We start from the raw sequence: 115,343 nt of genomic DNA, 5'->3' as shown, positions 1-115,343 counted from the left end.
CGTGGTGTACCACTCGAATTATCTCAAGTTCTTCGAGCGTGCTCGAACTGAGATGCTGCGCTCAATTGGCGTTTCTCAACAAGTATTATTAGAACAAAACATCGGTTTTGTAGTCCGACATATGGATATTGATTTCATTCAAGGCGCACGTCTTGATGATTCTTTACAAGTCATTACAAATATTTACGAGTTAAAGCGAGCTACCTTGGTCTTCTGTCAAGAGATCGTAAATCCTGATGGCAAAGCATTGTGTAAAGCAATGGTTAAGGTAGCATGTATCGACAATCAAAAAATGAAACCCAAGGCAATGCCAACATTTATTCTTACGGAGCTAACGAATAGTGACTGCTGAAATCTCAATCTTAGGCCTAATTCTAGAAGCTAGTTTACTAGTGAAAATGGTCATGCTGACCCTTATGGGCATGTCTGTCGTTTCTTGGGCGATGATCATCAAGAGAAGTAAGGTACTATCTCAAGCTTCTAAACAAGCAGAAGTCTTCGAAGATAAATTCTGGTCTGGTGTTGATCTGGCTAAGTTGTACCAAGAGAGCAACAAGCGCAAAGACGAGCTTTCTGGAACAGAAGAAATTTTTTATGCAGGCTTTACTGAATTTGCTCGCCTTCGTAAATCAAACGCAACGTCTCCTGACTTCATCATGGAAGGCACTGGTCGTGCAATGCGCGTAGCAGTGGCTCGTGAAGTGGATGAGTTAGAAACCAACTTACCTTTCTTAGCAACCGTTGGCTCAATTAGCCCATACATCGGCCTGTTCGGTACCGTTTGGGGTATTATGCACTCATTCATCGCGTTAGGTGAAGTAAAGCAAGCAACACTCGCTATGGTAGCACCAGGTATTGCAGAAGCGCTTATCGCAACAGCGATGGGTCTATTTGCGGCGATTCCAGCTGTAATGGCATACAACCGCTTTAGTAGCAGTGTTGGTAAGCTAGAACATAACTACGCGACTTTCTCTGAAGAGTTCCACAGCATTCTTCACCGTCAAGCGATGGCTGGCAGGGAATAATAGATGGCTGGATACCAACCTAAAAAACGTAAAATGACAGCTGAGATTAACGTTGTACCTTATATCGACGTTATGCTCGTACTGCTGATCATTTTTATGGTGACGTCACCGTTTGTTACTCAAGGTGTAGATGTTGAACTGCCTCAGGCTTCAACCGCTAAGTCAGCGCAAGATTTATTAGGCGACGACAATGCGAGTTTCATTATCGTTGAAGTGAACAAAGATGGTGAGCTTGGCCTAAGCGTCAACGACGAAGAGGTGCAGCGTGGCTTGTCATTGGAAGACATTATCGTTCGAGTAAAAGCTGAACTGTCTTTGAAACCGAATTCTCCAGTGGCGGTGGGCGGCGATGCTGCTACTCCTTACGCTGAAGTGGTTTTGTTACTTGATGAATTAAGCCGTGCAGGTGTGCCAAAGGTTGGCCTTTTAACGGATATAAGGGAATAGCTCCGTAGCATTCATGAAAGCGAATAATAAAAAATCCAATAGTTTCAAAAAGCCGCTTCTAATTTCACTTGGGCTGCACGTTGTCTTATTCGTTGCTCTCATTTGGGGAGCGGACTTTACTATGTCTGAACCAAAACCTACGGGGCAGATGGTTCAGGCTGTCGTTATCGACCCTCAATTGGTTCGTCAACAAGCTCAACAAATCCGTCAACAACGTGAAGCGGCGAGTAAGAAAGAGCAAGAGCGCCTAGACAAGCTTCGACGCGAAAGTGAAAGGCTAGAAAAGAATCGTAAGGCTGAAGAAGAAAACATCCGTAAGCTAAAAGAGCAACAAGCGAAGGATGCGAAAGCCGCACGAGAAGCAGAAAAGCGACGTGTCGAAAACGAGAAAAAACGCAAAGCTGAACAAGCGCGTTTAGAGCAAGAGAAGAAGAAAGCTGCTAAAGCAGAAGCTGACCGCAAGTTAAAAGAGGCGGCTCTAGTGAAAGCCGAGAATGAGCGTAAAGCGAAAGAAGCAGCGATTGCAAAAGCGGAACAAGAACGCGTGGCAAAAGAAAAAGCCGCACAAGAGGCCGCTGAAAAAGCTCGTAAAGAAAAAGAAGCCGCTGAACGTGCTGAGAAGCAGCGTATAGCGAAAGAGAAAGAAGCCGCCGCTGCAGCTGAGAAAGCGCGTAAAGCAAAAGAGGCGGCAGCTAGAGCTGAGAAGGAGCGCAAACAGCAAGAAGCTGCACTGAACGACATCTTTGCAGGGCTTGAAACTGAAGCGACTCAAAACTCTTCAGCAAGACAACAATTTATTAGTGATGAAGCGCAGCGTTACGGTGCAATTTACACCCAATTGATTCAACAAAACCTATTGTTAGAAGACAGCTACCGAGGTCGCTCATGCCGAGTCAACCTCAAGCTTATTCCAACAGGATCAAACGCTATCTTGGGTAGCCTAAGCATATTGGATGGCGATAGCCGCTTATGTGCAGCAACCAAGCGTGCGGTGGCACAGGTACAATCTTACCCACTGCCTAAAGACCCAGACATTGTGAAGTCACTAAAAGACATTAATTTAACGGTATCACCAGAGTAAAAGGACGAACTTGTGTTAAAGAAACTATTACTGAGTTTTGTTTTTGTAATAGCGACAAGCAGCCAGTTTGCACATGCAGCACTGGAGCTAGTTATTACAGACGGTATTAACTCTGCACGACCTATTGCTATCGTACCTTTCCGCTGGGAAGGTGCTGAACCACTACCACACGATGTGTCAGCGGTTATCGCTTCTGACTTACAGCGTAGTGGTAAATTCAGCCCAGTTGCGACAAGCAAAATGCCTCAAACGCCTTACAGTGAAACAGAGGTAAACTTTGACGCTTGGACAAACCTAGGTGTTGATTCACTATTAACAGGTAGCATCACGAAGAACGCCGAAGGGCAGTACGTGGTGAATTACCAACTGATCGATATTGTTCGTGGTCAGCTGACGAAAGGACAAAGCCGAGCGTTAAGCGATGAAGGTCAATTGGTGCTTTCTAAAGATCACGTGTTGTTCAACAAGAAAGCGACCGTACCAGGTAAGCGCTTAAGAGAGTACGCACACCGTATCTCTGACTTGGTTTATGAAGAGCTAACAGGTGAAAAAGGCGCGTTTCTAACACGTATCTCTTACGTTGTTGTGAATGACAAAGACAAATACCCGTACCAGCTTCGCGTAGCAGACTACGATGGTTTCAATGAGCGCCTAGTACTTCGCTCTAAGCAGCCTCTAATGTCGCCGGCATGGTCACCAGACGGTAAAAAGCTTGCGTACGTAAGCTTCCAGAACGGCCAAGCTGAAATCTTCATCATGAATATTTACACGGGTGAGCGTGAGAAGGTGACGTCATACCCACGTCATAATGGTGCGCCAAGATTCTCTCCTGACGGTAAAAAGCTAGCGCTAGTATTGTCGAAAACGGGCAGTCTTCAGGTGTACACACTTGACCTCGCAACCCGTAAACTGACTCAAATTACCCGCGGCCGTTCGAATAATACCGAACCATTCTGGCATCCAGATGGCAAGTCTCTTATTTTTACGTCTGATCGTGGTGGTAAACCTCAGATATATAATGTAAATTTGTCCAATAATTCGACTTCTCGTATTACTTGGCAAGGTAGCCAAAACTTAGGTGGCCAGATTACCCCTGACGGACGATTCCTGATAATGGTAAATCGCAGCAACTCAGGTTTTAACTTGGCTAAACAAGATTTGGAAACCGGTGCGGTTCAAGTACTAACAAAAACATTGTTAGATGAATCTCCAAGTATTGCGCCAAATGGAGGTATGGTTATCTATAGCTCTATTTACAACAAGACGAACGTACTATCGATGGTGTCTATCGATGGTCGCTTTAAAGCTAGATTACCGGCTACCAACGGACGCGTAAGAGCGCCGGCATGGTCACCGTTCCTCTAGGAAAAGTCACAGATTCTTTTAGCTATTGATAGTGTTAACTATTGTGGCATTAACTATCTATAGCACTTAGTCGGCTGTAGAAACTAAGTTTGATAACGTAAGGAAAAAACGATGCAACTTAATAAAGTTCTTAAAGGCTTGATGATTGCACTACCAGTGATGGCAGTAACGGCATGTAGCTCAACTGATGAAGCAACATCTGCAACTTCTGGTACTGAAAGCAACCAAACAACTTCTGGTTCAGAAGGCAACGTAGATACAACTGTTGTAACGCCAATTGACGCTAACGGTCAACTGTCTGAGCAAGAGCTTAAAGAGCAAGCACTACGTGAAACTCAAACAATCTACTTCGCATTCGATAACTCTACTATCGCTGGCGACTACGAAGAAATGCTAGCAGCTCACGCAGCTTACCTAGTTAAGAACGTAGACATGAAAGTAACTATCGAAGGTCACGCTGATGAGCGCGGTACTCCTGAGTACAACATCGCACTTGGCGAGCGTCGTGCACAAGCTGTAGCAAAATACCTACAAGCTCTAGGTGTTCAAGCTGACCAAATCTCTATCGTAAGCTACGGTGAAGAGAAGCCACTTCTTCTAGGTCAATCTGAAGATGTGTACGCTAAAAACCGTCGCGCAGTACTAGTTTACTAATCTTAGTAAGCTATTTAATTGAGGAATTGCCTCATGTTCAGTAACACAAAGCGAGTTATTTTGCTTTCGTTACTGGCAAGTGCAGCGAACACTGCGTTCGCTGCACCAGCTCCAGTATCCGATCTCAATAGCACCGCAACCAATTCAACTTCTTCTTCCTCTCGATCAGCATCTAACGAATCAGATATTGAGCGTTTAGAGCGCCTGCTTCAAAATCGCAATCTTGTTCAGCTTCAAATGCAACAGCAAATCGACGACATGGCACTGGAAATCAGTGAACTTCGTGGTGAGCTAGAACGCAACAGTTACGATATGAAACAAATGCTAGAGCGCCAACGTGAACTCTTTATCGAGCTTGATCGCGTAAGAGGTGAGGTGAAAGCAGCAGGTACCGCAACAGTAGCAGTAGCCGCGAGCGAAGGCTCTAAAGAAGCTTCTGGTACGTTCAGTACTGATGTCGATGAGCAGACTGCTTATCAAAATGCTGTAGACATGATTCTCAAGCAACGAGACTACACGGGTGCAATTGCTGCATTCCAGAAGTTTCAAAAAGACTTCCCAGATTCTACCTTCACACCTAATTCTCATTACTGGTTAGGTCAGCTTTATTTTGCTAAGAAGCAAGATAAAGAAGCCGTGAAGAGCTTTGCCGCTGTTGTGTCGTACAAAGACTCAAACAAGCGAGCGGACGCACTGGTTAAGCTTGGTGACATAGCAGCGCGCAACAATAATGCGCCGCAAGCTAAGAAATATTACCAACAAGTCGTTACCGAGTACCCAAATAGTGCTTCGGCTAAAGTGGCGCAAACCCACTTATAAAACCAAATGGAGGTGCTAAGGCGCCTCTTTTTTATGCCTGTTTCAATATCTAACTGTACTTGCTTACAACCAATCCTTTTTGATCCTCATCGCTGTCCTGTGTAGAATACTCGGATTCTCGGAAGAAGTTGCGTAGAGCAAGAGCAATGAGTCATATACTAGATAAAATCGATACAGTTTACCCGTTTCCGCCTAAGCCAGTTCCATTGAGCGATGCTCAGAAACAGGCCCACATCGCAAACATCAAAAAACTACTTCAAGAAAAAGATGCAGTTCTAATTGCACACTACTACACAGATCCTGAAATTCAGGCTCTGGCAGAAGAAACTGGTGGTTTCGTTGGCGATTCATTAGAAATGGCTAAATTCGGTAACCGTCACTCAGCAAGCACTTTGATCATCGCAGGTGTTCGTTTCATGGGTGAGTCTGCAAAGATCCTTACTCCTGAAAAACGCATTCTCATGCCAACGCTTGAAGCAGAATGTTCACTTGACCTTGGCTGTCCTGCTGATAAATTCACAGAATTTTGTGATGCTCATCCTGACCACACTGTCGTTGTATACGCGAACACCTCTGCGGCTGTTAAAGCTCGTGCAGATTGGGTGGTGACGTCGAGCATTGCTCTAGAAATCGTTGAAAGCCTAGACGCTGAAGACAAACCAATTATTTGGGGCCCTGACCGCCACTTAGGTTCTTATATCGCGAATCAAACCGGCGCTGACATGTTGCTTTGGCAAGGTGAGTGTATCGTTCATGATGAGTTCTCTGCTGATGCATTGAAGAAAATGAAGTCGGTATACCCTGAAGCTGCAATTCTTGTGCACCCAGAGTCTCCAGCAAGCGTTGTTGAGCTGGCTGATGCCGTTGGTTCTACTAGCCAATTAATCAAGAAAGCGAAAGAGCTGCCTCATCCACAGATGATTGTCGCGACAGACAAAGGCATTTTCTTCAAGATGCAACAACTGGTTCCTGAAAAAGAGCTGATTGAAGCACCAACGGCTGGTGCTGGTGCAACTTGTCGTAGCTGTGCACACTGCCCTTGGATGGCGATGAATGGCCTTGAAGCGATTGAAAATGCGCTTGAGAATGGCGGTGAGCAACACGAAATCTTCGTTTCTGACGAGCTACGTGTTAAATCGCTTATCCCATTGAACCGTATGCTAGATTTCGCAGAGCAGCTAAACATGCAGGTAAAAGGCAACGCTTAAGCGGCTTATTTATCTGACTAAATTAAAAACCAGCCTATAGTGCTGGTTTTTTTGTGCCCAAAGATAAGCTGATAAATATCAATCTTGTGAGCATGTATCTTTTTCTGATGATTCATCTTGTTGATATCGTGTATTTTTTCTAGCATATAAGTAAGATCGAAGGATTCGAGGCTCGAATGATAATCTGGTTACAACTCAAACGTTGGGTCAAAGCAAATATCTTTGTTTTGAATGGAAAAAACTTACTATTCACCTTCTTAGGCTACGTATTTCTGTCATGGTCGAGTTTGTATCTAGCGGGTGAAACAGCTCTAACTGGCTCGTTTACCACGTTCGCCTATTACTTAGTGGTGACCGCTTCAACAGTAGGGTACGGCGACTTATCACCTACGACAGAAGCAGGGCAATGGATCGTTATACTGTTTGTTATTCCGGGTGGACTGAGTCTTTTCGCGGCCTTACTCGGCAAGGTAGCGACAGAAGGTGTTGAATATTGGCGAGCGGGCTTGCTAGGAAAAAGGAGAGTTAGAGTGGACAACCACATTTTGATGCTTGGATGGAATGAGCAAAGAACTATTCACCTCATTCGTATGTTGCAGCACGAAGAAACGGGCAGGCGACCAATTGTGTTATGTACTCGTTCAGATATTGAGAACCCGTTACCCGGCGAAATTAATTTCGTTAAAGTAAACAGCTACACAGATGGCAAAGAGATGGAAAAGACGGGTATTGAGTCAGCCAGTTGTATTCTGATTGATAACCCAGAAGATGATATTACCTTATCTGCCGCTCTTTACTGTGCCAACCGAAATCCAGAAGCACATCTGTTGGTTTACTTTAAAGATGAAGCATTGAGTGACTTGCTACATAAACATTGCCCGAACTCCGAATGTATTCCGGCAGTAGGCGCAGAGATGCTTGCAAAAGCTGCTGTTGATCCCGGTTCCAGTGCACTGCACCAAGAACTACTCAGCTCGACACGTGGCATGACACAGTATTCGACTTATTACCCTCAAGACGCTGAGCCTGTGACCGTTGCGCCGATTTTCTCTGTGTTTAAAGAGAAGTATCAAGCGACCTTGATTGCGATAGACTCCGGAAATGGTATTGAGCTCAACCCAGAATTGGATCAAGTTGTCAGCAGTGGTACTAAGCTGTTTTATATTGCCGACGAGCGTATTGATGACTTTGATTGGAAAGGCTTTTAAGTAACAAATCTTTTTGATGTGAGCGCTCTTCTATATATTTGGACTTTTTCGTGTTACTTAGCATGCTCGAATTAAAAAAGGCCTCATCGTGAGGCCTTTTGTTGTTTAGTTAAGTGCTTTTGTTGAATACTTTTTTATTGAGCTTCAGCCAGAGCAATACCACGCTGAGTCAGGCCGCAAAGCATTACAGGAACCGCATTGAAGATCTCTTCAAACTGCTCTAAACCTTCAATGCCTTGTTCTGCAAGCGTAGCGATTGAAGTTTCTGGATCGTAAAGCATGCTAAGAGAAAGTAGAACGCCGCCTACAAGCGCGTTGTCTTCGCTATCTTCAGGCATTAGCGTTTCCCAATCATCACGGGCAATCTGCCAGCCTTGAAGTAAGCCTTCACAGAAATCACGAGCAGCAGTGTTAACCACTTCCTCTTCGTCTAATTGACAAGCTTCAGGCCAAGCCCAAGTGCCTTCGATTAATTCTGGACGAGTTTTGTTCCAAAGCGCAATGATCACTTCAATGTAGCTTTCAAGTTGCTCGCCATCAGTGAAAGGAGCAACTTCTTCGCCACCCCAAAGGAACGGTAGCCACTCATGCGGGGTTAACACATTAGGCGCTGCAGCCATTGCAGTGACAAAGCCTATGGTTTTGTGTTCTGTGATTAGCTTTCCTTCCAACTCTGGAAGCGCAAGAATATCTTGTAAAGTCAAAGTGAGGTACCGTAAAAGGGAACATATTTGCGCTTATAGTACCAATGAACTTGTGCCAATCAAGCTTCAATCTAAAAAGGCTTGATGTCGTTGATGATAAACACTAGGTTTAACAGAAAAGAAAACAATAAAAGAATTATGCAGATACGGTCGTCCTTAAAGAAAAAAAGCATGGTAGCGCTTGGGTTATACCTTGCAATGTTTATTGCTATTGTCGGTAGTGTGACGTATTACGTCGTAGAATCCCCCGTGCGCGCCAAACTGCAGCAAAACCTCGACCTACGTACGCAATTGCTGTCTTCGTTGATTACAGAGCCACTCAGCAGCTCTCAAGGCTTTGTTGATAGTTTAGTTGGCTTTGCTCAGGCGCATCGTAAAGGCGAAGATGTTATCCCGCTGTTCAAGTCGATGTTAGCCGCGAGTGACGACACAATCGTCAGTGCTGGTATTTGGCCTGAACCTTACACGCTCGATCCTGATAAGTTGCTGAACAGTTACTTCTTCAACAAAGCTGACGATGGCACCATCGACCAACTGTTTTCTTACAACAATCCTAAAAATGCCCCTTATCACGAAGAATACTGGTATACCTCAGTGGTCGATGAACCGCAGGGAACCATCTCATGGAGTGATGTCTACATCGATCCATACACGCACGTTCGAATGATCACGGCGTCTTCGCCTTATTACTACGATGGCACCTTTGCGGGTATCGCGACGGTGGACCTCTCTTTGGAAGAGTTACTGGGTTTTATTAAGAACCATGCAGAAGAGTACAATCTTGGTATTACCTTGAGAGACAAGCTAAACCAAGTCTTGGTTTCTCATAACTTTAATCTCGTTGAAGGGATCTACATTAGTAGCAATCAATTCGGTGAATTTGGCTGGCAAGTCGATGTCGTTAACTCTAAATCGCGGGTAGCAGACGAAGTGTTTCGTCAGGTGATGAGTATCGAGGGAGGTATTGTGCCCTTGTTGCTACTCTGTGTTATGGCGGGTTACTACTTACTTAACCGTTATTTAATCACTCCAATCACTAACATAGCCACTCAGGTTAACAGTTCAAAAGCCGGTGAGGTGATTGACGTTGATTATTCAAGTCATGATGAGATCGGCCACTTAATCAAAACTTTCAATGAGAAGACGGTATATCTCGAAGCAGAAAAAGTGAAAGCGCAAGCATCAACCAATGCAAAGACCGCTTTCCTTGCGACCCTGTCACACGAAATTCGTACCCCAATGAATGGTGTCTTGGGTACTGCACAAATTCTGCTGAAAACCCCGCTCAATGCTGAGCAAGAGAAGCACTTAAAGAGTCTGTATGAATCAGGCGATCACATGATGACCTTGCTGAACGAAATCTTGGACTTTTCAAAGATTGAGCAGGGTCGGTTAGACCTTGATGAGACGCGTTTCCCGCTGGATTCGATCATCGGCAGTATCAACAGTGTTTACTACACATTGTCTTCAGAGAAAGGGCTTCAATTTAAGGTCTATTCGGAAGTGCCTTCCGGTCGTTGGTACTTTTCTGACAAAGCTCGCTTGCGTCAAATCCTATTTAATCTCTTAAATAATGCGGTGAAGTTCACCTCACGCGGTTTTGTTGAGGTTTACCTTAAAGAGATGGTCGAGGGCAGCGATACTTACCTCAGCATCCGAGTTCGTGATACCGGCATCGGTATATCGAAAGAGGCGCAAAAGCGTATTTTTAAACCGTTTGAACAAGCGGAGTCTTCGACGACAAGACGTTTTGGTGGTACAGGGCTTGGCCTAGCCATTGTGAAGAAAATCACTCAACTTATGGATGGCAACATTACCGTCACCAGTGAGGAGGGGATAGGCACTAGCTTTGATGTACGTTTGAAAATTCAACCTTGTCAGCCTGGTGAAATAGAGAGCCTGCCACACAAGAAGTTAGATTATTCTGGTTTGAAGGTGCTGATCGTTGAAGACAATCGAACCAACACGGTAATCATTGAGACCTTTATGAATAGCAAGGGCTTTACTTGCAAGAGCGTTGAAAATGGTGAACTGGCGATACAGGCGCTTGTTGCTGAACGATTTGACCTCGTGTTGATGGATAACCACATGCCAGTCATGGACGGCGTAGAATCAACAACAGCCATTCGAGCGCTAATTGGTGAAGTGTCTTCAGTATTGATATTTGGTTGTACGGCTGATGTCTTTAAAGAGACTCGTGAGCGTATGCTTGGGGCTGGAGTAGATTATATTATCGCTAAGCCGATTGATGAGCGTGAACTTGATGATGCCCTGTTCCGTTACTCTAATAAGTTGTATCAATATCATGAAACCAAAAGCCAGAATGAGAAAGGGCCTTTAGTTAAGCCTTTGAGCTTAAACAGTCTCGATGCGAACCTTCATAAGAATAAGAGCCCAAGCCGCTCACTACCGAAACCTGATCTGCGTAACAAGGACAATACCGAAGAGCTACTCGTGACACTCTATGTCGCGTTAGAAGACAATAATCTAGACCTGATTCAGTCTGCGTTAGAAAGCCTACGTAAGCAGGTCGAACCTATGGACAATGCTGAGCTTTCTTTTCAAGTCGATAAAGCGTTAGAACAGGTTTCTTTGGGCGCTCCGCCGACTCAAGATGTTATCAACATAATTACCGTGAACCTTCCCATGGCATAATTGTTGTTTAATTACGGAAAGTTAATAACGAATCGCCTATATTTTGACCTTTATGTAATTTCCTGGTTGAAGTGACTGGTTTTTAAATGGTTTTTGGTTGTTAATTTACAACTTGATTTTTAATTTGAAATATATGACTGCTAATCTTGTGTTTTAATAGCGACATTATCTGGTGGGGTGCGAAAGTGCCTTGTTTATATGTTGCTAAATCACTAAATAGGTAGTGATATATTTTAGGTTTAACGCTCAATGAAGTCTCGTGGTCCATTTTGTATTCGTAACGCAGCGGCGGATACATTTGCTATGGTAGTTTTCTGTTTTATCTCCGGCATGATCGTAGAAGTGTTCATCTCTGGTATGACGTTCGAGCAATCTCTTGCTTCTCGAACGCTGTCGATTCCGGTAAATATTGCCATTGCATGGCCTTATGGCGTGTTCCGTGATTGGTTCTTGCGTAATGGTGCAAAGCTTTCACAAAGCTCGTTGATGAAAAACTTGTCTGATTTGATGGCATACGTTTTATTCCAGTCTCCTGTGTATGCGGGTATTTTGTTGGCAGTGGGGGCTTCAGGCGACCAGATCGTTACGGCTGTCACCAGTAATGCCGTTATCTCGTGCGGCATGGGCGTACTTTACGGCTACTTCCTCGATATGTGTCGTAAGTGGTTTAGAGTTCCAGGCTACTGTCAGCAAGCTTAAGAAAAGCAACAAGCTCAAGAATAGCGATAGCATCAAATTTGGTTTGTTTTTGATCTAATGAGTTAATTTGTAATCGAACAAACTTAAAAAGGCACTTTTTTTGATAATGCCCCTTGACCAAAGCAAGCAGAATCAATAAAGTAGCGCCTCGTTGAGTGACGCGCTCAACACACAATTTGTGGAAGGATGGCTGAGTGGCTTAAGGCGCTCGCCTGGAAAGCGAGTATACGTTTATAGCGTATCTGGGGTTCAAATCCCCATCCTTCCACCACTATTCAAAACCCTAGCAGAAATGCTGGGGTTTTCTCGTTTTTGGGTGCCCAAATTTTTATCCCCTTCTTCTTTTCGAAACATTCCTTTCTCAAATCCTTTTTGTGTTCGTCACTCCCACTGTTTATGTTGAAGCATTTTGATCCAGATTAGCGATTGATGTCACCGATAAACGCTTGATTTATCGCTGTGGATCTACAAGATTAAGAGTAAGCAACATTATGAATAACCTTAACTCTTAGGAATCTACCGCATCATGACAGAAACCCTCGTTTCTCCAATGCTCTCCTTTACTATAGCGATCTCATTACTGTTTATTGGTAAAGGCTTAATCGAGCGCTCTGAAGTATTAAGGAAGTATTCACTACCAGAGCCAGTTATTGGTGGCTTTGTTTGTGCCGCTACCGTCGCTGCGCTTTACTATCTCTTTGAAATCCAGATCACTTTTAGCCTCGATGTCAGAGACTTTCTGCTTCTCTACTTTTTTGCTGGTATTGGGCTACAAGCGGACATCAAGACGCTGGTAAAAGGTGGGCGGCCGCTGTTTATCTTGCTCTGTTTGGCGTCGACTTTTATCGTTCTTCAAAACGCGGTGGGTATGGCTGTCGCATCGGGTTTTGGTATGGATGCGAAAGCGGGCTTGTTGTCAGGCTCAATTAGCTTGATTGGCGGTGTTGGTACAACTCTAGCTTGGGCGCCAATGTTTGTAGAAGAGTTTGGTATTTCTAACGCGCTGGAACTTGGTGTAGCGTCCAACACGGTGGGTTTGATCGCGGCGTGTGTCATTGGTGGCCCGATTGCCAACTACCTTCTCAATAAACATAAAGTGAGCCCTTCAAATGAAGAAGAGGTGACCGTTGGTGCATACCAAGAGAGTGAAACAAAAATTGAGCTTAGTCACTACGGCGTTCTGTGGGCATGGTTGATTTTAAACCTGACGCTCATGCTGGGTTACAGCTTGAGTGAAGTTATCGACTCAATGGGTCTAAAGCTGCCGTTATTCGTGAGCTGTTTAATTGCGGGGATCTTAATCGGAAACGTTGGTCGGGCTTTGTTCAAGAAGCGTCGCACACAAGAAAAAATTGCCCAAGGTCGTAAAGGGTTGGCAATGATCTCTGATATCTGTCTGGGCATGTTTTTAACCATGGCATTGATGGGGCTGCGTATCTGGGACCTTGATGGGTTGTTTGGTTACATCTCAGTGATCATGAGTATCCAGATTCTACTTTCACTGCTGTTTACTATCTTTGTGGTTTATTACTTGATGGGAAGAAACTACGACTCAGTGGTGATATGTTCTGGCTTCGGAGGCATCACTTTAGGCTCGACTGCAACAGCGATTGTAAACATGACAGCCGTGACTCACCGCTATGGTGCAAGTCCACAAGCCTTTATCGTGGTGCCATTGGTATGTGGCTTCTTCGTCGATTTGATCAACGCGCTAGTGATCAGTTTCTTTGTTGGGATGTAGTATTTCTCCCGTCTGTCTTGCTGAATAAAATAAGCCTAGCGTTGAAGCTAGGCTTTTTTCTATCTATGTTTTTCATCTTTATTGGTGTGCTTCGTCTTCGACCAAATGTATGTTCAATTCCGATGGCAGCTGAGTGTTGTTGGTGTAGATGCGGTCAAAATCATTCAGTGACGCTACCTTTAGAGCAGCAAAGCGGCCCCATTTACTGGCATCCGCGACAAGCCAGCTTTCGCGGCTGTTTTTTATGATTGACTTGGATAGGTCAGCCTCAACTTGCTCATGCTCCATAGCGAAATGACTGTCTGTTACTGAGCCACACCCACAGATGCCGATGTCTGCTTCAAAGTCGGAAAAGAAGTGGACCACGCTACTTCCCACCATGTCTTGATGCTCTCGTCGGAACAAGCCACCCGCCAAATACACTTCAATCTGCTCATTTGCCTCAAGGATGCGAGCCACCTGAAGGTTATTAGTGATCACTCTTAGCGCTGGCTTTGCCAATAAGTACTGTGCGATTCGAGTGACGGTGGTACCAATGCCCATCATAACCGTTGAGCCTTCAGGTATCGCATCGGCAACTGCGATAGCAATACTGTCTTTTGTTTCTGACTCAACGCCAGCGCGGAATCGATAACTCGTGTTCGTGAGCGTAGTAGGTAGGCTCACGCCTCCGTGCACTCTACGCGCTAGACCTTGCTCACACAGGTGGTTTACGTCACGGCGAATGGTTTGAGTAGTGACAGAAAACAACTCGGCTAAGTGGTCAATCTGAATATCTTGGTTTGCTTTAAGCGTTGCGAGTATTTCTTTCTGGCGATGGTTCAGTTCCATAGAAGCCCACTAAAATTGGTTTGGTACGTCAGTGATGATGTTATCGACACCTAGGTTGAAATATTTAGCCGCCAATTTTGGATCGTTCAGAGTCCATATTTTAAGAACTGCGCCTGAAGCTTTGATCGCTTTGGCCGTTTTCTCGTCAAGAATTCGGTGGTCGATATGAATGCTGTAAAGGTCGAGTGATTTAAGTGACTCGAGGCTGAAATCGTTCCACACTTCGCAGATAAAACCACGTTTAACCTCTGGCTTCATCTCTTGGCAAAGACTTAGCGCCTCTTTTTTGAAGCTTGAGATGAGCAGTTTTTCAATAGGGAACTGCTTTTGCTCAATCAGTGCGATCACTGTTTCAACTAGAGGCTGAATAGCCTTATCGTCATAAATTTTGATCTCAAGGTTCAGAGTTACGTCAAGTTCTAGACACTTGTCGAACGCTTCACTCAAAGTAGGAATCGTTGTCCCCGCGAATTCGCTACCAAACCAACTACCAGCATCTAAGGTCTTGAGTGTAGTTAAGTCTAAATCGGCGATATTGCCCGTTCCGTTAGTACAACGATTGATTGTCTTGTCATGAAAAACCATAGGGATGCCATCAGCGCTCAACTGGGTATCAATTTCAATCCATTTAGCACCAGCTTTCGCTGCGTGTTCAATACTCACTAACGTATTTTCAGGTGCTAAAGAAGCGGCACCGCGGTGGCCTGTGATCATAATTCAATCTCGATGTTCATTTGAAAACTCAGGAAACAGTAGCTCTACTTTATTACAGATTTATTAACTCTCCACCATATTGCGCTGTTTTAAATGAGAACTAGTTAAAAAGAGTTGGATAGAGTTTGTACAATAGTGAGACCTTATACTCACTATGTTCAAATCACTAAGATAAATGTTCATATGAATGTAATAATTCACTCACATACTCTACGAAAACTTAATAACACCCTCTATATTTAGAAAACGATAGCCACATAAAGGTGATTAAAAATGAAAAAGCTATTAGGTACAGTAATTATGGCGGCAACGCTGCTTGTTGGTTGTGGTGAAGCTGACAAGGCTGGTTCTGAAGCTAAAGACGAGCCGATCAATATCAACATGAGCCTTGTGTTCACTCAAAATGAGCTGCTTACACAAGAGCTAATTAAAGCGACCGACAAAATTCGAGAAAGAACCGATGGCTCGGTAAACATTAAGGTCTTCCCTGGGGGCCAATTACCTATTTACAAAGATAACTTGGAACAAGTGGTTAACGGTGCAAACTGGATTGCGGTAGAGGATTTGACTTATCTAGGTGATTACGTGCCTGACTTCGCGGCACTGGCAGGTCCAATGCTATACAACACCTACGATGAATACTTAGCGATGATGGACACTGATTTCGTCACTGGCCTTAAAGCTAAAGCGGAAGAGAAGGGCATCAAAGTATTGAACGCAGACTACATGTTTGGCTTCCGCCACATGATCACCAATAAAGACATCGTTAACTCGGATGACATGAAAGGCATGCGTATTCGTGTTCCACAAAGTCAGCTTTTCATTAGCACACTTTCAGCAATGGGCGCAGCTCCAGCTTCTCTTCCATTCCCTGAGACCTATGCAGGTGTTCAACAAGGCGTTGTTGACGGTCTTGAAGGTTCTATCCTGACAATGTACTCAACCAAGATCTACGAAGTGGCTAAGAACATGTCTTTGACTAAGCACTTCCTTGGCACTGTGGGTATCTACATTTCACCAACGCTTTGGGACAAATTTACGCCAGAGCAACAACAGATCATCAACGAAGAGCTAGAGGCTGGTGCTGAATCTAACACTGCTGAGCTAGTTAAACTGGATGTTGAATATACTCAGAAACTTGAAGAGTTAGGTGTTACTTTCAATGAAGTGAATTCTGAAGAGTTCAACCAGTTGACGGCAGATGTGTACAACCAGTTCCCAAGCTGGAGTGAAGGCATACACGCGACGATCATGAAAGAGCTAGAAACGATCCGAGCTGCACAGTAGTTCTGCATAAATTAATTAGTTAATGATTACGGCCTAAATATTCTTAGGCCGTTTTATTCCTGAAATACCCACGTTGTATTAGGTATTTCGCTGGAGAAGTCTTTTGTTTTTATTGAAAAATATTGAAGAAATCCTCGCTTCTATCGCTATTTCGATCACCGTTTTGGTTGTTATCGTTAACGTCGTCTTGCGTTATGGGTTTGGCTTTGTTGTCCCGTGGAGTGAAGAGCTGTCGGTTATTTGCTTCATTTGGGCTGTCTACTTAGGGATTAGCTCCTGTTACAAACACAAGCTTCACATGGGTGTGGATGTGGTGGTTGCCATGTTGCCAGAAAAAGCAAAAATCCCATTTAGATTGTGTGTTTCCGTTTTCCTACTGGCTCTGAACATTTTAATGGCAGTTCTGAGTTATCAATATCTCATGCTATCTAACAAGGTAACGCCGGTCATGGGCGTATCATATTTTGTTATCAATGGCGTGTTGTTGCTTTGTTTCTCATTGATGGCGATCCACACCGTTCGATTTATCGCGAACGATGTCGCTTCTCTAAAGTGCTCTTCTAAGTAGGTACGATTCATGGAAAGCTATCTTCCAATCCTTATTCTGTTTGTTCTGTTTCTTTTGAACATCCCCATCGCGTTTTCTTTGATTGCATCGGCGATGGTTTACTTTCTTTTTATCAATGACTCTATTCCGGTGAGCTTGGTGATGCAGCGCTTTATTAGTTCTGCTGAGTCTTTTCCGTTGTTGGCCATTCCGTTCTTTATCATGGTGGGTTCGGTGATGAACTATGCGGGGATCAGTAAGAGCTTACTCGCCTTTGCCGATTCAATGATTGGTCATAAAACCGGTGGTCTTGCTCAAGTGAATGTGGCATTGAGTACTCTTATGGGGGGTATTTCTGGATCTGCAAACGCGGATGCGGCGATGCAGTCGAAGATTCTCGCTCCCGAGATGACTAAGCGTGGTTATGACTTGCCATTCACCGCCGCTGTAACCGCTGCGTCATCAAGTATCAGCCCTGTGATTCCACCGGGTATTAACCTAATCATTTTTGCTTTATTAGCGAACGTTTCGGTCCATCAAATGTTTATAGCGGGTTACGTTCCCGCATTTTTGATGGCGCTGTCGCTGATGGTGACGATCGCGTTCATCGCGCGTAAACGCCGTTACAAACCGTCACGCTCTGAGCCAGCTTCTGCCAAAGAGCGTTTTCACTACTTCTTGAAAGCGATTCCGGCACTGTTGATCCCATTTGGCATTATTTTAGGCATGCGTTTTGGCTTGTTCACGCCTACTGAAGCGGGCGCGATCGCAGTATTACTTTGCGCGATTATTGGCATCTTCGTTTATCGTCAACTGGGTTTGCGCCATATCCCACTGATCATGCGTGAAACAGTGCAGGGCACCAGTAGTGTTATGTTCATCATTATCGGTGCCATGGTGTTTGGGTATTACATGACGCTAGAGCAGATCCCACACAATGTTGCTTCGGCTTTGATTGAGCTTACCGACAATAAGTTAGTCTTGCTGTTGTTGATTAACGTGCTGCTGTTAGTAGTCGGCATGTTCATCGAAGGTGGCGCTGCAATGATCATACTCACGCCATTGTTGCTGCCTGCTGTGCTTAACCTAGGCGTTAACCCGGTTCACTTCGGTATTATCGTGATTGTGAATATCATGATTGGTGGTGTGACTCCGCCATTTGGCTCGATGATGTTTACGGTTTGCTCGATTTTAAAAGTTCGTATGGTCGACTTCGTAAGAGAAGTGGCTCCGTTGTTGCTAGCACTACTCACGGTTCTGATGTTGCTGACTTTCTCTGAAAGCTTAGTGATGTTTTTGCCGAATTTGCTTTAACACTGTTTAGTGATTGATTATTTAGAGGTGTAGAAATGAATTCGGTATCGAATGAATTGAACCAAAATTGGAAAAAGATAGATTGGGTGTTAACCGATGTGGATGACACCTTAACGTGGCAAGGTCAATTGCCGCCTGAAACCTTGATCGCTTTAAGTAAGCTCCGAGATTCGGGCAAGAAAGTGGTTGCGGTAACGGGGGCTTGTGCAGGTTGGTGTGATCATATTGCTCAGCTGTGGCCTGTTGATGCGGTTCTCGGCGAGAATGGCGCTTTCATTATGGAAAAGAAAAACGGTTATCTGACATTGCGCTCAGATATTCCTTTGCCAGAAGTCAGTGCTAATCAGAGCAAACTGAAACAACAAGTCTTAGCTATTTTGAGTGATTATCCAGAGCTCAGTTTAACGCTCGATCAGTCGTACCGCTTATGTGAAGTTGCGATAGACATAGGTCAGAACCGTCCCAAAGTCGACGATGCGATTATTGAAGAGATAGTCTCTAAGATTCATGCGCTAGGTGCACATGCTACAGCAAGCTCTATTCACATTAATGCTTGGTATGGTGAGCACTCTAAGAAAGCAACATCGACCGCTTTTCTCAAAGAGAAGGGGCTGTCTGACCAAGAAATAGTTGAGCGTAGTTGCTATGTCGGTGACTCGATGAACGATCAATACATGTTTGAAATTTTGCCGAACAGTGTCGGTGTCGCCAATATTCAGTATTACTGGGAACGACTAGAGCATCACCCATCAGTGGTGATGAGCAAACCCGGCGGATACGGTTTCTCAGAGTTTGTCGATAAGCTACTTGCTTTAAAATAGCGACTGGTTATCGGCTTAAAACAGCCGATAGTGAACATCAAACACAGCTCTTTTCTTCGTTGGATTCAGCTGTGTTTTTGTTTTATTAGAGGCGAATAAATACTTCTCCTATATGGCATCTAACGCTCTTCAAGCGCTTGTGTTGGTGACTCAGCCCACAACTTGCAAACTTGTTCTGTCGGTATCTCAATTCCTAGATGGGCAAATGAGAGATTTATGAGAGGCTTGCTTTGTGCCAGTCGAATCACAAGGAAGTTGCATGCATCACTTTAATCTCCGTGCGCTTGAGTATCTGAATGCGTTATCAAAATATGGGTCGCTACGTAAGGCATCTAAGATGATGAACGTTGACCCTGCAGCAATGAGTAGGATGCTGACACAGCTCGAAGCACAAGCAGAAATGAAGGTGTGGGAACGCAATAATCGTCAATCACTGCTGACTGAGGCGGGCAACGAATTATTGAACTATTACCGCTCCATCGTTCGCAGTGAAACGGCGGTGCTGGCTCGCCTAACTAAGCTGAAAAACCTTAAAGGAGGCAATGTCAGCATCGCGATTGGGGAAGGGTTTATCACAAATTTGGTTTCTAAACCTATGCAGACTTTCATGGCTCGTTACCCTGATATCAATTTATCGATTGAAATTGCGGGCGCGTTGGATGCCGTAAAAATGTTGGAAGATCAACAGATTGACTTCGCGATTACCTATGCGTCTGCACCTCACCCTAAACTGCATTCACATGTCGAGCGTAGCCACCCTCTAGAGCTTATCGCTCCAAAAGGGCATGTACTAACGACCCAACCAGCACCAGTGACATTGCAAGATATTAGAGAGGCTTCTATTGCTTTGATCGACAACTCGACAGGTATGGGGAGGTTAGTAAAGCAGGCTGAACAAAACTCTCATCTCACCTTGCAACCTAAGCTTCAAACTAACTCGGTTACCGCACTCACTAACTTTGTTTCGGCAGGCCTAGGTGTAACCTTTATGCCTAAGCTCACCGTGCTTGATGAGATCAAATCGGGACAAATTGAAGTGGTTGCGACTGAGTTAGGCACCTTCTCTAAAGCGACGGTGAAAGTTCAATCTCTTAAAGGCCGAGCACTGTCATTGCAAGCCGAAACCTTTTTAGACTTTCTCATCGAGAACGCCGCATTCTTAAGTCATGATGCTCATAATATCTAGGTCGAGGTACGCTGGTGCACATTTAGGTTAAGCAATTCGATAACTGGTAGGTATTAAAAAGCCAGTGATTGATTCACTGGCTTGTATCTTAATCGTCCTATTTTTTGTAATGATAGAGCCCGGTTAACCACTACTTATTTGGATATTCAATCCAACTAGATCCATCTAATGTTACGTAATATTTGCCATCGACTTCAATTACTGTTGAGCCAGAATTTTGGGCGACGAGGCGTGTTTCTGGCAAGTTTTGAGTTAGTTTCTTTGGACTGAACTGTGTATCACTGTAGATATCTTCCTCTAGAATATTGGATACTAATTGCGAGAGTGCTAGGTAGCTTGAAGGAGCTGTGACATGTATTGTCTCTCCGTCACGTTTGATATTTTCCCCGAAAAGCTTAATGCCTACTGGAGTATGCACGATACCAGGGGCTGGTATTTCTCTCATACCTTGTATTTGCATTCTATCGCCACGCATACCTGCTCCGTGTTCAGGTACTAGAGCAACAACAATATTACGTTTTGATGCTTCAAGCTGTTTGAAAAAATCATAAAGATCGTCAAGCAGGTTTTTCAAACGCTTTTTATAACTGATCATTGACGTACTGGACTTAGAATTTATGATTCGATTGCCATCATGTAGTGAGATCGAGTTATACAACGCTACGACTTTTTCATCACTGCTGTTTAGCCTTTGTTGTAGCCAGTTATCTAGGACTTGTTTGTCTCGGAATATTGAAGAGCCGTCAAATGACTTTTGGTAAGGCTTAAAGCCATCCTGAGGCATGAGTTCTGCTGCTATGTCACCATCCTTTTTAATTAGTTCAAGGAAGCTGTCAAAGACACCGTTATGGTTCATTAATAGGTTTTCTTCGAAGCCTAGGTTTTTGAGATTATCAAACAAGTAACATTGGTTTGAAGGTGCTGATGCGAACAGCTGGCTGTGTTCTTGTTGACCACAACTCGCTCTTAATAGACGAATAACAGCAGGGCCACTGTATGATGTGCCGGCACTAAAGTTGTCGAACATGATGTCGAATTCTTTAAACAGCGGGTGATCTGCTAACCCTGCAATCTCGATGTCGTCCCACGCGACTGAGCAAATACTTAAAAATAGTAGGTCAAAGGGGGCTGATGCTTGGCTGCTTTGACTAAAATCGACAGAACGAGACGCTTCATTCTCGAAAAAATTTGTAGTCATTTTATTCAGGGATTGGTCATTTATTTCAGTTATTTGTGGTTGCGACGGCGTTGGCAGGGTTGACTCATTTTTTTGTGTTAAGTCATTGCTAACAACCTGAACTGAAGGTTCAGGACTGTCTGGTAGGCTGACATAAAGCATCGCGATAACGACAAAGACCGAGATACGTAGAAATCTACTTAGGATGTAGTAACCTGCACATAGCGTAAATAAGCCTAGCAGTGCTTCAACTGAAACAAACCGCCCTATCAGCTCAATAAGATATCCAATCTCAAACTGTGCGAGTTGTCCTACTTGCGCCCAAAGCCTATCCAGCGGCGGAAGGTAAGAGTCATAATGCAGTAACCAAGCAGCTATCACAACCGCGATAAGATGGCGAGCTACATTGATTGGTTTTAGTGTCACGGGAAGTAATATAAATAGTAATAAAGCGAAGTTTTCAATTGGGTGGAAGTCAATCGTCCCTTGAACGAAAAGAGCCACTTTTGCGATAAAATAGATGTTCCACCAACCCAAACTTAGGTTTGAAAGAATGGAATCCTTAAGATGTGGTTTCATTATTTTAGCTTCTTATTTTTAGTGATAGTGGCATCTTGTTCGAAATACCGTGAACGTGTGAAGTGACGTTGATAAACACGTATACTAAATTCCACAGCATCACGAAGAAAGTAACCGAGTAGCCCCCCAATTAAGGCGCTGATAGTTGCCGTGAGTAGAAAGTCATTAATGTTCATATGGTTCCCTTTGAGGCGATAACTTTTTTTATTGCAAATAGGGGGGTGACGTCTGTTACGGGGTGAGTAGCCTCTGAAAAAATCTTTTCTTCTGTCGTTAATTGTGACACTTCAGATGAGATTGTGGCCTGATCTTTTATGATGTATTGCAATTCTGCTTCGATATCATGTTGAGTGTCATAAGTTTGAACCGTATAAAACAGATCGCGAATAGGAAACTCGAAAACGTTACTCAGTGCAACGTTGATGTCGTTGTGGCGGATCGCACTAAAAAGGATATAAAGAGCATTATTACATGCAGTGACAACATCGCCATCCCTACGGATATGGCAGAGACGTAGGCACTCTTCAGCCGTCATTCCAGGTAACAAACTAAGCTTGATTAGCGCAAACCTAACATTGGAGCGTGATGACATAGCAATCAACTCACCACAATAGTCTTTAAACTCAGTGTTTAGCATATAACCTTTATTTCCGAACTTTAGGTCATACTTGAGGAGAGACTCGATATTCTTCGGTAATGGGCGAGTGGATAACTGGCCTTGTATTGCCTCGACTTGTGTCATAAAGCGCATGTGAGGAAGTTGAACAGGACAGATCAAATTAACTCCTGCGCGAAGTAGAAACTTTTCGTCTGTGTATCTTAGGCACTGCTCAGTCTCGCGAATAACTATTTTTAATTGGTTCCCCGCTTTAGCACGTAACCTAAAGCAGTCAATAGCTAACTGCCTAACTTCTTTCTGATTGTTGCAACTAAAGATAACGGTTGAAGCTCTTGGACTATCGAGCATCTTTAGTAGCGTTTGGTTGTCATTCGCTACATGTACGCTTTTGGGAACCTTAACGCCCTCACCCAAAACTTCTTTGCTCACATAGATTCGATCGTTGTCCGCTTTATCTTCGATTATGTCTAGCGAGCTTAGGTTCTGGTTTAAGGTAGCCTCTAATTGACCGTTACTTGAACTCGTAAGAATAAATTCACTATCAGACTTAACACCATGTTTATTGCACCAAAAATCAACAAGGTAGTTATAACTAGACTCATCGATTGGAGTCATAGTTGCAAGCCCTGCGATGTAGCGGTTATTAGTGAGCAATTTTGGTTTTAATATTGACGTTGCAAGGTTGCCGTAAATACATAAATTGATGGATAAGTGCTTTTTATGAGCAATACTTTGTATATTGTATAGAAATTTATCAATTTCTTTGTCATCACAGTGAGCGAGCAAGCTGTCATGAATAAATAAAATATAAGTAGAATGGCTTTTTATATTGATATTGTGAATATCAAGTGACAGTGAAATTGGATTGATTGTTTTTTTCGACTGATGGCTATTAACAAAATACATTTTTTCTAATGATTTTTTTGCTAAGTGATTGATTTTTGATATTGCTTCTTCAGTGAGCCCTGTCAAAAAAGTTTCTTTGTCAGTAAATATTGTAAGTGAAGTGTTATCTTTGTTTTTTAATAAGTTGAATAAGGAATCGATTGCTAGTCTTTTGTGTGTGAATAAATTGACGTATACAGATTCATATTCTCTTTCACTGGTCGTTGCCGGTAGTCCATGAATCGAGTGCATAAAATTCCTTAGTTTCATGTGGTTAAGTTTTTTGATAGCTAGCATATAACACAGAGCATTATGCGTTGAAGCTTTAGAACTGAGTTGTGACAATAAAATGACGCGGATATCTTAATCAAGTTTGATCGAAAATTAAAATAGATATATTATAATTTTTCAGATGACTATGTGTTATACGATAAATCATAGTCAGTTTAAATAAATGTTTCCATGTCATTGATTTTAAATATAGATGTTTCGTAAGTAGTTACAACTTGTCTTTATGTTGCTAATTCCTTATTACCTAAGAAGACACCATTTATTGAACGAAAGTAGTGTGAGTCAAGATTTCATTGCTCATATGTACATCCTATTCATGTTCTGCGCATAGGTTCGTGCGTTAAATAGTTATCAGCGTAATGTATACAGGTTAAAGGAATTGACAGGAACGTCTTTGCCTCTGTGTTTTTGTGCTTTTATTTTGGAAAGATCTAGTGGCTGAACCAGCAAAAGACATTAATTCGATCTACGCTTCATATAATCTAACTCAACATCAGTACATTGAAATGACAGAGAATGAGTCTTATACACAAGCTAAAAGTAAGTGGTTAATATTTCAATCAAAGCAAGTACGCACTACTGATAAATTGGTCGGTAAGAGACAGGCAGGTATAGAAACGGAAGCGATATGAAGCGCCTTCTTTTTGCTAGCTTACGTGGTGGTTGTGGATCTACGACCATCACAGCAAACCTTTCGCAGGCTTTAGTGAAAATCAATAAGCAGGTATTAGCGATAGACGCTTCACCTGAGAACCTTTTAGGGCTCCATTTAGGTCTTCCATATGAAGAGAATGACGGGTGGGCAGTAAGAACGCTGAATCGACTAAACTTGTTTGACGCGGGCTATCAGAGCCCACAAGGTGCTATGTTTCTTCCCTTCGGGAAGTTATCTTTCGACCAGCACTTTGAATTTGAAAAAAACAAAGAGCAACACCTTAACTCGTTAGTAGAAACGACTTTAAATACCCGCGAAGATAAGGGCGAACAGTGGCAATTATTTCATGCAGCGCTATCAGACCTAAACAATCTAGCGGTCCACGGCACTATTGATGCAATAGACATGGTATTTATTGCCGTTACGGCCGATGCCGTTAGCTACAGCGCGCTTCAGTCATGGATTCAAAGCTGTCCTTTCTTCGATGAGTTATTAGAGAGGAATAAACTACGACTTGTCATCAACCATTATCAACCAGAAACCGAAGTTGGTCGTGACTTCATGCTTGTATTGAAGAAAGAATTTGGTTCGATACTAGTGCCAGTATTACTCCACCGTGATACCGCTCTGTTAGATTGTGTTGCTAACCTTACTACGGTTCAGCACTTTTCTCCGTTTAGTCAAGCTGCTAAGGACTTTCAATCCTTGGCTTTTTGGTGTGTTTCAACGTTTTCATCTCATTATTCTCAAGGCTAACTAATGCGTAGCCTGAATTTGATTTTCCAACCTTGGATAGCTGAGCAATTTAAGTCTCAAACGAGAACTTACGAGAAGTACAAGAACTGCAATAGTACAAGAGTTGGCAGGATGCTTTTGTCGATATGGTTTTCTTTCTGTTTTGTTCTTTTGAAACCTAAAATAGCAGGGGTTGCCACATGGAAGCTGCCTCTGTATTTGTACCCACATATAAACTTTGCTGCTCCAAGGCTGTTTGATTCTGTTCGATTTATGGTTCAAACGCTGTGGCTAGCTTTTTTTAAGCAAACCCCTTGTAAATTCTTGTCTAAGAAAGTGGTTAAAATCGTCAATGACACATTTAACTTACTGAAAAATTTATTTTATATACCGTTCTCTCAAATATCTAAATTGGTCGCCTGGCTCGAGAAGGCTGCGGATCAAACCAACGGATCCGAAATACGTGAACGGATGAAAGAAAGCAAATTGGTTATGTTGTTGAACTACATACTACTTTTCTTGGTCGTTTTTATTGCGTTGCTTTGTTTTACTGTCCCTTTTGGCTATCAGGCTCAAACTGTATTTATATTGTTGCTTTGGGGGTTGGCAATGATGGTGCGTCGTATGCCGGGGCGCTTCCCCACTATGTTGCTGATTATTCTTTCAGTGACGGCTTCGTGTCGTTATCTGTGGTGGCGTTACTCATCGACTTTAAATTGGGATGATCCGATTGCTCTTTTTTTGGGGAGTATTTTACTTTTGGCAGAAACTTACTCTTGGATTGTGCTTTTACTCGGCTATTTTCAGAATATATGGCCTTTGAGTCGCAAACCAATCTCTATGCCCAAAGATGAATCGAGTTGGCCAACAATCGATCTGATGATTCCCACTTACAATGAAGATTTGGATGTTGTTAAAGCGACAGTATATGCGTCGCTTGGTGTTGACTGGCCAAAAGATAAATTGAACATTCATATTCTTGACGATGGTAAGCGTGATAGTTTCCGAGACTTTGCGAAAAGTGTCGGAGTTAATTATATCCGTCGCCCGACTAATGAGCATGCCAAAGCGGGCAACATCAATTACGCGTTGAAGCAAACCCATGGTGAATATGTCGCTATTTTCGATTGTGACCATATTCCGACGAGAGCTTTTTTTCAGCTGACCATGGGAATGTTTCTTAAAGATCCCAAGCTTGCGTTGATACAAACGCCGCACCATTTCTTTTCTCCGGACCCGTTTGAGCGCAACTTATCGAATTTTCGAAATGTGCCTAATGAAGGGAGTTTGTTTTATGGCTTGATTCAAGACGGTAATGATCTTTGGGACGCGACTTTTTTCTGTGGTTCTTGTGCTGTACTAAGGCGTGAGCCGTTAGAAGAAGTTGGTGGTATTGCTGTCGAAACGGTGACAGAAGATGCGCATACCTCTCTCAGGATGCACCGCCTTGGTTATCGTTCGGCGTATTTAAAGCAGCCAATTTCAGCAGGCTTAGCGACCGAAACGTTATCGGCACACGTTGGACAACGTATTCGATGGGCTAGAGGTATGGCTCAGATATTCCGGGTAGATAATCCTCTGATAGGGAAAGGGCTTAAGTTGTCACAGCGGCTTTGTTATCTAAACGCGATGATGCACTTTTTATCCGGTATCCCAAGGATTGTGTTTTTAGTAGCTCCACTCGCGTTTTTAATTTTACATTCGTATGTTATTTACGCTCCGGCACTTGCCATTATTCTCTATGTGTTACCGCATATGATACATGCAAGTATGACTAACTCCCGAATGCAGGGTGACCATCGTTACTCATTTTGGGGGGAGGTCTACGAAACAGTGTTAGCTTGGTACATCGCAAGGCCAACGACTGTAGCACTTTTTGCTCCACACAAAGGCACTTTTAATGTTACAGCCAAAGGTGGATTAGTTGAGAATTCTCATTACGACTGGGTGATCTCAAGGCCGTATTTAGTTCTCGTTGCTCTAAATATTTTAGGGGCTGGTGTTGGTTTCTATCGCTTGGGCTGGGGACCAAATGATGAGATTGGTACTGTTATCGTTAACTTGATCTGGACCCTGTACAATTTGTTGATACTGGGTGCAGCGGTTGCTGTAGCGGTTGAGGCGAAGCAAGTACGTAAGGATCACCGAGTCGAAGTATCTATGCCAATTTGGGTTAAGCTTCGTACAGGGCATTTAATTCAGGCAGAAATGAAGGATTTTTCTTTAGGTGGGATTCGAGTCGTGATCAACGATGCTGATGAAAAAACTTGTGAGCGGTTACTTGGTCAATGTTTAGACGTTGTACTCAAACGTGGGGGACAAGAATTCGTTTTCCCTATGACTGTTGCTTATGCATCTAAAGGCATTTTTGGGCTTCGACTGGAGGAGTTGTCTCACCAACAGCAAGTTCAATATGTCCAATGTACATTTGCTCGAGCTGATACATGGGCCAAATGGCAGCAAGGATATCAGTCAGATAAACCTTTATCGAGTATGCGAGCAGTACTCCAGGTTGGTTTTAACGGCTATAAACGCTTATTGAAACACAGTCCTAACTTTATAAGAGTTACCGCGGACTTATTTTTACAGAGCTTCATATTTATTTGGTCGTTAAGACCACGCTATGTCCCAATCAGGACCCAAAGTCATGCTAATCAATAAAACAATAACGGCGTTGACAGCACTTTCTATCGCGTGCTTGTCGAGTAATGTCGCCGCAAACAATACAAGTAAATATCAACCAGAAGAGTCTGCAGAAGCGTTGTTGAGCCGGAGCGAAAGCGCTGAAGTAGTGCAACGTGTCATTCCATTTAGTCAACTGGGCTATAACGGTTCGATTGCGATCCAAGGAAGTGAGGCAAGCGCTTATGTTGGGTTTGGCTCACGTCTTGATGAGGTCGTTTCAAAGGCGACTTTATATTTTGATATCACCCCATCTCCAGCACTTCTATCTTTGGTTTCTCACGTAAAAGTGTATTTGAATAATGAATTGATGGGGGTGACGTCCATTGTTGATGGGCAGCAAGGGCAAAAGCTGAATTTATCGATGCCATTAGATACGCGTTATTTTAGCAATTATAATCAAATACGCTTTGAGCTGATTGGCAACACGAAAACAGATTGCGCAAATCCCAATGATTCGAGTATTTGGGCTGAGATTAGTCAAAGTAGTCGAATTGAAATGTCTGTTCAGAAAACATTGATCAAGAGTGATTTGAGCTTATTGCCAGCCCCATTTTTTGATGTTCGCGATTTTAATAAGTTGGATCTGCCCGTTGTTTTAGGTGACCAATATAGCCTTGACGATATTAAAGCGGCGGGCGTGCTCAGTTCATATTTTGGCGCGTTGGCTGGTTGGCGTGGGGCAAATTTTCCTTTGAGTTTTGATACTTTGCCAGATCGTAATGCAGTAGTTTTTGTTACGAATGACAATAAACCCAACTTTTTACGAGATTTCCCTGATACAGATGGTCCTTATCTACAAGTGATCACTCACCCTACGGATCCTTATGTAAAACTTCTTTTAGTCGTTGGCCGTGATAGCGACGACTTAAACACGGCAGTCCAAGGGTTAGCATTAGGTCATCAAGTCTTGACGGGGCCGATCGCGAAGGTTAACGATGTTAAACAGATCAAACCACGAGTTCCTTATGATTCGCCAAACTGGGTTAGTACAGATCGCCCTGTAGCTTTGTCTGAGCTTGTTGAGCAGAAAAGTGTGCTTCAAGTTGAAGGTCGTACGCCTCCGCCAATTAGTGTCAGCCTACGCTTACCACCGGATCTGTTTACTTGGCAGAGCCGTGGTATACCGATGGATTTAAACTATCGTTACTCTCCGCCAACCGATGATCACTCTGGGTCTCGTTTGACGTTAAGCATTAATGACCAGTTCATTCAAGCCTTTAACTTAACAACAGAAGGGCAGGGTGGCGATTCCAATCGTGTAAGGGTCCCATTGCTTGATGACAGTTTTTTAAGTTCGGGTGATCGAGTAAGAATCCCCGCATTTAAGGTTGGTAGTAAGAACCAAATCGACTTTGAGTTTGGCTTTGCTTCTGTAACTGATGGACAGTGTCAAGTGACACAACCTAGTAAGCAATACGCGGTGGTTGATGGCGATTCAACTATCGATTTTAGCGGTTTCCCTCATTACATTGAAATGCCTAATATGCGTGCATTTGCGACTTCGGGTTTTCCATACACAAGGATGGCAGATCTGTCGGAAACAGCGATTATTTTGCCAAAGGACGCACCAAGAGAAGCATTACAAACTTTTCTCAATATTATGGGGTCTTTAGGCAGCGACTCTGGTTACCCGGGTCTTCAGGTTATGCTAACCGATAATTGGGATAGTGAGTCTTTGGCAGATAAAGACATACTAAGTATTGGTGTTGCTAGTGAGCTTCAACAAGCAGGCTATGCTCCAGAGCAGTTGAATATTGTTATGGAAGCTGGAGAGCGTCAAATCCGATTGCCAAGTAAAAATGAGGAACAACTTGGCATGAACTGGATGAGTCCTTCGAATACAGAGCAAGATGCAACCGACTATGTTTCAGTAGAAGCTCATGGTTCATTCGCCGCAATTTATGGGATGGAATCGCCATTTACAAGCAATCGTAGCTTAGTGTCAATTATGGCAGCACAACCGTCTGATTTTGCTGCTATAGACAGTGCGTTAAGCGATTCAGGTAAAGTCCAACACATGTTTGGTTCGCTTATTACGGTCAGAAATGACGAGGTTGCAAGTTACAATGTAGGTGCCCATTACTACGTTGGCGAGCTACCAGTCTGGCAGTTGATTTGGTATCACTTTTCGAGTCATCCGATTCTTATTGCCTGCTTTGCTGCGTTGATGATGGTTATTGTAACCATCGTGTTATGGCGAGTATTACGTCAAATCGCGGCTCAGCGCTTAGAAAAAACAGAGGGGGATGAACAATGAAGAAGTTAATGTTTTTGTTGTCGCTCTTATTGTCTCCTCAGCTTATGGCTGCGACATGTGAGTGGCCTCAATGGAGCAATTTCAAATCAATATACATTGAGAATGGGAGAGTAATTGATGGCAGTGATGAACGTTTGATCACGACGTCTGAAGGTCAGTCTTATGCTTTGTTTTTTGCGTTGGTAGCTAACGACCAGCAGACATTTGATCAAGTATTGAAATGGACACAAGCGAACCTAGCTGGTGGTGATTTAACGGCTAGGTTACCTGCGTGGTTGTGGGGAAAAAGACTTGATGGGCAGTTTGGCATACTCGATACAAACCCAGCTTCAGATTCTGATTTGTGGATTGCTTATGCGCTGAGTGAAGCAGGACGTTTATGGAATAACTATTACTATCAGTCATTAGGGCATCTTTTAGCCGCTCGTATATTGAGAGAAGAGTCGGTTGATGTAGCAGGTGTTGGGACGACTTTGCTTCCAGCTCCAAAAGGCTTTGATCTTGGTAAAGGTAGCTATCGTTTGAACCCTAGCTACGTTCCTTTACAGTTGATCGCTCGGATGAAAGAGCTCTATCCACAATACTCGTGGGATTCAATGTACCAATCGAGTACTTTGATACTTGGTCAAACATTGACTGCGGGTTTTAGTCCTGATTGGGTAACTTTGAATGGCAAAGGATTTAGTGAAGACAAAGTCACAGGGCCAATTGGGAGCTATAACGCAATTCGAACATACTTGTGGGTCGGTATGCTCAATGAAAAAAATAAAGAGAAAGAACATTTAGTTAAGAAAATGGGGCCGTTTGCTACCGCTATTGAGCGGTTAGGCGCGCCCCCACGTGAGGTCCATACAAAAACAGGTAAGTATTCTCAACCCGGTAGCGCCGGCTTTTCAGCTGCCGCGTTACCTTTACTTGCTTCAATGGATTATTCCAATCTTCTTGAGGCACAGGTTACTCGCGCTCAAAATCAACTGGTGACGAGCAGGAACGATCATTATTACGACAATGTGTTGAGTTTATTTGGTCTTGGTTGGTACAACGAACGCTTCAGATTTGGCGAGTATGGTGAGTTGCAACCGGCATGGGGCAAGCAATGTCAGTAAGGGTAGGTTCTTATTGGTTAGCTCCCGTTATTGTAGCGAGTAGTATTTGTTCTGCTGGCACAGCACTGGCGGTTGGCGTTGATTCGACACCTCTATCTGAGGCGGAACGTGAGTTGGTATATCAACCAGTTCAGTTGGTTCAGCTATCTTCTTCTCTTGAACGAGTTGATTCTGTGGATTGGCTAATCAAACAGCTAAAACTTGCAGACGCAATTGGTCGTGACGATATTGTAGAAAGTACTCTACAAAGGCTGTTTGCTATTGAAAGAGCTAACTTGTCCGGGCTTTATTATCAGGGAACTATGTTCTTGAAACGTAAGCAGCCTGAATTGGCAGAGCAAAGCTACGAACGCTTAAAAGACATTGCTCCTAACGCTCCACAAACCCAGTCTTTGTCTTCGATAATGGCAATTCAAGGTGAAAAGCGAGCTGATTATCAACGAGCAAGGTTATTGGCTAAATCAGGTCGCTATGTAGAAGCCATCGAAGCTTATCGAACTGTTTTTCCTAACGGGATGCCTTCTGCTGCGCTTGAACTTGAGTACTTGCAACTTCAAGCCAACCTAGATGATAACTGGGATAAAGTGAAGGTTGGGCTTGAACGTCTTAATGCTGATTACCCGGGTGTTCCTCAATTTCAGCTTGCATTGGCAAACCATATACGAAAAGTAGACCCGGGTGACCCTTGGATTTTGGATACGTATCGAGAACTGGCGTTGGCTCCTATTGTAGGAACGAGTGCTGCGACTTCTTGGTTAAGAGCTTTAGATCAATTACCTATTTCAAAGCAAGTGACGGAGCAATATGCAGTCCTCGCGAGTTATTACCCTTCAGACTTAGAGATTCAAAAAGCAAATCAATCGGCTAGGAAGCGTTGGATCCAAGAGCAAGAGCTACGTAAAGACCCTACTTACCTTGCAAAGCTAAAAGGGTTAGGGCTGCTTGAACTGGGGAAAACTGAACAAGCAGAGGCGCAGTTGCGTTATGCCATTACCACGCGTCCCAATGACCCGGAGATTTTAGGTGGGATGGGGAAGGTGTACCTGCGAAAGGGGCAACAACAAAAAGCACTTGAATATTTCAAGCAAGCCCAATTATTGGATAAGAATCCAGATACTTCTTCTAAATGGACCACGTTGGTTGAAACGTCTCAGTATTGGGCATATTTAGATCGGGGAGATCACCAGTTAGCTAAAGGAGAACTTGAAGAAGCTGAACGTTTATACCGTAAGGCGATAGCGCTAGATAATACACAGCCATATGCTTTTGTCGCTTTAGGTGCTCTCTTCCTTGAGGAAAAAAAGTACTCGTTGGCAGACAAGGCTTACTCGCAGGCTTTGTCGCTTGATTCGCTGAATGGTTCGGCATTGCGTGGAAGACTTGACGTTGAGGTTTATCAAGGGAATTGGCATGAAGCTAGAGAAGTGGCTAACCAATACTCACCAGCTCAGAAGCTAGTGGTTGAAGAAAAAATTAGTAGTATTGATTCTGAGATTATTCTGAGTCGCTTAAGAGACGCCATTGCTAATAATGATGACAAGGCGATGGCTGAATCTGTCGAAGCGCTAATCAAATTAAATCCGGACTCTCCTTGGCTTAGGTTAGATATTGCAGGCGTTGTGCGTTCTATGGGGAATAAATCTCGTGCAGATCAATTTATGGAAGGTTGGGCGAAAGATACCTCAGATCCTGAGATGAAGTTCGCTTATGCGCTGTACCTTGCACAGAGCTTTAGAGTTGACCAAGCTATTGCTGAACTAGAAAGTGTTCCACTACAAGATATAACCGCCTCCATGCAGCGAAACCTTACCCGCTTAAGGTTAGACTCTGAACTTCAGGGTATAGAAATACGTTACCAGGAATCGCCTAAATCGGTCTCAAAAGAATTACTGAGTCTAGAAGCTCAATATCAAAGTCAGATTCAACCACTATCTCGTATTGCTAGCGCTTGGGTTGATGTTGGTGAAACCGAGGAGGCGGATAGGATTTACAGGAGCATTGATTCGTCTTCATTTCTCTCTACTGATGAGCAGCTTGCTTACGGTGAGTTGATGGTTAGTTTGAATAAATTTGAAGATTTTGATGCTTGGTTTAATGAATTGGCTCCGAGTTTTGATGAGCAAGAGTTTACTGCATCAGAATTTATACAGTTCGACGAACTCAGAACTCGACGTATTTTGTCTGAGGCTGACTTAATGCTAGAAAGTGAAAACTTAGATCGTTCTTTAGCGCTTTACAGTAGAGTACTGTCAGAGCCCGAACCTTACAAAACTCGGGCTGAAATTGGCATGCTGCGTGCTAGTGCTATGAGTGGAGATTTATCTGTCTATGACCAATATCGCCCGATTTTAATCAAAAAGGCTGGCGTGTTATCGGCATCGCAGTTGATGACAACGGCGACTGTATTTAATCAACAAGGTAATGTGCAGGATGCAAATCAGCTCAATGCGTTACTAGATACTAAGGCAGATGCGGGCGCGCTTGAATACCGAGACGGAATGGCAATTGCGATGGAAAATCGCCAGTGGGTACTAGCGGAAGAGAGAGCCTATCAAGCATTGAACAGCGACCGAATAGAAAAAACGAGTCAACAAGGCACTTTAGAAACGCTAACTCCGTCGCTACGAGATTTGTACAATGAAAGTGATGATTATTGGTTAACACGAAATGTAAAATCGGATTTAGATGCGTTACATGATCGTAGTGATGGTCACATTATTGTTGGTTGGGATTACAGTGCTCGGGATGGACAAAATCAATCAAATCAAATACCGATTGAAGCTAGATTGCCTATTGAAGAGTGGGAAGGCCACCTGTTGCTTAGAGCTGATTATGTGTCAATAGATTCAGGTGCCCTTGAGTATTATGACAAATCAACGAATCAAGACGTTACCTCGTTTCAAAATAGCGCATCGGGCATGGCTTTGGGTATTGGTTGGCAAGCTAAGAATTGGGGCGCTGATATAGGCACTACACCTGTCGGCTTTGATCATACGACGTGGGTTGGTGGTGTTAGTGTGAGTGGTGACTTAGGGCAGTTCGGCTGGAGTGCGGTTGCTTCTCGCCGTCCAGAAACAAGTAGCACACTCTCTTATGCGGGCATGTCAGTTCCCAAGTACTCGTTGCCGTCTCCTGAAATGCCTGACCCGGAGGGAATTAAATGGGGAGGTGTTGTAAGAACGGGAGTTAAATTCAATACGAGTTGGGATATTGGAGGGCCTTATGGTTTTTGGAGTAGCCTTCAGTACCATACGCTTACGGGAGAAAGTGTTGAGGATAACAATCGACTTGGTGTTCTTGGTGGGGCTTATTACAAGTTGATTTCTAACGATCACGAGCGTTTGAGTATTGGAACAAACCTGATTTATCTTGGGTATGATAAAAACCTGGGTGAGTACTCGCTTGGCCATGGCGGCTATTATAGTCCCCAAAGTTATCTGTCGGTTTCGTTACCGGTTAATTATTACGGTCGATACGGTAACACTTGGTCATATTTATTAAGCGGGTCTATTTCCAATTCATGGACACAAGAAGATGCCCCTTATTTAAGTGAAAATGGCGTAAGTGATTCCGGTGGAGGCTTTGGGTCATCTTTCCAAGCTGCAGTAGAAAAACGGGTGAGTAAGCGTTGGTATTTAGGGGCTTTGTTAGATTTACAGCGCTCTGAATTTTATACACCAAACCATTTTATGTTGTATGCAAAATATACATTCAATGACCGTTGGCAACCTATTGAGTTTCCTCCTGCAACGCCAATCCTCTACAGTGATTTTTACTAGAAACCAAGACTAAACAATCCCAAAGCGGCTCAAGAGAGTCGCTTTTGTATTTTCTGCAAATAAACCTTCACTGATTATTAAGCTGCTTTATAACCTCTCCAACATCACACTTCTAAACTCATTCTACGGATTTACGATCAAATTGACTTTTTATCAACACAATATGGATTGTTGAGTCAACACTTGCTGAATAAGTTACAAATTATTAACGAAGGTAGTTTGAAACAGGCAGTAATGCTCGGCAGATTTGGTCGGGCGTAGGGGAAGAGAATGGAAGTAATTGTAATTGGCAGCGGTGTGATTGGCTTGACCAGTGCTTGGTATCTGGCGAAAGAGGGCCACTCGGTGACGGTTATCGACCGCCAAGATAGCAGTGGTAAAGAGACCAGTTTTGCGAATGCCGGGCAAATTTCTTACGGTTATTCATCGCCATGGGCGGCGCCGGGTATTCCTTTGAAAGCGATGAAATGGCTCACCCAAGAGCATGCTCCCTTGAAAGTGAAGCCGTCACTTTCCCCTGATTTAGTTTCTTGGGCGACTAAGATGCTCGCCAATTGTAACGAAGCTAAATACGCCGTGAATAAGTCACGGATGTTGAGAGTGGCAAACTACAGCCGAGACTGTCTAACCCACCTTCGAACCAGTGAAAATTTGGCATACGAGGGCAGGCAGAAAGGTACCCTGCAGGTATTCAGAAGCGAGAAACAACTGGATGCGATTCAGCAGGATATGAAGCTACTAACAGAAAGCGGCATCGAGCACTCGTTGTTTGGTGTGGAGCAGTGTCTGTCGGTGGAACCGGGATTAGCTGACGTGAAAGACAAGCTGGTGGGCGGTTTATATTTACCGGATGATGAAACCGGTGATTGTCATCAATTCTGTTTAGCTCTGACTGAGAAAGCCAAGGCGCTAGGCGTTCAGTTCGTGTTTGATACTGAAGTGGTGAGTTTGAATCATCATAACCAAACTATAGAGAGCATTACGACAACTCAAGGTGAATTTAGAGCGGACGCTTATGTGGTGGCTTCGGGAAGCTACTCTCGTGAACTGCTCAAGCAAGTGGATTTATCGATTCCTGTATATCCCGTGAAGGGCTACTCCCTGACATTGCCGATCGTGAGTGCGGACAAGTCACCAACATCAACCGTTATGGATGAAACCTATAAGGTAGCGATGACGCGTTTCGATGACCGAATTCGTATAGCAGGGACGGCAGAGCTTGCTGGTTTCAATTATCTAATTCCTGAAAAGCGCAAAGCGACGATTGATATGGTGATTAAAGACCTGTTCCCGCAGGCTGGGGACTTCTCTAAAGCAGAATACTGGACTGGGTTAAGGCCAATGACGCCAGATGGTACGCCTATCATCGGCAAGACGCCAATCAAGAATCTGTTTACCAATACTGGTCATGGGACGTTGGGCTGGACGATGGCGTGTGGTTCAGGAAAGTTGTTAGCGAGTGTGGTTAGTGGCTCAAATAGCGATATTCAATCAGACGACTTGAGTATTCATCGTTATATGTAAAGGCAAGTTGTTAGTTATATTACCTATGACTTGAAGAAATCGGCATTAGGAGCATAAGCGGATGCTCCTAATGTCGTGATTCTAGGTGCTGGTTTTATGATAATCACGAGATGAATTGAGACTTAAATGACCTTAGCTCTGGCGGTAGTTCCTGATTTACGAGGTTAATAGCTTGACGGTGTTCTAATCCAATGGAGCTCACGACGTCCCCAAAATGTTGGTTAAACAACAAATCAAACTTACCACTGAGCATGTGTTCTTGCAGTTTGTCATCCAGTAATTGAGCTAGTTGTGTTTTGTCTGGGTGGACATAGAAGACCAGTGGGAGAGGGTAATAAAGCACAATACTTTTTTCTATGACTAACCCATCCAGGGAATTGGTATGTTCTTGGTATATGCTTTCTACTTCATTGGCACCGAGTGACACATAATCACATTTATTATCTGAAAGCAGTTTAAGAATCTCTGGTAAGCTTCCTTGCTCTAGTACTCGATATCCATTTGCTCTAAACAGCTCAGCATCAGCCCATGTGGCAGGAATTCCAGCGATAAGTGATTTCAGTTTATTGCTGTTGATATTATGGAATGTGGGTTGATCTTGTTCCCTAATTATTAGGATACGGTGCCCTAGTAAGCCTTTACAAATTGGAGAGTTGAGTTTGATTGTAGGCTTATCCGAAAATTTACGGTTTCCCGCCACCGTGACGAGTACATCATAACTCTTGCGGAATATATTTCCTTCATCCTCAGCCCTTGGAAAGTCAGTATTATCGCTGTGAACGACAATAGGTTCGTTCGGATCCCAATTCAACAAGCTATGAATTAGCTCCAACTCATAGTGCTGTCTTTTACCTGATTTATTGCCATTCCAAAAGTTTAACATAGTTGTCCTAAGGGGGAACTTACATTTCATGACTGGTATGCTGACATAGGTTTGGTAATAGAGAAAGCGCTTTCTTTTGTTTTTGAGAGAATCTTATATAGATACAGTTTATGAATATTGAGAATCGCGACGGAAAGGCCATTTTAAAGAAAGCATATAAGTTCATTGATGGGTGAGAGACTCGACGATTAGCGTAGACGATGGAGGTACCACTGTTGTATTTTAACTTATTGTTTTTAATTTGTTTTTTGTATTGATTAACAATTAATGTGACGAATGGCACTGTTGCGTGTTTCTATTCTCAATCTATTTTAAATTTGTGATCTATGGTTCGTTTCCCCGAAATGTAAGTTGAAGAATCATTCTATCGGATTATTATCCACCTAAAGAAAGCGGTTTCTTGATGCAAGTAGCCGATAGTGAATACGAAAACACCCCCTTTTTTTAAAGTTAAAAGAAAGCGCTTTCTTTCTGGTTATTATCATTAAAAGGACAACGTGATGCACAAAAAGACATTGATTGCTTCGCTCGCCATTGGAGCGTTATTCGGAGCCTCTGTACAAGCAGATGAAGTTAAGCAGGGTGGTACACTAACGGTGCCAATTATCAATACTGGCTTTGTTGAAAACTTTAACCCTTATACAACTAAAGACTTACTGCATGGGGTAATGTTTGAGCCATTGGTCGTATTCAACAACATGACAGGTGATGTTGATTATCGCCTGGCTGAGTCGGTTGAGTATTCAACTGACCTGAAAACATTGACGCTTAAGTTACGAGAGAATTTGAAGTGGTCTGATGGTTCAAAGTTAACTGCAGACGACGTTGTTTTTAGCTTTATGTTGACTAAAGAGGCACCAGCTTTTGACCAAAAAGGTATTTGGTCTTCAGGTAACTTAAAAGAAATCAAATCTATTGACGCGCGAACCGTCGTGTTTGAGCTGACGGAAGCGGATTCTACATTTGCTTGGAACTTAGAGCGTTACCATATTGTACCAAAGCATATTTGGTCGAAAGTTGAAGATCTGACAACGTTTACCAACCTTAACCCGGTAGGTAGTGGCCCAATGACGACGGTTAAATACATTAAACCGCAACAGATGGAGCTGTGCCGAAACCCAAATTACTATTTAGAAAATAGACCTTATTTAGATTGCATCAACTTCCGTTCTTACAATGACAACTCTCAGATTCAACCTGCCTTAATCAAAGGTGAGATTGATTGGGGTTCAAATTTTATTGCTGACGTTGAGTCAACATTTGTCGATATGGATAAAGAAAATAACCATTTTTGGTATCCAGCGAATGATGCGATCCACCTTTACGTAAATACCAAAGAAGCGCCATTTGATGACCTAAGAGTACGACAAGCACTTTCTATGGCACTTGATCGTGAAACCATCGTTGATATTGCTGCCTACGGTTATCCGACTGCAAACTTCAATGCTGGTGGCATCGGTGAGCTATACGAAACGCACATTGATAAAAATGTATCTAAGAAATATGGCTATCTAACTAAGTACGATGTTGAAAGAGCAAACGCTTTACTTGATGAAGCGGGCTTAGTTGACAAAAACGGTGATGGATTCCGCGACAAAGCAAACGGGGAAACGGTTGAGTTTGATATTGAGGTTGTAAACGGTTGGACCGACTGGATCCAAGTGGTTCAGATGGTATCTGAATACTTTGAAGAAGTGGGTGTGAAAGCAAACGTTAAGACCGTGGATTGGGCGGTATATGACAGCAATTTGAAAGAAAGCAAATATACCATGTCAATTAACTGGTCAATGGTAGCGACAAACCCAATCTTGGCGTACCAAGAGTACTTCTCAACGTCTCGAATCGGAAAAACTTGGCATGCTGGTCACGGTGTTAATTCACCAGAAATCGACGCATTGATCGACAGCTTTGGCAAAATAGGTGATGCAGTGCAGCAAGAGAAAGTGTTGAGTGAACTTCAGGAGTTTACCGCTGAAAACCTTCCCTTTATCCCTCTATTTTCTAACCCAACTTGGTTCCAATACAGTACTAAACATATTGTTGGTTGGCCAAGTGAAAAAGACCCATACGTACAGCCAGTATGGTACGACGGTGGTAAGAGAGTAATTATTCTCAACAATCTACACCTTAAGTAAGTTATTTTTGAGAGGGCTACAGCTTAGGTTGTAGCCCCTAGGTTAAAAGATTTTTATGTCGTTTTTAATTCGCCGATTTGGCTTCTATTTTACCGCTTTCTTAATCGCTATCTCGTTTAATTTTATGTTGCCTCGTCTAATGCCAGGTGATCCTGTTGATGCTCTTTTCGCTGCTGCTCAAGGTCGAATGGATCCTGCTCAGATGGATGCTGTTCGTGAAATGTACGGTTTTGTTGATGGTAATGTTTTCGAACAGTACTTCGCTTATATGAAAAGCGTATTCACTCTTGATTTGGGACCTTCAGTACTTATGTTTCCTGTAAGTGTCTCAGATGTCCTTGCTATGGCACTGCCGTGGACTATGTTTCTAGCGCTTGGATCGTTGATTGTCGCTCTCATCATTGGTGTCAGTATTGGTACGTATGCATCGTATCGACGTGAAGGGCTATTTGGACAAATTGTTCCGCCAGTTTTGGCATTTATTAGTAATTTCCCGTACATCGTGACCGCATTACTGTTGTTCTATTTCTTTGGTTTAAAACTTGAACTATTGCCTTTGGCATATACCTATGACCCATCGCTAGAGCCAGGTTTTACATGGGAGTTTATTTCCAGTGTGGCCAAACACGCTATGTTGCCTATGGGCTCAATGGTCTTGGTTGGTATCGCAACATGGGTCTTCAATATGCGTAATGCGATGATCAACGTGTTGGGCGAGGATTACGTAACGATGGCTGAGGCCAAAGGCTTGAGTAGTTATCGTGTTATGTTTCGTTATGCTGGTCGAAATGCCATCCTTCCTGTTGCGACCGCTATTGCAATGGCAATCGGGTTCTCATTCGCAGGTTCAATTATGACTGAAGTGGTTTTTAACTACCAAGGTTTGGGGAACATCCTTCTTAAAGGCATCGTTGCTCGTGATTACCCACTTATCCAAGCCATTCTTCTTATCTTGGTGACAGCGGTACTAACCGCTAACTTTATTGCCGACCTCCTATATGTCTGGCTTGACCCTAGAATCTCGAATTGAGGCGCATGATGGATAATTTAATCGATACTCAAAATAAAGCTAACCAGAAGAAAACACAGGTACGTGAACCAAAATGGTCGTGGAAAAATGTAAAGAAAACTCTCGGTAAAGTTTACGCATTTTTCTACGGTAACCCTCCTGCAATTATAGGTACTTTTTTACTTACGATTGTCTTAGCCGGGGCGTTATTTGCGCCTGTATTGTCGACTCACAACCCAGAAAAGCGCGTGGCTCGTCCACATGTTGCACCAAGTTCTGAGCATATTCTGGGTACGACTCGTAGCGGACGTGATGTATATAGCCAGGTTCTATTTGGAGCAAGAAAGTCGCTTACTGTTGCGATCTCCGCGGGTGTAATTGCAATGACTATCGCAGTTTTAGTGGGTGTTTCTTCTGGCTACTTTGGTGGAAAAGTCGATGAACGCTTGAACTTCATTACTAACGTATTTCTTGTTTTTCCACAATTACCTTTGCTGATTGTTCTCGCCGCATTCTTAGGGCAGGTCGGTTCGCTGGTTATTACCGTATTGTTAGGGATAACCTCCTGGCCTTGGGGTGCTAGGGTGATTCGTGCACAGACCATGGCAATTAGAAGCAAAGAGTTCATCATTTCTGCAGAGGTGATGGGGGAATCAAAAATCCGCATTATTTTAGTCGAGATCTTACCAAACTTAGTTTCGATTGTTTTTGGTGGCTTCCTAGGCACGGTTATCTACGCAATGGGCTCCGAAGCTGGTCTAGGTATTTTAGGTTTAGGTGATGCAACAGAGGTGAGTTGGGGCTCTATGTTGTATTGGGCACAGACCTCTTCATCGTTATATACCGGTGCATGGTGGGAAATGCTGGTACCTGCACTAGCGTTAGCGATTACTGGTGGTGGACTCGCATTGATTAACATGTCTATTGACCAAGTGAGCAACCCTAAATTACGTACGGGCCCACACATCAAACTGTGGCACAAACTTAAAAAAGAAGCAGATAAACGCCGAGGCCTATAATGAGCAATCTCTTAGAAATTAATAACCTGTGTGTTGATTACGTTTCTCCTAATGGCGTAGCAAGAGCCGTTAATGACGTTAGTATTTCCATTGCGCCCGGTGAAACGCTCGGTATTGCCGGTGAATCTGGTTGTGGTAAAAGTACATTGGCTTTTGCTATATCACGCTTACATAAAGCACCAGCGCTTATCTCTGAGGGTGAAATACTCTACAAAGGGCAGGATGTTTTAAAGATGAATCACAAGCAGTTACGTGACTTCCGTTGGAATGACGTTTCTATTGTTTTTCAAAGCGCAATGAATTCACTTAATCCCGTTATTACCATCGGTGAGCAGCTAACGGACGTTATTCTAGCGCACAAAAAAATACCTTATAAACAGGCTCACGATCGTGCGGTCGTGCTGTTAGGAACGGTTGGGATTCATGGCGATAGAATGTCGAGCTTTCCCCATCAACTGAGTGGAGGGATGCGTCAGCGAGTTGTTATTGCGATTGCTTTGGCGCTGGAACCTAAATTGATCATCATGGATGAGCCAACAACGGCACTTGATGTGGTGGTCGAACGTGAAATCTTGAATGAACTGTATGAGCTGAAGAGTAAGTTTGGATTCTCTATTCTGTTTATTAGTCACGACTTAAGCCTAATGGGCGAAATTGCTGATCGAATTGGCGTGATGTATGCGGGTAACCTTATCGAATTAGGTGATGCGAAAACGGTATTTAGTGAACCTAAGCATCCTTATACAAAAGGGCTTATCTCTTCATTTCCGACTATTCATGGGCCAAAAGAACGTCTCTACGGGATCCCCGGGAATCCTGTCAACCTTTTGGATACACCTCAAGGATGTAACTTCCAAGAGCGATGTGGCGAATGCATTTCAATGTGCATTAAAAGTGAGCCTCGTTTGGGCGCTATTGCGACCGGGCATCACGTATCTTGTCACCTAGTTTGAGCGAAAGATTATGAATACTTTAAAGAACGTTGATAAAAGCGAAGTTATTTTATCAGTTAAGAATTTGGTAAAAGACTTCCCACTTGGCCAGTCAGTCAAAAGCAATATGATGCGAGCCGTAAATGATGTTTCATTTGATCTACGTAAAGGAGAAGCATTAGCGATTGTTGGCGAATCTGGCTCAGGGAAAAGCACAGGAGCTCGAATTCTTACTCGAATTTACGATAAGACGGCTGGAGATATCGAATTCAAAGGTGAGCCTCTGTCTGACTATATTGAAAAATATGGTGAGCTTGAATATGCACGCCAAGTGCAAATGATTTTTCAAGATCCGTTTGGCTCGCTGAATCCTGTACACACGATTTACCACCATATTGCGCGACCTTTACTTATCCATAAACGAGCAGACAAAGAAGCGATCCCGAACCTTGTTTATGAATTGCTTGAAATGGTTGGGCTTACACCAGTTAAAGAGACCGCAGAGAAGTACCCACATGAATTAAGTGGTGGACAACGACAGCGTGTCGCAATTGCACGTGCAATTGCTGTTAGCCCGGAAGTTATCCTAGCTGATGAACCTATATCTATGCTTGATGTGTCTGTGCGATTAGGAATCCTAAACCTAATGGCTGACTTGAAAGACAAGCATGATATTTCGTTCATGTACATCACTCATGACATTGCGACGGCACGTTATTTTGCTGAGAAAACGGCGGTGATGTATGTAGGGCATATGGTCGAATGGGGTAATAGCGACAACGTCACTCAGAACCCGCAACATCCGTATTCTCAGTTGTTGTTGTCAGCTGTGCCAGAAGTCGGTAAATCGGGCAAGCGTGACATGAACGTGAAAAAAGGTGATATCCCTTCTTGGAAGCCAAGTAGCGTAGGTTGCCCGTTCGCAAGCCGTTGTCTGAAAGCTGACAAACTTTGCACGCAATCAATACCAGAACCGACTCAAATTGCAGAAGAGCATTTTGCTCGTTGCCATCATTTGTAAACTTTAAATCCTTTTGAAACGCAAAAGAAAGCGCTTTCAAAACTTAAGTGTAAGAATTTTTGGAATTTTGATATGAAACAAGACTACAACTTAACACCAGAGGTCGATGGCAAGTTCGTTGATTTAGATGGTGAGCGTTACTACCAAATCTCTAATGTTGACCAAATGACGCCTTTCTTTATTAGCGTTGTATCGTCGAGCGATCACTGGTTATTTATTTCATCAACAGGCAGCCTTTCAGCTGGACGCATTCGTCCGGAAAATGCGCTTTTTCCTTACAAGTCTGTTGACCATATTCATGAAAATGCGGAAAACACTGGGTCAAAATCCATCTTCCGTATTGAACATGGCGATAAGGTGGTACTTTGGGAACCGTTTAATACATTCCATGATGGTATTTTTGATGTTGAACGCAATCTTTACAAAAATACGATTGGAGACAAAATCGTATTTGAAGAGATAAACCATACTTTGCAACTACAGTTCCAATACAGCTGGAATACGAGTGAAAAATACGGATTTATTCGTCGTTCAAAACTGACCAATCTAGCGAGCCTCGAGCGTAAAGTCGAAGCACTAGATGGCTTACAAAATATACTTCCTTCAGGTGCTCCGTTATCAGCTCTTCAAACAAGAAGTGCATTAGTTGATGCGTACAAGTGGAATGAACAAGTTGATGGTAGTTCATTGGCTCTGTTCAGCATGTACGCGAAATTGAGTGATAGAGCCGACCCTGCTGAATCTTTGCTAGCGACGACAGTCTTCAGCTTAGAAACGGAAAGCAGCCAAATTTTATTGACGAGTGCTCAAGTTAATGCGTTCAGAAAAGGTCGAGCGGTTAAGAGTGAACCTTTAACGAAAGGGATTAGAGGAAGTTATTTAGTTCATAAGTCTCTGACGCTGCGAGCACATCAAACCAAAGTTTGGTCGATTGTCGCTGATATAGACAAGACTCATTCCGATATCTGTCAGCTTCAATCTGAGCTCTCTGTTCCTGCTAACCTAGCACTAGCTTTAGAAAAGAGCATTGCAGATAATCAAAATGAATTAATCACATTAATGTCTGGCGCGGATGCGTGGCAAATAACAGCCGAAGAAAATACCAGCGTTCACCATTATGCCAATGTGTTGTTCAATAACATGCGTGGTGGCGTTTTTGAAAACGGCTATATGTTAGAAAAGGCTGACGTAGTTAAAACTATGGAAAAGGCCAACTCTCAGGTAGCAGGCCGCCATCAAGACTTTTTTGATCTGTTAGGGGATGTTTTCAGCCATTCCGAATTAGTTTCGCACGCTAAAGCGACAGGAGATTCTCAATTAGTTCGATTGAGCTACGAGTATCTACCGCTTACTTTTGGACGTCGTCATGGTGATCCTAGCCGCCCTTGGAACCACTATGAGATTAAGCTCAAAGATGAAAATGGCGAACGCTTACTTTCTTATCAAGGCAACTGGCGTGATATTTTCCAAAACTGGGAAGCGATGGCTCTTAGTTATCCAGGGTTCATCAAATCATTCATCTCTAAGTTTGTTAATGCTTCAACGGTGGATGGTTACAATCCGTATCGAATTACTAAAGATGGTGTAGATTGGGAACTCTTAGAGGCGGATGACCCTTGGAGTAACATTGGTTACTGGGGCGATCATCAAATCATCTATCTATTAAAATTCCTTGAGTTGGCAGACAAATTTGAGCAAAGCGACCTTATCGAATTACTAGAAAGTGACATTTTTAGTTATGCCAATGTGCCTTACGAGCTTTGTGGAGTTCAAGGTCTCTTTGACAACCCTAAAGATACCGTAGAGTTCAACCAAGACCTGCAGGAATTGACAGAGCAACGTGTCAAGAGCTTAGGCAGTGACGGTCGCTTGTTGATGACGGGTGACCAAGAAGTTTATATGGTCAACTTAATGGAGAAGATACTCGTACCTTTGTTGGCAAAATTGAGTAACTTAGTGCTTGATGGTGGTATTTGGCTGAATACACAACGTCCAGAATGGAATGATGCAAACAACGCTATCGTTGGCAACGGTCTGTCAATGGTAACCTTGTACTACATGCGCCGCTATGTTGCCTTTATGCAGCGCCTGTTAGAGAAGTCACCATCTTCATACAGTATTTCCAAAGAAGTGTTTGAGTGGATGTCTTCTGTTACACAGATTGTTTCAGAGGCAAATACAGAGATTCGTCAAGATACGGTAACTCGTCAAACTCGTAAAGCAATGCTGACTAAGCTGGCTAAATCTGCTGCTAACTATCGTGAGCGTGTTTACCGAGTCAATGGATTCTCAGGGAAAACCAAAGTTGAGAAAGAAGCGATTGTTCAATTGATGGGTGCGAGCTTAAAAGTCCTAGATTCTACGATTGCAAACAACTTGCGTGAAGACGGTTTGTACAATGCGTATAACATCTTGAGTTGTTCTGGTGAGAGCTTAATGGTTGAAGAGCTTTACCCTATGCTAGAAGGGCAAGTTGCAGTATTGAGCTCGGGTCTATTATCATCTAAACAAGCGGTTGAGTTGTTGGATAAATTGTTTGCCAGTGACATGTATCGTGCTGATCAAAATAGCTTCATGCTTTACCCTGACCGTGAGCTGGCTTCTTTTATGGACAAAAACTGTTTAGACGCTAAAGACATTGACCAGAGCAAATTGTTAAGCATGATGGTTGTTGCCAAAGATAACCGATTAGTAAACCAAGACAGCAAAGGTTCTTACCACTTCAATTCAAGCTTTGAAAACAAAGGTTTCCTTCAGGCTGCGATTGATGAAATTAAAGCCGATTACCCGTCAATTAGTGATGATGAATTTTGTCATGTATCTAGTTTGTATGAGCGTGTATTCAACCATAAAGCCTTTACTGGGCGTTCGGGAACCATGTTTGGTTATGAAGGTTTAGGTTGTATCTATTGGCATATGGTTTCTAAGTTGCTGCTAGCTGTGCAAGAAAACTATCAGCATGCTTGGAGTATGGACTCTAATAGCCAGGAAACTCTTAAATTAGCGGATTACTATTACAAAGTGAGAGCTGGTATTGGTTTCAACAAAACGCCGGAAAACTACGGTGCGTTTCCGACGGATCCGTATTCTCATACGCCAAAGCACTCTGGAGCACAGCAGCCAGGGATGACAGGGCAAGTTAAGGAAGAAGTGATTACTCGTTTTGGAGAGCTAGGTCTAGAGGTCGTTGATGGCACAATTGTAATTAACCCTTCACTTCTTAGTCCTAAAGAGTTCTTACAAAAAGCGGCGACTTTTGACTGCCAAAATATTGAAGGACAAATGCAGAGCTTTATTGTTCAGGCTGGGCAACTGGCTTTTACTTACTGCCAGGTACCGTTTATTTACCAACTCAATGATGAGCCAACACAGGGTATTGAAGTTCAGTTTAAAGACGGAACAAGTGAGGCATTTGCATCGTTAACGCTAAACCATGAAATGGCTTCACAGCTCTTTTCTCGTAGTGGTCTTATTGAGAAAGTCGTTGTCGTGTTGTCAAAGCACCAGTTACTCTAATTCTAATTTAAAGTGAAATAAAAAGGCTCTAAGTGAATACTTAGAGCCTTTCTTTTAAGTGTAAAAAATGGGGTGCTTGATATACAAAAATCAAAGCTTAGCCACGGACTCTCTTACAATCAATGTCGGGGTTAGTTTGTGCTTCAATGGGTAGTCGCGTTTATTAATTAACGATAAAACACCTTTTGCAGCTTCTTCTCCCATCTCATGAACTGGAAAGTCGACCGTCGATAAGCGAGGACGAATATGCTGGCTATGAGTATCGTTATCGAAGCCTACGACTGAAAGGTCTCGCCCAATAATGAGGTTTCGCTCTGCTGCTACGTCATATACAGCAAGCGCGATATTGTCATTTTGACAGAAAATCGCGGTGATCTCAGGGTCTCGGTCTAACAAGCGTCGCGCAGCTTCGTGGTTGCCTTGATGATCAAAGCGTCCCTCTACAAACAGCCCTGCGTCGTATTCGATACCGAACTCTAACAAGGCATTTCGATACCCTTGAAAGCGATCTCTACTATCAACTTTACTCAACTGGCCTGTGATACAAGCGACTTTTTTATGGCCGTTCTCAAGTAAGTGCTTCGTTGCAAGGTAGCCACCAAGCTCATTATCAATGTAAATACAGCGATCAGAAATCTCAGGAATAAAACGGTTGAGAACAATCATTGTTTCACTGTCTTTCGCTATTTTGATCAGTTCGTCATCACTGAGCTTGTCTGAGTGAACAATGAGGCCATCCACAAGTTTAGATTGCAAAAACTGGATAGAATCGAGCTCTTTGGTTCGTGATTCCTGGCCACTTGTAACGATTAAGTGAATATTATTTTGGCGAACGGTATCTTCAGCGGTATGCATTAATGGCCCATAGAAAGGCCCATCAAGCGAACCAACTAGCATGCCAATGCTATTTGAACGGCTGGAAGCAAGAGCTTGTGCAAAAGCATTAGGCTTGTAGCCCAGTTGCTCAATAGCTTTAAATACTTTTTCGCGATTGGCTTCCTTCACCGTAGGGTGACCATTTAATGCTCGTGAGACGGTTGATTGAGAAACTTGAGCAAGTTCAGATACTTCTTTAATGGTGATCAATGGTAGTGGCCTTATCTCTACAAGGAGTGACTAAGCTATATTACCTTCGTGATCAATAAGAGCCTAGTAATCCAATGATTAATATTTAAAAACTCTGAACTGCTTAACGCTAAATTTGAAGGTTAAGCAGACAAAGTAAGGTCTCGAATATTTCCATATACTCGTTCAAACATCAAGCAAGCGCTTTCTTTTTGTTGTAATAAAAGTGAATCTGTTTTTCTGAGCTTAGTTGTAAGCTATAAAAAATAGAAGCCTGAGAATAAAGGGGTTCTAGGATGGTATTCAGATAATCAGGTCACAAAAATTCTTGAGAATCTACACGAACCACAACGAATTTTAACAAAATGTGAAACTTAACAAGAAAGCGCTTTCTTAAGGTGAGCATTGTCTCTTTTTTGAACTATGCACTTTTATATACTCATTTTGAAACGGTCGTGCATGGCATATTGGGTCCATGCTCGCGGAGTTATTCATTTATCGACTTTCTGTTATGGGCTCCGATACTACGTGTCGCCTGCTTAGAAAGTCGTGATACAAGGAGTTGTAATGCAAGATCTAACCAATCAGGTAAAGATATTAACGTCTTTTATTTCTGCCGCTTTGATGTCTGGCTGCACGGCGATAGAGCTGCCGGTATCCGAAAGTGCTGACTTAGCTCAAACTGAAAAACCGATAGTGCTATCCCATGCTCCAGTTACTTTAAGTCCAGACTGGCAATTGGTGTGGGAAGACCAGTTTAAAGGCGAGCAAATAAATAAACGTAATTGGTCATTAGAAGTGAACTGTTGGGGGGGCGGGAACAATGAACAACAGTGCTACACGGATGATCCTAATAACGCATTTGTTAAAGATGGCTTTTTACACATTGTCGCGCTGAAGCAAAGTCATACTGGGCCTGACAATGCTGAAGGTACGATTGGCGGAGCAACTAAGACACTCCCTTATACTTCTGCGAGGCTTAGCACAAAAGACAAGCGTGACACCAAATATGGCCGTTATGAAATCAGAGCAAAGTTACCTGGTGGACAAGGTTCATGGCCCGCAATTTGGATGCTGCCAACCGACAATATATATGGCACATGGGCAGCTTCTGGCGAAATCGATATTATGGAAGCGGTTAACCTAAACACACTTTCAGATGCGGCGGGGGCGAAAAATGATGATCTAGAGAGCCGAGTCTATGGGACGTTACATTACGGACGAAATTGGCCAGACAATGTTTATAAAGGGCAGGCCGCGATATTGCCAAATGGTGTGAACCCAACTGATGGCTTCCATACATACGCGATTGAGTGGGAAGAAGGTGAAATTCGTTGGTATGTCGACAATATTCATTACGCGACTCAAACTCAAGAGGGCTGGTACAGCCAATATGAAGCAGAAGAAGGGAAACTCATTAATGCGAGTGGAGCAGCTCCGTTTGATGAAAAGTTTCATTTGTTATTGAACTTGGCTGTCGGTGGGGCGTGGTCAGCGAACGCAAATGATAAAGGCATCGACGAAGGTTTGTTTCCGAAAACAATGCTAGTTGATTCAGTAAAAGTATACCGTTGTAAGGTTGATCGTTGGAAAGGAAAAGGGTGTGCAAGTCGCTCTGAACATGCAATACAAGTGATAGGGCACGAAGCTCCAGAGATCTTAGCAACCGATGATAGTTATGCTGATGGACCAACGTTGGAAATTTTTACCGAAACTCTTAACGCAAGCTTGGCTTATGCAAGTTATGACCCATTGGATATTGTTGACTATCAAGAGGTGACCGAACCAGATCGTGGAACAGTGCTACAAGTGAATAAGAAAGAAGGTTCAGGAAATATCTATTTTCGTTCTCCTGTAACAGATGTGACACATTGGCAAGAAACGGGTGAACTGGTCTTTGATTTGAAAGTTGAGAGTATGGCCGACGGGGTTGAACTATTGGTTAAGATGGACAGTGGCTGGCCGAAAACAAGTGACTATACCGTGCCGCTATCAGCAATGAATGAATGGAAGACGGTACGTATTCCAATCGCTGACATTTTAAAGAGAGACAACCGTTTTTCTGCTGGGAATCAAGCAGATCCAACAATGATCACTAACCTTTTAGTGTTTGAGCCTCAAGGAGAAATGAGTTTTAAACTAGATAATATTCGATTTGAAAAGTAAGCCTGTTAACAAAAGGGCTTGAATAAAAGTCTGAATATAAAGGGAACATACAATGTATGTTCCCTTTTTTATTTCGACGATTATTTGAGGAAGACAACCGACGGTGTATTTCGAAACTGGTTCTGAGTGATTGAACGGAGCAATTCGTCTTTAATATGTGAACAGTGACATTTTACTTGGTTCCATGATTGTTCGAACAAAATACTTAACATCTCTATTTTTGTGACTTACGCATAAGAAAGCGCTTTCTTTGGTGGGGTTGATCACGGTTTATATTCACGAGATCGATTTATACTCTTTCCATACCAACTGAGCGGTTAAAGCCAATAAGGTTAAGAGTGCATAGTGAATGTGGGCTTAGATTTGATCTTCTTTAAATCTGTTCGATTGGTTTTTTTAAGAAAAATAAAGAAAGCGCTTTCTTTGTGAAAGTATAATTTGGAACATGGAGTTATTATGAAACTTTCTAAGCTTACCCTTGCTTGTTTAGTCGCTACAGCTGGCTTGTCTACTGCACCTGCTGTACATGCCGAAAAATCGGATGGATTTGAATTTCACGGTTATTTCCGTGCTGGTGTTCTATTCAGTGAAAATGATGATTTTAAACGAGCAAAGTTCCCAGCATCTAAAGAGCGTTTAGGTCGATTGGGTGTTGAGTCGGATAGCCACTTTGAAGTTGCACTGCAGAAAAATTTTGAGAATGACGGTGGTCAGAAAATTCGAATCAAAACACGAGCAGCAGCCAACAATGCGGAATATGCAACCAACCAACTTGGTGCCAATGCCGATGCAACCAACAGCGAAATTGGTATGGCAGAAACTTTTGTCGAGTTTGAGGGTGTATCTGAAACCGGTGTTGTATGGGGTGGTAAGCGCTTTTATGGTAAAGATAATTACATCTTTATGACCGACTTTTTCTACACGGATATGTCAGGTACTGGTGTTGGTATTGAAGGTGTTGAGCTAGGTGGTAATAAGTGGGACTTTGCTTATATTGCAAGCGATGACTCTGGCGATACAAGTTTCTGGGGTGACAGCAACAACATCATGCATGCACTTCATGCTGGCGTGAACTTTGGCAGTGTTGAGCTTCACGCTATGGCTAAGTATATGCCAGACAATATGGTCGATTTAGGTTTTGGTAATGGCCCAGAAGCATTCGCTGAGAATGGCTATGAAATGACGGCAATTGTTCACACTGAGTCTGTCTTTGGGTTGTCAGATAAAGGTTTTACAAAATACATCGCGCAGGCTGGTAAAGGCTTAGGTTCGGGTAATCTTTTAGGCGGTACTCTTACGACTTACAACACGTACAAGCCTGGTAGCGACTATCAAAGTTGGTTAACGACAGGCACGGGTTGTGGTACGTCTTGTTTGAAGGCTGTTGATGAAAACGATGTATCACTACGTGCTTTAGCATGGGGTGGGTACTTTTTTGAAAATGGTGTGAATATTTTCCACTCTCTTCAAACCCAGTACAACGATTTTGACAATGGTGACACAGACGGCTGGGTATCAGCAATGGTGCGACCAACGTTCCCAATTTCAGAAAACTTTTTTATCGCTACCGAAGCTGGTTATATGTACAACTACGAAGACCGTAATGGTGAGTCAAAGAATTCTTATGATTACAAGCTAACAGTAGCACCGACTCTAGTTGTGCACTCTGGCTTCGGTCCATCTCCAGAAATTCGCTTCATGGCATCTTACCTTGATGGTGAAATGCAAGACGGCACGGGTAAAGAGGGCGACTTTGTTGTAGGTATTCAAGCTGACATGTGGTGGTAGAATTTTATACCTTCGGGTCTTTAGTGATATCGAGCATACCGGGGAGTAGTATGACGGCCTTGCCTTTAGGGCGGGCAAGGTTCTCGATATCCTATTTATTGCAATAGTTGAGCTCTATCCTAGCAGCACATAGAGATTCATTTTTATTGCAATGAGTCGCTTATGTTTTGAGTCTATCTCAGTAATTCCTTGCCAAAGGCTACTCATCAACCGCTTCGAGAGAGGCGGTTTTTTTATGCCTGTGCATTTAGTCTTTTAATATTCAAAACTCAGCTCTATGGGAAGAATGTTTCTTTCTAAATTCGCGAGGGCTGCATCCATTTTGGGCCTTAAAACACTTGGAGAAATAGTTGCTGTCAGAAAAGCCGCAAGACTCTGCAATGTGTTGGATGCTTTTGTTGTCGTTTAATAATAAGGTTGCCGAGTGTCGAATTTGAAGGTCTTTGACGTATTGGCTTGGGGATGTATTTAAAAACTGCCTGAATAACCTTTCTAGTTGCCGCTTGCTGATATACGCCGCTTGTGCAATGGTTTCTGTATCTAATCCTACTTCTTTGTAATGATGGTCAATATGTGCGAGAGCACGGCTCAATGCCAGGGTTGTTTTTGGTAAGCTATGGGTCTGTTCTTGATATCGCCGAGCAAGTTCTATCGCAAGTTGCTGCATTGTGCTCGTCAATATGATTTCAAACCCCTGTTCTGCGTTGTCGTATTCCGATTTGATTTGTTGTAGAAGCCCATTGACTCGTTTCAACTGAGAAAGTGATAACGTAAGTTTTGCTTGATATTCAGATGCTTGTCGAGCAATTGGTTCTATCTTGAAAAGCGCTTGATAACCTGGCATTTGCCGCATTGAAGGGACCTCAAAAAAAGGCAATGCTGTATCAAACATCAAGTTTACAATCTTCAGTTTATTTACTTCACAAAATCCATGTTCAATATCACCATTAATAACAAATACATCTCCTGTACTTAAAGGGTAAGTGTGGCTAGCTACCGTATGCTTTCCACTACCACTCACAACTAAGAAAAGTTCAGAAAAGTCATGGCTATGTACGTCAAAGTCGAAATCGTGATGACCATCGACATAGGCAAATTTTATCTGAGGATATCTCTGATGACTTTGGAGTCTAAACTTGGTTTTCATGTCGCTATTTTACCTATTTTTGTCGCTTATTTGGTAGTTACACGCCGTAGTTAAGATTACTATTTTTTGAACAAAGACAATATTAACTTTTAGGGCGAGAGGTCAAATTTTTGCTCTAAGTAAAAAAATAGTAGGACTTAAAATGAATACTGTGGAAATTCTCGAAGCACAGAAGCAACTTGCACCCATAAGTCGACAAGCGGCTACTGAGGGCATTGTGCTACTAAAAAATAGTGATTCAATATTGCCATTGCAGGCTAGTGATACGGTGTCTCTTTTTGGTCGCTGTCAGATTGATACCTACCGAAGTGGCACAGGATCTGGTGGAGCGGTGAATGTCCCTTATTCAGTTAATGCATTACAGGGCTTGTATGAGAATCCAAACATCAATCTTAATCTCAGTTTGGTGGAGGTATACCAACGTTGGGTCAAGGACAACCCTTTCAATGACGGCGGCGGTGGTTGGGCAGCTGAACCTTGGTTTCAAGATGAAATGCCTCTTTCAGCTTCTGTTGTGATGGATGCCGCCGCCAAATCTAACAAAGCCATTATTTTTATCGGTCGAACAGCGGGTGAGGATCAAGATAATGCACAGCAGCAAGGCAGTTACAATTTAACCGCGCTCGAAATGCAAATGTTGGAGAAAGTGACGGAACATTTTGATGACGTCATTGTGATACTGAACGTGACCAACATTATTGATATGTCATGGGTAAGCTCACTCAAAGATGCAAGGTCGATCAAGGCGATTTTGTATAGCTGGGCTGCAGGCATGGAAGGTGGGCATGCTTTAGCTGATGTTTTATCAGGTGATGTTAGTCCGAGTGGACGTTTGACCGACACTATTGCGCACTCTTTATCTGATTACCCTTCCAGCGCTAGCTTCGGAAATAAAGAACGTAATCTGTACCAAGAAGATATCTATGTCGGGTATCGGTATTTTGAAACTTTCAATCCTAAAGCTGTTCAATTTGAGTTTGGTTTTGGGCTGTCCTACACCCGCTTTTCCAATCAATTAAATGCGCTAATGATTCTTGGTTCTGGCTCTGAACAAGAGCTGGTATTTGATATTGAAGTTAAAAACATAGGTGAGAAATACAGTGGCAAGGATGTTGTTCAATTATATGTTGAAGCGCCTCAAGGTCATCTTGGTAAGCCAACACGAGCACTGATCGGGTTTGTGAAAACACCGACCTTGGACCCGAAAGAAACGGTGTGTTTGACAATTTCATGTCCGCTTTCTTCCTTCGCGTCATTTGATGACTGCGGTAAAACGGGACAGCCAAATAGTTACGTACTTGAAGCTGGAGAATATCACTTTTATCTAGGAGGAAGTGTTCGCCAAGCAAAGCTTGTTAGTGAGAGCGTTAAAATAGAAGAGCTGTTGGTTGTTGAGCAATTAACGGAAGCACTTGCTCCTGTCACCGGATTTAAGAGATTGATCCCCAAAGGCAACGGGAAAAATGGTGTTTACAGTTACGATTACGAATCGGTGCCGCTACGAACTATAGATTTGAGTAAACGTATTCTGAGTGAGCTTCCAAGTTCTATTCCTCTTAGTGAAGATAAGGGAATCCGTTTACTGGATGTTAAGCAGGGGCGAGCGGACATTGACGAATTCATCTCGCAAATGACCGTAAAGCAGTTAGCGGCAATTGTTCGCGGTGAAGGTATGTGCAGTCCTAAGGCGACGCCTGGTACAGCTGCTGCTTTTGGTGGTGTTTCGCCGAGCTTGTTTGATTTAGGCATCCCTGTCGTTGCGGCTGCAGATGGTCCGTCTGGTATCCGAATGGACAGCGGACATAAAGCATCTCAAGTCCCAATTGGTACATTATTAGGCTGTACATGGAACCCGGAGCTGAATGAGAAACTATTTCATTTAGTGGGGAAAGAGATGCAAGCCAATCATATTGATACGTTGCTTGGTCCTGGGATTAACATCCACCGCCACCCTTTGAATGGTCGAAATTTTGAGTATTTCTCAGAAGATCCATTTCTCTCAGGGGTAATAGCTGCATCTCAAACTCTTGGTCTTAAAGCTGCAGGAGTGTGTGGCACAATCAAGCATTTGGTGGCGAATGATCAAGAAACGTCACGGTTTGATGTTGATAGTGTTGTATCACAGAGAGCGCTTCGTGAGATTCACCTGAAGCCTTTTGAGATAGCGGTAAAACAAGGAGGAGCTTCGAGTGTTATGACCTCCTACAATCCTATTAATGGTCACTGGGCTGCATCCAATTACGACCTCAATACTACGATTCTTCGTGGGGAGTGGGGTTATAAAGGGATAGTGATAACGGATTGGTGGGCAAAAATGAATGACCCAATCAAAGGTGGTTCTGAAAGTCGAAGTTACACATCCTTTATGCTTCGCTCTCAAAATGATCTGTATATGGTTGTTGAGCATGATGGTGCGGAAAATAACGTGTCGAATGACGATACGTTACAGGCGCTTGATAACGGAACGTTGAGCTTAGGGGAGTTGCAACGAAGCGCGATGAATATTTGTCGTTTTATTATGGACTCTCCAGCAATGGGTCGCCCATTAGTCGCTTTTGATCCAGTTAAGAGCTTTGAGGCGACCCAAAATCTTAATAAACAACAGAGGAAAACTGATGGAGACTTTTGCTCTCTGACGGCAGAGCAACATGCAATAGTATTACCACTTAATATCAGAGAAAATCGTAGCATTGTTTTGGAAGTTAAACAGGCTGGTGTGTATCGATGTGCAGGTATTGTTAACTACGATAGCGGCACTTTGGCTCAATCTGCGTGTAGTTTAAGTCTCAATAACGTGTACGCGATGTCTCTATCAGTGAATGGTACTAATGGCGAGACAGTTTCAGTTGAGGGGCTTTCCGTTAAGCTTGATAAAGGCTTTTATTCTTTGGATATTGAATTCATCAAATTAGGCTTAGAATTAGAGCAATTAGAGTTTTCGTTTATGCCTGAATAGGGCTGAGGGATAACAGTCGTTTATTTAACTCTCGTTGCTCAAAAAAGAGGTAAAGTGAGAGAAAATAAACGACTACTTGCGGCTGAGTTATTGTGCTTTTTGATATTGCTTCATCGCGTTAACAAAGGAGTTTCGCATCCCTTCGATTCCTAATCGCTCAGATTCTTCAACGTAAGTCAGTGCTGCACTAAAATCTCCAGATGAAACCGAGTTTTCTATAAGAGTTTGATAAACCTCTTTCTTATTCAGTGTATTTTCCGTTAATAAACCTGATTGGGCTACGGTTGATTCTGGAATAATTTGTTGGACTCGCTTTTGACGGTTTTGTTCTTCAACAACGGTGGTTACCGCTGTGAATTTAAAATCAAAGGAGACTTTCCCGATTGCTGAATGGGGGATGGCGTAGTCCGTGTTATGAGCTATGTTTGCCTGAATATCGCCAGAACGTATCGCCATATCACTTGGTTTTTCGACAGGAGTTGTTTCTGCGAGTGCTTCGCTGGTTGTGAATACGACCAAGTAAGCAGGAGTCTCGCCGTTTAAGTAACGTTCTTGCAGTTCTATTTGTGCGCCATATCGAGCACCATCAAGCAGGCTAAGTGGCTGGTACTTAATACTTTCATTGCCAATGACATCTAGCGGCTGATAATTTTTGTCTAAGACCAAAAGTGACGGAACAAATGCTGAATAATTAGCATTTGAAGTCACTGAAAAACGAATAGCATCTAGTGTTGTAGGAAGCTTTAGCCCTCCAGCAAAGGATCGGCCAGATTTGAACTCGATTTTAGGGCTTGCTGTGGTGATCGAAACAGATATTTCTTCTGGGTTCGTAATGCTTTGATATTGAATGTTACTCAGGGTTTCGCAGCAGTTTTCGTTGTTTCGTAGCGACTCTAGCCCCGGAGATGTTTTGTGATAGCTAACCGGTGACTCTGTCACTGTTGAGCAGGCGCTTAGTGCGAATACCGCTGGTAGTATTGCTAAATATTTCATAATTTACTCACAGTAAAAAAGCATATCTGATTCAGAGTACTTAATTGATAATAGTGATAGACTACAAGAAAGCGCTTTCTTTTTGAGTGACGAACACCAAATTTAAAGAAATACTCGCTAATAATTAGTACGAATTAGGTAACAGGCTGCCGTTGACCTGTTACCTAGATTGAAAGTTAACGAGAAACCGAACTTAATAATTGAGCAAAGCGATCCCAGGATTTTTGGTCAGCTTCATGATGATAGTTGTTAGACCCGAATACTGTGAAGGCGTGTGGTGCTCCACTATAAGTGATCATTTCATGTGGGACTTTGGTCGATTCGAGTTGAGTAGCAAGGCTACCAAAATCCTGCATTGAGATCATGGCATCTGCCGTTCCATGGAACACGACAACAGGTGCTTTGGTTTGTGAGTAGTCTTGTCCTTTTGGTGTAGATAAACCACCGTGGAAGGTGACATAAGCTTTGGATGGAATCCCTGCTCTCGCGGCTTCCAGGACGGCAGCACCACCAAAACAATAACCCATCATCACATTGTTATCTAAGTTACCGCCAAGCCTTTGCGCTTCCATTGCGCCTGCATTAAGTAGTGCGCGCATTTTTTCCCGGTCTTTATACAACTCGCCCGTGTGTTGCTTTTTATCTTTCACTTCTGTTGGGCGAATGTCTTTGCCAAACAGGTCGATAGCAAACACGTTGTAACCGAGTTCGTTGAGCATCTCAGAACGCTTTTTCTCGTAGTCGGTCAAGCCATCCCAATCGTGTATTAAAAGTACTAGAGGGGCTTGATCGCTGGCTTCGCTCCAGTAACCTTCATAATCCATGCCATCCACCTGGTAGATGACGTTTTCTCCAGAGTGTGCTGCAAAAGGAAGCAAAACCGAAAACAGACCTAGTGTAGTAAGTGCTCGCATACATTAATCCTTCAGGTGACGAGTGGCAATCCAATGGAAAGTATAGATAACGTTATGATTCTCGCGAGATTGTCAGTTTGGCTTTGATGGGTAAAGCAGGGAGGATAGCTGTCTTAAACGGAAGAAACTTATGCGGAAGATACAATCACAGTAGTCGTCACTGTGATTGTTCGAATAACAGGTTTAAGAGGTTTGAACCATTACCAAGTAGGGGCTGTGCTGTTATCGCTGCTAGAAAGACTTGTTCTGATATCAGGATACTTTCGTTGGTAGCGTGGTAACATCGACTCGTTTCCTAAGATGCCACCTTGATGAATATAGATAATGGTTTTAGTCGGATTATCTGCCTGCCATTGATCTAAACATTGCCACATCAATGGATCGTAAAGCAGGTCAAACTCAATGTCGGTTTGCTCCTGCAGATCTAGCCATGTCTGATAGTCCTGTTGATACAGTTTACCAAAGTGATGCTTTTTCGGGAGAGGCAATATCTGCGGATGTTCGCTTTCGCCAAGCTCATTGAATTGCTGAGTGAGGTAGTCACTTCCACCTACACAAGCGCAAGTGAGCACCGGGATATTGTGTAACTTTAGATGCTTATGAAGGTACAGCGCAGTACTGCCAGTTCCTGCGGGTAGGGCCACAACAAAATCGTATTGGTTTTCAAAGCGAGTCCAGCTCAGTATTTCCATCGCCAGTTGTTTTACGCCATATTCGGAAAGTTGAGAGCGGCCACCCTCAGGTAACACGATACACTGTGAGTCTGGTTGTCTTATTTGCTCAATATACGCTTGTGGATGAAGTTCAGAGCCTGTCTCTTTGACTGAAATGACTTTAGCGCCGAGGTCGATGGCACCACGGTAATTGCCGATAGGGCGTTCTAGTAGCCACTCGGGAAGGTGGTCGACGTAAAACTCAAGTGTCCAGCCTTTAATCTTTGCCAATGCCGCCAGTGAGAACAGAGAGTTCGCTTGAGCTGAACCGTAGCTGATCAGGGTGGTAATGTTCGGATGATCGTCTTCTAGCAACTTCATAAACTTGCGAGCTTTATTGCCACAAAAATGGGAGTGCAGCTGGTCGTCACGCTTTAAGAAAAAAGTGTGGTCGTTATATTGATGCTGAGTTACAGGGCTATTATTTAGTTTCATCGCACTTAGTAAAAATGCTGACTAAAAAGCCAGCATTTTAAAATCAAATTGGACTTACGAGTATCTAGCAGGTTATTGGCTCTGTAAACCAACTACATCAAGTTTTCACTCGATATTGAATCCAATAGATACTAGTGAATATCGATCGCTCTAAAAGGTGATTTGAGCTGTGCATCCACCGCAAGTTCGGTTGAACAGTTTGAAGTCCCAGTGATAGCGTTGACATAGGTCGTCAACAATCAGCAACCCTAAGCCGTGACCGTTAGGGTTGTATTGATCTTGTAAGCCTTCGCCTTGGTCTTCAATCGTGATGCCGTTTTGAGACAAAGTAATTGTCACAGTACCACTATTGGTCGCAGCAATAGCATTCCTTAGTAGGTTACCAATCAGCATGTTCATGATCGCGCTGGTGGCTTGAATGGTCGGCTCAGACTCAACGGCTAATGATATCTCGACCTCTTTGTCAGAGGCCTGTGAAGTGCTTTTTGACACAATAGCTTCTAGTTCTTGTTGGCTAAATAAGCGCAGTGGTGCGTCGTCACTGTTTCTTTCATATCGTACGAGGCCAAGCAAGGCATCGACCATCTCCGACATCTGCACGATGGCGTCATCAATACGCTCAACCTGACGAGATTGAAACTCGCTAGTATCACTACGAAGCAATAGCTTGTTAGCACCACGTGCAACGGTGAGCGGGGTTCTCAATTCATGGCTTGCGTAGCGTGCAAAGGCTTGTTCTCGCTTGATAAGGTAGTTGATTTCTCGACGATATTGATTGAGTTGATCGGTCAGTTGACGGAATTCAATCGCAGCATCGTCACTTACTCCAAATTCTTCGTTGAGGTTGAGTTTGTTCGACTCAAGCTGTGCAGAGAGAGAGTTAAATGGTTCAATAAGCCGTTTGGATAATCGATAAAGTATTGAACCAAAGCAAAAAATTAGGATAGAGAGCAATGTGAGTATGAACATTGTTGCGTATACTGATTCTGTTTGGTCCAGTTCGATAAGGTCTATTTCAGACAGTAGAATAATAGGATAGGTTTTTCCTTGGTGTGTGTACTCACCAACATAGACCATGCGCGAGTTTGGTTCTTGACCCACTTCGCCAAGGAAGTTTTCTCTGCCTTTTATAAATTTAGAGTACTCTTCCGGTATGAGAGTTGGGTCATTATAGGCGGTGGTCAGTTCATCTATTCTTAATTCACCATTCTCCCCAGCTTGAAACTGACTGATGGCGTAGTTGCGGTCAATCAGGATTCGCCTTTCGCCGACGCTGTCTTCAGACAAAAACAGTGCAGATATAAAGATCACATAGACAAATGCCGTCACAATCACCGCCATTAAGCCAAAGAAAAGCGCTAAGCGGCCTGTTAGGGTTTTTGTACTAGTGAGAACATTGAGAATCAATTGTAAGACTCCAGGCGGAATCCAACCTTAGGAACCGTAATTAGCATCTGGGTATCAAAGGGCTTATCGAGTTGATTACGCAGTTGGTAGATGTGACTACGTAGCACATCGTTGTTCGGTTCGTCTTCTTCCCATAGCTTGTACGAGATGTCTTCACGCGTTACCACTTCAGGTGCATTCTGGCACAGCATCTCAAGAATGGTATAGGTGGTTGGGTTGAGTGCAAGTAGCTTGTCTTGACGGTAAGCTTTGCGGGTTTTCTGGTCGATGGTGAGCTCGTCAAATTGAAGCTTAGAGGAGGCGACTTTTCCGCGGTAACGGCGAACCAGCGCATTCATCCTTGCTTCGAGAATATCTAAGTCAAAGGGCTTGGTGAGATAGTCATCTGCACCGTGGTCAAAGCCTTTCAGCATATCTTCGCGGCTATCGAGTGCAGTCAGCATCAGGATCGGCGTTGCGTTGCCTTGATCTCGTAGTTTGTTGCAAACTGTCAGTCCATCCATTCGTGGCAACATCAGATCTAAAATAATGATATCAAAAGAGTTATCCATCGCGAGTTGCAGGCCAAGCTCACCATTGTCGGCATAATCGAGTTCCATGCCAATACACTCAAAATAATCAAATAAGACACCTGCAATTTCACGGTTATCTTCGACCAATAGAACTCGTTTCATTTTGATTCTCATACAGAAATAGACACTAACATTATCCTGGGTGAGCGTGAAAAATATGTCAATAACATAACTTTCACTTATGAGCGCGTAAATTGATTTCAGATTAATAAATAGAAGAACGTAGTATGTCTGAACTTCATATTAGCCGACCGAAAGAATCCCTCTCGCAGATCCACCCAGCGGTTTTGCTGTCTATCATTGTGCCTTTTTATAACGAACAAGAGGTGTTGGAAGAGTTTCATTCACGCTTAACCAAGGTGTTAGATAGCCTGCCGATTACCAGTGAGATTGTTTATGTCGATGATGGCAGTAAAGATAACAGCTTAGATGTGGTGAGCTCATTTACCTCAATCAATAGTTCTATTTCTGTTATCGGACTGAGCCGTAATTTCGGTAAAGAGTCGGCGATGAGTGCAGGCTTAGAGCATTGTCGCGGACAAGCGGTGATCTTATTAGATGCAGACTTACAAGACCCACCTGAGTTAATTCCTCAAATGATTGCCAAATGGCGTGAAGGTTATGATGTGGTCAATATGCAGCGCAGCCAGCGTGACGGTGAAACCTGGTTCAAGAAGTTTTCAGCGGCCAGCTTTTATAAAGTGATGAATGCAGCGGCGAAGATTGATGTTCCTGAGAATGTCGGTGATTTCCGACTGCTGAGCCGTGAAGTTGTCGACCATATTAACCAACTTCCAGAACGTAACCGCTACATGAAAGGCATTTTTTCATGGCCGGGCTTCCGCCAAGCGACCATTCAATTTAATCGTGATGCGCGCTTCTGTGGGGAGACGAAGTGGAATTACCTTAAGTTGATCGGGTTGGCGATGGATGGCATCACGTCATTCTCTATCCGACCATTGCGTATTGCTACGGCAGTCGGTGGCTTGGTCGCACTAAGCGCGTTTATCTACGGGATGGTTATTGTCTTTAAAACTATGATGTTTGGTGAGCCAATCACAGGATACCCATCCATGATGGTGGTTCAACTTGCCCTCGGTGGCATTCAACTTCTGAGTATCGGTTTAATGGGGGAATACATAGGTCGTATTTTCATTGAAACCAAGAATCGTCCTTTGTATCTGATCCAATCTGTGGTCGATACGCCTGCGTTAAAAACACATTTTAAATTAGAGGAATCGGCATGAGCCTGAATAGAACACATCTATGGTATTTACTGGCTTTTGCACTGGTTTTGAGGCTCTTATCTTTGGCGACGTATCCGTTGATGGATACCACTGAGGCTCGCTATGGGGAAATGGCGCGTCTAATGGTGGAAACCGGCAATTGGTTAACCCCTCAGTTCGATTACGGCATCCCTTTTTGGGGTAAGCCTCCGATGTTTACTTGGATGAGTGCGATTGGCATTGAGCTTTTTGGGTTAAGCGAGTTTGCTGTCCGTGCTCCACATTGGTTGGCAGGTTTCGCGACAATTTTATTGATCGCGTATATGGCAAAGCGTACCGGACAAAGTGCGCTGGTTGCGGCAGTGGTATTGGCGACCTGTGGCATTTTCTCGATTGCTGCCGGTGCTGTAATGACGGATATGGCGCTAACCTTATCTATGACGATTGCGATGCTTGGGTTTTATTTGTGTTGGCAGGGAGAAGGCAGTGACAAGACCAATAGAAATTGGGGATATATCGGTTTCATTGGCTTGGCATTAGGTTTACTTGCAAAAGGTCCTGTTGCGATTGTTATCATGGGTATCGCGGTTTTCCCTTGGCTAGTTTTACAACACGGGTTTATTGGTGCTTTCAAAGTGCTTTGGCAACGTTTCCCATTGTTATCTGGTGTTGGATTGATGCTGGCGATCGCTTTGCCTTGGTACATCATGGCTGAAATCGCGACACCGGGTTTTATTGATTACTTTATTGTTGGCGAGCATTTTAAGCGTTTTGCAGTGAGCGGCTGGGAAGGGGATCTTTATGGCTCTGCACACGACCAGACGCGAGGTATGATTTGGGTATTCTGGATTCAAGCCGCCGCGCCTTGGTCGATTGTTTTACCGATATTGGCGTTCGTTCGCCGTAAGAAAATCGCTCAAATCAACATTGAGAATCGTGGGCTGTTTTCATTTCTTGTATGTTGGTTAATTTCACCTCTGATTCTATTTACCATGGCAGGTAACATTCTTCCTGCGTATGTGCTCCCGGGGATCCCAGCACTTGGTTTACTGGTGGCGATGTTAGTGGTTGAAAAAGACAAGAAGTGGTTCTCTAGCGTTGCGCTTGTTTTGCCTGTGCTGTTGATGATCGCGATGGTGTACCTGAATTTAGGCAAGGCAAATGAAAAAAGTGACCGTATCATCTTCGAACAAATAACAGATTCATCGCCAAGTTTTTACGTGGGTAAACGACCGTTCTCGGGGCAGTTTTACAGCCATGGGCAGGCAAAGAAATTGCTCGATATTGAACAGCTAGATGGTATCGACAAGTTCTACTTGATAGGGAAAAAATCGGAAGTAGAAACCAAGATCAAAGAGAACGCACTGACCTGTATTTTGGAGCCGACCGTCAAAATAAAGCGAGCTTTGTTCACCTGTCATAGCCAGAACATCAAACCCAATCAATCGTTGAGTCACATTCAAATTGGAAGCTATGGTCAGCCTTAACGCAAGCTTACGCGTTTGCAAAGATAAGCTTCGGGTGTACAGCCAGAATTTACAATCCCACCATAAGATAATTCGGTTCGCTGCGGTTGGTGTTGGTGGGTTTGTTGTTGATTGCACTGTGTTCTCGTTGCTGCACTACCTTGCCGGGTTGCCATTGATGAGTGCAAGGATAGGTGCCTTCATTGCTGCCGCCACGACAACTTGGTTGGGCAATCGTGTGCTGACGTTTGAGTTCAAAGGGCAGGGCGGTTGGTCAGATAAGTTGATTCAATGGCAAAAGTTCATGCTGTCAGCATCGATATCGGCAATACCTAATTTGCTGTGTTTTAAGCTGATGACAGAAATGCTGCCTGCATTTGACGGGGCTGTCTTTGTCGCCATGGCAATGGGTATCTTAGTTGGAATGGTGACGAACTATTTGTTCAGTCAGTATTGGGTTTTCGCCCGCTAGGCTTTCTCAAAAGTCACGTCGCTTTAGATTTACCAACGAAAGATACAAAAAGCGCAGCTAAACAGCTGCGCTTTGTGTTTTTATGTTCGCGAATGGTATCTGTTTACATACTAGCGTTGTGCAGTTCGTTGACGGTTCTTTCCGTTACCAGCCGGCTTTCCACCTTGGCCGTTACCGCCTTTATTGCGGTTTGGTTTGCCGTTTCCGCTGCCAGTGCCTTGTGATTGACCACCAGGCCCTTTCTTGATGAAGCCAGTTGCTGGTTTACGAGAGTTCCCATTACCGCCACCGTTACCTTGGCCACCATTGCTGTTACCAGTAGGTTTCTTACCCCCTGGTTTTGGCTTATTGCCACCAGATTTAGAGTGGTTACGTGGCTTCTCACCGCCTAAACCCGGTTGAGATTTGCTGTGTTTAGTAGCAAAACGTTGTGAACCGTGACGACCAGACTTGCGACGCTGCGCAGGTGTTTGGGCATCAAAGTCATCCTCAGGAACCAAGCAACCTGGTTTATCACCAATTAGGTGTTTTTTACCCATGTCGATCAACGCTTCACGGATCAGTTTCCAGTTCTCTGGATCGTGGTAGCGAAGCAGTGCTTTATGCAGACGACGTTGACGGTCACCTTTTGGCACGGGGATATCTTCACGTTTTTTGTATTTAACGCGTTTCAGAGGGTTTGTCTCTGAGTAGTACATCGACGTTGCGTTACACATTGGCGATGGGTAGAAGTTCTGTACTTGGTCACATTCGTAGTTGTGCTTTTTCAGCCACAATGCCAGGTTAAGCATGTCTTCATCTTCTGTGCCCGGGTGAGCTGAGATGAAGTAAGGAATTAGGTACTGTTTCTTACCGGCTTCAGCGCTGTACTTCTCGAACATTTCTTTGAAACGATCGTAAGTGCCCATACCCGGCTTCATCATCAGATCCAGAGGGCCTTTCTCAGTATGCTCTGGAGCAATCTTCAAATAGCCACCTACGTGGTGCGTTACAAGCTCACGCACGTATTCTGGTGATTCAATCGCTAAGTCGTAACGAACACCGGAAGCGATCATGATCTTCTTAACACCTGGTACTTTTCTCGCTGAACGGTACAGGTCGATGGTGTGTTTGTGGTCTGTGTTTAGCTTCTCACAGATTTTCGGGAACACACACGATGGACGGCGACAGTTCACTTCTGCTTTCGGGTCTGAACAACCTAAACGGTACATGTTCGCCGTAGGGCCGCCCAAGTCAGAAATGGTACCAGTAAAGCCAGGTACTTTATCTTTGATGTCTTCGATCTCATCCAAGATAGATTCTTTCGAACGGTTCTGGATGATACGACCTTCATGTTCTGTGATTGAACAGAAAGAACAACCACCAAAACAACCACGCATGATGTTTACCGAGGTTTTGATCATCTCGTAGGCTGGAATCTTTGCTTTGCCGTACATCGGGTGAGGTACACGCTTATAAGCAAGGCCAAACACGTAATCCATCTCTTCTGTAGCTAGAGGGATTGGTGCTTGGTTAACCCAAAGCTCGCGGTCACCGTGACGTTGAATCAAAGCACGGCCTGAGTACGGGTTTGTCTCTAGGTGTAAGATACGGCTTGCGTGAGCGTAAAGAATACGGTCGTTGTTAAGCTTTTCGAACGCAGGTATACGAACCGCTGTTGTTTTCGCATCGTGACGAGAAGGGCGAATCGTAATTGGCTGCGCCTTTGGCTCTTCATCTTTTTTGGTATCGCATTGCGTTTCCACTTCGTACGGGTTTACTGGTACGTAAGCTTTATTTGGCTTTTCGATACGAGAAGAGTCGATGATCTTGTAACCTTCAGGTGCAGCAGGCAGGTTGATTGCCGTACCACGAATATTGGTGAGGTTAGAGATCTCTTCACCATCAGCAAGGCGGTGTGCCACTTCTACTAGTGCACGTTCTGCGTTACCAAATAGCAGGATGTCCGCTTTTGCATCAAACAGTACAGAGCGACGAACTTTATCCGACCAGTAGTCGTAGTGAGCTACACGACGCAAGCTCGCTTCGATACCACCCAATACGATTGGTGTGCCTTTATAAGCTTCACGACAACGCTGAGAGTAAACCAGAGTTGCACGATCAGGACGCTTACCACCTTCGTTATTTGGCGTGTATGCATCATCGTGACGTAATTTGCGATCAGAGGTATAGCGGTTGATCATGGAGTCCATGTTACCCGCGGTGATGCCGAAGAATAGGTTTGGTTTACCTAGCTTCATGAAGGCATCTTTATTGTCCCACTTCGGTTGAGCGATGATGCCCACGCGGAAGCCTTGAGCTTCAAGAAGACGGCCGATGATAGCCATACCAAAGCTCGGGTGATCAACATAAGCGTCACCAGTTACAATAATAATGTCACAGCTATCCCATCCAAGAGCATCCATCTCCTTTCTACTGGTAGGCAAAAAGGGTGCAGTTCCGTAGCACTCGGCCCAGTATTTTTTGTGTTCGTGAATAGGAGTGATATCGCTGTACATATTTCGACCTCTGATTTTTGAGGCGGGAATTATAGCGGCATGCGCCCTGACTAGCCAGTAGAACATGCCCCTGTTAGTTCTGATGTCTTTCGTCATTTTGCTGATAAAAACAACAAAAGAGCCAAACAACAGCATAGTTGAAGCCTTGAATAACGTCGCTAATTTGTGATTTTGATTAGTGTTCACAGCAGTTTTTGATATTATTCGCGAAAATAAGTCTAGATAAGTAGATCCACAATGGTCGAAACATTATTACTGCAATTTGCTCCAATGTTATTAGGAGCTCAACTGATCTTAACCCTGATTCTGGTGAAGGGAGATATTTGCCCGGGGCAACGTGGTCGTATCCACAAAATGTTACCTGCGATTGGCGTACTTTGGTTAGCCGTGGCTTCAGTGAAAATTGAGGCATTTCTTGTCGTTTTCGCAATCTTTTATTTCTATTCTCAAGTTCAGACTAAGAAAACACGTGATTCGGGCCCGATTTGGGTGATGTATCTGGCGTGTGGTTTAGCGTTGTCTTACGTTGCTATCCAAGCATTTGAGCAACCAACCGTTGTAGGTATTATCACGACATTATTGTTGGTGGTTTTATTGGGCGCGGCGTTTGCTCATCTATTACTGACGATTGCAAGAACGCGCTTACAAGCGTTTCACCGTGTGCTGCCTGTTGTCGGTGTATTGACTGGGATGCTGGTAGTACTTGCGACGGTTGTGAATGTTTACTCGCTTTCTGAAGCTCAGTTAGAGCCTGTTATCTCAGCATTGCTGTTTAGCTTTGCGCTGCTTATCTCTTCAATCGTGGTGTGGTGTTGGCACCTACTGTTTGTTAAAACGCCAGAGAAGGTTCAGCTTACTGTGTCATTACTGATGTTGTTAGCCGCTGTCGTTGGCCTAACACCAATTTGGGCGCTGTAATTACCCGTTTGAGTTAAGAAGTGTGATCTGTTTTTTAGCGAGAGGCGAGTTAGCGTTCTAAACTTAATCTAGTCAGAGTGTTCGTAAGGAGTACGAGATGGATTTAAGCAACGTCAAAAGCCTAGATAGCATTATTTTGCTTGGAATAGTGAATGAAAAACTGCGCTTGGAATGCGACAGTTTTGAAGAACTAATTAGCATGTATGAAATGGATATAGAAAGTGTCGTGGGCAAGCTAGACATGCTTGGCTATCAATACGACCCACTGACGAATCAGTTTAAGTCATACGCAAGATAGTCTATTTTTCGCGATTGAACAGATATCGTAAGATAAGCGTTACTGAACCTAAAAAGTCACAGGTAATCTGTGACTTTTTTGTTTTTGTACTTTGTGTTGATCTAATAACCGATATGGTTAAACGACTTCAATCCCATCCAAGTGGCTCTTACTCTGCTGCCTTGCAGTGCTGAAGAATGCTTGCAGATAACGTTTGTCTTTCTCTGAGTTTCTTACCGCAGCGAATAGCCTTCTTGAAAGCCCTTTACCCAGAGGCTTACTAGCAATTAATCCCTGTCTTGAAAACTCGCTGATTGCCCAGTTTGGCAAGGCTGCGACCCCTAACCCTGCTGATACCATTTGCACTAACATCAAGGTGTTGTCTGCCTGCTTCCACTTCTTAGGTTCAATACCTGCAGGTTGCAAGAAGTGTTTCACCACATCTAGACGCTGCTTTTGAACTGGGTACGAAAGCATCGTGAGATCGCTAAGATCTTGCGGATCAATGCTTGGTTTCTCGGCCAAAGGAGAGTTAATCGCCGTGATCAAACGCATTTCGAAATCGAAAAGTGGCTCATAGTGGATCTCAGAGCGAGGTTGAATGTCTGAGGTGATCACTAAATCCAACTCGCCGGCCATTAGCGCGGGTAGCGGTTCAAAGCCAAAACCGGACGAGAAATCTAGAGTCACGCTTGGCCAAGCGACTTGATACTCTTTCAATGCAGGCATTAACCATTGGAAGCATGAGTGACACTCGATCGCCATATGCAGACGGCCATTCACGTCCTCTTTGAGGCTCGCCAACTCATTCTCTGCTTTAGCGATTCTTGGTTGAATCTCATCAGCGAGCTTAAGCAAGATCTCCCCCTCTGAGGTGAACTTTACTGGCCGAGTTTTGCGCAGGAACAACTGCCCACCAATACGTGCCTCTAGATCCTTCAATTGATGAGAAAGCGCCGACTGAGTCAGGTGTAGAGAGGTCGCTGTTGCTGTGAGCGAACCGCTATCTCTCAAGGTCGTCAATGTTCGCAGGTGTTTAAGCTCTATCATGAGTATTCCTCATATTCCCTAAGCTAATTCAATATTTCTTAATAATCACCCTACGGGGTTTTTTATCATTTGTAAACGTCTAGATGTCCAGATGGATTTAACTATATTCATCTCTGACTCGCTGATGATGAATATTTTTAATAAACAAGATGAATATTTGGACGTTGTTCAGCGATTCGATTCGGTAGATAGTTTAGCCATCCAGACGCCTTTTTATGAAAGCAAGAACACAATAGGCAATCTGAAAAGATACTAACAATTATTGAATAAGGAACAGGTTCATGACGACAACAACGCATATTCTTGGCTACCCACGTATCGGTGAAAAGCGCGAACTGAAATTCACACTCGAAAAATACTGGCGTGGTGAAATCAACCAATCAGAACTCAAACAGCTAGGTAGCGAGCTGAGAAATCGTAACTGGAATGTACAAGCTGATGCGAATCTTAGCTTTGCAACTGCGGGTGACTTCGCATGGTACGACCATGTACTGACAACGACTTTGCTATTGGGGCATGTACCAAAGCGTCATGCTGGTGGTAGCGAAGAGGAGAAAGCTTTTCCTGATTTAGATACCTTGTTCCGAGTGGGACGTGGGCAATCACAAGTTGAAGCTGCTTGTTGTGGTGGGAAACACGCTTCTGAAGGCACGAACAACGGTGCAGCGGCGTCAGATATGACCAAGTGGTTCAATACCAACTATCACTACATTGTTCCTGAGTTCAGTAAAGATGATTCGTTTGAGGTGAGCTGGCCACAATTGTTTGATGAAGTGAATGAAGCCGTTCAAGCAGGGCATAAAGTGAAACCTGTCCTTCTTGGTCCACTGTCTTACTTGTACTTAGGGAAAGAGGTAGAAGAGGGCTTCGACCGCTTAACCTTGTTGCCCCGCTTGCTGACTGCCTACCAAGCGATTTTGGCGAAGCTTGCCAAGTTGGGGGTTGAGTGGGTTCAAATTGATGAGCCAATTCTTGCCCTCGAGCTTGAAAAACAATGGGCTGATTCATTTAAATTGGCATACCAAGTTATTCAAGGGGAAGTGAAACTGCTATTAACCACGTACTTCGATTCGGTGACAGATACTTTAGACAAAATCGTCAAACTACCGGTTAACGGGCTGCATATCGATCTAGCTGCAGCGCCACAGCAGCTTGATGAAGTCGTTAGTCAATTACCGGCGGAGTGGGTGTTGTCTGCTGGTGTGATCAACGGACGCAATGTTTGGCGAGCAGACTTAGCGACTCAACTAGCGAAACTGCAACCGGTGAAAGAGAAGTTAGGCGATAAGCTTTGGGTGGCGAGCTCATGTTCGCTGCTACACAGCCCGGTTGATTTAGAGCTAGAGGATTCGCTTAGCAACGAAGTGAAAAGCTGGTTTGCTTTCGCGAAACAGAAAGTGACGGAGGTGAGCTTATTGGGTGCCGCGCTAGACGGAGATCAAAATGCCATCTTAGCGTGTGAGACTTATAGCCAACCGATTGTTGCTCGGAAAAGCGCGACACACGTAAACAAGCCGCAGGTACAGGCTCGTATTAATACAATCACTAAAGCATTGGCAGAGCGTAGTGCCCCTTATGCAGAACGCGCTGCACACCAGTCTGAAGTGTTGGGTTTACCGTTGTTACCAACCACAACGATAGGTTCGTTCCCACAGACAGGAGAGATTCGCGTTCAACGCAGCGCGTATCGCACCGGAAAATTGAGCGAAGCGGAATACACGACCGCACTAAAAGGTCATATTGCCGATGCGGTGAAGCGTCAAGAAGCACTTGATTTGGATGTGTTGGTGCATGGTGAAGCCGAACGTAACGACATGGTGGAATACTTTGCTGAAAACCTAGCAGGCTTCCAAACCACCAAGTTTGGTTGGGTACAAAGCTATGGCTCTCGCTGCGTGAAACCTGCGATTGTGGTCGCGGATATTGAGCGTGAAAAACCGATGACGGTCGAGTGGACGACTTATGCACAATCTCTGACATCTAAGCAGATGAAAGGCATGTTGACTGGCCCTGTGACAATTCTGTGTTGGACCTTCCCGCGTGAAGATATCTCGCGTAAAGAAATTACGAATCAGTTAGCGTTTGCATTACACGATGAGGTATCTGATTTGCAAGATGCAGGAATCAACATTATCCAAATCGATGAACCAGCTATTCGTGAAGGCCTGCCGCTTAAAAAGCGTGACCATGCAGAATATTTAGAATGGGCGGTAGATGCTTTTAAGATTTCAGCGGCAAGTGCTAACCCAGAAACTCAGATTCATACGCACATGTGTTACAGCGAGTTCAATGAAATCATTGATTCAGTGGCCGCATTAGATGCTGATGTGATTACTATTGAGACGTCTCGCTCGAACATGGAACTGCTTAAAGCGTTTGAAGAGTTCAACTACCCGAACGCGATTGGCCCAGGTGTTTATGATATTCATTCACCAAACATCCCATCGCTGGAGTGGATTATTAGCCTGCTTAAGAAGGCGGCGGAAAAAATACCGGCAGAGCGCTTATGGGCAAACCCAGATTGTGGTCTTAAAACTCGCAATTGGGCAGAAACAGAAGCAGCACTGACTAACTTAGTCTCCGCGACTAAGGAATTGCGTAAAGAGTGGGAATCTGTTGAGGCATAATTTAGTCTAGGATTTTGATTGTTTAATAAAACAAAGGCCTCGCAAATGCGAGGCCCTCTAGTTTTATACTTGTTCGAATCTCGAATCTCGAATCTCGAATCTCGAATCTCGAATCTTAATTAGCGCTCTGGCAAGTATCTTTGCTTATCAGCTTCTCAACCATCAGTTGTCCGCGTGTGTTGCGGATCTTGATGTTGTAAGCCAAGCCCATATCTAGGTTTGCTCTTACTTCTGAGTTAGTACAGTAGCTATTCACACTCATATCGACAACTTGGTTTAAAGGCTTAGCACCTTTAGCATCTTGGTTGTAGATCATCATGATTTCAATCACGGTGTTTTTTGCTAGTACTCGCATAACAGACAGTGGGCCATACTCAATAGGTAGGCCTGCAGATAGCACGCCAGCACGATGCTGCGCCATCATCTCGAGTTGTCTTTGTTGGTCTTGCTCACTTGAAGCACAGCCTGCAAGCAGGATCGCGGCCAGTGAGCTAATAATCCATTTTTTCACGTTAAAATACTTTCTTGAATGGTTTTACGATGACATTTTGGTAGACACCAGCGTCGATGTACGGATCTGCGTCTGCCCATGCCTGTGCGTCTTCTAAAGAGTTAAACTCAGCGATTACTGTTGAACCTGTGAAACCAGCTTCGCCAGGGTTATCTGAATCAATCGCTGGCATTGGCCCCGCTGTTAATAGGCGGCCTTCATCGTGAAGTGTTTGTAGGCGTTCTAGATGTTGTGGGCGAACACTGAGGCGTTTTTCTAATGAATTTTCGACATCTTGAGAGAAAATCACGTACCACATATTGGCATATCCTTATTTTACTTCACTGAATTTGGGAGATTATAAAATAGCTATCTTGCTAATTTACGCGAACTAATTGGTATTGGAAGAGCTAATGATAAGAAATTGTGAATTGGTGCGAGAGACTTGTATGGTCTTTAGCGATTTCATTTGCTGAAACTAAAGACCACAGATACGTATGACTTAGTGAAAAGTACTATTTCTTGATGGTTCGAGGCTTGCCACTTTCATCAACGGCTACGTAGTTGAACGTTGCACCACATACCTTGTAGCGGTCGCCAATGCCGTGATCCAGGACCGGCTTAACCCAGACTTCTAGGTCGATATTCATCGAGCTGCGGCCAATCTTTGTGCAGTCACCATAAACACATACCACGTCACCAACGGATACGGGCTGCTTGAATTCAATGCTCGAAACCGACACGGTAACAATTTTGCCGTTAGAGATTTCTTTCGCCAAGATGCCGCCTGCAAGGTCGAGCTGAGACATTATCCAACCACCGAAGATTTGACCTGCTGCATTGGTATCAGAAGGCATCGCTAATGTGCGAAGAAGTAGGGAACCAATTGGGTTCAAAGTTGATTGAATCGTCATTGTTGTACTCTTGGTGGTATTGATTATCTAAATAAAAATAGAAGTGTTGGTTGGTGAAGCGCATTGGCAAACGAGCGCAATGAACAACAGAGATCAGATAGCCAATAATTTAGTGCGATTTACATTAAATAATAGGCTTTATTTTGACCAGTTTCCGCAACACAAAAAAGCTAACGGCCAATGATCACGAGTATCATTGGCCGCTAGGTATAGCATATTGACAAGAATTGTAACAAAAACGGAATGAGGACTCACCCCTTGGGGTTACTTCTTGTCAGTATTTTTATCAGTTAGCTCTTGCTGCTCTTTTTGGAGCTGTTGATCTTTTGGTAAATGCTTATAGATGTAGACGCCCGTAAGCAGCGTAAATAGTAATGTTGCTATTAGCAGGCCAAACACCTTGAAGTTAACCCACACATCCAATGGTAGGTTAAAAGCAACATATACGTTGATGATTGCGCATAGAGTGAAGAAGAATGTCCATGCCCAGTTGATCTTGCCCCATACCGCATCCGGAAGTGTAATCTCTTTACCCAACATGCCTTTAATCGCAGGTTTACCCATTAGGTGGCTTACGGTTAGGCCAATAGCGAATAGAGCGTAAACGATGGTGACTTTCCACTTTATGAAGTTGTCGTCGTGCAAGAAGATGGTCATTCCACCAAATACCGCAACCATCAGAAACGTTATCACCTGCATTTTTTCTATTTTTTTGTAGATGAAGTACGTCAAAACGATTTGTAGTGCAGAAGCGACAATCAATGCCCCAGTAGCCGTATAGATGTCGTACATCTTGTAAAGCGCGAAGAAAATGATGAGAGGGATGAAATCAAGAATTTGTTTCATATGGACTGAATATCCGGTTAGTTGAGTTATCGACAGTCTAACCAAAATTGCCTCGATGCAAAACAGCTCGAGACAATTGGGTATTAATCTGAGTAAAGCTGGCAGAATTTCAACGCATCGATGACGTTTGGTAGCGAGGGATCAGCTTCTTGATATCTTCTAAATAACCTTCACTCTTCAGATTGTCTAAAGTGTTCTCCAGCTCTTGTTCACTCATCGCGAAGCACGTGGATTTTCCTGTCGTTAGGTCAAGATACTCGTGATATTCGCGCTCAGTAAAGTGGCCGACTCTGTCCATTAGTAGGGTTTTAATTCCATGGTGAATTAAGCCGTAATACGTATGTCTTTGTAAGGTCATAGCCTATCCTCCGTGACAAGCTGCAGTGATAATAATTAGTGCAACCTGCTGTATATTGGTTGGGTTATCTATGACAAAGCAAATCAAATGCCATTTTGTCTAGTTTTCCGGAACATTTCCCGTGCCATCCTGAAATAATCTTCTTTTCAGATAGTTAAAAGAAAGTGTTCTCGCTTCTCACTGAAACAATACGTAGCTGGCGGATAATAGTTTTATTTTGAGAGGCATTTTTCGCCTTCAATTTGAGAATTAATGTGCTGTTGTTGAGTCCAACTGATTCGTTCCCATATCGAAAAGCTTTTGTTTTATGGGTATTAGGCTTTTGGTGATTCGCTAATTGAGATTTGATTCATGTGTAAGCTGGAGAGTTTCAATTTGAGAAACTAATGATGGTAGAAGGTTGTTTTTTGTATCGGTATGCGAAAACTCTTACTGTGTTGTTGTGTGGTGAGCTTATTAAACAGTATCCATATTTTGTTTAACGCTACTTGCTGAATGGCTGTGAACTTGACGTTATAAAGTACGCTGCTGCTATAACGTCAGGTTTATCATGTACCGTATCTTTTTCTTTCAGTTAATTTCTTTGATTACATTGGTGTTTTTCGCATCACAAAAAGCACAAGCTGATGAATCAATTCAACTAGGAATTCAAATCTCAGATTTTGCTCCTTATGCTCAATTACAACAAGGAGAGGTTTCGGGCTTACTGCCTGACTTAGTTGATTTCTACGTGAAAGATGGACTCGATGGTGTGGAGTTTGTTGGTTACCAGTCACCGTCTGAACTCAACAATATGCTAAAAACGGGTGACGTGGACGCCATCATCACGGCAGAGCAAAATGTTTCAAGTGGTGGCGTTATCTACTCGAAACCGATCTTGTCGAGCCGAATGATCAGTTTGAGCAGTGAACCTATTGAGAGTCATTTGCTCATGAAAGGGCGTAAGCTTGCTTACTTTGAAAACTCGAGTAATGCATCGTCTGTGAAGTCCTTACTTCCGTTTTCTTCATTTGAATCATATTCATCATATCAGGATGCGATAGCCGCTGTTGCGCGTGAGAAAGTGCTCGCAATTGTGGATGATGGCGTGTTGTTACACAGTAAGCTGATGAATAGCCCCTATGACGCATCACTGTCTGTGAATTTGCATGATGGCTTGCCTCTGAATAACTACGTTATTGCTTTACTTGATACTCCTGAGAATAGGAAGCTATTGAACATCATCAATACTTCAATTAAACAAGATAAGCCAAATCAAATCGTTAATATCCATAAGAAATGGTTAAACGAAATACAAAGACGTTTACTATTGGTTGTTAGCAAAAATAAGTTGTTATTGACAGAAAAAGAGCAGCAATACCTATCATTGAATCCCAATATTTATGTGTCCTACATTCGAGATTCAAAACCTATTTCATTCGTGAACAGCGAAGGGCAGCCTGATGGTATCTCGATCGATATCTTGAATGAGATCTCTCGACTTACGGGGCTAAACTTCATTTTTGAAAATGACTTTGGTATCAAAGGGAACGATTTACATATGGTTTCTCTACCGCTGATCCATACCAAAGCGACTCCCTTTGCTGGTGTGGATGATCGTCACCTTTACTCGAAACCTTTTATGGTTGAGCCGTGGGCGCTGATTGGTAAAAGCGACAGTAACAAGGTCGATGTGTTTGGTGAGCTTTCTCAGAACGCTATTATCGGTACTACTGACGATAGCGTTGGTTCCCAATTGGCTAAGCGTTATTGCGAAGCTTGCCCAATAAAAAAGTATGACTCGGTTGAGCAAGTGTTAGAGGCGGTTGATAAAGGGCAAGTTGACTCTGCAATGCTCTCTTTATATCTCGCATCACCGCTTCTTCAAGGACAGTATTCAGGGTACTTGCGAGTAATTAGCCTGCTTTCTAAAGACAATGATGTGCCAGTTGCATATAGCGTGGAAGCTAACCAAGAGATATTAGGTAACATCATCAATAAGGCGCTTTTTGCGATTCCACATCATAAATTCCAGCAGATTAAAAAGAATTGGTTAGATGTTTCTTACGAATCTGGAGTCGACACTAAAGATGTGATTCTGGGTGCTGCCATTCTTATTTCTGTCGCATCTGTTCTTATTATGGCAATCATGGCATGGAGCTGGAAATTAAGCCGTGAGGTTGAAGATCGCAAGCGTGCTGAGTCTGCGTTAAAGCATCAAGTCGAGTTCGAGCGTTCACTACTTAATGCAATGCCGTTTCCAATTGTGGTACGTAACCTAGATAACCAACTTGTGAGTTTCAACAGTGTGGCTAGGGCGCTAAAGGATTTTGACTTAATAGAAGAAGCAATCATTAACAATCCAGACGAAGACGCCATGATCCACAAAGGGAATGTTTTGCCTCGTTTGGAAAAAGAGGTGGTCTCGCCATTTGGCAGTAAGCACTACGCATATTGGAAGTGCCCGTACATATCCAATGGAAGTATCGAAGGTTCAGTAACGATTCTCGATGATTTGACTGAATTGTATGAAGCGAAAAAAATCGCCAAAAGTGCGGATGACCGCGTCCAAAAACTCGCGAACAATTTACACGGTGCGGTGATACAACATATCCAGCCTAAGCGAAGCTTACACGATATCGAGTTCGTATTTATCAGTAATGGAATTGAAGAACTTCTTGGGCTGACGCCTTCTCAACTACGTCGTTCTCCTACGAGCTTCTTTGCGCCGCTAAATGCGAAAGACCGCCGTACTCTGATTCGAAAAATACGTTGTGGCAACAAAGATGGGAAGTTGAGTTTGGATATTGGCGTCAATATCGAAAATCAGAATCGTTGGCTTAACCTACAAAGCAAAATATCCGATCGTGGTGATTATTACGAATGGGACTCTGTACTGACGGATATTACCGAGCTAAAGCAGCAGCAAGAAGAGCTCACTCAGGCAAGGCAGAGTGCGATTGAAGCAACAGAAGCGAAATCGAGATTTCTAGCCAACATGAGTCATGAGATCCGAACGCCTCTTGGTGGCATTGTGAGTTTGCTAGAGCTTTCCGAGCAATATGAAGTGGGTCATGAAGTACAAAAGATTCATACAACGTTAAGCCAGTCCGCTAATAACTTATTGCACATCGTTAACGACATCCTTGATTTTTCTAAAATTGAGGCAGGTAAGCTGACTTTGGATTACCAGCCTGCAAGCCTTGATACCTTGACTCTTAGGGTGACTCAACTGCAAGCAAGGCAGGCGCATGCCAAAGGGTTGCAGTTCAAGTTCTGGCTAGACCCTGAGTTAAAAGACTCGGTATTGATGGACGACATCCGCCTCGGTCAAGTACTGAACAACCTGTTGAGCAATGCAATTAAATTTACTGAGCATGGAACTGTTGGTTTGACGACAAAGTTAGTAAGTCAAAACGATGGCCAGCAACAAGTCTGTTTTGAAGTTTTCGATAGCGGAATTGGTATTAGCGAAGAGCATATCCGAAACCTATTTAGACCTTTCGTGCAGGCGGATGAAGGCACCACGAGAAAGTATGGTGGCTCGGGTCTTGGATTGACTATCTCAAAGCAATTGATAGAGCAAATGGGCGGGACGCTGAACGTGACTAGTAAGATGAACTTAGGCTCAACATTTACTATCTCGGTACCTCTAGCATCACTTGATGATAACCAGTATCAAGATATGACAGGTAAAGTCGCTTTGCTCACCAAAACCTTCATGCAGCATCAAGAGTTGGAGAGCTATCTGACATCTTGGGGTATTAAGGTGATTACAAAGAGCGTGCAAACCACGAAAGAGTTAGCGCATTGGCTAGAGACCATTGAGCCTGGCTTTGTGTTCGTCCCTCATGAGCTTGCTCAGGCTATTAATACTCCTGATGAGAACGTGAATTTTATCTGTCTAAGCGAACATGGGATGCTTTCGCCTGCACCTTGTAAGTTAGGTTGGAATTTATCGGCAAACCCATTACTCCCTTCACAGCTAAGACATTGCTTGAGTAATAATCCAACCTTTATCGAAGAAATAGTAAAGGAAGAAAACAACTTACGATTAAGCACCGAATCACGCGAATCGGCGATGGAAAATAATAGGCTGATACTGATTGCGGAAGATCACCCAATCAACCAACAGATCATTATTAAGCAGATAGAGCAGCTAGGTTTTCATGCCGATATGGTGGACAACGGTAGAGAAGCGCTAGCGGCGCTCGATAAGCAAGACTATGGCTTACTTATCACAGACTGTCATATGCCTGAGGTGGATGGCTATGAGCTAACGAAACAGATTCGTTCGAAAGAGCAAAGTCAGAATATACCTCGATTGCCTATCATTGCGCTGACAGCAAACGCCGTTAAGGGTGAAAACGACAAATGTTTTGAGATTGGCATGGATGACTTTTTGTCTAAGCCTACCAAGCTCAAAGTGATTGGTGACACGATCAATAAACATCTTATGAAAGGCACACCGGCTGTTAGCCAGTTAGCGGCCAACGATACGAGTGTTGAACCTAGCCTTACGCCTATTGATATTCAAAACCTGATGGAATTATTTGGAGATCAGGACCTCATCGAGCAGATCATCAAGGATTTTATTCAGAGTCACTGCTCAGACTTGCCTTTGTTACTCACTGCATGTGAGAGCGAGAGCCTCGATGAGATCAAACAAGTTGCCCACAAAATGAAAGGTGCAGCGAAGATGGTTGGCAGTACTGAGATGGCTGACCAACTGCAACAGCTAGAAGACGCCTCTGCAAACCATAGAGGTGGGTACTTAGAGTATTTCCATGAAGTGGAGCGACTAACGCAGAAGTTACAAAGCTTCTACTCCACGTATGCTCAATAGGCTGAGGGAACACTATGGATAAAAATATTGTTGTAATCGAAGACCACCCCTTTCAGTTGAATGTCATGACCATGGTATTGAACAGCTTGAGTGTCGGCAAGGTTCATTCTTTCGAGTGTGGGTGTAAGGCGTTAGACCACATTGAACAGTCTTCGGTCGACCTAATATTGTGTGACCTCAATATGCCAATGATAGATGGGATCGAATTGCTAAAAAGGTTAGCTAATTTGAACTTCAAGGGCAACATCATCATAACGAGTGCTGAAAACCAAACCGTGCTCGATGCCGCTAGTAAAATGTGTAAGGCATTTAATCTCAATTTAATGGGGGTATTAGAAAAGCCGATTGATCGTGCGCGGCTGCTAGAGCTAGTAAGCAGGGACACTAAAAAAGCAAAGTCGGCTTCAAGTTCAAATCGAGATATCGTGATCACTGATGAGGACATCGTAAAGGCTGTCGAGAACCATGAGATGGTTTTGCACTATCAACCCATCGTTTGTATTCACACGGGAGAATGGAAGGAGAGTGAATCTTTAATTCGTTGGCAGCATCCCCATTATGGTGTCCTTAGTCCATTTTTCTTTTTGACGCGTCTCATTGACTCAGGGTTAATGTTGAATGTATTGAAGCAGTTGCTTGATCAAGCGATTAACGATCAACGTTTCCTATGCAGCCGCAGGTTTGTTTTGAACTTAACAGCGAAAGATATGATCGACGGTGAAATTGTCGATTATATTTTTAAGCTTATCGATTACGGTAGGTTAGATGTTGAACAGATCAAGCTTGAGTTAACGGAGTCCGATTTAGTTGAAAGCGTTGCACTTGCTTTAGCGTCTACAACAAGAATATGTATGCGTGGTATTCCTCTCGCGATTGACGATTTCGGAACGGGTTACTCCTCACTGAAACAACTCGAGGATCTGCCATTTTCTGCATTGAAACTGGATATCGACTTCGTTAAAAACATCCAGCAAAGCCGCTCTAGTCGAGCAATTGTGAGAGCTTCACTTTACCTCGCTAAATTATTGGATTTAACAACCGTAGCAGAGGGCATTGAAGATATATCAATTTGGAAAGATATACGTTCAATGAGTAATAAAGACACACTGGCTCAAGGGTATTTTATTGCGCGTCCGATGCCTGCTGATCAACTGCCTGAGTGGAAAAGTAGCTGGGAAAAGAAAATAACCGAGTTCAATTTACTGGCGTAGGGGTAATAGGGGAGCCATTTAAACATAAAGTGATATTTGTTTAGTGAATATGTTCACCGATAAAAGTGAACTGGCGGTAACATAATTATCAATTTGCGCTAATTCAATAGAACCTTATGCTACTGTCTCGTTATATCAATATAAAAGTACAATTCGTCGTTCTTTTATCTATTATCTCGCTCAGTTTAGCGGCGATAATTACCATCAATGTTTTTATTCATCGCGATAATAGCCAACGACTAACTCAGTTAGAAATAAGTTATTACCCTGCATTAGAGCACGCCACTAAAATTCACTCGCTGTTGCCAAATGTTCAACAGCAGTTCGAAGCCGCTGTGATCATGGAAGATGAGCAGGCTCTCGACTATGCGCGCCAAATATCTTCTGAACTTCAAGTTGAAGCAAGTAAAGGGGCCAATGTTTTACCTTCACAGGCGCAAGCATTTAACAAGGTGTCGAGCTCGCTAAAAAAGTACACGGACTCCGCGTACGCGTTAAGTCTAGATTTTATTAACTTGAATGACTCCTTCGCGAATCTCACAGCAAGATCGAATACGCTCACTGCTGAATATGATTCGTTACTCGCGGCAAGTGAAATGCTGCGCTCGTCAGCGAGTCAAAATGTCGTAAATACCATATTGCACTCAGAGAATGCCGCAAACGACGCTGCTCAGCAGTCAATCTGGCTTGGCGTTTTATTTGTTTTGTCTGTCTTTGTAGTGGGCTATGCGATTTTCAAATCTGTTATCAGTTCAATTCTGCTCGTCACTGAGAAAATGCAAGCGATCGCAACGGGAGATGGTGATTTAACCGTACGCATCGATTATTCCGGCAAAGACGAAATAGCAACCCTTGTACAAAGCGTTAACCAGTTTATTGAGAAGCTTCAAGGGATCATTGCAAGCACGTTGAGCATTGGGCAGGAGCTTGAGGTTGTGAGCGACAAAATCCGCAGTGAATCCAATCAAACCTTAGCGTTGAACAGCACCCAACGTGACCACATCGAAGAAGTGACTGACGCAGTTAACAATATCATTGCTCTTATTGAACAAGTGGTTGGCTTTGCATCACATGCCGATTCACAAGCTCAAAAGGCCAATGCCAGTGCTCAAACGGGTACCCAAGTCGTTTTGAAAACAAGCCAAGAGATCGAAGAGCTTGCCACCAATATTCGCGATACCGCCGGAAAATTAAAAGAGCTCGACCAAAATGCCAGCAATGTGGGCTCAATCCTCAGCACGATTCAAAGCGTTGCCGAGCAAACCAATCTGCTGGCCCTAAACGCGGCGATTGAAGCAGCTCGAGCAGGAGAGCATGGGCGCGGCTTTGCTGTTGTGTCTGATGAGGTACGTGTACTCGCTAATAACACCCAACAATCAGCAACCGAGATTAATGCCTTACTCGGCGAGCTTAAGTCGGGTTCGAATGCGGCGGTAGGTGCAATGGACCAAGGTCTCGCAAGCTCCTCTCAAGCCGTTGGAGATGCACAAAACGCTGGTGATTACCTATTAGAAATTAGCGGACAGGTTGAAGAGATTACCGAGCTGAATCGTCAGATAGCGAGTACCACTGAACACCAAGCTCGTGCTTCAAAACAAATTCATACCCATATGGATGATTTTAGACAGTGCTCTCACCAAGTGTCTCAGTCTACCGATCAACTAGAAGCTCTGAGCCACCAGTTGAGTGGCATCGTGACAGAGCTGAGTAAATCAACATCACAATTCAAAGTATAACGGAGAACAATAATGACTAACTCCCCATTTCGCTTATTGCCTGTAGCAGTGGCGCTTGCGGCATCGTTTGCTGCACATGCTTCAGATGAGCAAAAATTGGCCGAGCTAGAGAAAAAGGTCGCTATCCTTGAAGCGAAAGAGCAAAACTCAATTGCTGATAAATTTAGTTTCAATGGTTTTGCATCTTTGAACATGCAACTAGGTAATCAAAACCACGGCTTCATGAAGTCGGAGAATAAAGTACGTTTTGATGAAGGTTCTTTGTTTGGTTTACAAGGTGAGTTCGAAGTTAATGAGTCAACTTCAGCCGTTGTTCAAATGGTTGCTCGTGGTAACAAAAAAGAGAACTGGTCTCCAGATATTGAGTGGGCATTCTTAAGCCACAAAGTGACACCAAACTTAACGGTTCGTGGCGGTAAATTACGTTTGCCACTGTTCATGTATTCTGATTATCTAGAAGTGGGTTACGCACAAGTTGGTGTGCGAGTGCCGAATGAAGTGTACGGCTCAGTAGTGCTTACCTCTCTAACGGGCGGTGACTTCATTTATGATGTAGAGCTAGATGACAGTACTCTTTCATTCCAAGGCTTTGCCGGTTCGCAGAAATTGTCGGCATCAAAGCATAGCTACAATGCTGATACACAGTTTGATGACATTGCCGGTGGTGTAGTTAACTGGACTGATGATACTTGGACGCTACGTGCTGTGTACGCACAGTCTGTGATCGGCTCTTCAACTAACTGGAATGTAAACAGCAAGCCGGTGTTGAATTCAACGTTTGATGATGAGAAAGCGAAGTTTTACGGTGTTGGTGGTCGATACGAAAACGGCAACCTAATGCTGGTTTCAGAAGTGACGCGCACAACCGTTGAAGGTTTTTACTACGATGTAGATGCAGCTTACTTAACAGCAGCATACCGTCTAGATGAAGTAACGCCTTACATTACCGTGTCACACATGGAAACGCAGGACGATGACGAGCGAAATGCAGAAGCTAACCGTCAGCTTGCAAATGTACTTCAAAACCCAACCAGTGCGTCTGCGAAATACGCATACGGTTCAGCAAAAGCATTAGCTGATAAGCTAAACACACAGCGCACAACATACAGTGTTGGTGCTCGTTGGGACTTCCTACCGAATATTGCGCTAAAAGGTGATATTAGCTACCTAACTGGCTTTGGTTCAACGAATGGTGGTGTAGCGTCGGAATATAAGAACGACGATAACATTTTGTACACTGTAAAAGTTGATGCGGTATTTTAAGGAAGAGAATCATGTTGAGAAAAACATTAGTAGCCGCTGCTCTTCTTAGCAGCATGAACGTATTCGCTGGCCTCGTTGTCGTTGGTAACCCTGCTATGTCTGAGCTTGACGCTTCAACGGTTAAGAAGTTGTACTTAGGAAAAGCGAAGTCACTACAAATCGAAGCGGTTGATTTGGAAGACGGACATCCAAAGAAAGGTGAATTTCACCAAGCTATTACTCAAAAAACCGAAGCGCAGCTGCAAGCATACTGGGCAAAACGCGTATTCACGGGTAAAGGTCAACCACCTAAGGCTGTTGGTCAGGAGAGCCTAGCGAAAGACATGGTTGCTAGCTCGACAAATACGATTGCTTATATCGATGAATCTTTAGTCGATAGTTCAGTTAAAGTGATTTTAAAACTTTAATTTTATATGTGGCGCTCAATATGAGCGCCACTCTTACATTGGCTTACGTTTAAGCTGATCGTCCTTACATTTAAGATAGCTAGCCTTACTTAACCCTTACGTGATATTGCTTAGCTATATGTTATTGTTTCTTAGAGCAATTATTCAGTTTGATTTTAATTACATTATTTAAAACACACATGAAATTTAGATTTCTAAGTTTTGATTATCTAACGGTGTACTAAATGTGTGTTTTTTCATATTGAGATTGTTTCTTAGAGTTATAAAATGTGCGGTAAATGTAAACAAGCGGGTGGGATATAATCTGATGCCAAAAGAAAAAAGAGAAGAAATATTAAGTGCAGCAGAAAAACTATTTATTTCTCAGCCTTATAATAAAGTATCAATTCGCTCTATTGCCAAATCTGCAGGGGTAAGTCCTGCTTTAATTCTTTATTACTTCAATAATAAAGAACAGCTTTTTGATCAGCTCATTGAAGAGCATACAAATCGATTTAAGGAACAGTTTTCAAAATATCAAAGAGTAGAAGGGGTACAGCTACAACAGTTAATCTCAGAGCTTATTGAGTTTTGGGAAAGTGCGCCAAATATATTTTTATTATTCACCCTTGGTGGTAACTCTTTTAATCACGATAATGTTCAAAGGTTGAAAGAATCTAAGTTCGGTTTCATCTATCACAAAACTCTTGAAAACCTCCTTTATTTAGTTGATGGCTGTAACGAATCCAACTTTCATTATTATCAGATGCTGGTAAGTTCACTGGTCTCTCAGCCTTATTTAGAAACAAGACAGCAAAAGTACAACTCTGAGAGTTCGACGTTTAACTTGATGCACTATCAAGAAGTTATCGCGAGCTTGTTTAAAGAAGAGAATAGCTACGCATACTGAGTGACGCGTAGAGCATCAAAAACATTGAAGCCTCCGAATTTAGCTCAGCAATGATCTTATCTTAATGACCCGTCCTGATATGGGTTGACACTTGATTGACTAAAACGCTCGATGTACTTCATCGGGCGTTTTGTATTTTAGAGCTGTGTGAGGCCTATATTCATTATAGATTTTTACTGATTCTGCGACCATTTTCTTTGCTTCATCTAAATCATTAGGCTTATTCAACAGATACTCCATCTTCAGTATTCCGTTGATCCTCTCTGCCAACGCATTCTGATAACAGTCATAGCCATCAGTCATTGAGCAAGATACACCATACTGTCGATGCAACTCTTGGTATTCAACAGAGCAGTACTGAACCCCTCGATCTGAGTGATGGACAAGCTCACCTGTATTCTTCCGCCCTTTCAACGCGTTTAAAAAGGCCTGCTTGACCGTGCGAGCTTTCATATCATCACTTATGTGATAGCCCACGATTTTTCTTGAGTAAGCGTCCGTCACTAAACTGAGATAAGCACTACCACGCCGCGTAGCTAGATAAGTAATATCGGCAACCCATAATTGCTCTGGCCCTTTCGGTATTAAGCCTTCTTTGATTCGATTTGGATGGCAGTAAAAGCGATGATTACTGTTTGTAGTTCGATGATAAGCCCTTCGATTCTGTACTAATAATCGATTCATTCTCAGCAGAGAGAATAAGCGGTCTCGCCCGATTTCAATATCGTTCTGAGCAAGTAAATGCTTGATCTTACGGGCTCCTATACGAGGGTGCATCATCCTTTGCTCTTTCACAAAACCGAGCACAGATTCATCTTTCTTTGTCTGATGAATTTCTGCAACACAGCGTTTGTAGAATGCTTGTCGTGTAATACCTATGAAGTGACAAGCTTTAGTGACGGTCAACTTTCTGACCGTTTTTTCCTTAATAACTCGGCCTTGCGCTTCTTTGAAATTCGGACTCCGAAATCTCGATCCATGACTTTTACAACCGCTTCAAAGAACTCAGCTTTGAGCTGAGTTTCTTCTAATTGCTGCTCGAGTTCTTTGATTCGTTGCTCTGGGGTTTGAGTTGAGGAAGAGTTTGACATAGTCGCTCCTAACGCTCTCGATTGTTCTATTCCTTTAGACCAATCTAGTTGACCATGTTTGCGAAGCCAAACTAAAACGGTAGAGCGACCTTGGATCCCATAACGTTCTTGAGCTTGCTTATAAGTCATTTCGCCTTTTTCAACTTGGCTTACGACTGCCAATTTAAAGGCAAGAGAATAATCTCGTTGAGTACGTCTACTTGTTGTTTTCATGACACTCTCCAATTTCATGTTGGAAATGTGTCAACCATATTTAGGACGGTACATAAAACGCAAAAAAGCCACTCATAGAGTGGCTTTTTGTTTTCCGACGTAATCGAAACTTATGCTTGTTGTTTTTGTAGCTCAGCTTCTTTCGCTTCGTCTTCAATTAGAGAGTCAACGATCACTGCACATGCTGCATCACCAGTGATGTTCAGTGCTGTACGAATCATGTCGAAGATACGGTCTAGAGCGAACAACAGAGGTAGACCTTCGATAGGGATACCAGCCGCTAGAAGAACCGCAACAACTAGGAAAGAAGGACCTGGAACACCTGCTTGGCCAACTGCGCCTAATGTCGATGTTACGATGATAGCAACGTAAGCACCCATAGATAGGTCGATGTTGAACAGCTGTGCGAAGAAGATAGCCACTAGGCCGTAGTAAATTGCGTTACCAGACATGTTGATCGTTGCACCTAGAGGTAGAACGAACGAAGCCGTAGAGTTACGTACACCAAGCTCGTTTTCTACAGTGTCCATGGTTACAGGCAGTGTAGCCATTGAAGATGCTGTTGAAAGAGCAACCGCTTGAGGCTTCTTCATTGCAACTAGGAACTTCTTAGCTGAAGTCTTAGTGAAGATTTGAATCATTAGTGGGTAAGCAACAAAGCCGAAGATTAGGATCGCAGCGATGTAAACAACAAACAGTTTGAATACAACCATTAGTGCGCCAAAACCGAATGTACCAACTGCTTCAGCCATTAGGCCAAATACGCCAAGTGGTGCGATGATCATCACTTTGTTGATCATCCAAACCATAGCATCAACAATCGCGTTTACGCCATTGATGATAGGATCACGTTTTTCTTTCGCTTGCTTAGAAAGTGCGATACCAAAGAATAAGCAGAAAACTAGGATTTGCAGAATGTTTGCTTCGTTCAATGATTGGAAAACGTTAGTAGGGATCATGCCAGTGATGGTTGCCCAAAACGTTGGTAGTTCGCCTTTCGCAGCGTACTCAGAAGAGAACATGCCTTCTACGCCAGAAACATCGATACCACGACCTGGTTCGAACACTTCACCCATTACAAGCGCTAGTGCTACAGCAAGTGCAGACGTTAGTGCAAAGTAACCTAAGGTTGTGATACCAACCTTACCAGCAGATGAGCTGTTGCCTAGGCCTGCTGCACCTGAAATTAGGGCAACCGCAACGAGAGGGATAACCAGCATCTTGATCAAGTTGATGAAGATAGCACCCAGTGGAGCGAACATTGTTGCGCTGTCACCCATCATCGCACCGACTAGGGTACCGATGAACATTGCAATAACGACTTGAACGCCAATGTTGCTTAGTAAACTCTTTTCTTTTAACACTTCCATAACCTCTGTGCTACTAAATATAAAATTCCCAGAACTACTGACCAATGTACGATGTACCATTGGATAAATATTTCGCGAAGAGTTTTACACGTATCCTTTACATTTATCAATATGAGCTGAGATGAAAGTGCGCCAAAAATTGTAGGCTTAACGTTATTTGGTGTTTTTTTATACCAAAGCAAACGTTTGCTTTGGTTTTTTCTTAGAGTGATATTTGGTTGATTTATAAAAGCGTTCTGACTGCGTGTTTTGTGAATGAATTTGGTTGTCTGATGTTGATAAACACCTATTAACATTTTCTTTTCAAGTTAGGGCTTTTTTTGAGCAGGCAGAAGGTGGTGAACTTAAGTGAGTGTGTTGTGCGAAATTTAGCCTGAACTATGCTTAAGGTATCTATTTATTACCAAGATGTTACCTCTGCGCTTTAAATAAAACGTCTATCTAGCATCTCAGTTGTAAGGAGAGGGACATGACTTTTATCTTAAAGTACTTGTTTGCATTTCTTCTGTTGTTCAGCTCTGTGTTTGCTCAGGCCGATGATGTCTGGGTTATTGAGGTGAATGGAGGTATTGGTCCTGCAACCAGTGATTACCTCACAAGAGAGATTGAACAAGCCCACAAAGAGCAAGCCAAGCTCATCATATTAAAAATGAACACGCCCGGCGGGTTAGATACGTCGATGCGTGACATCATCCGAGCCATTACTACTTCACCTGTTCCTGTCGCGACTTGGGTTGGACCTGCCGGTTCACGTGCGGCAAGTGCAGGGACTTACATTTTGCTTGCTAGCCACATCGCTTCTATGGCTCCCGGAACCAATTTGGGTGCAGCTACTCCAGTGTCACTTGGCGGAGGGAAAGCGCCAACCAATCCGTTATCTCCACAAGATGACACCAATAAAGACGACAATGCCACTGCCGATGAGCAGGGTGCACTCAAAGAAGAGAGTTCAGAGCAGGTAAAAGCGACCACCGCGATGGAGAAGAAGGTGATTAATGACGCTGCGGCTTACATTGTCAGTTTGGCGAAGCTACACAATCGAAATGAAGAGTGGGCAGAAAAAGCGGTAAGAGAAGCGGCGAGTTTGGATTCCGAGAATGCCCTTGAGCTGAATGTGATTGATTTTGTTGCCAGTGACCTGCAACAGCTGGTGGAAATGAGTAACGGTCGCACCATCATGATTAATGGCATCAATCAGGACATAGAACTTAATGACATGGCCTTTGTCGAGCGAGAACAAGATTGGCGCTTTAGTTTGCTTTCTGTGATTACGAATCCAAACGTCGCTTATATCTTAATGCTGATTGGTATTTATGGTCTGCTGCTTGAGTTTTATAACCCAGGTGTCGGGTTGCCAGGGGTGCTTGGTGGCATCTGTTTGGTGCTGGCGATGTATTCCTTACAAATGTTGCCTGTGAGCTATGCAGGTCTCGCCCTCATTTTGCTCGGTATCGCCTTGATGGTCGCCGAAGCCTTTAGTCCGAGTTTTGGTATTTTCGGCTTGGGTGGCGTAGCTGCGTTTTCACTCGGTTCCATCATGTTGATGGACACTGAAGTACCTGGCTACCAAATCGCATTACCGCTAATTATCGGGATAAGTTTGTTCTCCGTTGCCTTTATCGTCGTAACACTCTCTATGTTAGCTCGAGTAAGAAGCAAGCCTGTGACCACTGGGATGGAAGCAGTGGTCGGTGAGACAGGTAAGGTGATCAGCGGTTTTCCTGGCGCGGGTAGAGTGCTTGTTGCTGGCGAAATTTGGCAAGCCCAATGCACTAGTGAGCTGCAAGCCGGGCAGAGTATCAGAGTCACCAAGCTAACAGGGCTTTCTTTAGATGTTGAAGCTCTTCCTGATGAGACATCATCGAAAACTGGTTAGTGCTTGATGAGAGGGTTAACTCGAAGAACTTATTCATTGTTGAGTCATCGTTACCATTAGGGGGCGGTTATGTTTATACACACTATAGGTATTGTCATCGTGCTGGTTGTCTTGCTGATCGCCAGTATGTTCAGAGTACTACGCGAGTACGAGCGTGCAGTGGTCTTCTTCCTCGGGCGCTTTTATGACGTGAAAGGGCCAGGATTAATTATCATCATTCCTTTCATTCAACAAATGGTGCGAGTCGATCTACGAACCATTGTATTGGATGTTCCCACACAAGATTTGATCACCAGAGATAACGTGTCAGTGAAGGTTAACGCTGTGGTTTACTTCAGAGTGCTGGATCCTAAGATGGCGATCAATAATGTTGAGAACTATCTCGAAGCGACCAGTCAGCTTTCTCAAACCACACTGAGATCGGTTTTAGGTCAGCATGAGTTAGATGAATTGTTGTCTGAACGTGAAGAGCTCAACAGAGATCTCCAATCGATTCTTGATCAACACACCGATAACTGGGGGATCAAGATCGCCAACGTTGAGATCAAGCATGTCGATCTGGATGACAGCATGGTGCGTGCTCTGGCTAAACAAGCAGAGGCAGAACGTTCTCGTCGAGCTAAGGTAATACACGCGACTGGTGAGCTTGAAGCATCCACCAAGCTAAGGGAAGCCGCCGATGTGCTAAACAAAGCGCCTAATGCCATCCAATTGCGTTATATGCAGACATTGACCGAAGTGGCGAATGAGCGTACCACCACCATCGTATTTCCCATGCCTGTCGATTTAGTGGATAAAATCACTGATCCAATAAAAGCGACGCTAAATGAGGCTGCGATTAAGAAAGCGATGAAATCCGATGATTAGCGAGCGTTTTTAGCAGTAATAAAAAAGGCGCCACATCTGTGGCGCCTTTTGAATTTAACGTCGAGTTTAGCAGGTGCTAACCATTACTTCTGTGTTGCCGCTTTCATCGGCGCAACAAACTCAGCCAGTGTTTTAAGCATTGCTTCTGGCTGTTCAACGTTATTCTCAATGATTTTTACGACCGCTGAGCCAGAGATAGCACCGGCAGCGCCAGCTTGAATCGCTTCTTTTACCTGCTCAGGAGCCGAGATGCCGAAACCAAGCAGTGCTGGTGGCGCGTCGAACTTGTTCAAACGATCAAGTAGTGCGGTTACTGGCATGTTTGCTTTAGTCTCTGCACCCGTTACGCCAGCACGAGAAAGTAGGTAAGTGTAGCCGCCCCCTAGTTCTGAAACAGACTTGAGCGTTTCATCACTCGCTGTTGGCGGAGCAATGAAGATTGGGTGAACACCAAACTTCTTCGCTGCCGCAACAAACTCACCACTTTCGTTGGTTGGTACGTCTGCAATCAATACTGAATCGATACCAGCATTCGCACAACGCTCGTAGAAGTTCTCAATACCACGTGCGTAAACCAAGTTCGCGTACATCAGTAGGCCAATTGGTAGCTCTGGGTATTTCGCGCGGATTTGACCAATAAGATCAAAACACACATCCGGCGTTACTTTAGAATCTAACGCACGAATGTTCGCACCTTGGATTGTTGGACCATCAGCCAGTGGATCTGAGAATGGGATACCAAGTTCAAGGGCGTCAGCACCTGCTTCAACCAAAGTTTCCATGATCTTAAGAGACTGTTCAGGGTTAGGATCGCCAACCGTTACGAATGGTACAAATGCACCCTGATTCTTTTCAGCTAAGCGAGTGAATAGTGATTGATAGCGATCCATTATAGTGCTCCTTTCTCTTTAAGGATGTCGTGTACAGAGAAAATGTCTTTGTCACCACGACCAGACAAGTTAACGACTAATAGTTGTTCTTTTTCTGGTTCGTCGTGAGCCATTTTAATTGCATGAGCTAAAGCATGAGATGACTCTAGCGCTGCGAGGATACCTTCATTACGTGCGATAGATTGGAACGCTTCTAGCGCTTCATCATCGGTTACGTTTTCGTATTCAGCACGGCCAATTGCGTTCAGGTGCGCGTGTTGAGGGCCAACTGATGGGAAATCTAGCCCCGCAGATACAGAGTAAGACTCTTCTACTTGGCCGTTCTCATCTTGCATCAACGGTGCTTTCATACCAAAGAAGATACCCGTTTTACCATGTTTAAGCGGCGCGCCGTGTTGGTCGGTATCAATACCTTTACCCGCTGGCTCAACACCGATTAAGCGAACCGTTTCTTCTTCGATAAAATCAGCGAACATACCGATAGCGTTTGAACCGCCGCCAACACAAGCGATAACAGCATCAGGAAGGCGACCTTCACGAGCTAGAATTTGGTTCTTGGTTTCTTCACCAATCATGCGTTGGAAGTCACGAACGATGGTTGGGAATGGGTGAGGACCTGCAGCTGTACCTAGTAAGTAGTGTGCATCTTCATAAGTTGCAGACCAGTCACGAAGTGCTTCGTTACATGCATCTTTTAGCGTAGAAGAACCAGAATGAACAGGGATAACCTCTGCGCCCATTAGCTTCATACGGAACACGTTCGGGCTTTGACGTTCAACGTCTTTAGCACCCATGTAAACGCGACACTTAAGACCCAATAGAGCACAAGCGAGAGCCGTCGCAACACCGTGTTGACCCGCACCTGTTTCAGCGATGATTTCATTTTTGCCCATACGCTTAGCAAGTAGAGCCTGACCAAGTACCTGGTTGGTTTTGTGTGCACCACCGTGAAGTAGGTCTTCACGTTTTAGGTAAAGTTTGGTCTTTGTACCTTTAGTTAGGTTGCGAGTTAGCGTTAGTGCCGTTGGACGACCCGCGTACTCTTGAAGAAGCGTCATGAATTCACTGCGGAACTCAGGATCGGCTTGTGCATCGATAAATGCTTGTTCAAGTTGGTCTAGTGCTGGCACTAGGATCTGCGGTACGTATTGACCACCGTATTCACCGAAGTAGGCATCGAGTTTAGCCATTATCTTATTCCTTCAATTCTATTGGCGTGTCTTCACACCAAGTCTTTTAGTCTTGTTTGAGCCTCGCTAAGGCAAAGCTCACAAATATGTTTTAATTTCCGCTTTCTAGCTCTAGTGCTGATTATTGCTTTTAAAAGCCTGACTAGTAATTACGAATCTCTGCAAAAGCGCGTTGCAGTTTGTCTGCGTCTTTTTTACCTGGAGCAGATTCAACACCAGAATTTAGGTCTAACCCTAAACAGCCCAACTTAGCCGCTTGGTTAGCATTCTCTGGGTTTAGACCACCGGCCAACATGATTGCGCTTTGGTTGTTGATCAGGCTCCAATCGAACGCTTGACCGGTACCACCAGTTTGAGAACCCACTTTGGTATCTAGCAGGTGACGAGTCACGTTGCTTTCCAGTAATTCTGGTAACGCGCTCTCAGCGTCGCAAGCCACACCGTAAGCTTTCCAGATCTCAACTTTTTCAGGCAGTGATTGTCTTAGCTCATCGACATACGCTTGAGACTCATCTCCGTGCAGTTGTACAGCGAACAAACCGAGCTCAGAAACCGTGTTAGCCACATCTGCCACGCTGTGGTTTTGGAACACACCCACGTAGTTCAATGGCGCACCGCTCATCGTTAAACGAGCCGCTTCGATATCCACATGACGCTTAGACGCTTCCACGAAAATCAGACCACCGAATACCGCGCCAGCTTGATACGCTTTGGCAGCATCGTCAGGATGAGTTAAACCACACACCTTGTTTTCGCCTAGCGTTACTTTACGAACGGCCAGTTCAAGGTTCTTTTCAGCCATAAGAGAGCTACCAATTAGGAAGCCATCTGCAAATGTTGAAAGGTCACGCACTTGTTGGTGTGTGTAGATACCAGACTCTGAAATTACGACTGCATTAGGTGCTAGTTCACGCAGTAGTGGGGCTAGTTCTTTTGTACGATTCAAATCCGTCGACAGGTCACGCAGGTTACGGTTGTTAATGCCGATCACCTTAGCGTTCAGAGCGACTGCGCGATGCAACTCTTCTTCGTTGCTGACTTCAGTAAGGACACCCATGTTGAGTGAGTGAGCAACCTCAGCAAGAGCTTGGTACTCTTCGTCATTCAGCACCGATAGCATCAACAAGATAGCATCTGCCGAGTAGTGACGAGCTAAGTAAACTTGGTAGGTATCCACCATGAAGTCTTTACACAGGATTGGCTGCTTAGCGATGCTGCGAACCTTAGGTAAAAACTCAAAGTCACCTTGGAAGTATTTTTCGTCGGTCAGCACTGAAATTGCGTTAGCGTGGTTGTTGTAAACCGATGCAATGTAGTCCAGGTCGAACTCGTCACGGATCAAACCTTTTGACGGTGATGCCTTTTTACATTCAGTAATGAAAACCGTCTGTTCGCCGCTCAGTGCATCATAAAAACTGCGGTCTGCTGCGGTTAACGCTGCTTTAAATCCTTCCAGTGGCTGAGCTTGTTTACGCGCTTCAACCCATTGGTATTTATCACGAACGATTTTTGCTAATACTTCCGCCATTTCAGCTTCTTTAACTGAAACGTGGGTCGACAGTTTTTCGGTAGTCTGTGTCATGTTCTTTGTCTCAATTCGTCGTTCGTTAAGCGTGAGCAGCAAGCTTTTGTACAAGCTCGTAGGCTTTGCCAGAGTTCATCGCGTCAATGGCCTGTTGTGCGTTGGCTTTTAGGTCTTCGTGACCAAATAGGCGCATCAATAGAGCAACGTTTACGGCTACTGCGCCAACTTGGGCTTCAGTGCCTTTACCCGTCAGGATATCTGTTGTGATAGCTTTGTTTTCTTCTGGCTCCCCGCCCTTGATAGCTTCAAGCGGGTGAGTGTTCAAACCAAAGTCTGCTGGTGTCACAGTATATTCGTGAATTGCACCATCTTTAATTTCAGCAACGATGGTTTCTCCGTGAATGGCTACTTCGTCAAGTCCGCTACCGTGAACAACCGCCGCGCGCTTCATACCCATTTGCAGCATGGTTTCTGCGATAGGGCGTACAAGCTCTTTGCTGTAAACACCCATTAGCTCGATGTTAGGGCGAGCAGGGTTAATCAGTGGGCCAAGGATATTGAAGATAGTACGTGTTTTCATCGTTTGACGAACTGGCATCGCGTGACGCACGCCACCGTGGTATTGCGGAGCAAATAGGAATGCTACGCCAAGCTCATCGACAGCCGTACGCGTGTCTTCCGCCGTCATCGCTAGGTTGATGCCAAACGAATCCAGTAGGTCAGAAGAGCCTGATTTGCTCGATACACTGCGGTTACCGTGTTTCGCGACTTTTAAACCACATGCTGCAGCAACGAATGCTGAAGTCGTCGAAATATTAATGGTGTTATGACCGTCGCCACCTGTACCTACGATGTCTGCAAAATCATAATCTGGGCGTGGGAACGGGTTTGCATTAGCAAGCAGTGCTTTCGCCGCACCGGCGATTTCGTCCGGTGTCTCGCCTTTGATTTTCAGTGCAGTCAGTGCAGAAGCCATCAGGATTGGGTCTAGTTCACCCTTGATGATAACGTCGAATAACTGTTGGCTTTCTTCTTGAGTAAGAGACTGCTGTTCGTAAAGTTTATTAATCTGTTCCATGATCGTTTCCTAGTTAGCCTTTTTATCAAGAGTGTCGTTCTTCTCAAGAGCCCATTCGATAGCGTTCGCTAGAAGCGTTGCACCGTAGGTTGTCATAATTGATTCTGGGTGGAATTGGAATCCACATACTTTGTCTTGTTCTTGAACCACAGACATGACCAAACCATCGACTTCAGCGGTTACCGTTAGGCTATCTGATACATGGGTAGCAACCAGAGAGTGGTAGCGAGCAATAGCCAGTGGAGAAGGTAAGCCTTGGTAAGTCGCATGATTTTGGTGCTCCATCATCGACACCTTACCATGAATGATTTCGCCTGCGCCTGCAACGGTGCCTCCATAAGCTTCAACGATCGCTTGGTGACCTAAGCAGATACCAATCATTGGCACCTTGCCTTTTAGCAGCTGAATTAACTCAGGCATGCAGCCCGCGTCTGCTGGAGCGCCAGGACCTGGTGAAAGTAGAGCAACAGGGTTGTCTAGTTCGTTGATTGCCGCTTCCACTACCTTTGCAGAGATGTTGTTACGGTATATTTTTACGTTGTGACCCAATGAGCGGAACTGGTCTACAAGGTTGTAAGTGAACGAGTCGAAGTTATCGATGAATACAATATCAGCCATGATTACGACTCCTTCTTGTTAGAGATGGTTTTAGTATGTGCAGCTTGAATCGCTGAGATGACCGCTTGCGCTTTGCCGCGAGTTTCATCTGCTTCTGCTTGTGGATCTGAGTCGAACACTACACCTGCGCCAGCTTGCACTTGTGCCACACCATCTTCAACGTAAGCAGAACGAATTACGATACAGGTATCTAACGTGCCTTCACCTGTTAGGTAACCTACCGCACCGCCATAGCTACCACGACGCGTTTTTTCTACATCACGGATAAGCTGCATTGCACGGATTTTTGGCGCGCCTGTTAGGGTGCCCATATTCATACAAGCTTGGTAAGCGTGTAGCGCATCTAAATCTTCACGTAGCTGACCAACAACACGAGAAACCAAGTGCATGACATGGCTGTAGCGGTCTACTTTTAGCAGGTCTGCCACGTGGCGAGTGCCAGCTTCGGCAATGCGCGCAACGTCATTACGAGCTAGGTCGACAAGCATCATGTGTTCTGCGTTTTCTTTCTTGTCGGTGCGCAGTTCAAGCTCGATACGGCTGTCTAGGTCGAAATCGATTTGACCGTCAGGACGCTTACCGCGACGACGAGTACCCGCAATTGGGTAGATCTCAATTTGGTTGGTTTCAGTTTCGTATTTCAGCGCGCTTTCTGGAGAGGCACCAAACAGCGTAAATAGCTCATCTTGCATGTAGAACATGTAAGGGCTTGGGTTACTTTGTTTTAATTCTTTGTAAGCGGCTAGTGGAGCGGGACAAGGAAGCGTGAAGCGGCGTGATGGTACGACTTGGAACACATCGCCTTTTACTACGTACTCTTTTAGGTCACGAACCGTTTGACAGAAATCTTCATCAGAAACGCTTGGTACCGCTTCCACGTTGTCTAGTGGCGTCACTTCCGTGATGGCTTTGAGTGACTGACATTGTGTTTGAATGTCGGCTAAACGCTCAGTTAGTTGTGCTTTGATGCTTTCATCGTTAGTGAACAAGCTTGCATGAAGCAGGCCTTGGTTCTCTTGGTGGTCGAAACGAAGCAGGGTTTCAGCCACGTAGAATACAAAGTCAGGGCAGTTGTTGGTTGCTTCAGCATCGCCTAGCGGTTCAAAGTTCGCCACGATGTCGTAAGCGAATAGGCCAGCCATGAATAACGCGTGCTTATTATTAGCGTCTTGCTCAAAGCTGTGCTGAACCAAACGTAGTGCATCGAAAGAAGAAGCTTCTCTTAAGCGTGAGTCTTCGTCTAATTCGTTGCTCGGCTCAACAAAAGTCAGCGTCAGTAAGTTATCCGTCAAATCAGATTTAATCTCTGCTTTCACGTTTTGAGTTAGATGTTCGATAAGCGCTTGACCGTTTTGAGTCAACGCTTGAAAGGTTACTTCATGTTCGCGACAAACAATGCGAACAGCAGAGTCGATAAGGAGTAGGCTTGTCAGGTTCTGTTTAGATTCAATCTCAGCAGATTCCAACAGCAAACTGTCTGTTTTGTTTTCACACAAGGTATGGAAAACACTGGTTGGATCTTGCGAGTAAGGAACTGAAGAATTGATGACCTCAATGGTTCCCAGCTTTTTGATTTCAATGGCCTTGTTCACAAGACCTCCTTTATGATTCTTTAAATTTCCTGCCGTACATAGTCGCATAAAGATACCTTTCACCCAATCTAGAATATGGTCAATTCGATGATTTGTTAGTCAGTTGAATGTGAGATGTTCGACAAATTAAAAAGCCCGCTATGGAAGCGGGCTTAGTGATAACTTTTTTATAAACAAACTGTTTAATTAGAAGTATACGTTAGCCCACCAAGAACTTGTCCAAGTGCGCCACCAATTAAGCTCTGAACTTGCTTCTACTGAAGAAAGTTCTAAAACTTTATCTTTATGGTCTTGGTTAAATTCTTGTAACATGGTGAACCTATCAAATGTGATACTTCGTATTTGTGTACTAGTTAACTAGTTTTCTGCTTGCGGGTCAAGTGTGTTGACACAAATATAACGATAAAAATTGAAAACAATGAAAAAGAATATATGAGAATTGATCTACATAGTCATACAACAGCCTCAGATGGCCGACTTACTCCACCTGAGCTAATTGACCGAGCGCTAAGCTTTAACATCGAAGCGTTAGCGATTACAGATCATGATACGACGGATGGGCTTGCTGAAGCGCGCAACTATATTGCGGATAACAATCTTCCTATTCAGCTGATAAATGGCATCGAAATCTCCACAGTATGGCAAAACAAAGATATTCATATTGTTGGTTTAAACGTCGACCCTGAGTCACCAGAGCTGAAAGCTCTTATTGAACAACAGAAGCAGCACCGTATTGGCCGTGCCGAACTGATTGCCCAGCGCCTTGAGAAAGCAACACGCGAAGGGGTATTAGAAGAGGTTAAGTTGATTGCTGGCGATGCACCGATCACTCGCGCCCATTTTGCTAAGTGGCTAGTCGATAACGGTTATGCGAAAACCATGCAGCAAGTGTTCAAAAAGTTTCTTACTCGCAATAACCCGGGTTACGTGCCACCAACTTGGTGCTCAATGAGTGATGCTGTCACGGCCATTCACGCCGCTGGTGGACAAGCGGTATTAGCGCACCCAGGCCGATATGGTTTTACTGCTAAGTGGGTTAAGCGTCTACTGACTGCATTTGTTGAGGCAAAAGGCGACGCGATGGAAGTGGCACAACCTCAACAAGCACAACAAGAAAGACGCACTCTTGCGGATTATGCTATACAATACAAACTATTAGCCTCCCAAGGCAGCGACTTCCATTATCCATCTCCTTGGATGGAACTTGGACGCAATCTCTGGCTACCTTCTGGGGTCGAAGAAGTATGGAAAGATTGGGAGTTTCAAACGGTTTCACCATCTGATAGCGATGTCAGTATCTAAGTGAAGCCGCTCCTTCTGATGATAGAGTCGAGAGATTCGATAACGAGGATCAATAATGAGCCAGTTTTTTTATGTACACCCAGATAACCCACAAGCACGTTTAATCAATCAAGCGGTTGCGATTGTTCGTAATGGCGGTGTTGTGGTTTATCCAACAGACTCAGGCTATGCGCTGGGTTGTCAGCTTGAGAACAAACAAGCACTAGAACGTATTTGTAAGATTCGTCGTATCGACGATAAGCATAACTTCACTCTGTTATGCCGTGACTTGTCTGAGCTGTCACTGTATGCACGCGTAGATAACGTTGCTTTTCGTCTGCTTAAGGCTCATACGCCAGGTGCTTATACGTTTATTTTTAAAGCGACCAAAGAAGTGCCAAAGCGTTTGATGAACGCGAAACGTAAAACCATTGGTATTCGTGTACCAGACAACAAGATCGCTCTAGACCTGTTAGAAGCGATGGGTGAGCCATTGATGTCTACGTCTCTTATCTTACCGGGTAATGAGACAACAGAGTCGGATCCAGAAGAAATTCGCGACAGCCTAGAACACGCTGTTGATGTTATTTTGAATGGTGGCTACTTAGGTGAACAACCGACCACAGTGATTGACTTCAGCGACGATGATGCTGTCATTCTGCGCCGTGGTGCCGGTGATCCAGCGCCGTTTGAATAATCGCATTACTGGTTAACAGTCTGTAACGATACAGAGCGCCTGCCATAAGTAAATAACAAGTGCTTTTTGGCAGGTAATTTGCGATAATACGCGACCGCGATTTGGTCGCGAAAAATTCATTCGACGTCTGTGAAGACGACAATTAGGTAGAAAAGAGTAAATGAGCGAAAAATTACAGAAGGTTTTAGCGCGAGCTGGTCACGGTTCTCGTCGTGAACTAGAAGGTTTAATCAAATCTGGCCGTGTAAGTGTTAACGGGCAAGTTGCGAAACTGGGCGAGCGTCTTGAAGACGAGAACTCAGTGATCCGTATCGATGGCCATACTGTTTCAGGTAAAGCGTCTGAAGAAGTGGTTTGTCGTGTACTTGCTTACTACAAACCTGAAGGTGAGCTATGTACTCGTCATGATCCTGAAGGTCGCCGCACAGTTTTCGATCGTCTACCTAAGATCCGTGGTTCTCGTTGGATTTCGGTTGGTCGTCTTGATGCGAACACGTCTGGTCTTTTGCTTTTCACTACCGATGGTGAACTTGCAAACCGTCTAATGCATCCAAGCCGTCAGGTTGAGCGTGAATACCTAGTACGTGTATTTGGTGAAGTTACTGAGCAGAAGGTTAAGAACCTTGTGCGCGGTGTTGAACTAGAAGACGGCATGGCTCGTTTCGAAGATGTGGTTTACGCTGGTGGTGAAGGTATGAACCATACTTTCTACGTAGCGATTAACGAAGGTCGTAACCGTGAGGTTCGTCGTCTTTGGGAGTCACAAGAAACAACAGTAAGCCGCTTGAAGCGTGTACGTTACGGTGATATCTACCTTGACAAGAAACTGCCTCGTGGCGGTTGGAAAGAGCTAGATCTTCAAGAAGTAAACTACCTGCGTGAGCTTGTAGAACTTAAGCCAGAGAAAGAGACACTGTTGGACCTTGATCCTTCAAACACTTCTCGCAAGCGTGAGCGTTCTCGTAGCCAGAAAATTCGTCGTGCTGTTAAGCGTCACGAAGAGCGCGCAAATGCGCCAAAAGGCCGTAGCAACCAAGCTAAACGTAAGAAGCCAGCTACTCGTGGTACTACAACACCTGATTCAGGTCGCAGTGCACCAGCAGCAAAAGGCAAGCCTCAGGCTAACAAAAGCAAGCCAAAGATGAACAATGGTCGTCCGGCTAAACCAGCTAAGCCAAGAACACGTCAGTAATTACATGACTTCTTAAGCTTAAAGCTTTATTGTCTTAAAGCACTGAATACTAAAAAACCTGCTAACTTAGCAGGTTTTTTTACATCTGAACAAATAGAAGATGCGGGATGCGAGTAACCGAGTATCGAAAACATACTGCCATAAACGCAGTAAGCGTGCTCTTCGCATCTCTTATCTCGTTTACGCGCATCTATAATCTGTTCGTATCTCGTATCTTCTACTTATGATTCGAAAAGTTATCACCCTTCGCCAAGCGGTCGTAAAGCACCACGTTCACAGATGCTGCGAGGTTCATGCAACCATTGGTTGGAACGTAAATCGTGTCGCGGCAGAAATCAGTGATCTCTTTCTTTAGCGTGCCATCTTCTGGGCCAAAAATATAAAACGCGCGTGGTGGGTGTTTGTAATCCGGTAGAGGCTTCGCACCTTCAATCAGATCAACGGCCACAGGCACGCAGCCTACTGGAATAATGTCTTTCAGCTCTTCAACGCCAATCAGTGGTAGCTCTAAGTGCTTCTCTTTGGTGTCGGTATGGAATTTTCGCGCATGATCGTATCGTGTGCCTGTATAGAACACAGAGTTAGCGCCATAGCAGCCAGCCGCTCGCATTACAGAGCCTACGTTTTCAGGCGTCTTTGGGTTAACTAGGCCAATGCAGGCATAGCCTTTGGATTGTGTATCTGTTTTTGCTTTGGTCATATCAGTGAATATAAAGTTGATAAAGAAAGAGAGTTCTCATGCAGGGAAGTAGCGTGATAAAAATAGCCGAGCAAGTGGCTCGGCTAGATTTTTAACTCGTTTACATGAGTGCTTGTTTACTCATGAAGTTGAGCGTTAGCAGTCGAATTAGTCGCGCTTCCACAGCATGTGACAGAACTTATGCTCCGGGTCACGGCTGATTAGCATTCGAGCAAATACGTCGTCTAGAACGTCATCAGCTTCATTCACAAGACCAATGCGCACTTCTGCGTAGATTTCTTTGTCGACTTCAAAGCCAACATGTTCAACCCAATCATCACCTGTTTCAACAAGCTCTGCAGCGCCACGGTCTTCAAACTGAGCCGTGAATAGAATCACATCTGCAGGTTCAAGGTTATCGGGTGCCATCTCTAGGAAGATGTCGTATGCAGTATCAATTGCGTCGTCATAAGACATTAGGTCGTTAGCTTCGGTCATAATAAGTATCTTAGCTTGCGCGGTTCATGTATTTACGTTCAGCAGTGTTTACTACTACTTTGTCGCCAGTCGCGATGTACTCAGGCACTTGGATAGTAAGACCTGTAGAAAGACGAGCAGGCTTAGTACGAGCAGACGCTGATGCACCTTTGATTGAAGGGTCAGTCTCTTCGATAACTAGCTCAACAGACGTTGGTAGCTCAAGTGTTGCTGCGTTGCCGTCGATAAGGATAGCGTACATACCTTGAGTGTCTTCGTTGATGAACAGTAGTTCGTCTTCGATAGTTTCACCGTTGAAGATGAATTGTGTGTAATCTTCGTTGTCCATGAAGATGTACTCGTTGCCATCAACGTAAGAGAACATTACTGCACGCTTTGTTACATCGATCGTTTCAACGATTTCGTCAGCCTTGTGGCGAACTTCAGTTTTAACGCCAGTTGCTACGTCGTTACCACGGAAACGGTAAATCTTTTGACCGCCACGGCCACCTGGTGTTGTTACTTCGATATCTTTAACAATGACTGTTTTGCTTTCTACTGTGATAGCAAAACCTTTTTTAATTTCACTTGCTCTAGGCATTTTGTGTTTGTCCTTAGTGGGTCTATCCGCTGATTATATCTCGGAGATGCTATAAATAGGAATAGCTTGAATCATAAAGTCACCTAAGCGATCATAGAGTCACAGTTAAATCATGATTTTATTTGCCGAAACGACCTATGCAGTTACCTGTTATTGACCCTACACAGCCTTTTCAACCCGAATTTCAACCTGTGGTTAACGATCTGATTACCTTCTTAAAAGGTGGGCTGGGTTCTAATCTTCACAGTGTCTATATTTATGGCAGTGTTGCTCGCAAGCAAGCTGTAGCTGGTCGCTCAAATCTTGACGTGGTTGTGGTGACACACCGTCCGTTTCCTGAGCAGCGAACTACGCTGTTAAACACCATTAAATGGCGCTTCCAAAAGAGCTTTCCTCAAGTCACTCAAGTGGCAATAAAAACCACATTGGTGAGTGAAGTGGTCGACTTCGACAATATCTTCACGTGGGGTTTTATGCTCAAGCACCTGTCGGTGTGTGTATACGGTGAAGACTTATCAGATTGTTATGGTGATTTCGAAACCAGTTGGGAAATAGCCAAGCATTGGAATATGGACGTTGAAAACTGGTTAGCGGTATATCGAAACAAAATTGCGCGAGCAACAACGCCTGAACAGCAAGTCGCAGCGCAAGTGATCATCGCCAAGAAGCTGCTACGTGCGAGCTACTCTTTGGTAATGTATCGTGATAAGTATTGGTTTGATAACCCCGTTGCTTGTGGTCAGCAGTTCTTGAAGTATCACCCAGACAGAGAAGTCGAAATCCAACGACTGGGTATATTGCTTTCAGGCCGACCGATTCCGAAACGTTCAGTGATTGGCATTCTGGATGGGTTTGGGGAATGGCTGGTTAAGCAATATCAGAAAACAGAGTTTCGAATCGGATAGAACTTCGTAACCTACAGATATAAAAAGCAGAGCGAATTGAACATTCCTCTGCTTTTTTGTTTTGATTGAACCTCGATACGAATCTTAGAATAAGCCTAATTGCTGCCCACTGACTCTCTCAAAATCTAAACCAATGAAAGGCAAGATTGCTTCTGCCACCGGTTTAATCTGCTTATCGATGTAATGCTGATAATCGATACCACTCTTCAAATACTCTTTGGGCTCTGGGCCATTCAAGGTAATCAAGTATTCAATACGTCCTTTGTTTTGGTACTGAAGTGGGCGCCCTAGTTTTGCATTGACCTCATCAGCCATTCTGGCAGCCCGAACTTGTGGCGGAATGTTCTTTTGGTACTCATGCAACTTGCGACGCAGGCGCTTTTGGTAAACCAGCAAGTCGTCATGCTTACCTGCTGAAGTCTCATCAACAAACTGTCTGACGTAGTCGGTTGGGTCTTGGTCGTGGAAGACCATTTCATACAAGGTTTGTTGGAACTGTTGCGCGAGTGGTGTCCAGTCTGTTCGCGCACTCTCAAGCCCTTTGAAAATGATCTTCTCTTGGTCGCCTTGGTTGATTAAACCTGCATAGCGCTTCTTCGAGCCTGTTTCCGAACCACGAATGGTTGGCATCAGGAACTTTCGATAGTGGGTCTCGTATTCTAATTCAAGAATTGAGGCCAGGTTATAGGTCTCTTTCAGGTGCTCAGTCCACCAGTTGTTAATATAAGCGACCAGTTTATGGCCAATCTCGTCAGCTTGCTCTTGGTCATAACTGCCATTGAGGGAAACGAAGGTCGAGTCGGTATCCCCATAAATTACTTGGTAGCCCTTGTCTTCGATCAGAACTTTGGTTTGTTTCATGATTTCATGACCACGCATCGTGATTGATGACGCCAAGCGAGTATCAAAGAAGCGGCAGCCAGAGGAACCTAACACGCCATAGAAAGAGTTCATGATGATCTTAATGGCTTGAGAGAAGGCTTTTTCGTTGTTCTTCTTTGCGACGTCACGAGCAGCCCAAAGGTTTTCGATCATCTCTGGTAAGAAGTGTTTGGTGCGGTGAAATTGCCCACCGCGAAACCCATCAACGGCTTGGTCTTCTGCTGGGCCGATTTCCAATTTCAACCCTTCGATTAACCCCATAGGGTCAATCAAAAATGAACGAATGATGGACGGGTATAGGCTTTTGAAGTCGAGCACCAGAACGGAGTCATACAGGTTAGGGATGGAGTCCATCACATAGCCACCAGGGCTAGCAATCCAGTTCTCTGGCTCTAGGTTCGGGGCAACATAACCTGCTCTGTGTATCTGAGGTAAATATAAATTGGTAAAGGCTGCAACAGAGCCGCCAACACGGTCTAGCTCAACTCCGGTCAAGCGAGAGCGCTCTATAACGAAATCGAGTAGGTGGGTGTGTTCGAAGATTCGATTTACCAACACACAGTCTTGCAGGTTGTACTTGGCTAGTGAGGGCTTATCGAACTTGAACATTCGATTAATCTCATCCATACGGTCATGAACGTTATGGATATCCTTACCTTCACCGAGTAGTTCGCGTGAGACTGATTCAAGTGACCATGAGCGAAAGTGATAGGTCGCCGTTTTAAGCATATCGATGCCATCTAAGACAACACGCCCTGGAATAGTAATGAAGCCTTGTTGGCTTTGTGCTGAGCTACGGAAGAAGCTAGGTTGATTATCTCGACCGATATTGAGCTTCACTTCGTTCCATTCTGCGCGCTTGTGCAGCAGCCTGAAATCGAAGTCAATGACATTCCAACCAATGATGATGTCGGGGTCAAATTCAGAGAACCATGCGATCATCGCTTCGAGCAGTGCTTTCTCATTAGCGACCCACTGGATCTTGGTTTCGGCTTGTTGTGGCTCCCCAATCATGATCACTCGGCTGTCCATCGGGCTGTCTAAACCAATAGAGTAGAGCACGCCTTTTTCTGAACATTCGATATCCAGAGAAACCATCGAAAGCGTGGGTAAGTAGTTACCCGCTCTGCACTTAGCATTGGAGACTCGACGATGTTGATTTTTTTGTACCGCCGTTCCAGTAAACTCGATACTTCCTTTGATAAAACGTTCCATTAGGAAGCGATCCGCAAGGCGAATATCGCTCTCAAAAGTCTGGATTTCTTCGTTGTTAAAGGCTTGTGCCAACCCAAAACTGCTTCTTGATAGTGAGGTATAACAAGCCGCGAGAGGGGTTTGTTCGAAGGTCGCGATCTCAAGCGGTTTAAATTGGCAGTCTATCGACCCTTTAGTCGCAATAACCTCACAAGCGGCCACATCAGATTGAGCAACAAAAAAAACCGGCTTTTCGTTTTGAATAGTCAGAAGAGTAGGGCCTTGTGGCGTGCTTAACCACAAGTCGATTTGTGTACGCCCAGAAAAATCTCTCGCCTGTCTTGTAAGTACAAAGCCTTGCTGAATATCCAATGTAATAACCTATTGATATGGGGGAGTGAATTCTACCATCTAGCGCCAGGTTACGCACAATAGGCTGCGAAGATAGTCATTAAATACTTGTTAACAGCAGTAGATAACGGGACTCTGTAAGCAAAAAAGTGAAATAGTCGAGAATGGCCATTTAATGGTATTGAAAATATCTTTATCTTATGTAATTTTATTGGGTGTTGTTTTAACTAGTTGATTTTTAGTGAAAGCTTATGATTTTAGTTTACTTGTTTATAAATAAGTACTTGCTAAAGTTAGTGTTTCAGCACATATTCAACAGAGCTTTTTTTTAGTAATTAAGTTAAGATGTACTCAATGCTGCGATCCACTGTTCCTTTGTCCGATTGTTTCAAACAGATGAAACGACACAGTGGTTGCAGAGCCAATTAATAGTGTGGAGATACAAGTTTGATAAATGTTTTCCTTGTAGATGATCACGAGCTGGTTCGCACAGGGATACGACGTATTATTGAAGACGTCCGTGGAATGAACGTAGCAGGGGAAGCTGAAAGCGGTGAAGATGCTGCAAAATGGTGTCGTACTAACAATACTGACGTTATTTTGATGGATATGAATATGCCTGGTATTGGTGGCTTAGAAGCAACCAAGAAGATCTTGCGTTTCAACCCTGATGTTAAAATCATCGTTTTAACTGTTCATACGGAAAATCCGTTTCCAACTAAAGTGATGCAAGCTGGAGCTGCTGGTTACCTTACTAAAGGGGCAGGTCCGGATGAAATGGTCAATGCAATTCGAGTGGTCAACAGTGGCCAACGATACATTTCACCAGAAATTGCGCAGCAGATGGCTTTGAGCCAGTTCTCGCCTGCGTCTGAAAATCCATTCGCAGACTTATCTGAACGTGAACTTCAAATCATGATGATGATTACCAAAGGTCAGAAAGTGACGGATATTTCAGAACAACTCAATCTAAGTCCTAAGACAGTCAATAGTTACCGCTACCGTTTGTTCAGCAAACTGGATATCAGTGGTGATGTAGAGCTGACGCACTTAGCGATTAGACATGGAATGTTAGACACTGAGACCCTTTAACACTGAGATCGTATAGTGACCAACTTGTTTGACTCAGTCTCATTCCTCAAGACAGTAACCGAGCAGCCCGGCGTTTATCGAATGTATAACGCTGAGGCTGTCGTTATTTACGTCGGTAAAGCTAAGAACCTCAAAAAACGCCTTTCTAGTTATTTCCGTAAAAAAGTCGACAGTGAAAAAACACGCGCTCTAGTCAGCAACATCGACAAGATTGATGTCACTGTAACGCACACGGAAACCGAAGCTCTTATTCTTGAGCACAACTACATCAAGCAGTACCTGCCAAAATATAACGTGCTCCTGCGTGATGATAAGTCGTACCCTTATATCTTCATTAGCGGTCACAAGCATCCTCGTTTGTCGATGCACCGTGGTGCTAAAAAGAAAAAAGGTGAATACTTTGGTCCTTACCCTGACTCCGGCGCTGTGCGTGAGACACTACACTTAATCCAAAAAATCTTCCCTGCTCGCCAATGTGAAGATACGGTTTACGCCAACAGAACGCGTCCTTGCTTGATGTATCAGATTGGCCGTTGTGCTGCGCCATGTGTTAGCTCAATCATTTCTGACGAAGAGTACAGCGAACTGGTCGACTATGTTCGTTTATTCCTGCAAGGAAAAGATAAGTTAGTGCTTGAAACGCTCATTGAGAAAATGGATACAGCAAGCCGTGAGCTTCGTTTTGAGCAAGCTGCGACTTTCCGTGACCAGATCCAAGCGATTCGACGCGTGCAAGAACAGCAATACGTCTCTGACGATTCCATGGAAGATATGGATGTGTTGGGCTTTGCTCAAGAGAATGGCGTGGCGTGTATTCATATTTTGATGATTCGCCAAGGCAAAGTCTTGGGCAGTAGAAGCCATTTTCCTAAAATTCCAAACAATACGGTACGTGAAGAAGTTTTCTCTAGCTTCTTAAGCCAGTATTACCTAGCACATAATGAAGCGAGAACCATTCCAACTCGTTTGATTCTAAATGCTGATTTGATGGAAGACGTCACTCCTATTCAGGAAGCCTTGTGTGAAGTAGCGGGTCGCAAGATCCACTTCAACACAAACCCTTCCGGTACTCGTGGTCGTTATCTTAAATTGTCGAACACTAATGCGTTAACGGCGATTACCACTAAGATTAACCACAAAATGACGATTAATCAGCGTTTCAAAGAACTTCAAGAAGTGCTGTCGATGGATGCGATTAAGCGCATGGAATGTTTCGATATCAGTCATACCATGGGTGAAAGTACCATCGCATCTTGTGTGGTGTTCAATCAAGAAGGCCCTGTTAAGCCCGAATATCGTCGTTACAACATCACAGGAATTACCGGCGGTGATGATTACGCAGCAATGGCTCAGGCGCTTGAGAGACGTTATTCGAAGCAACTTGATGTTGATAAGATCCCAGACATCATCTTTATCGATGGGGGTAAAGGGCAACTTAACCGCGCTCATGAGATTATTTCTCAATATTGGGGAGATTGGCCTTTCAGACCGAGAATGATGGGTATTGCCAAAGGCGTGACGCGTAAACCTGGTTTAGAGACTCTCATTACCCTTGAAGGGGAAGAGTTTAATTTGCCAAGTGATGCTCCCGCTTTGCACCTTATTCAGCATATTCGTGATGAAAGCCATAATCATGCGATTGCAGGGCATAGAGCGAAGCGTGGTAAAACGCGCCGAACCAGTGCCTTGGAAGGAATTGAAGGGGTAGGGCCAAAGCGTCGCCAAGCTTTGCTGAAATACATGGGTGGCTTACAAGAACTTAAGCGTGCAACTGTTGAAGAAATAGCCAAAGTGCCGGGCATTAGTCATTCTTTGGCAGAAAACATTTATCAAGCATTGAAACAATAGTAAAAATCCCGCACCATTAAAGCGCAATTAATAAGAGCCCAATAATATGCGTTTGAATATACCTAACATTTTGTCCTTACTGAGACTATTTTTGATCCCAGTATTCGTTGTTGTTTTTTACCTACCTTACCAATGGGCTCCTTTTGCTGCTGCGATGGTTTTTTGGGTAGCGGGTTTTACTGACTGGTTAGATGGCATGCTTGCTCGTAAGTTAGGGCAAACGTCTCGTTTTGGTGCCTTTATTGACCCAGTCGCAGACAAAGTACTGGTGGCGACGGCTCTTATTTTGATTACCGAGCATTACCACTCAATTTGGGTCACTATTCCAGCTGTGACCATGATAGCTCGCGAGATCATCATCTCTGCGCTTCGCGAATGGATGGCTGAAATCGGTAAACGTGCAAGCGTTGCGGTTTCTTGGGTCGGTAAGGTTAAGACGGTTTCTCAGATGTTCGCGTTGTGGGTGCTTATCTGGCGCTATGACGATTGGATGGTTTGGGTTGGCTATATCGCGCTCTACGTTGCAACGATTCTAACCTACTGGTCGATGGCACAATACTTAATGGCCGCCAAAGACGATTTGTTAGACGAAAAACACCATTGATGAAGAAGCGAGCTGAGGCTCGCTTTTTTGATCTTTAACCTAAGGTCAAATAATCAATACTGGATATCTAATGTGATATAGATCTCTTTTGAATAGCCGATACACGGTGTGTTTTGCACATAAAGTCAGCTATTTAGCCCGTTTAGTATGAAATCTATTCAAACGAATTAAAAATACAAAAATATTATTGACTCATCCGCTCGAATCCGTAGAATGCATCCCGTACCCAAGAGGATGGCAATGAGCGATTCGATTGGAGTTACTAAGGCGCCTTGGCAGAGTGGCTATGCAGCGGATTGCAAATTAAAGAATTGCGTGCCCTGGTGGTGGAATTGGTAGACACAAGGGATTTAAAATCCCTCGACGTTCGCGTTGTGCCGGTTCAAGTCCGGCCCGGGGCACCATCTACAAGTCTTTATCTCGATAAAGCAAATGCGACACTAGCTCAGCTGGTAGAGCGCAACCTTGCCAAGGTTGAGGTCACGAGTTCGAACCTCGTGTGTCGCTCCAATTTGAAAAGGCTCATCAGAAATGATGAGCCTTTTTCGCATCTGATACACACTAAAGCTATTTGAGACACCAGGTCACGAGTTGACCCCGTGTACCTAGCCGGCCGCGTCGCTCCAATTTGAAAAGGCTCATCAGAAATGATGAGCCTTTTTCGCATCTGAAACACACTAAAGCTATTTGAGACACCAGGTCACGAGTTGACCCCGCAGCCAAGCTTCATCTCTATATCAAAACCTCCGTTATCAAATACGTATATATCACTCAGTTTTTAAAAGCAAGATTCCCTATGAACTCGTTCCTCGCTCTAGGGAATGACGGAAAGGTACAATGGCTCAAAGCTTCTCTAGCAACGTTTATAACCCCTCACCGTCATCCTCGGGCGCGAGGAACGAGCGAGCCGGGGATCTACTTACTTTCTGTTGATTAGTTTCAGCTTAATCTATTGCATCAGATAGTTTCTTGAATAAGGCAATACAATGACATGTTGTAGGGGATTCTCTATGAGCTCGTTTCTCGCGCTATGGAATGACGAAGGAGGTTGCGGCTTATAATCAAGTCGTTGCTTGAGTCTAACTATATAAAAACCGTCTCAAAGAGACTCCCTATGAACTCGTTCTAGTACTAGGGAATGACGTGATGCGGGCAGATGATGCACTTTTCACTCCCTTATCGTGTACTGAACTTTGCTGGTTTCAGTGTAAGGTTCGGTATGAGGTCGCCTATGGTTCTAAGGTTAGCTTTAAACTCTCACCAGTAACATTTGTATACCTACACCGTCATCCTCGGGCGTGGAGGGACGAACGAACCGGGGATCTCGCTTTTAAACTTATATTGGCGATATTTAAAGCAATTTGTCACTCACTGCGCGTATTAATTAAGCGGTTATCAAAAACTATTGATCGTTCGTTTCAATTTATGTTACTTTCCCGCGCAATCTCGGAACGGCCGATGTTCAAAAAGAGCCGCGATTGCTTTCTGGGGGATACGCGTAATGACCATTCTTGCTGATTGGGACATTACGTAGGGTAGGTATCGGCTAGTCCTTTAGCTGATAGACGGGATACTTATGGCGCAGTTTGCCATGCTAATGGGAAACCCAACATTGAACATACTAACTACAACATTGCTAATCAGCTCTGCATTTCCAAAGGGATCAGCTCCTCATAGCTGCCCGATCCTGCAAAAATGTCCAATTCTTCAAAACAGTAGTATTACTGAACCTTGAGCTCACGCTAACAATTTCTCGCTGTCTTAAGATGGCCTAATTTCGTATTCGTCGTTTGACTTATGCGGGCGTACAGCTATATCTCATTTCTAGACAATATGCGTATTTTACTCTGAACTCTTGTTAATCAAGAGGGCTGGTGTGTATTTGCGTTTACTGGAGGTGAGTATGAACATATTCAAGGGAATTTTTATGACTACCGCCTTTGAAGTCGATATCAACACTATCGCAAACTCATTTTCAACTATGGTTCCTATCGTAGAGGGAACTTATGACCTAACACTTGATGCTATTTTGCTTGAGCAAGAGCAGCATGAGTCGGATGTTCGTTCATATCCAAGACGCCTACCGATTGCTATTAAACGAGCATGTGGCGCCTTAGTTGAAGATACACGTGGACAACTATTTTTAGATTGCTTAGCCGGCGCTGGCACACTCTCTTTGGGCTACAACCACCCTGAGATCAACCAAGCACTGAAAGACCAACTGGATTCAGGTTTGCCGTACCAAACTCTTGATATCACGACTCAAGCAAAAGAGACGTTTATCAAGCGAGTTAAAGCTTTTCTTCCTCAAGACTTTTCAGATAACTCGGTTCTTCAATTCTGTGGCCCTTCAGGCGCGGATGCGGTGGAAGCGGCAATCAAACTAGCGAAGCAAACCACTGGTCGCAATACCATGTTTGCTTTCCGTGGTGCTTATCATGGTATGACTAATGGCACCATGGGCATGATGGGCAACTTAGGCACAAAAGAACGTCGTAGTGGCTTGATGTCTGATGTGCACTTTATGCCTTTCCCATACAACCTTCGCTGCCCGTTTGGTATTGGTGGTGAAGCAGGTGCTAACGCAAGCATTCGTTACATCGAACGTATGTTGAACGATGACGAATCTGGCATCATGAAACCGGCTGCGATGATCGTTGAGCCTGTACAAGGTGAGGGCGGTGTGATTCCTGCTCCTGCGTCTTGGTTGCAAGGCTTACGTCGCATCTGTGATGAGCACGGTATCCTACTGATTTTTGATGAAATCCAGTGTGGTGTCGGTAAGACAGGTCATCGATTTGCGTTTGAAGAGTCGGGCGTTAATCCTGATATCTTGTGCTTATCTAAAGCGATTGGTGGTGGACTACCAATGTCGCTGCTTGTATTCGATAAGAGCATCGATACATGGAAAGCGGGTGAGCACACGGGTACTTTCCGTGGTAACCAACTGGCAATGGTTTCTGGTGCGAAAGCGTTAGAAATCATCGAACGAGACGGTTTGGTTGAGCATGCGAACATTGCAGGCCAATACCTACGTCACGGATTAGAGAAGATTCAATCTCGCGTTAACTGTATTGCTGAAGTTCGTGGCAAAGGTCTAATGCTTGGCGCTGAGATCAAGCAGCCAAACGGTGAACTCAATAAATTTGGTGAGCCGAAATCAGACGGTGAACTCACCCTAGCGATTCAACGCGCGGCATTAGAGCGTGGTTTGATGGTCGAGAAGGGCGGGCGCGATGGCTCAGTGATTCGATTCTTGCCACCAATGATTATCTCCTTTGAACAGATTGATTTTGCACTGCGCGTGATGGAAGAAGCCATCATCGCTGCTGGCGGAGGTGTGCAAGAAGATCAAGCTTCAACTGAACAAGCAAGCCAAGAGTGGAATAAGCATTTCATTCACACAGGCTTAGGCGGTAGCGACGAATTCGCTAACGTCATGAACCAAACCACTCAAGCGATGAAAGCGGTTTTTGAGCAGGTTGAAACGCCATACTCAGGTCTAGAACCAAAAGTGCTGGAGGCTGCTATCAAGGCTGTCGATCTAGACAACAACCAACACGCTTTGGTTGACGTTGTAGATAGCACTGCAGACCTTGTCGCTGCAAACTCCATCTTCGTGCAACACCCAGATTGTATCGCACACCTTCATACGCCACCTCTTATGGCATCAGTAGCAGCGGAATCAATCATCGCAGCTCTGAATCAATCAATGGACTCATGGGACCAAGCATCGGCTGCTACATATGTTGAGCAGCGCGTAGTCGATTGGATGTGTGACAAGTACCAACTTGGTGAACAAGCGGACGGTGTTTTCACCAGCGGCGGCACGCAAAGTAACCTAATGGGCTTATTGCTAGCGAGAGACTGGGTTGCGGATAAGCACGATGGTCACTCAATCCAAAAGTTAGGTTTACCAGATTACGCGAGCAAGCTTCGTATCTTGTGTTCAAACAAATCTCACTTCACGGTTCAAAAATCCGCGTCACTACTTGGCTTAGGCGAGAGCGCGGTGTGTTGTGTTGAAACAAACGCAAACGGCACCATCAAACCTGATTTGTTGGATGCAGAAGTAAAAGCGCTTAAAGCTCAAGGGCTGATTCCTTTTGCTGTAGTTGGTACAGCGGGTACAACCGATCATGGAGCTATCGACGACCTTGATGCGATTGCAGACATCGCAAGCCAACAAGGCCTTTGGTTCCATGTCGACAGTGCTTACGGTGGCGCGCTTATCTTGAGTAGCCACAAGGCTCGCTTACAAGGCATCGAAAAAGCGGACTCTGTGAGTGTCGATTTCCATAAGCTTTTTTATCAAACAATCAGCTGCGGCGCGGTGTTGTTGAAAGACAAAGCGAACTTTAAGTACCTTCTGCATCACGCAGATTACCTAAACCGCGAACACGATGAACTGCCAAATCTAGTCGATAAGTCTATTGCGACCACCAAGCGTTTCGATGCATTGAAAGTATTCATGACGATGCAAAGCGTTGGACCAAAGCAGTTGGGTGATATGTACGACCATCTTCTTGAGCAAACGCTAGAAGTGGCAGACCTGATTCAAAACCAAGCTGACTTAGAGCTTCTGGCGGAGCCGTCATTATCAACAGTGCTGTTCCGATCTAAGCCGTCAGCAAACGGCGAGCTAGATTTAGACAAATTGAATCAAACGCTAAGACTGGAAGCGCTGACTCGTGGTGTTGCAGTACTCGGTGAAACGGTCGTGGATGGTAAGAGTGCGCTTAAATTCACTATCTTGAATCCGTGCCTAAAGACATCAGATTTCAAATCTCTAATTAACAAAATTCAAACTCTAGCCACTGAGCTAGCAGAACAACAAGGGTAATTAATACTATGGCTATTCTACAAATTGGTGCAGGTGGCGTTGGTTGGGTTGTTGCACATAAAGCAGCACAAAACAACGAAGTACTGGGTGATATCACAATTGCTTCTCGCACAATCGCGAAGTGTGAAAAAATCATCGAATCGATTAAAGGTAAAAACAACCTTAAAGATTCAACTAAAAAACTAGAAGCTCGCGCAGTAAACGCTGACGATGTTGATGCTCTTGTTGCGTTGATTAACGAAGTGAAACCAGACCTAGTCATCAACGCTGGTCCTCCTTGGGTAAACATGGCGATCATGGAAGCGTGTTACCAAGCAAAAGTATCTTACCTAGATACATCGGTAGCGGTTGACCTATGTTCTGAAGGTCAACAAGTACCACAAGCTTACGATTGGCAGTGGGGCTACCGTGAGAAGTTTGCTGAAGCAGGCATCACAGGTATTCTTGGTGCGGGTTTCGATCCTGGTGTGGTTTCAGTATTTGCAGCGCACGCGGTTAAGCACCTGTTTGATGAGATCGATACGATCGACGTGATGGACGTAAACGCAGGCGATCACGGTAAGAAGTTTGCGACAAACTTTGACCCAGAAACCAACATGCTTGAGATTCAAGGTGACTCTTTCTACTGGGAAAATGAAGAGTGGAAACAAGTTCCTTGTCACTCTCGTATGCTTGAATTTGATTTCCCTAACTGTGGCACTCACAAAGTGTACTCAATGGCGCACGATGAAGTTCGTTCAATGAAGGAATTCATCCCAGCTAAGCGCATCGAGTTCTGGATGGGCTTTGGTGACAAGTACCTAAACTACTTCAACTGCATGCGTGATATCGGCCTTCTGAGCCCAGATCCGCTAACATTGCATGACGGCACTGTGGTTCAGCCTCTACACGTTCTTAAAGCACTACTGCCAGATCCAACATCTTTGGCTCCGGGTTACACAGGTTTAACGTGTATCGGTACTTGGGTTCAAGGTAAGAAAGATGGCAAAGAGCGCAGCGTGTTCATCTACAATAACGCAGACCACGAAGTGGCATACGAAGATGTAGAGCACCAAGCAATTTCTTACACAACGGGTGTTCCAGCTATTACGGCTGCACTTCAGTTCTTCCGTGGCGAATGGGCTGATAAAGGCGTGTTCAACATGGAACAGCTAAACCCAGACCCGTTCCTAGCAACCATGCCTGAAATCGGTCTAGATTGGCATGTTCAAGAGCTAGAGCCGAAAGCCAGTTTACCTCTGATCCACAAATTGAAGTAATACATAGTAGGTTCTTACCACGCTCTGAATTATTGGGGGAATGACGAAGGTGATGGTTACTTTTTCCGTGAGATGACTAAGAGCATCATCATTCCCTATAGAGAGGGACGAGCGTAATCGGGAATCTTGATTGCTGTCGATCTCTATTGAACGATAGGTGGCTTTGAGAGATCCCCAACTCGCTCATTCTTCCCTCTTGGGGATGACGGAGAGTGTATTTACTCCGTTAGAGGATGACGAAAGGTGATTATTTTCTCTAGTATTTGATGAAGATGATATTTACTTCATCTAATCGGTAATGCAGAAATCGTCATTCCCTAAAGCGAGGGACGAGTGTAATAGGGAATCTCTAATACACTTAAAGACTTCCTATACAATTACTTATA

At 43.9% G+C, this 115,343-nt stretch carries 90 protein-coding genes, 3 tRNA genes and 1 other annotated feature (1 of these 94 only partly in view); of the genes, 59 read left to right on the top strand and 34 right to left on the bottom strand.

Annotated features, from left to right (window positions below; translation table 11 throughout):
* The 9 genes from ybgC to F0228_RS14875 all read left to right on the top strand — a co-directional run.
* Window positions 1-352: the 3' portion of a tol-pal system-associated acyl-CoA thioesterase gene (ybgC, locus tag F0228_RS14915; RefSeq protein ID WP_061032861.1), read on the top strand. It extends 86 nt beyond the left edge of the window; 352 of the gene's 438 nt are visible here — the last part of the coding sequence; the start codon falls outside the window, past its left edge; the stop codon is at window positions 350-352.
* Window positions 342-1,025 carry a protein TolQ gene (tolQ, locus tag F0228_RS14910; protein WP_008219926.1) on the top strand — a complete coding sequence of 228 codons (684 nt, stop codon included), beginning with the start codon at window positions 342-344 and terminating at the stop codon, window positions 1,023-1,025. Before ybgC ends, tolQ begins: the two co-directional genes overlap by 11 nt.
* 3 nt (window positions 1,026-1,028) lie before the next feature.
* Window positions 1,029-1,472, top strand: a complete 444-nt coding sequence (tolR, locus tag F0228_RS14905) for a protein TolR (protein WP_004741086.1) — start codon at window positions 1,029-1,031, stop codon at window positions 1,470-1,472.
* 13 nt (window positions 1,473-1,485) lie between these two features.
* Window positions 1,486-2,553 carry a cell envelope integrity protein TolA gene (gene tolA, locus F0228_RS14900; protein WP_105057371.1) on the top strand — a complete coding sequence of 356 codons (1,068 nt, stop codon included), beginning with the start codon at window positions 1,486-1,488 and terminating at the stop codon, window positions 2,551-2,553.
* A 12-nt stretch (window positions 2,554-2,565) separates the two neighbouring features.
* The gene (gene tolB, locus F0228_RS14895; RefSeq protein WP_061032859.1) at window positions 2,566-3,918 is read left to right on the top strand and encodes a Tol-Pal system beta propeller repeat protein TolB; all 1,353 of its coding nucleotides are present in this window, start codon (window positions 2,566-2,568) and stop codon (window positions 3,916-3,918) included.
* A 111-nt stretch (window positions 3,919-4,029) separates the two neighbouring features.
* Window positions 4,030-4,572 carry a peptidoglycan-associated lipoprotein Pal gene (gene pal / locus F0228_RS14890; protein ID WP_004741083.1) on the top strand — a complete coding sequence of 181 codons (543 nt, stop codon included), beginning with the start codon at window positions 4,030-4,032 and terminating at the stop codon, window positions 4,570-4,572.
* A gap of 33 nt (window positions 4,573-4,605) precedes the next feature.
* Window positions 4,606-5,391 (top strand): tol-pal system protein YbgF, encoded by a 786-nt coding sequence (gene ybgF, locus F0228_RS14885; RefSeq protein ID WP_008219921.1) that lies wholly within the window; start codon window positions 4,606-4,608, stop codon window positions 5,389-5,391.
* A gap of 146 nt (window positions 5,392-5,537) precedes the next feature.
* Complete coding sequence (gene nadA / locus F0228_RS14880) at window positions 5,538-6,599, top strand: quinolinate synthase NadA (RefSeq protein WP_171730689.1); 1,062 nt, start codon at window positions 5,538-5,540, stop codon at window positions 6,597-6,599.
* Between the two features lie 176 nt (window positions 6,600-6,775).
* Complete coding sequence (locus F0228_RS14875) at window positions 6,776-7,807, top strand: potassium channel family protein (RefSeq protein WP_008219919.1); 1,032 nt, start codon at window positions 6,776-6,778, stop codon at window positions 7,805-7,807.
* 134 nt (window positions 7,808-7,941) lie between these two features.
* Here the strand turns inward: F0228_RS14875 and F0228_RS14870 are convergent, their stop codons facing one another.
* Window positions 7,942-8,511 carry a UPF0149 family protein gene (locus F0228_RS14870; protein ID WP_171730688.1) on the bottom strand — a complete coding sequence of 190 codons (570 nt, stop codon included), beginning with the start codon at window positions 8,509-8,511 and terminating at the stop codon, window positions 7,942-7,944.
* 171 nt (window positions 8,512-8,682) lie between these two features.
* Between F0228_RS14870 and F0228_RS14865 the strand changes: the two genes are divergently transcribed.
* The 4 genes from F0228_RS14865 (at window position 8,683) to gltS (ending at window position 13,606) form a co-directional block, all read left to right on the top strand.
* Window positions 8,683-11,166 (top strand): hybrid sensor histidine kinase/response regulator, encoded by a 2,484-nt coding sequence (locus F0228_RS14865; RefSeq protein ID WP_171730687.1) that lies wholly within the window; start codon window positions 8,683-8,685, stop codon window positions 11,164-11,166.
* Between the two features lie 249 nt (window positions 11,167-11,415).
* Window positions 11,416-11,865, top strand: coding sequence for an L-alanine exporter AlaE (locus F0228_RS14860; protein ID WP_050651514.1), 450 nt, complete (start codon window positions 11,416-11,418; stop codon window positions 11,863-11,865).
* 180 nt (window positions 11,866-12,045) lie between these two features.
* Window positions 12,046-12,136 (top strand) — tRNA-Ser (locus F0228_RS14855).
* 255 nt (window positions 12,137-12,391) lie between these two features.
* Window positions 12,392-13,606: a sodium/glutamate symporter gene (gene gltS / locus F0228_RS14850; RefSeq protein WP_171730686.1), complete on the top strand. Its 1,215-nt coding sequence runs from the start codon at window positions 12,392-12,394 to the stop codon at window positions 13,604-13,606.
* A 78-nt stretch (window positions 13,607-13,684) separates the two neighbouring features.
* Here gltS and F0228_RS14845 read toward each other — a convergent pair whose 3' ends face one another.
* Together F0228_RS14845 and F0228_RS14840 are read right to left on the bottom strand one after the other, a co-directional pair.
* Entirely contained in the window at window positions 13,685-14,437 is a 753-nt protein-coding gene (locus F0228_RS14845; RefSeq protein WP_171730685.1) for a DeoR/GlpR family DNA-binding transcription regulator, read from the bottom strand.
* A 9-nt stretch (window positions 14,438-14,446) separates the two neighbouring features.
* Complete coding sequence (locus F0228_RS14840) at window positions 14,447-15,151, bottom strand: glycerophosphodiester phosphodiesterase family protein (RefSeq protein ID WP_171730684.1); 705 nt, start codon at window positions 15,149-15,151, stop codon at window positions 14,447-14,449.
* Window positions 15,152-15,424: 273 nt separating this feature from the next.
* Between F0228_RS14840 and F0228_RS14835 the strand changes: the two genes are divergently transcribed.
* From F0228_RS14835 to F0228_RS14815, 5 genes are all read left to right on the top strand, one after another.
* Complete coding sequence (locus F0228_RS14835) at window positions 15,425-16,438, top strand: C4-dicarboxylate TRAP transporter substrate-binding protein (protein ID WP_171762398.1); 1,014 nt, start codon at window positions 15,425-15,427, stop codon at window positions 16,436-16,438.
* 103 nt (window positions 16,439-16,541) lie between these two features.
* The gene (locus tag F0228_RS14830) at window positions 16,542-17,006 is read left to right on the top strand and encodes a TRAP transporter small permease (protein WP_050653984.1); all 465 of its coding nucleotides are present in this window, start codon (window positions 16,542-16,544) and stop codon (window positions 17,004-17,006) included.
* Between the two features lie 9 nt (window positions 17,007-17,015).
* Complete coding sequence (locus F0228_RS14825; RefSeq protein ID WP_004741611.1) at window positions 17,016-18,299, top strand: TRAP transporter large permease; 1,284 nt, start codon at window positions 17,016-17,018, stop codon at window positions 18,297-18,299.
* Window positions 18,300-18,334: 35 nt separating this feature from the next.
* The gene (locus F0228_RS14820) at window positions 18,335-19,120 is read left to right on the top strand and encodes an HAD-IIB family hydrolase (RefSeq protein WP_171730682.1); all 786 of its coding nucleotides are present in this window, start codon (window positions 18,335-18,337) and stop codon (window positions 19,118-19,120) included.
* A gap of 259 nt (window positions 19,121-19,379) precedes the next feature.
* Complete coding sequence (locus tag F0228_RS14815; RefSeq protein ID WP_171730681.1) at window positions 19,380-20,306, top strand: LysR family transcriptional regulator; 927 nt, start codon at window positions 19,380-19,382, stop codon at window positions 20,304-20,306.
* A 130-nt stretch (window positions 20,307-20,436) separates the two neighbouring features.
* On the opposite strand, the gene bcsG is transcribed toward F0228_RS14815, so the two are convergent.
* From bcsG to bcsE, 3 genes are read right to left on the bottom strand one after another with little or no spacing between them, the layout of a single operon-like run.
* On the bottom strand, window positions 20,437-22,062 hold the full coding sequence (bcsG, locus tag F0228_RS14810) for a cellulose biosynthesis protein BcsG (RefSeq protein WP_116871854.1): 1,626 nt from the start codon (window positions 22,060-22,062) through the stop codon (window positions 20,437-20,439).
* Window positions 22,062-22,238: a hypothetical protein gene (locus tag F0228_RS14805; protein ID WP_008219898.1), complete on the bottom strand. Its 177-nt coding sequence runs from the start codon at window positions 22,236-22,238 to the stop codon at window positions 22,062-22,064. Before F0228_RS14805 ends, bcsG begins: the two co-directional genes overlap by 1 nt.
* Window positions 22,235-23,818: a cellulose biosynthesis protein BcsE gene (gene bcsE / locus F0228_RS14800; RefSeq protein WP_116871855.1), complete on the bottom strand. Its 1,584-nt coding sequence runs from the start codon at window positions 23,816-23,818 to the stop codon at window positions 22,235-22,237. The genes F0228_RS14805 and bcsE overlap by 4 nt, the downstream gene beginning before the upstream one ends.
* Window positions 23,819-24,291: 473 nt before the next feature.
* Here bcsE and F0228_RS14795 point away from each other — a divergent pair, with 473 nt between their 5' ends.
* The 7 genes from F0228_RS14795 (at window position 24,292) to F0228_RS14765 (ending at window position 36,598) form a co-directional block, all read left to right on the top strand.
* Window positions 24,292-24,489 carry a hypothetical protein gene (locus F0228_RS14795; RefSeq protein WP_032498488.1) on the top strand — a complete coding sequence of 66 codons (198 nt, stop codon included), beginning with the start codon at window positions 24,292-24,294 and terminating at the stop codon, window positions 24,487-24,489.
* Window positions 24,486-25,268: a cellulose biosynthesis protein BcsQ gene (bcsQ, locus tag F0228_RS14790; protein ID WP_081090338.1), complete on the top strand. Its 783-nt coding sequence runs from the start codon at window positions 24,486-24,488 to the stop codon at window positions 25,266-25,268. Before F0228_RS14795 ends, bcsQ begins: the two co-directional genes overlap by 4 nt.
* A gap of 3 nt (window positions 25,269-25,271) precedes the next feature.
* Window positions 25,272-27,908, top strand: a complete 2,637-nt coding sequence (bcsA, locus tag F0228_RS14785; protein WP_116871856.1) for a UDP-forming cellulose synthase catalytic subunit — start codon at window positions 25,272-25,274, stop codon at window positions 27,906-27,908.
* Complete coding sequence (gene bcsB, locus F0228_RS14780) at window positions 27,895-30,189, top strand: cellulose biosynthesis cyclic di-GMP-binding regulatory protein BcsB (RefSeq protein ID WP_116871857.1); 2,295 nt, start codon at window positions 27,895-27,897, stop codon at window positions 30,187-30,189. The genes bcsA and bcsB overlap by 14 nt, the downstream gene beginning before the upstream one ends.
* Window positions 30,186-31,295 (top strand): cellulose synthase complex periplasmic endoglucanase BcsZ, encoded by a 1,110-nt coding sequence (bcsZ, locus tag F0228_RS14775; RefSeq protein WP_171730679.1) that lies wholly within the window; start codon window positions 30,186-30,188, stop codon window positions 31,293-31,295. Before bcsB ends, bcsZ begins: the two co-directional genes overlap by 4 nt.
* Window positions 31,286-35,074 carry a cellulose synthase subunit BcsC-related outer membrane protein gene (locus tag F0228_RS14770; protein WP_171762397.1) on the top strand — a complete coding sequence of 1,263 codons (3,789 nt, stop codon included), beginning with the start codon at window positions 31,286-31,288 and terminating at the stop codon, window positions 35,072-35,074. Before bcsZ ends, F0228_RS14770 begins: the two co-directional genes overlap by 10 nt.
* A 270-nt stretch (window positions 35,075-35,344) precedes the next feature.
* A complete protein-coding gene (locus F0228_RS14765) occupies window positions 35,345-36,598 on the top strand; it encodes a D-amino acid dehydrogenase (protein WP_171730677.1) in 1,254 nt (417 codons plus the stop codon).
* Window positions 36,599-36,701: 103 nt separating this feature from the next.
* Here the strand turns inward: F0228_RS14765 and F0228_RS14760 are convergent, their stop codons facing one another.
* A complete protein-coding gene (locus tag F0228_RS14760) occupies window positions 36,702-37,481 on the bottom strand; it encodes an ABC transporter substrate-binding protein (protein ID WP_061032842.1) in 780 nt (259 codons plus the stop codon).
* A 500-nt stretch (window positions 37,482-37,981) separates the two neighbouring features.
* On the opposite strand from F0228_RS14760, the gene F0228_RS14755 reads away from it, so the two are divergent.
* From F0228_RS14755 to F0228_RS14730, 6 genes are all read left to right on the top strand, one after another.
* Window positions 37,982-39,616: an ABC transporter substrate-binding protein gene (locus F0228_RS14755; protein WP_171730676.1), complete on the top strand. Its 1,635-nt coding sequence runs from the start codon at window positions 37,982-37,984 to the stop codon at window positions 39,614-39,616.
* Between the two features lie 55 nt (window positions 39,617-39,671).
* Entirely contained in the window at window positions 39,672-40,646 is a 975-nt protein-coding gene (locus tag F0228_RS14750) for an ABC transporter permease (RefSeq protein WP_061032840.1), read from the top strand.
* An 8-nt stretch (window positions 40,647-40,654) separates the two neighbouring features.
* The gene (locus F0228_RS14745) at window positions 40,655-41,644 is read left to right on the top strand and encodes an ABC transporter permease (RefSeq protein WP_116871858.1); all 990 of its coding nucleotides are present in this window, start codon (window positions 40,655-40,657) and stop codon (window positions 41,642-41,644) included.
* The gene (locus F0228_RS14740) at window positions 41,644-42,597 is read left to right on the top strand and encodes an ABC transporter ATP-binding protein (protein ID WP_116871859.1); all 954 of its coding nucleotides are present in this window, start codon (window positions 41,644-41,646) and stop codon (window positions 42,595-42,597) included. Before F0228_RS14745 ends, F0228_RS14740 begins: the two co-directional genes overlap by 1 nt.
* Window positions 42,598-42,607: 10 nt before the next feature.
* The gene (locus F0228_RS14735; RefSeq protein WP_171730675.1) at window positions 42,608-43,597 is read left to right on the top strand and encodes an ABC transporter ATP-binding protein; all 990 of its coding nucleotides are present in this window, start codon (window positions 42,608-42,610) and stop codon (window positions 43,595-43,597) included.
* A 72-nt stretch (window positions 43,598-43,669) separates the two neighbouring features.
* On the top strand, window positions 43,670-47,113 hold the full coding sequence (locus F0228_RS14730) for a hypothetical protein (protein ID WP_171730674.1): 3,444 nt from the start codon (window positions 43,670-43,672) through the stop codon (window positions 47,111-47,113).
* A gap of 90 nt (window positions 47,114-47,203) precedes the next feature.
* Here F0228_RS14730 and F0228_RS14725 read toward each other — a convergent pair whose 3' ends face one another.
* Window positions 47,204-48,199, bottom strand: a complete 996-nt coding sequence (locus tag F0228_RS14725; RefSeq protein WP_019821076.1) for a LacI family DNA-binding transcriptional regulator — start codon at window positions 48,197-48,199, stop codon at window positions 47,204-47,206.
* Window positions 48,200-48,745: 546 nt separating this feature from the next.
* Between F0228_RS14725 and F0228_RS14720 the strand changes: the two genes are divergently transcribed.
* Window positions 48,746-50,344, top strand: a complete 1,599-nt coding sequence (locus F0228_RS14720; RefSeq protein WP_171730673.1) for a glycoside hydrolase family 16 protein — start codon at window positions 48,746-48,748, stop codon at window positions 50,342-50,344.
* Between the two features lie 456 nt (window positions 50,345-50,800).
* Window positions 50,801-52,132: a carbohydrate porin gene (locus F0228_RS14715; protein ID WP_019821079.1), complete on the top strand. Its 1,332-nt coding sequence runs from the start codon at window positions 50,801-50,803 to the stop codon at window positions 52,130-52,132.
* A gap of 262 nt (window positions 52,133-52,394) precedes the next feature.
* Here the strand turns inward: F0228_RS14715 and F0228_RS14710 are convergent, their stop codons facing one another.
* Window positions 52,395-53,279: a helix-turn-helix domain-containing protein gene (locus tag F0228_RS14710; protein ID WP_105057363.1), complete on the bottom strand. Its 885-nt coding sequence runs from the start codon at window positions 53,277-53,279 to the stop codon at window positions 52,395-52,397.
* A gap of 142 nt (window positions 53,280-53,421) precedes the next feature.
* Between F0228_RS14710 and F0228_RS14705 the strand changes: the two genes are divergently transcribed.
* Window positions 53,422-56,235, top strand: a complete 2,814-nt coding sequence (locus F0228_RS14705) for a glycoside hydrolase family 3 protein (protein ID WP_061032832.1) — start codon at window positions 53,422-53,424, stop codon at window positions 56,233-56,235.
* Window positions 56,236-56,322: 87 nt separating this feature from the next.
* On the opposite strand, the gene F0228_RS14700 is transcribed toward F0228_RS14705, so the two are convergent.
* The 5 genes from F0228_RS14700 to F0228_RS14680 all read right to left on the bottom strand — a co-directional run bounded on the left by F0228_RS14700 (window position 56,323) and on the right by F0228_RS14680 (window position 61,371).
* A complete protein-coding gene (locus tag F0228_RS14700; protein ID WP_171731918.1) occupies window positions 56,323-57,228 on the bottom strand; it encodes a MalM family protein in 906 nt (301 codons plus the stop codon).
* A 176-nt stretch (window positions 57,229-57,404) separates the two neighbouring features.
* Window positions 57,405-58,142: a dienelactone hydrolase family protein gene (locus F0228_RS14695; protein ID WP_061032830.1), complete on the bottom strand. Its 738-nt coding sequence runs from the start codon at window positions 58,140-58,142 to the stop codon at window positions 57,405-57,407.
* A gap of 200 nt (window positions 58,143-58,342) precedes the next feature.
* Window positions 58,343-59,290 (bottom strand): 1-aminocyclopropane-1-carboxylate deaminase/D-cysteine desulfhydrase, encoded by a 948-nt coding sequence (locus tag F0228_RS14690; protein ID WP_171731917.1) that lies wholly within the window; start codon window positions 59,288-59,290, stop codon window positions 58,343-58,345.
* Between the two features lie 150 nt (window positions 59,291-59,440).
* Window positions 59,441-60,697 (bottom strand): HAMP domain-containing sensor histidine kinase, encoded by a 1,257-nt coding sequence (locus F0228_RS14685; RefSeq protein ID WP_171762396.1) that lies wholly within the window; start codon window positions 60,695-60,697, stop codon window positions 59,441-59,443.
* Window positions 60,694-61,371 (bottom strand): response regulator transcription factor, encoded by a 678-nt coding sequence (locus F0228_RS14680; protein ID WP_004741618.1) that lies wholly within the window; start codon window positions 61,369-61,371, stop codon window positions 60,694-60,696. Before F0228_RS14680 ends, F0228_RS14685 begins: the two co-directional genes overlap by 4 nt.
* A gap of 125 nt (window positions 61,372-61,496) precedes the next feature.
* On the opposite strand from F0228_RS14680, the gene F0228_RS14675 reads away from it, so the two are divergent.
* The 3 genes from F0228_RS14675 to F0228_RS14665 are packed head-to-tail and all read left to right on the top strand — an operon-like array spanning window position 61,497 to window position 64,433.
* A complete protein-coding gene (locus F0228_RS14675; RefSeq protein WP_061032827.1) occupies window positions 61,497-62,516 on the top strand; it encodes a glycosyltransferase family 2 protein in 1,020 nt (339 codons plus the stop codon).
* Complete coding sequence (locus tag F0228_RS14670) at window positions 62,513-63,982, top strand: glycosyltransferase family 39 protein (protein WP_171762395.1); 1,470 nt, start codon at window positions 62,513-62,515, stop codon at window positions 63,980-63,982. Before F0228_RS14675 ends, F0228_RS14670 begins: the two co-directional genes overlap by 4 nt.
* Window positions 63,969-64,433: a GtrA family protein gene (locus tag F0228_RS14665; protein WP_171762394.1), complete on the top strand. Its 465-nt coding sequence runs from the start codon at window positions 63,969-63,971 to the stop codon at window positions 64,431-64,433. Before F0228_RS14670 ends, F0228_RS14665 begins: the two co-directional genes overlap by 14 nt.
* Before the next feature lie 110 nt (window positions 64,434-64,543).
* Here F0228_RS14665 and F0228_RS14660 read toward each other — a convergent pair whose 3' ends face one another.
* Complete coding sequence (locus F0228_RS14660; protein ID WP_171762393.1) at window positions 64,544-66,931, bottom strand: YgiQ family radical SAM protein; 2,388 nt, start codon at window positions 66,929-66,931, stop codon at window positions 64,544-64,546.
* A gap of 237 nt (window positions 66,932-67,168) precedes the next feature.
* Here F0228_RS14660 and F0228_RS14655 point away from each other — a divergent pair, with 237 nt between their 5' ends.
* Both F0228_RS14655 and F0228_RS14650 read left to right on the top strand, forming a co-directional pair.
* On the top strand, window positions 67,169-67,849 hold the full coding sequence (locus F0228_RS14655; RefSeq protein WP_061032823.1) for a hypothetical protein: 681 nt from the start codon (window positions 67,169-67,171) through the stop codon (window positions 67,847-67,849).
* A gap of 97 nt (window positions 67,850-67,946) precedes the next feature.
* Entirely contained in the window at window positions 67,947-68,147 is a 201-nt protein-coding gene (locus tag F0228_RS14650) for a DUF4250 domain-containing protein (protein WP_004741624.1), read from the top strand.
* A 117-nt stretch (window positions 68,148-68,264) separates the two neighbouring features.
* Here F0228_RS14650 and F0228_RS14645 read toward each other — a convergent pair whose 3' ends face one another.
* Window positions 68,265-69,176 carry a LysR substrate-binding domain-containing protein gene (locus F0228_RS14645; RefSeq protein ID WP_008219852.1) on the bottom strand — a complete coding sequence of 304 codons (912 nt, stop codon included), beginning with the start codon at window positions 69,174-69,176 and terminating at the stop codon, window positions 68,265-68,267.
* Window positions 69,177-69,457: 281 nt separating this feature from the next.
* Here F0228_RS14645 and metE point away from each other — a divergent pair, with 281 nt between their 5' ends.
* Complete coding sequence (gene metE, locus F0228_RS14640) at window positions 69,458-71,803, top strand: 5-methyltetrahydropteroyltriglutamate--homocysteine S-methyltransferase (protein ID WP_171762392.1); 2,346 nt, start codon at window positions 69,458-69,460, stop codon at window positions 71,801-71,803.
* A gap of 115 nt (window positions 71,804-71,918) precedes the next feature.
* On the opposite strand, the gene F0228_RS14635 is transcribed toward metE, so the two are convergent.
* The 5 genes from F0228_RS14635 to F0228_RS14615 form a co-directional block, all read right to left on the bottom strand.
* Entirely contained in the window at window positions 71,919-72,314 is a 396-nt protein-coding gene (locus F0228_RS14635; protein WP_017069993.1) for a GspS/AspS pilotin family protein, read from the bottom strand.
* A gap of 1 nt (window position 72,315) precedes the next feature.
* Window positions 72,316-72,612 (bottom strand): YciI family protein, encoded by a 297-nt coding sequence (locus F0228_RS14630; protein WP_004741234.1) that lies wholly within the window; start codon window positions 72,610-72,612, stop codon window positions 72,316-72,318.
* A gap of 196 nt (window positions 72,613-72,808) precedes the next feature.
* The gene (gene yciA, locus F0228_RS14625) at window positions 72,809-73,207 is read right to left on the bottom strand and encodes an acyl-CoA thioester hydrolase YciA (protein WP_004741235.1); all 399 of its coding nucleotides are present in this window, start codon (window positions 73,205-73,207) and stop codon (window positions 72,809-72,811) included.
* Between the two features lie 264 nt (window positions 73,208-73,471).
* On the bottom strand, window positions 73,472-74,053 hold the full coding sequence (locus F0228_RS14620) for a septation protein A (protein WP_105057354.1): 582 nt from the start codon (window positions 74,051-74,053) through the stop codon (window positions 73,472-73,474).
* 109 nt (window positions 74,054-74,162) lie between these two features.
* A complete protein-coding gene (locus tag F0228_RS14615) occupies window positions 74,163-74,411 on the bottom strand; it encodes a hypothetical protein (protein ID WP_004741237.1) in 249 nt (82 codons plus the stop codon).
* Window positions 74,412-74,961: 550 nt separating this feature from the next.
* Here F0228_RS14615 and F0228_RS14610 point away from each other — a divergent pair.
* The 6 genes from F0228_RS14610 (at window position 74,962) to F0228_RS14585 (ending at window position 84,742) form a co-directional block, all read left to right on the top strand.
* On the top strand, window positions 74,962-79,236 hold the full coding sequence (locus F0228_RS14610; protein ID WP_171762391.1) for a transporter substrate-binding domain-containing protein: 4,275 nt from the start codon (window positions 74,962-74,964) through the stop codon (window positions 79,234-79,236).
* Between the two features lie 14 nt (window positions 79,237-79,250).
* Entirely contained in the window at window positions 79,251-80,447 is a 1,197-nt protein-coding gene (locus F0228_RS14605) for an EAL domain-containing response regulator (protein WP_061032818.1), read from the top strand.
* A gap of 116 nt (window positions 80,448-80,563) precedes the next feature.
* On the top strand, window positions 80,564-82,183 hold the full coding sequence (locus F0228_RS14600) for a methyl-accepting chemotaxis protein (protein WP_171762390.1): 1,620 nt from the start codon (window positions 80,564-80,566) through the stop codon (window positions 82,181-82,183).
* Window positions 82,184-82,195: 12 nt separating this feature from the next.
* Window positions 82,196-83,446 carry a hypothetical protein gene (locus tag F0228_RS14595; protein WP_171762389.1) on the top strand — a complete coding sequence of 417 codons (1,251 nt, stop codon included), beginning with the start codon at window positions 82,196-82,198 and terminating at the stop codon, window positions 83,444-83,446.
* Window positions 83,447-83,457: 11 nt separating this feature from the next.
* Window positions 83,458-83,853 carry a phosphate ABC transporter substrate-binding protein gene (locus F0228_RS14590; RefSeq protein ID WP_171762388.1) on the top strand — a complete coding sequence of 132 codons (396 nt, stop codon included), beginning with the start codon at window positions 83,458-83,460 and terminating at the stop codon, window positions 83,851-83,853.
* Window positions 83,854-84,160: 307 nt separating this feature from the next.
* Window positions 84,161-84,742, top strand: a complete 582-nt coding sequence (locus F0228_RS14585) for a TetR/AcrR family transcriptional regulator (RefSeq protein ID WP_061032814.1) — start codon at window positions 84,161-84,163, stop codon at window positions 84,740-84,742.
* Window positions 84,743-84,841: 99 nt separating this feature from the next.
* Here F0228_RS14585 and F0228_RS14580 read toward each other — a convergent pair.
* Window positions 84,842-86,046, bottom strand: a protein-coding gene (locus F0228_RS14580; RefSeq protein WP_116869926.1) for an IS3 family transposase whose coding sequence is annotated in 2 segments (ribosomal slippage) — window positions 84,842-85,659 and window positions 85,659-86,046 — 1,206 coding nt in all. Because the reading frame shifts where the segments join, the coding sequence is not laid out codon by codon here.
* A 110-nt stretch (window positions 86,047-86,156) separates the two neighbouring features.
* Window positions 86,157-87,476 carry a dicarboxylate/amino acid:cation symporter gene (locus F0228_RS14575; RefSeq protein WP_313956300.1) on the bottom strand — a complete coding sequence of 440 codons (1,320 nt, stop codon included), beginning with the start codon at window positions 87,474-87,476 and terminating at the stop codon, window positions 86,157-86,159.
* A gap of 409 nt (window positions 87,477-87,885) precedes the next feature.
* On the opposite strand from F0228_RS14575, the gene F0228_RS14570 reads away from it, so the two are divergent.
* Together F0228_RS14570 and F0228_RS14565 are read left to right on the top strand one after the other, a co-directional pair.
* Window positions 87,886-89,292, top strand: coding sequence for a nodulation protein NfeD (locus tag F0228_RS14570; RefSeq protein WP_171762387.1), 1,407 nt, complete (start codon window positions 87,886-87,888; stop codon window positions 89,290-89,292).
* Window positions 89,293-89,361: 69 nt separating this feature from the next.
* A complete protein-coding gene (locus tag F0228_RS14565) occupies window positions 89,362-90,159 on the top strand; it encodes a slipin family protein (RefSeq protein WP_061032811.1) in 798 nt (265 codons plus the stop codon).
* Between the two features lie 83 nt (window positions 90,160-90,242).
* On the opposite strand, the gene trpA is transcribed toward F0228_RS14565, so the two are convergent.
* From trpA to F0228_RS14530, 7 genes are all read right to left on the bottom strand, one after another.
* Window positions 90,243-91,049: a tryptophan synthase subunit alpha gene (trpA, locus tag F0228_RS14560; protein WP_171762386.1), complete on the bottom strand. Its 807-nt coding sequence runs from the start codon at window positions 91,047-91,049 to the stop codon at window positions 90,243-90,245.
* A complete protein-coding gene (gene trpB, locus F0228_RS14555; protein ID WP_061032809.1) occupies window positions 91,049-92,239 on the bottom strand; it encodes a tryptophan synthase subunit beta in 1,191 nt (396 codons plus the stop codon). Before trpB ends, trpA begins: the two co-directional genes overlap by 1 nt.
* 142 nt (window positions 92,240-92,381) lie before the next feature.
* Complete coding sequence (gene trpCF / locus F0228_RS14550; protein ID WP_171762385.1) at window positions 92,382-93,821, bottom strand: bifunctional indole-3-glycerol-phosphate synthase TrpC/phosphoribosylanthranilate isomerase TrpF; 1,440 nt, start codon at window positions 93,819-93,821, stop codon at window positions 92,382-92,384.
* A gap of 25 nt (window positions 93,822-93,846) precedes the next feature.
* On the bottom strand, window positions 93,847-94,842 hold the full coding sequence (gene trpD, locus F0228_RS14545; protein WP_012604340.1) for an anthranilate phosphoribosyltransferase: 996 nt from the start codon (window positions 94,840-94,842) through the stop codon (window positions 93,847-93,849).
* A gap of 9 nt (window positions 94,843-94,851) precedes the next feature.
* Window positions 94,852-95,460 carry an aminodeoxychorismate/anthranilate synthase component II gene (locus tag F0228_RS14540; protein WP_019821126.1) on the bottom strand — a complete coding sequence of 203 codons (609 nt, stop codon included), beginning with the start codon at window positions 95,458-95,460 and terminating at the stop codon, window positions 94,852-94,854.
* A 2-nt stretch (window positions 95,461-95,462) separates the two neighbouring features.
* The gene (locus tag F0228_RS14535; protein ID WP_171762384.1) at window positions 95,463-97,052 is read right to left on the bottom strand and encodes an anthranilate synthase component 1; all 1,590 of its coding nucleotides are present in this window, start codon (window positions 97,050-97,052) and stop codon (window positions 95,463-95,465) included.
* A 125-nt stretch (window positions 97,053-97,177) separates the two neighbouring features.
* Window positions 97,178-97,292, bottom strand: a sequence feature (Trp leader region).
* Window positions 97,239-97,364 carry a hypothetical protein gene (locus F0228_RS14530; protein ID WP_004741253.1) on the bottom strand — a complete coding sequence of 42 codons (126 nt, stop codon included), beginning with the start codon at window positions 97,362-97,364 and terminating at the stop codon, window positions 97,239-97,241. Its footprint overlaps the feature before it by 54 nt.
* Window positions 97,365-97,484: 120 nt before the next feature.
* Between F0228_RS14530 and F0228_RS14525 the strand changes: the two genes are divergently transcribed.
* The 3 genes from F0228_RS14525 (at window position 97,485) to rluB (ending at window position 100,222) form a co-directional block, all read left to right on the top strand.
* On the top strand, window positions 97,485-98,354 hold the full coding sequence (locus F0228_RS14525; protein ID WP_008224411.1) for a PHP domain-containing protein: 870 nt from the start codon (window positions 97,485-97,487) through the stop codon (window positions 98,352-98,354).
* Between the two features lie 55 nt (window positions 98,355-98,409).
* Window positions 98,410-99,030 (top strand): L-threonylcarbamoyladenylate synthase, encoded by a 621-nt coding sequence (locus F0228_RS14520; protein WP_004741255.1) that lies wholly within the window; start codon window positions 98,410-98,412, stop codon window positions 99,028-99,030.
* A gap of 160 nt (window positions 99,031-99,190) precedes the next feature.
* Window positions 99,191-100,222: a 23S rRNA pseudouridine(2605) synthase RluB gene (rluB, locus tag F0228_RS14515; protein ID WP_004741256.1), complete on the top strand. Its 1,032-nt coding sequence runs from the start codon at window positions 99,191-99,193 to the stop codon at window positions 100,220-100,222.
* 217 nt (window positions 100,223-100,439) lie between these two features.
* Here rluB and F0228_RS14510 read toward each other — a convergent pair whose 3' ends face one another.
* The 3 genes from F0228_RS14510 to yeiP all read right to left on the bottom strand — a co-directional run bounded on the left by F0228_RS14510 (window position 100,440) and on the right by yeiP (window position 101,979).
* Window positions 100,440-100,922 carry an RNA methyltransferase gene (locus F0228_RS14510; protein WP_004741257.1) on the bottom strand — a complete coding sequence of 161 codons (483 nt, stop codon included), beginning with the start codon at window positions 100,920-100,922 and terminating at the stop codon, window positions 100,440-100,442.
* A gap of 147 nt (window positions 100,923-101,069) precedes the next feature.
* Window positions 101,070-101,399, bottom strand: coding sequence for an HI1450 family dsDNA-mimic protein (locus F0228_RS14505; RefSeq protein ID WP_004741258.1), 330 nt, complete (start codon window positions 101,397-101,399; stop codon window positions 101,070-101,072).
* Window positions 101,400-101,409: 10 nt separating this feature from the next.
* Window positions 101,410-101,979, bottom strand: coding sequence for an elongation factor P-like protein YeiP (yeiP, locus tag F0228_RS14500; protein WP_004741259.1), 570 nt, complete (start codon window positions 101,977-101,979; stop codon window positions 101,410-101,412).
* Window positions 101,980-102,116: 137 nt separating this feature from the next.
* Here yeiP and F0228_RS14495 point away from each other — a divergent pair, with 137 nt between their 5' ends.
* A complete protein-coding gene (locus tag F0228_RS14495; RefSeq protein ID WP_019821130.1) occupies window positions 102,117-102,884 on the top strand; it encodes an elongation factor P in 768 nt (255 codons plus the stop codon).
* A gap of 84 nt (window positions 102,885-102,968) precedes the next feature.
* Here F0228_RS14495 and F0228_RS14490 read toward each other — a convergent pair whose 3' ends face one another.
* Window positions 102,969-105,332, bottom strand: a complete 2,364-nt coding sequence (locus tag F0228_RS14490) for a DNA polymerase II (RefSeq protein ID WP_171731936.1) — start codon at window positions 105,330-105,332, stop codon at window positions 102,969-102,971.
* Window positions 105,333-105,758: 426 nt separating this feature from the next.
* Between F0228_RS14490 and uvrY the strand changes: the two genes are divergently transcribed.
* The 7 genes from uvrY to F0228_RS14455 all read left to right on the top strand — a co-directional run bounded on the left by uvrY (window position 105,759) and on the right by F0228_RS14455 (window position 114,957).
* Complete coding sequence (gene uvrY, locus F0228_RS14485; protein WP_004729778.1) at window positions 105,759-106,403, top strand: UvrY/SirA/GacA family response regulator transcription factor; 645 nt, start codon at window positions 105,759-105,761, stop codon at window positions 106,401-106,403.
* A 15-nt stretch (window positions 106,404-106,418) separates the two neighbouring features.
* The gene (uvrC, locus tag F0228_RS14480; RefSeq protein WP_116871876.1) at window positions 106,419-108,251 is read left to right on the top strand and encodes an excinuclease ABC subunit UvrC; all 1,833 of its coding nucleotides are present in this window, start codon (window positions 106,419-106,421) and stop codon (window positions 108,249-108,251) included.
* Window positions 108,252-108,297: 46 nt separating this feature from the next.
* The gene (gene pgsA, locus F0228_RS14475; protein WP_019821134.1) at window positions 108,298-108,855 is read left to right on the top strand and encodes a CDP-diacylglycerol--glycerol-3-phosphate 3-phosphatidyltransferase; all 558 of its coding nucleotides are present in this window, start codon (window positions 108,298-108,300) and stop codon (window positions 108,853-108,855) included.
* 317 nt (window positions 108,856-109,172) lie between these two features.
* A tRNA-Leu gene (locus tag F0228_RS14470) sits at window positions 109,173-109,259 on the top strand.
* Window positions 109,260-109,289: 30 nt separating this feature from the next.
* A tRNA-Gly gene (locus tag F0228_RS14465) sits at window positions 109,290-109,365 on the top strand.
* A gap of 1,393 nt (window positions 109,366-110,758) precedes the next feature.
* A complete protein-coding gene (locus F0228_RS14460) occupies window positions 110,759-113,698 on the top strand; it encodes a pyridoxal phosphate-dependent class III aminotransferase (RefSeq protein ID WP_171762383.1) in 2,940 nt (979 codons plus the stop codon).
* An 8-nt stretch (window positions 113,699-113,706) separates the two neighbouring features.
* The gene (locus F0228_RS14455) at window positions 113,707-114,957 is read left to right on the top strand and encodes a carboxynorspermidine synthase (RefSeq protein WP_171762382.1); all 1,251 of its coding nucleotides are present in this window, start codon (window positions 113,707-113,709) and stop codon (window positions 114,955-114,957) included.
* The last annotated feature ends 386 nt before the right edge of the window (window positions 114,958-115,343 follow it).

The organism is Vibrio sp. 99K-1 (genome assembly GCF_013114585.1).
GTDB lineage: Bacteria > Pseudomonadota > Gammaproteobacteria > Enterobacterales > Vibrionaceae > Vibrio > Vibrio chagasii_B.
Note: the sequence above shows the minus strand (reverse complement) of the source record. Positions and strands in the feature narration are given on the sequence as shown.

Excerpts from the sequence above, each read along its gene's own strand:
- tolR (WP_004741086.1), top strand. The coding sequence starts at position 1,029 with ATGGCTGGATACCAACCTAAAAAACGTAAAATGACAGCTGAGATTAAC.
- tolA (WP_105057371.1), top strand. The coding sequence starts at position 1,486 with ATGAAAGCGAATAATAAAAAATCCAATAGTTTCAAAAAGCCGCTTCTA.
- pal (WP_004741083.1), top strand. The coding sequence starts at position 4,030 with ATGCAACTTAATAAAGTTCTTAAAGGCTTGATGATTGCACTACCAGTG.
- ybgF (WP_008219921.1), top strand. The coding sequence starts at position 4,606 with ATGTTCAGTAACACAAAGCGAGTTATTTTGCTTTCGTTACTGGCAAGT.
- nadA (WP_171730689.1), top strand. The coding sequence starts at position 5,538 with ATGAGTCATATACTAGATAAAATCGATACAGTTTACCCGTTTCCGCCT.
- F0228_RS14875 (WP_008219919.1), top strand. The coding sequence starts at position 6,776 with ATGATAATCTGGTTACAACTCAAACGTTGGGTCAAAGCAAATATCTTT.
- F0228_RS14865 (WP_171730687.1), top strand. The coding sequence starts at position 8,683 with ATGGTAGCGCTTGGGTTATACCTTGCAATGTTTATTGCTATTGTCGGT.
- F0228_RS14860 (WP_050651514.1), top strand. The coding sequence starts at position 11,416 with ATGAAGTCTCGTGGTCCATTTTGTATTCGTAACGCAGCGGCGGATACA.
- gltS (WP_171730686.1), top strand. The coding sequence starts at position 12,392 with ATGACAGAAACCCTCGTTTCTCCAATGCTCTCCTTTACTATAGCGATC.
- F0228_RS14845 (WP_171730685.1), bottom strand. The coding sequence starts at position 14,437 with ATGGAACTGAACCATCGCCAGAAAGAAATACTCGCAACGCTTAAAGCA.
- F0228_RS14840 (WP_171730684.1), bottom strand. The coding sequence starts at position 15,151 with ATGATCACAGGCCACCGCGGTGCCGCTTCTTTAGCACCTGAAAATACG.
- F0228_RS14835 (WP_171762398.1), top strand. The coding sequence starts at position 15,425 with ATGAAAAAGCTATTAGGTACAGTAATTATGGCGGCAACGCTGCTTGTT.
- F0228_RS14825 (WP_004741611.1), top strand. The coding sequence starts at position 17,016 with ATGGAAAGCTATCTTCCAATCCTTATTCTGTTTGTTCTGTTTCTTTTG.
- F0228_RS14820 (WP_171730682.1), top strand. The coding sequence starts at position 18,335 with ATGAATTCGGTATCGAATGAATTGAACCAAAATTGGAAAAAGATAGAT.
- F0228_RS14815 (WP_171730681.1), top strand. The coding sequence starts at position 19,380 with ATGCATCACTTTAATCTCCGTGCGCTTGAGTATCTGAATGCGTTATCA.
- bcsG (WP_116871854.1), bottom strand. The coding sequence starts at position 22,062 with ATGAAACCACATCTTAAGGATTCCATTCTTTCAAACCTAAGTTTGGGT.
- F0228_RS14805 (WP_008219898.1), bottom strand. The coding sequence starts at position 22,238 with ATGAACATTAATGACTTTCTACTCACGGCAACTATCAGCGCCTTAATT.
- bcsE (WP_116871855.1), bottom strand. The coding sequence starts at position 23,818 with ATGCACTCGATTCATGGACTACCGGCAACGACCAGTGAAAGAGAATAT.
- bcsQ (WP_081090338.1), top strand. The coding sequence starts at position 24,486 with ATGAAGCGCCTTCTTTTTGCTAGCTTACGTGGTGGTTGTGGATCTACG.
- bcsA (WP_116871856.1), top strand. The coding sequence starts at position 25,272 with ATGCGTAGCCTGAATTTGATTTTCCAACCTTGGATAGCTGAGCAATTT.
- bcsB (WP_116871857.1), top strand. The coding sequence starts at position 27,895 with ATGCTAATCAATAAAACAATAACGGCGTTGACAGCACTTTCTATCGCG.
- bcsZ (WP_171730679.1), top strand. The coding sequence starts at position 30,186 with ATGAAGAAGTTAATGTTTTTGTTGTCGCTCTTATTGTCTCCTCAGCTT.
- F0228_RS14770 (WP_171762397.1), top strand. The coding sequence starts at position 31,286 with ATGTCAGTAAGGGTAGGTTCTTATTGGTTAGCTCCCGTTATTGTAGCG.
- F0228_RS14765 (WP_171730677.1), top strand. The coding sequence starts at position 35,345 with ATGGAAGTAATTGTAATTGGCAGCGGTGTGATTGGCTTGACCAGTGCT.
- F0228_RS14760 (WP_061032842.1), bottom strand. The coding sequence starts at position 37,481 with ATGTTAAACTTTTGGAATGGCAATAAATCAGGTAAAAGACAGCACTAT.
- F0228_RS14755 (WP_171730676.1), top strand. The coding sequence starts at position 37,982 with ATGCACAAAAAGACATTGATTGCTTCGCTCGCCATTGGAGCGTTATTC.
- F0228_RS14750 (WP_061032840.1), top strand. The coding sequence starts at position 39,672 with ATGTCGTTTTTAATTCGCCGATTTGGCTTCTATTTTACCGCTTTCTTA.
- F0228_RS14745 (WP_116871858.1), top strand. The coding sequence starts at position 40,655 with ATGGATAATTTAATCGATACTCAAAATAAAGCTAACCAGAAGAAAACA.
- F0228_RS14740 (WP_116871859.1), top strand. The coding sequence starts at position 41,644 with ATGAGCAATCTCTTAGAAATTAATAACCTGTGTGTTGATTACGTTTCT.
- F0228_RS14735 (WP_171730675.1), top strand. The coding sequence starts at position 42,608 with ATGAATACTTTAAAGAACGTTGATAAAAGCGAAGTTATTTTATCAGTT.
- F0228_RS14730 (WP_171730674.1), top strand. The coding sequence starts at position 43,670 with ATGAAACAAGACTACAACTTAACACCAGAGGTCGATGGCAAGTTCGTT.
- F0228_RS14720 (WP_171730673.1), top strand. The coding sequence starts at position 48,746 with ATGCAAGATCTAACCAATCAGGTAAAGATATTAACGTCTTTTATTTCT.
- F0228_RS14715 (WP_019821079.1), top strand. The coding sequence starts at position 50,801 with ATGAAACTTTCTAAGCTTACCCTTGCTTGTTTAGTCGCTACAGCTGGC.
- F0228_RS14710 (WP_105057363.1), bottom strand. The coding sequence starts at position 53,279 with ATGAAAACCAAGTTTAGACTCCAAAGTCATCAGAGATATCCTCAGATA.
- F0228_RS14705 (WP_061032832.1), top strand. The coding sequence starts at position 53,422 with ATGAATACTGTGGAAATTCTCGAAGCACAGAAGCAACTTGCACCCATA.
- F0228_RS14700 (WP_171731918.1), bottom strand. The coding sequence starts at position 57,228 with ATGAAATATTTAGCAATACTACCAGCGGTATTCGCACTAAGCGCCTGC.
- F0228_RS14695 (WP_061032830.1), bottom strand. The coding sequence starts at position 58,142 with ATGCGAGCACTTACTACACTAGGTCTGTTTTCGGTTTTGCTTCCTTTT.
- F0228_RS14690 (WP_171731917.1), bottom strand. The coding sequence starts at position 59,290 with ATGAAACTAAATAATAGCCCTGTAACTCAGCATCAATATAACGACCAC.
- F0228_RS14680 (WP_004741618.1), bottom strand. The coding sequence starts at position 61,371 with ATGAAACGAGTTCTATTGGTCGAAGATAACCGTGAAATTGCAGGTGTC.
- F0228_RS14675 (WP_061032827.1), top strand. The coding sequence starts at position 61,497 with ATGTCTGAACTTCATATTAGCCGACCGAAAGAATCCCTCTCGCAGATC.
- F0228_RS14670 (WP_171762395.1), top strand. The coding sequence starts at position 62,513 with ATGAGCCTGAATAGAACACATCTATGGTATTTACTGGCTTTTGCACTG.
- F0228_RS14665 (WP_171762394.1), top strand. The coding sequence starts at position 63,969 with ATGGTCAGCCTTAACGCAAGCTTACGCGTTTGCAAAGATAAGCTTCGG.
- F0228_RS14660 (WP_171762393.1), bottom strand. The coding sequence starts at position 66,931 with ATGTACAGCGATATCACTCCTATTCACGAACACAAAAAATACTGGGCC.
- F0228_RS14655 (WP_061032823.1), top strand. The coding sequence starts at position 67,169 with ATGGTCGAAACATTATTACTGCAATTTGCTCCAATGTTATTAGGAGCT.
- F0228_RS14650 (WP_004741624.1), top strand. The coding sequence starts at position 67,947 with ATGGATTTAAGCAACGTCAAAAGCCTAGATAGCATTATTTTGCTTGGA.
- F0228_RS14645 (WP_008219852.1), bottom strand. The coding sequence starts at position 69,176 with ATGATAGAGCTTAAACACCTGCGAACATTGACGACCTTGAGAGATAGC.
- metE (WP_171762392.1), top strand. The coding sequence starts at position 69,458 with ATGACGACAACAACGCATATTCTTGGCTACCCACGTATCGGTGAAAAG.
- F0228_RS14630 (WP_004741234.1), bottom strand. The coding sequence starts at position 72,612 with ATGTGGTACGTGATTTTCTCTCAAGATGTCGAAAATTCATTAGAAAAA.
- yciA (WP_004741235.1), bottom strand. The coding sequence starts at position 73,207 with ATGACGATTCAATCAACTTTGAACCCAATTGGTTCCCTACTTCTTCGC.
- F0228_RS14620 (WP_105057354.1), bottom strand. The coding sequence starts at position 74,053 with ATGAAACAAATTCTTGATTTCATCCCTCTCATCATTTTCTTCGCGCTT.
- F0228_RS14615 (WP_004741237.1), bottom strand. The coding sequence starts at position 74,411 with ATGACCTTACAAAGACATACGTATTACGGCTTAATTCACCATGGAATT.
- F0228_RS14610 (WP_171762391.1), top strand. The coding sequence starts at position 74,962 with ATGTACCGTATCTTTTTCTTTCAGTTAATTTCTTTGATTACATTGGTG.
- F0228_RS14605 (WP_061032818.1), top strand. The coding sequence starts at position 79,251 with ATGGATAAAAATATTGTTGTAATCGAAGACCACCCCTTTCAGTTGAAT.
- F0228_RS14600 (WP_171762390.1), top strand. The coding sequence starts at position 80,564 with ATGCTACTGTCTCGTTATATCAATATAAAAGTACAATTCGTCGTTCTT.
- F0228_RS14595 (WP_171762389.1), top strand. The coding sequence starts at position 82,196 with ATGACTAACTCCCCATTTCGCTTATTGCCTGTAGCAGTGGCGCTTGCG.
- F0228_RS14590 (WP_171762388.1), top strand. The coding sequence starts at position 83,458 with ATGTTGAGAAAAACATTAGTAGCCGCTGCTCTTCTTAGCAGCATGAAC.
- F0228_RS14585 (WP_061032814.1), top strand. The coding sequence starts at position 84,161 with ATGCCAAAAGAAAAAAGAGAAGAAATATTAAGTGCAGCAGAAAAACTA.
- F0228_RS14575 (WP_313956300.1), bottom strand. The coding sequence starts at position 87,476 with ATGGTACATCGTACATTGGTCAGTAGTTCTGGGAATTTTATATTTAGT.
- F0228_RS14570 (WP_171762387.1), top strand. The coding sequence starts at position 87,886 with ATGACTTTTATCTTAAAGTACTTGTTTGCATTTCTTCTGTTGTTCAGC.
- F0228_RS14565 (WP_061032811.1), top strand. The coding sequence starts at position 89,362 with ATGTTTATACACACTATAGGTATTGTCATCGTGCTGGTTGTCTTGCTG.
- trpA (WP_171762386.1), bottom strand. The coding sequence starts at position 91,049 with ATGGATCGCTATCAATCACTATTCACTCGCTTAGCTGAAAAGAATCAG.
- trpB (WP_061032809.1), bottom strand. The coding sequence starts at position 92,239 with ATGGCTAAACTCGATGCCTACTTCGGTGAATACGGTGGTCAATACGTA.
- trpCF (WP_171762385.1), bottom strand. The coding sequence starts at position 93,821 with ATGACACAGACTACCGAAAAACTGTCGACCCACGTTTCAGTTAAAGAA.
- trpD (WP_012604340.1), bottom strand. The coding sequence starts at position 94,842 with ATGGAACAGATTAATAAACTTTACGAACAGCAGTCTCTTACTCAAGAA.
- F0228_RS14540 (WP_019821126.1), bottom strand. The coding sequence starts at position 95,460 with ATGGCTGATATTGTATTCATCGATAACTTCGACTCGTTCACTTACAAC.
- F0228_RS14530 (WP_004741253.1), bottom strand. The coding sequence starts at position 97,364 with ATGTTACAAGAATTTAACCAAGACCATAAAGATAAAGTTTTAGAACTT.
- F0228_RS14525 (WP_008224411.1), top strand. The coding sequence starts at position 97,485 with ATGAGAATTGATCTACATAGTCATACAACAGCCTCAGATGGCCGACTT.
- F0228_RS14520 (WP_004741255.1), top strand. The coding sequence starts at position 98,410 with ATGAGCCAGTTTTTTTATGTACACCCAGATAACCCACAAGCACGTTTA.
- rluB (WP_004741256.1), top strand. The coding sequence starts at position 99,191 with ATGAGCGAAAAATTACAGAAGGTTTTAGCGCGAGCTGGTCACGGTTCT.
- F0228_RS14510 (WP_004741257.1), bottom strand. The coding sequence starts at position 100,922 with ATGACCAAAGCAAAAACAGATACACAATCCAAAGGCTATGCCTGCATT.
- F0228_RS14505 (WP_004741258.1), bottom strand. The coding sequence starts at position 101,399 with ATGACCGAAGCTAACGACCTAATGTCTTATGACGACGCAATTGATACT.
- yeiP (WP_004741259.1), bottom strand. The coding sequence starts at position 101,979 with ATGCCTAGAGCAAGTGAAATTAAAAAAGGTTTTGCTATCACAGTAGAA.
- F0228_RS14495 (WP_019821130.1), top strand. The coding sequence starts at position 102,117 with ATGCAGTTACCTGTTATTGACCCTACACAGCCTTTTCAACCCGAATTT.
- pgsA (WP_019821134.1), top strand. The coding sequence starts at position 108,298 with ATGCGTTTGAATATACCTAACATTTTGTCCTTACTGAGACTATTTTTG.
- F0228_RS14460 (WP_171762383.1), top strand. The coding sequence starts at position 110,759 with ATGAACATATTCAAGGGAATTTTTATGACTACCGCCTTTGAAGTCGAT.
- F0228_RS14455 (WP_171762382.1), top strand. The coding sequence starts at position 113,707 with ATGGCTATTCTACAAATTGGTGCAGGTGGCGTTGGTTGGGTTGTTGCA.